This is a genomic window from Mesonia sp. K7, from assembly GCF_003233725.1.
In the GTDB taxonomy this organism is placed as follows: Bacteria; Bacteroidota; Bacteroidia; order Flavobacteriales; family Flavobacteriaceae; genus Mesonia.
On record NZ_QKQV01000007.1, the window covers coordinates 1 to 115,343 of the forward strand.

The window sequence follows — 115,343 nt, forward strand, 5'->3', positions numbered from 1 at the left end:
TGCTTATTGTGGGAGAGTAGGTCGCCGCCTTTTTTAAGCCCTCATCTTTTGATGGGGGCTTTTTGTTTTTATGGACTCCTATAGAAACAATACCAAACAAAAAACCCGATGAAAACTCATCGGGTGGTTTTCCTTATTTTTGGAATAAAGCCTATTTCCACTCTTCAGGAATTTCACAAACCGGTATCGGAATCATTTTATGAAGGTTGGCTCGGTGTCGTTGTTGGTATATTTTAAAAACTTCCGCTTGACGACCCGAAAAATCATCTAAAATCTTTCCTTGGGCAACTATTTTCATCGCCCATTCCAGTTCGTCGTATGAAGCACCAATTTGGTCTTCATCGGTTCTGCTGTCGCCAAATAAACCATCGGTTGGAGCTGCTTTTTGTATCGAACTCACAACGCCAAGGTACTCCGCGACAGCGTAAACTTCACTTTTCATCAAATCGGCAATCGGACTCAAATCGACACCGCCGTCACCATATTTAGTGAAAAATCCTACACCAAAATCTTCAACTTTGTTTCCTGTTCCGCAAACTAAAAATCCGTTAATTCCTGCCAAATAATAAAGTGTGGTCATACGTAACCTTGCACGGGTATTGGCAAGTGAAAGTTGATAGCTGTCTTCATTTTTGGCAACAGGCAAACTCGCTTTGATGCTTTCGAACGCATTTGTTAAATCTAGGTCTTCGTTAAGGACATTGTCATAATTTTCCATCAACCAGTCGATATGTTCTTGCGCACGATTTACCTGACTCTTTGCTTGATGTATGGGCAATTCTACACACAGAGTGGGTAAACCAGTCCTGGCACAAAGGGTTGAAGTTACCGCAGAGTCAATTCCACCACTGATTCCAACCACAAAACCTTTAGTTTTACTTTTTTCAACATAATTTTTTAGCCAATTGGTGATGTGTTGTACAACTTTTTCGGTTTGCATGACGTTGTTTTTTTAGGTTACCTTTGTCAACAAAAATAAGCAAAGCGAAAGAAATAATATGAAAAATCTTATTCCTCTATTTTTTGTACTTTTTTTAGTTTCCTGTCAGGAAGACAATAAATTGGAAGCAGAAATTGCAACAATTCCTATGGATGTTGAAGTGCATCGTTTTGACCAAAAATTTGCGAAAGCAACTCCAGAAACTTTACCACACCTGAAGGACGAATATCCGTATTTGTTTCCAGAAAATATTGCTGATTCGGTTTGGGTCGAAATGTTGAGTGATACTTTGCAAAATGAGTTAGAAAGTGAAGTGAATATCGCTTTCGCGGATTTTAACTCAGAAACAGAAGAACTAGAAAATGCTTTTCGTCATTTTAAATACTATTTCCCAGAGTTTATAACACCAAAAGTGGTGACGGTAATTTCTGAAGTAGATTATCGAAATAAAGTGATTGCAGCAGATGATTTACTTTTAATAGGTTTAGATAATTATTTAGGCGAAGACCATAAGTTTTACGTAGGCATACAAGATTACATCGCCAAAAATCTTAAAAAAGAACGTATTGTAAATGACGTTGTTGAAGTTTATGGCAAGCAACTGATCAATCAACCGAAAGATCGTACTTTCTTAGCGCAAATGGTTTACTACGGAAAAATTCTTTACCTAAAAGACAAAATACTTCCCGAGAGTTCAGATGCTTTAAAAATAGGTTATACAGAAAAAGAAATGGACTGGGCAAATACTAATGAGGAAGAAATTTGGCGTTATTTTATCGAAAACGAATTGTTGTACGACACCGATTCACAGTTACAATCTCGTTTTATCAATTTGGCTCCTTTCAGTAAGTTTAGGTTGCAGTTAGATAATGAAAGTCCACCACAATTGGGGCAATACATCGGTTGGCAGATTGTACGACAATTTGCTGAGAAAAATGAAGCGATGAGTCTTCGGAAAGTCTTAAATTTGCCAGCTAAAACCATTTTTGAAAATTCAAGTTACAGACCAAAATAAGCTAGATGAACAAGAAATCTGAAATAAAAATACAAGTAGAAGTAGACGAAAATAATATTCCTGAGAATTTACACTGGACGGCTCGTGATGGTGGCGTTGCCAACGAAAAAGCCAAAGCCATGTTGCTCTCTATTTGGGACAGCAAAGCCCAGGAAACCTTACGGATCGATTTGTGGACAAAAGATATGCCCGTAGATGAAATGAAAGTTTTCTTTCATCAAACTTTAGTAGCGATGAGCGATACGTTTTACCGTGCGACCGACGACCAAAAAATGATGGAAACCATGAAGGATTTCTGTGATTATTTTGCCGATAAACTAGAGTTGAAAAAGAATTAATTCAATGAATTATTAATCTCTCCAATATAGTTCAACACTTCATCGGCTCCAATTTTATTAGAGGAAGAAGTCAAAAAATAAGGCGGTAATTCTTCCCATGTTTCCAAAAGAGTAGCGTTATAACTATTGATTTTATTTTCTAAGGCTTTGGGTTTTACTTTGTCGATTTTAGTAAAAATAATCGCAAAAGGAATCGCGTTTTCTCCCAACCATTGCATAAACTCCAAATCTATTTTTTGCGGCTCGTGCCTACTGTCAATTAACACAAATGCCGATATCAGTTGTTTACGTTTGTTAAAATAGTCGGTAATAAACTTCTGGAAAGTCTTTTTGGATTGTTTGCTTACTCTGGCATAACCATAACCTGGTAAATCTACCAAATGCCAGTTTCCGTTAATCAAAAAATGATTGATAAGCTGTGTTTTTCCAGGTCTTGCAGAAGTTTTTGCAAGATTTTTTCTGTTGGTCAACATATTGATGAGCGAAGATTTCCCAACATTACTACGGCCGATAAAGGCATATTCTGGCAAGTTGTTGTTAGGGCATTTAGCGACATCGCTATTGCTCATCACAAAAGTAGCCGACTTGATTTCCATAGCTTAAAACTTTTTGCGTTGCAGCCATTTTAATAAAATCGCGTTGAATTCATCAGGGTGTTCCATCATTGCGGCGTGACCACATTTGTCTATCCAATACAAATGGGAATCGGGTAATAAATCGTGAAATTCTTCTGCCACTCGAGGTGGAGTTACATTATCTTGCTTTCCCCAAATAATGCAAGTTGGCGTCTTCATTTTAGGCAAATCTTTAGCCATATTGTGGCGTATTGCACTTTTTGCAATCGCTAAAGTTTTGATAAGCTTGTTGCGATCGTTTACAGTTGCATAAACCTCATCTACAATTTCTTTGGTCGCTACTTTTGGATCATAAAAAACGTTTTCTGCTTTTTTCTTGATGTAATCGTAATCGCCTCTTTTGGGATACGTTTCACCCATTGCACTTTCGTAAAGACCAGAACTTCCCGTAATAACCAAGGCTTTTATTGATTCAGGGTAAAGTTTGGTGGCCAACAAAGCAATGTGTCCGCCAAGCGAGTTCCCTAAAAGAATCACTTCATCATAGCCTTTGTGATCGATAAACTCTTTAATGAATTTTGCAAAATTACCGACACTCGTTTTAAGAAGTGACATGGTATAGAGCGGTAACTCTGGGATAACAACTTTATAACCGTGTTGCGGAAAAAAATGAGTGACTCCATCAAAATTACTCAATCCACCCATCAAACCGTGAAGAACAATAATTGGAGTTCCTTCTCCAATTTCTAAGTAGGTAAACTTCCCTTCCGATTTAAGATGTTTTTCCATTCAGTAGTTACTAGTTAGTTATCGCAAATATAAATATTCTTTCACAAGTATAGGCTTTTTAACAAAATCAAACAATTTATTTTATCACATTCAAGCAAAACTTTACCTCAATCAATTCACAATCAAGCCTCAGCAATTTTCCATTATTTCACCAAAAAAATCAACCTTCGTAGGCTGCTTTTACTTAAAAACTTATTAACAAAGTGGTAAAAAGTGGTAAAAAGTGGTAAAAAAATCAATATATTTGACCTAATAAAGAAACGAAGTGGTAAACCTCATAGGAACATACGAATGTAAAATCGATGCAAAAGGTAGGCTCATGCTACCTTCTGCACTGAAAAAGCAATTGTTACCTGTGTTGGAAAAGGGTTTTGTTGTCAAACGCGCTGTTTTTCAGCCATGTTTAGAGATTTATCCGATGGATGAATGGAATTCGCTGATGACGAGAGTCAATCAGTTAAACCGATTTAAAAAGAAGAACAACGACTTTATTCGTCGTTTTACTGCAGGAGTAAAAATGATTGAGATTGATGCCAACGGAAGATTGTTGGTACCAAAAGACTTATACACTTTTGCGGGATTAGAAAAAGAAATCGTGCTGTCATCGGCGATTAACATTGTAGAAATTTGGGATAAATCGAAATACGAAAAAGCCATAGAAGATGCCGCAGGAGATTTTGCTGATTTAGCCGAAGAAGTAATGGGAAACACAGATGATGAATTTGGAATATCATAAACCGGTCTTACTACAAGAGTCTGTTGACGGATTAGGCATCCGACCAAACGGAATCTATGTAGACGTCACTTTTGGTGGCGGTGGTCATTCTTCTGAAATCCTGAAAAGACTTGGTGATAAAGGAAAACTTTTTGCTTTCGATCAAGATAAAGACGCGCAAGCCAATATTATAGACGATGCACGATTTGCACTTATTCCGGAAAACTTCAGGTACCTCAAAAAATTCTTACGCTTTCACGGAATTAAAAAAGTTGATGGTATTCTAGGTGATTTTGGCGTTTCTTCACATCAATTCGATGTGGCAGAAAGAGGTTTCTCCACCCGATTTGATGGCGAGCTCGATATGCGCATGAACCAAGAAAGCGAGCTTTCGGCTTATCAAGTGATTAATAATTATGCTGAAGCGGATTTGCGTCAAGTGTTTTACGAATACGGCGAACTGAAAAACGCACCAAAACTAGCGCGAACAATTGTAGAAAGCAGAAGTAAGCAGCCTATAAGAACCAGTGAGCAACTAAAAGAGCTATTAATGCCTTTGCTGTTTAAAGGAAAAGAGTTTAAAATTTTAGCACAGATTTTCCAAGCCATTCGCATTGAAGTCAACCAAGAAATACAAGTGCTGAAAGAGTTTCTGCAGCAAACCGAAGAAGTATTAAAACCAGGTGGAAGATTGAGCTTGATTTCTTATCACTCACTAGAAGATAGATTAGTAAAAAGGTACATTAGAAGTGGTTTGTTTGAAGGTGAACCCGAAAGAGATTTCTATGGAAATATTAGAGTTCCTTTCAAGAAAGTGGGTGGTTTGATCATTCCTTCGGAAGAGGAGAAAGAAAAAAACAACAGAGCGAGAAGTGCCAAATTACGAATAGCAGAAAGATTAAAAGATGAGTAGGGTTTACGATTTTTTAAAAGGGAAATTTCTGATTAGTGATGACGCGATACATAACTGGCGTTTCATTTTGTTTTGTACAGCTTTGGCAATTTTTATGATTGCTTGTTCGCACGATGCAGAACGAAAAGTGCATCAGATTGCTCAACTCAATAAAGAAGTAAAAGACTTAAGGTCAGAATCGATAGAAGCAAAGAAAAACGTGATGAAACTCAAAATGAAATCGGCGGTAGAAGAAAAAGTATTGCCCTTGGGAATCATTACCGCTAACGAACCGCCAAAAAAACTTAAAATCTTAGTAGAAAAATAATGACCACAGAAAAAAAGGTGTTGAATAGACTTTACATCATCGCGGCAGGAATTTTCTTGTTTGCGGTTGCTATTGCTGTAAAGTTGGTCAATATACAAGTGGTCGAAGGTGATAAATACCGTGAACTATCAGAACAAAGGGTTTTCAAAAGTTTTGTAATTCCTGCCAACAGAGGAAACCTTTACGATGCCAACGGAAATTTATTGGCGATTTCAGTACCCGAATATGAAATAAGGTTTGATGCCGAAACCGTTTCTCAGGAAAATTTTGAAAAAAATTTGATGCCACTTTCTAAAGAGTTGGGAAAAATGTTTGGTAAACCAGCCAGTCATTATGCGGCAAGACTAAGAAAAGCGAGAATAGACAAGAACCGATATTACCTTATCGAAAAGAATGTAGGTTACTCTGATTATATCAAAATCAAGAGTTTTCCGATGTTTGAGTTGGGTGCTTACAAGGGTGGTTTTATTGCTGAGCAACATACGGTAAGAGAATTGCCTTTAGGAAAAATTGCCGAAAGAACTGTAGGACGCGGTCAAGCCGGATTAGAAGGTGCTTACAACGAATATTTAACAGGTCAAGACGGAAGAAGGCTTAAGCAAAAAATTGCTAAAGGGCAATGGAAACCGATTGGCGATGAAAATGAGTTGGAGCCAGAAGATGGTCTCGATGTGGTTTCTACCATCGATATTTCTATTCAAGACATTGCGCATCACGCTTTATTAGGTCAATTGGAAAAATACAAAGCCGATCACGGAACAGTTGTCGTGATGGAGACCAAAACAGGTGAGATCAAAGCCATGGCGAACTTAGGTCGTACCGAAGAAGGAAAATATTATGAAAAGAGAAATTATGCCATTTGGGAATCGCAAGAGCCAGGATCAACCTATAAGTTGATGACTTTGGTGGCAGCACTCGAGGACAAAGTAGTCGATTCTGCTGATGTTTTTGATTCTGAAGGTGGAAAAATAAAATATTACGACCGTACGGTAAAAGATTCGCGTGTTGGTGGTTACGGTGAAATTACTGTTGCTAAAGCGTTTGAAGTATCCTCAAACACGGTTTTTTCAAAATTTATTGTCGAAGGTTATAAGGACAATCCAGAAAAACTGGTGAACCGTCTCAACTATATGGGCTTAAACCAAAAAATTGGCCTAGAAATAAAAGGAGAAGGAACTCCAACAATTCCGCATCCGGATGATAAAAACTGGTATGGGACGACACTTCCGTGGATGTCTTTTGGTTACGGAGTGACGATTACGCCTTTGCAAACCTTAGCTTTTTATAATGCTATTGCAAATGATGGCGTTATGATCAAACCAAGATTAATCAAAGAGATAAGAAATAGAGATCAAGTGATTCAGAAGTTTGAAGAAGGTCAGATCAAAAACACGATTTGTTCGAAAGAGACGGCGGCTGTAGTTCGAGAAATGATGAAAAATACGGTTATCAGAGGAACGGCAGCAAATATTCATACCGAAGATTTTAGTATGGCAGGAAAAACGGGAACGTGTTTGACAGGTTATGGGAAAAACAAATCAGGCGAATATGTTTCTTCGTTTGCGGGTTATTTTCCAGCGGAAAACCCGCAATATTCCTGTATTGTTGTGATTACCAAACCCGATAAAAGTATTGGTTATTACGGAAATATTGTGGCAGCGCCGGTTTTCAAAAAAATTGCCAAAGAAATTTATACCGACACGCCAAATGTGCAAGAGGTAAAACCATCCGAAAATTTGAAAAGACAAATCGATAAGAGTTTTAACGGCTATTACGATATCACCCAAAACTATAAAACAGTCATGCCGAATGTCACAGGTTTACCAGCGATGGATGCGGTTTCTATTTTAGAAAATTTAGGCTTGACCGTAAAAGTTTCTGGAATGGGTAAGGTTACCAAGCAATCGGTCGCTAAAGGAGAAAAAATAAAGTCGAACCAAATCATTTTTTTACAAACAAGTTGATTTTTTTAAAAGACATATTATATAAAGTAGCTATCAATTCTGTGGTGGGAAATACGAATATCAGTATCAATAACCTGTATTTCGATTCGCAGAAAGTAGAACTCAATGATGTTTTTATTGCTATAAAAGGCGAAAATGCAGATGGCCATAATTACATCAAAAGTGCAGAGGATAATGGAGCTTTGGCGATTATTTGTGAGCAATTACCAGCGAGACAAGTAAGTGGCATCACTTACGTTGAAGTGGAAAATTCAAAAAGAGCTTTGGCAATCATAGCAAGCAATTATTACGGAAACCCCTCTTCAAAATTAAAACTTGTGGGGATTACCGGAACCAACGGTAAGACCACCGTTTCGACACTGTTGTACCAACTTTTTACCAATTTAGGTTATAAAACAGGTCTGATTTCTACCATTAAAATTATGGTGGCAGATCAAGAGTATGCAACCTATCTCACCACGCCAGATTCACTTGCCATCAATAAATATTTGGCAGAAATGGTAGAAGAAGGTGTCGATTATTGCTTTATGGAAGTAAGCTCACACGGGATTGCTCAGCATAGAACAACTGCTTTACAATTTGCAGGTGGAGTGTTCACCAACCTTTCTCACGACCATCTCGATTATCATAAAACATTTAAAGAATATCGGGATGTGAAGAAAATATTCTTTGATGAATTGTCTAAAAATGCATTTGCACTCACCAATCAAGATGATAAAAACGGTGAATTTATGGTGCAAAACACCATTGCTAACAAGAAAACTTATGCTTTAAAAACCAACGCCGATTACAAAGCACATATTTTAGAAAACGAAATCAGCGGATTGTTACTTAAAATAAACAACCACGAAGTTTGGACGAAGCTTATCGGAAGTTTTAATGCATATAACTTAACAGCCATTTTCGCTGTAGCGGATTTACTTGGAGTTGATATGTTAGAAAATCTCCGCCACTTAAGTCAACTAAATTCTGTGAGCGGAAGATTTCAGTATTTCATTTCCGATAAAGAAAAAGTCACGGCGATTGTAGATTATGCACACACACCTGATGCGCTTAAAAACGTTTTGGATACCATCAACACGATAAGAACCAAAAACGAGACTTTGATTACCGTTGTGGGTTGTGGTGGAAATAGAGATGCTACCAAAAGACCAAAAATGGCACATATCGCTTCCGCAAATAGCGATAAAAGCATTTTTACGAGTGACAACCCTAGAAACGAAGATCCTGATGCCATCATTAGAGATATGGAAAAAGGCGTTGAGTCGCAACATGTGTCGAAAGTCATTTCGATCGCAGACCGGAAACAAGCCATCCAAACCGCATGTGTTTTGGCCAACAAAAATGACATCATTCTTATTGCAGGAAAAGGTCACGAAACTTATCAAATTATCAAAAATGAACGATTGGATTTTGATGATATGAAAATTGTAAAAGAAATTTTAGAACAACTCGATAAATAAAAACTATGCTGTACTATTTGTTTCAATATTTAGAAGAACAATACCAGTTTCCAGGAGCCCAGATATTTGAGTTTATCTCTTTTAGAGCGGCCATGGCTGTGATTTTTTCTTTGTTGATTTCTACCATTTTCGGTAAGAAAATTATCAATATTTTATTAGCAAAACAAGTAGGAGAAAGTGTAAGGGAGTTGGGTCTTGAAGGGCAATCAGAAAAAGCGGGAACTCCAACAATGGGGGGAATCATCATCATTATGGCAACGCTTATTCCTGTCTTGCTATTTTCCAAATTAGAAAACATCTATATCATTTTACTGATTGTGACCACACTTTGGATGGGAGCCATTGGTTTTTTAGACGATTATATCAAAACCTTTAAGAAAAACAAAGAAGGCTTAAAGGGGAAATTCAAAGTATTTGGACAAGTTGGTTTAGGGATTATTGTTGGTGTCACGATGTATTTTCATCCCGATATCACCATTAAGGAAAAACCAAAAGTAGATCAAGTAGAAGTGGTAGAAAACACGATGGAAGTCCAAGAGAAAAGCTATAGCTCTGTCGAAGAAAAATCAATAAAAACAACAATTCCGTTTTTTAAAAATAATGAGTTTGATTACGAAAGTCTCATCACCTGGATAAATCCAGCTTATGCCAAGTATGCTTGGTTGGTTTTTATTCCCATAGTGATTTTTATTGTGACTGCTATTTCCAACGGAGCGAATCTTACCGACGGTATCGATGGCTTAGCCGCAGGTTCGTCGGCAATTATTGTACTTACTTTAGGTCTGTTTGCTTGGGTTTCGGGTAATATTATTTTCTCCGATTACCTCAATATCATGAACATTCCCAATTCGGGTGAAATGACCATTTATATTGCTGCTTTTGCAGGAGCTTTAGTTGGGTTTTTATGGTACAATACCTATCCAGCACAAGTATTTATGGGTGATACCGGTAGTTTAACCATTGGTGGAATTATTGCGGTATTGGCAATTGCTACCCGTAAGGAATTATTGATTCCTCTCTTATGCGGAATTTTCTTTGTCGAAAATTTATCGGTTATTCTTCAGGTAGGCTGGTTTAAGTACACCCGAAAGAAAACAGGTACAGGAAGACGCATCTTTTTGATGTCGCCATTACACCACCATTACCAAAAACGAGGTTACCACGAAAGTAAAATTGTGGTTCGCTTCTGGATTGTAGGCGTATTCTTAGCCATTTTAACTGTCATTACCCTAAAACTAAGATAATGAGCAAACGATTGGTCATATTAGGAGGAGGAGAAAGTGGTGTAGGAACAGCTTTGTTGGGCAAGCAAAAAGGCTATGAAGTTTTTTTGTCTGATAAAGGTGTATTGACTGATAAATATAAAGAAGTTTTAAAAAATGAGGCCATAGATTTTGAAGAGAATCAGCATACAGAAAAGAAAATACTAAATGCAGCTTTAGTGGTAAAAAGTCCGGGAATACCAGATAGTGCTTCATTAATTGTTTCGCTTAAAGCGGAAAAGATACCCGTAATTTCTGAAATCGAGTTTGCTTCTTGGTTTACCGATGCTACCCTTGTGGGAATTACCGGAAGTAACGGAAAAACCACGGTAACGAGTTGGACAGATTATACCTTAAAAAAGGGTGGACTGGAAACTATTATGGCGGGAAATATTGGGGAAAGTTTCGCGAAAAGCGTAGCCACCAAAAACTCAGATTATTATGTGTTGGAGTTGAGTAGTTTTCAATTGGACGGAATCGAAAAGTTTCATCCGCATATTTCGGTGATTACCAATATCACACCCGATCACCTCGATCGATACAATTATGATTTTGAGGCATATATCGCTTCTAAACTTAGGATTACCAAAAACCAAACCTCGGCAGATTATTTTATTTACGATGCCGATGACAAAGCCATTTCTGGTTGGTTGGAAAAAAATGAGGTAAAAGCACAACAGCTTCCGCTCAAATTTGAAAAGCACAACCAAAACGGAGGCTATATAGACAACAACCAATTACATATAATTATTAACGATAACCATTTTACTATGCCACAAGACACCTTAGCACTAAAAGGCCAACACAACACCAAAAATGCAATGGCAGCAGCAACAGTTGCACAGCTTCTCAAAATTAGAAAACAAACCATTAGAGAGAGTTTAGAACGTTTTCACGGAGTAGAACACCGTTTAGAGTTTGTGCTAAAAATCAATAACGTACAATACATCAACGACTCTAAAGCAACCAACGTCAACGCAACTTATTATGCATTAGAAAGTATGAAATCAGACACGGTTTGGATTGTCGGAGGAGTAGATAAAGGAAATGATTACAGCGAGTTGCTTCCTTTTGTGAATGAAAAAGTAAAAGCTATTATTTGTTTAGGCTTAGACAACCAAAAAATCATCGATGCTTTTAGTAATTGTGTCGACCTGATCATAGAAACCAACAGTATGGAAGAAGCAGTGCATCAAGCTTACCATATTGCCGAAAAAGGCAATAATGTGTTGCTTTCTCCAGCTTGTGCGAGTTTTGATTTGTTTAAGAATTACGAAGAACGAGGCAGACAATTTAAAGAACAAGTAAGAAGATTATAAATTTTGGCGATCAGCACCAACATATCAAAAAAGAATATTTTTTATTACCTCAAAGGGGATAAGATGATTTGGGCATTGACCGTGCTTTTAGCGATATTTTCTTTTATTCCGGTCTATAGTTCCAGTAGCAACTTGGCTTACCTTTATGGAGACGGTGGTACTTTTGGCTACTTGCTGAAGCATTTTGTTCACCTCTTCTTAGGCTTTGTCATGCTCTTTTTTGTGCATAAAATACCCTATCATTATTTCAAGGCATTTTCTATTTTACTCATGCCGGTGATTGTCGTATTGCTTGTTTATACTTTAGCTCAAGGTGAAACGATGGGCGGAGCAAATGCAAGCCGTTGGATAAAAATCCCATTTTTAGGTGCAGGTTTCCAGACTTCAAACGTAGCATCGGTGGTTTTGATGATTTATGTGGCAAGGTATTTATCAAAAATCTATCAAAAAGAAATCACTTTTAAAGAAACACTGCTTCCGCTTTGGGTGCCGGTGGGTATCGTTTTGGCATTAATATTACCAGCAAACTTTTCGACTACAGCGATTATATTTTCTATGGTGATTGTACTGGTATTTTTAGGAGGTTATCCGTTAAAATATATTGGAATTATCTTATTGGCTGGACTTATTGCATTGTCTTTATTTGTGCTTGCGGCAAAAGCATTTCCAGATGTTTTTCTGAACCGTGTAGACACATGGATAAGTCGTGTCGAAAACTTTACCAAAGAAGGAGATTCAAAAGAAGATTACCAAATAGAAAGAGCAAAAATAGCAATTGCCAATGGTGGTTTTGCAGGTGAAGGCATCGGAAAAAGTATCCAACGTAACTTTTTACCCCAATCTTCCTCCGATTTTATTTTTGCCATTATTATAGAGGAAATGGGACTTATTGGTGGTTTTGGGGTGATGTTAGCTTACTTGCTGATCCTATTTCGACTAGTGATTATTTCTACCAAAGCGAATACTATTTTCGGAAAACTGCTCGTCATAGGGGTTGGTTTACCTATTATTTTTCAGGCTTTGATCAATATGGCAGTTGCGGTCGAGTTGTTTCCCGTTACAGGGCAAACTTTACCACTAATTAGTAGCGGAGGAACTTCTATTTGGATGACGTGTATTGCGTTGGGAATTGTACAAAGTGTAAGTGCAAAACGCGAAGAGATTAGAGAAAAGGAAGAATCAGAAAATGCGGAAAGCAGTATTGAAAATCCGCTAGATATATTGAGTGAAACATTATGAGCAGTCCAAGATTTATCATATCAGGAGGAGGAACAGGAGGACATATATTTCCGGCAATTGCGATTGCAGATGAACTGAAATCGAGATTTCCTGAAGCAGACATTTTATTTGTAGGAGCCAAAGATCGTATGGAAATGCAAAAAGTTCCTGCGGCAGGTTATCCTATCAAGGGACTTTGGATTAGTGGAATCCAACGTAAGTTGACGTTAGATAACTTAAGCTTTCCGTTAAAGCTTATCAAGAGTATTGCTAAATCACGTCAGATCATCAAGCAATTTAAGCCTGATGTAGTGATTGGTACGGGTGGTTTTGCAAGCGGTCCGTTGCTAAGGGCGGCTAACCAAAAAAAGGTTCCTACCGTTATTCAAGAGCAAAATTCTTATGCAGGGGTAACCAACAAATGGGTGGCAGCAAAAGCTAATGCCATTTGTGTGGCCTATGACGGAATGGAAAAATATTTTCCGAAGCATAAACTCAGGTTCACAGGGAACCCTGTGAGACAGGATTTGTTGGAAATCAATTCAAAAAGGGAGAAAGCCATCAGCTATTTTGAGTTAGACCAAAACAAAAAAACACTCTTGGTTTTAGGGGGAAGTCTAGGTGCTCGAACCATCAACGAATTGATAGAGAAACACCTGGATTTTTTCGAGGAACAAGATATTCAGGTTGTTTGGCAAACAGGCAAGTTATATTTCGATCGATTTCAGCAATATAATGACAAAAAGCATGTCAAAGTGCACCAGTTTCTTGATAAAATGGATTATGCTTACGCTTGTGCGGATTTAATTATTTCACGTTCGGGAGCAGGTACGGTAAGCGAGTTGTGTGTGGTAGGAAAACCGGTCATTTTTATTCCTTCACCAAATGTAGCTGAAGATCATCAAACCAAAAATGCCAAAGCCATTGCAGAAAAAGAAGCAGCAATTTTACTGAAAGAATCGGAGTTGGAAAACTTTTTCAAATCCCTTTTTCTCGCTTTAATGAACGACGAAAAGAAGCAGAAGAAAATGGCGAAAAACATACAAGATTTGGCCAAGCCAAATGCAACCAGAGATATTGTCAACGAAATTATTAAACTATTGTAAATAAGCGCTTGAAAAATTTAAGTCACATACAGCATTTTGTATTTCTCGGCATCGGTGGAATAGGAATGAGTGCCATTGCACGTTATTTTGCGCTGCAAAACAAGCAAGTTTGTGGTTATGACAGAACACAAACCCAACTGACGACGACCTTGCAAAATGAAGGAGTAGATGTGATTTATACGCAAGAGATACAGCAGCTATTCGTAAATAAAAATATTGAAAAAGAAAACACCATAGTGATATTTACTCCCGCTGTTTCAAAGGATAATCTTTTGTATATCTATTTCCTTGAAAAAGGATTTAGGATGATGAAACGAGCACAGATTTTAGGCGAAATCACAAAAGATTTACCAACTTTAGCGGTTGCTGGTACCCATGGGAAAACCACGACAACTGCCATCTTAGCACATATTTTGAAACAGTGTGGAGTTAAATTAACCGCTTTTCTGGGCGGAATTTCAGAAAATTATAAGACCAATTTTATCTCAGACGGGAACGAAGTGGTTGTAGTAGAAGCCGACGAGTTTGATCGCTCTTTTCTGCAACTCACGCCAAATATTGCAGCCATCACTTCTATGGATGCCGATCATTTGGATATTTACCAAGAAAGAAACCTATTAGAGACTTCGTTTAGAGACTTTGCAGCAAAAGTAAGTTCAGAAGATTTGTATGTTGCTCAAGGTTTGCCTTTACAAGGGAAAACTATTGGTTTTGAAGCCTCAGCGGATATTCATATCACAAACATCAAAATAAAAAACGGAACTTACATTTTCGATGTGATTTCACAAGATTTTCAACTTACAAACATCCAGTCTTTTTTGCCGGGAAGGCATAATCTTTTTAATGCCACAGTTGCAATTGTTTTGGCAATTGCTTTTGGATTAGATGCTACAGAAGTAGCGTCAAAAGTAGAAAGTTTTAAAGGGGTAGAACGAAGATTTACCTACCACCTCAAAACCAATAATTTGTTAATTATTGAAGATTATGCTCATCATCCAAACGAAATCAGTGCGGTATATGAGGCAGCACGAGAATTATATCCCAATAAAAAAATAAGTGTGATTTTTCAGCCGCATTTATATAGCCGAACCAAAGATTTTGCAGACGATTTTGCTACTAGTTTAAGTGCTTTTGATGAGGTAAACTTATTAGAAATTTACCCAGCTAGAGAAATACCCATCGAGGGAATTAACGCCCAGTTTTTATTAGAAAAAATCAATAATAAAGATAAAAAAATAGTCAAAAAAGAAGCATTGTCTGCTCTTGTGAAACACAGTGATGCACAAGTGTTTATGTTTTTGGGTGCAGGAGATATTGGTGACGAAGTACCAAAAGTTATAAAAAAATTACCGTATGAAAAAGTTTAAAGAACTCTTCTTTTTTTTGGTGTTGTTGGGCGTCATTGCTTTTCTCTACAGCTTTTCTGTAAAGAGAAATGCCAAGAAACCCATAGCAGAAATTGCTATCGAATTTACCAACGGTGACAATTTATATATCAACGAATTAGACGTTAATAACTTGTTGATACAAAATAAGACCGAGTTTAAAAATCAATCAAAAGATGTTTTAGATTTGAATGAGTTGGAGCGTAAACTCGAAAAAAATCCAATGATTTACGATGCAGAAGTTTACATAGATGTCGAAGGAAAATTAGGGGCAATTATCACACAAAGACAACCTGTGGCAAGGGTTTTTGGAGAACAAGGGTTTTACATCGATACGCATGGTGAAAAAATGCCTTTATCAGAGAATTATGCAGCGAGAGTTCCGTTGGTGAAAAATGTGAGTGAGAAACAGATGATGGCAATTCATCCTTTTCTGATGAAAATTCAAGAAGATGAGTTTTTGAAAAAAGAAGTCATCGCCATGAGTATAGAAAAAAACAACGAATTGGTTTTGTTGCTGCGCGATTACGATTTTGAAGTTTTTTTTGGCAAGCTTCAGCAAATAGATGAAAAAGTAGAAAAACTAAAAGTGTTTTGTCAAAACTATAGTCAACAACCAGTAAAAGTAGCTTACGACAAAATCAGTTTAAAGTATAAAAATCAAGTAGTAGGTACTAGAAAATAACCTGAATTAAGAATGGAAAATAACCAAATTGCAGTAGGATTAGACATTGGAACTACAAAAATTGTAGCCATGATTGGTCGCAATAATGAGTACGGTAAAATGGAAATTCTTGGGGTAGGAAAATCAAAGAGTTTGGGTGTTCATCGCGGTGTGGTCAACAATATTACGCAAACCATACAGTCGATACAGCAAGCTGTACAAGAAGCAGAAGACAATTCTGGGGTGAAGATAGAAGATGTGGTCGTTGGTATCGCTGGTCAGCATATTAGAAGTTTGCAACATAGCGATTACATCACTAGGCCTAATTCAGACGAGGTAATTAGTGCCAAAGATATCGATAAGCTCTGCAATCAGGTACACAAATTGGTCATGCTTCCGGGAGAGGAAATTATCCATGTGTTGCCGCAAGAATTTAAAGTAGACGGTCAAGCCGAAATCAATGAACCGATCGGAATGTATGGCGGAAGGTTAGAAGCCAATTTCCACGTGGTAGTGGGGCAGATTTCTTCGATAAGAAATATTGGCAGGTGTGTAAAGAGTGCAGGTTTAGAGCTTTCAGGGGTAACTTTAGAACCACTGGCTTCCGCGCAAGCGGTCTTGAGCCAAGAAGAAAAAGAAGCAGGAGTTGCGCTCATCGATATTGGTGGCGGAACAACCGATCTCGCTATTTTTAAAGACGGTATTATCCGACATACGGCTGTCATCCCTTTTGGTGGAAATGTGATTACAGAAGATATCAAAGAAGGTTGTTCGATTATTGAGAAGCAGGCTGAGATGCTAAAAATAAAATTTGGTTCGGCTTGGCCAGGAGAAAACAAAGACAATGAGATTGTTTCTATTCCCGGACTCAGGGGTAGAGAGCCAAAAGAAATTACACTAAAAAACCTTTCTAAGATCATACATTACCGTGTGGTTGAAATTATCGAACAGGTTTATTTGGAAATCAAAAATTACGGCCACGAAGAACAAAAGAAAAAACTTATTGCCGGTATTGTGATTACAGGAGGAGGAGCACAACTCAAACACCTCAAGCAATTGGTAGAGTACATTACGGGGATGGATACGAGAGTAGGCTTTCCTAACGAACATTTGGCTGGTGATACGAGCGAAGAGGCAACTAGCCCGATGTTTGCCACGGCAGTTGGTTTGGTGATGAACAGTTTAGAGAAAAAGAAAAATAAAGAAAACGATTCTGACCAAGATAAAGAAGTAGAGGAAAAAGTTACGGAAGGCGCCAAAGAAATGAATGTTGATGCAGCCACACCGTCAGAAAATACCATAGAAGAGGAAGAGCAAAAACCATCTTCTAAAAAGGAAATCAGAAAAAATATTTTCGAAAAATGGTTCGAAAACTTTAAAGATTTTTTAGACAACGCAGAATAAAAAGAAGCTAAGAAAAAGAAAAAAGATAAACCCAAAAATAAATTATTATGAGCAGCACAGATTTTGACATTTCATTCGATCTCCCCAAAAACCAATCCAATGTGATCAAAGTAATTGGAGTTGGCGGCGGCGGCTCTAATGCCATCAATCACATGTTTGAGCAAGGTATTAAAGGAGTAGACTTTGTGGTATGTAATACCGATGCACAAGCCCTACAAAACAGTCCTGTGCCCATTAAAATTCAATTGGGTGTTAACCTTACCGAAGGTTTAGGTGCAGGTGCAAATCCAGAAGTAGGGGAAAAAGCAGCTTTAGAAAGTTTCGACGAACTTAAAAATATGCTCACCACCAATACAAAAATGGTTTTTATCACGGCTGGAATGGGTGGCGGAACGGGAACGGGAGCAGCACCAATTATCGCTAAGCAAGCCAAAGATATGGATATCTTAACGGTGGGTATTGTAACCATTCCGTTTATGTTTGAGGGTAAAACCAGAAACGAACAAGCACAAATTGGTGTAGAAAAACTACGTAAAAATGTAGATTCGCTTATCGTCATCAACAACAACAAGCTTAGAGAAGTATACGGAAATTTAGGGTTTAAAGCCGGTTTCTCAAAAGCAGATGAGGTTTTAGCTACCGCTTCACGCGGAATTGCAGAAGTTATCACGCACCACTATACACAAAACATCGATTTACGTGACGCCAAAACCGTTCTTGCCAATAGCGGAACAGCGATTATGGGTTCTGCGGTAGCTTCAGGAACCAATCGTGCACAATTGGCTATCAGCAAAGCATTGGATTCACCATTGCTAAATGACAATAAAATACAAGGTGCCAAAAACGTATTGCTATTGATTGTTTCCGGCTCTGAAGAAATTACGATTGATGAAATCGGAGAAATCAACGACCACATCCAGCAAGAAGCGGGTCACAGTGCCAATATCATCATGGGTGTTGGTGACGACGAGAGTTTAGAAGACTCTATTTCGGTTACCATTATTGCCACGGGTTTTAACCTTGAGCAACAAAACGTGATTGTAAATACCGAGGCAAAAAAAATCATTCATACGTTAGAAGATGAACAAAAGGCAGAACACGATTTGTCTCCGAAGTCTACAGGAATGAGCAAACCTGTTTCACAACCACTTCCAAAGGAGGAGGAACAAGTGCAAAACAGAATTGTTCATACCTTAGAAGAAGAAGTTCAGCCCGTAACAAAAGTAAAAGAAGTAAAAAATGAAAATTCGCTTGAAGCGGAAATGAATTTGATTCCCACTTCAGAATTGATTAGAAATATGGAAGTTTCTTACGAAGAAATTAACTACAACGAAGAAGATTTTGTGATTATCGATACAACAGAAGACATTCAAGAAATTGAAGTGAATAATGCGGTAGAAGTTGAGAGTGATTTTAAGGAAGAACAGAACTTATTTTCGTTTGATTTTCCGATGGAAAAAGAAGAGAAGAAAATACCTGTCGAAAGTGAGGAAAAAGTGGTGTATCGTTTAGATGATGATACAGAAGCTAAACAAACACCAAAAGCGGAAGAAAATGTAAACAATGATGAAGCGGTAAAATATAATCTTGATGATTATATGGAGTTAGAAGAAAAACTGACCAATGCTCAACCAAGTGTACAAGAACCAAAGGAAGAAATCAAAGTAGAAACAAAAGAAATTCCAGCGAAAGCGGAAGAAAAAGCAGACGAAGAAATAGATCCTTTTAACAATCCAATTTCAGAAGAGCTGATAGCCAGAGCTGCAGAACGTCGGGCAAAGATGAAAAACTTTAATTATAAGTTTAGAAACCAAGCCAATATCGACGAGATTGAGAAACAACCAGCTTACAAAAGAGCAGGAATGGAATTGGACAACGATAAAAAACCATCCGAAAAACTTTCAAGAACATCGGTAAGCAATGATAGCAATGATGAAATAAGTTTACGTACCAACAACTCTTTTCTACACGATAATGTAGACTAAAGTAAACTTATATGGTCATGGTTAACCCGAAGTTGATGATCACTTCGGGTTTTTTATTTATCTTCGTAAAAATTTTTGAAAAATGAGTTTAGAACAAGACGTCATGCAGCAAATGAAAGCTGCGATGAAAAATAAAGATACGGTTGCGTTAGAGGCTCTTAGAGCTGTAAAAAGTGCTATTTTATTGGCTAAAACCGATGCGGGTGCTCAAGAATTGAGTGGCGATGACGAGCTAAAATTGGTGCAAAAATTGGTAAAACAACGTAAAGATAGTGCGCAAATCTATCAAGAACAAGGACGTGAAGATTTAGCGGCACCAGAAATCGAACAAGCCAAAGTCATCGAGCAGTTTTTACCAGAACAATTAAGCGAAGAGAAAATTGCGGCTATTGTCAAAGATATTATCCAGCAAACAGGAGCTACAGGAATGCAAGATATGGGGAAAGTGATGGGTGCCGCTTCTCAAGAAATGGCGGGTAAAGCTGACGGAAAAACCATTTCTACAATTGTAAAACAACAATTGAGTAAGTAAAAGTATAGAGCCTTATTAATATTAAAAAAGGATGCAGAACAGCATCCTTTTTCATTTTAGGTAATAACGGAAGGATTTTATTTCCTGACAAAGCTCCGCTTTGAAAATCAAAAACAAACTAAAATAAAAAAGCAAGCTTTATATTTTAGCTTGCTTTTAATTTATTCGTGACCCCGGCAGGATTCAAACCTGCAACCCTCAGAGCCGAAATCTGATGCGCTATTCAGTTGCGCCACGGAGCCTTAAAGTCCTTGCAAAAATAGCAATCTAAAATTATTTTTCCAATTGAAACTCCACTGAATCATTCACCTGTATATTCCACTGGTCGGTAAAACCAGCATTTACTTCCAACACATATTTGGCAGGAGCTTGTGCAGATATAGGTTGTGAACTTCTCGGTGTAGTATTTTTATTGATTTCTACGACTTGATTTTTGGCATTGATATACACTAGATCTAAAGCAATATAGGTGTTTTTCATATAAAAGTTTGGACGTGGTCGCTCGTTTTCGTAGATAAACAACATGCCTTGGTGAGGTTGCATGCTTTCGCGATACATCAAACCTGTTTGCTGTTCATAATCAGAAACGGCGGTTTCGATGTCAATTTTGGTAAGTATTTCGCTGTTCTTATAAAAAGTGAGTTCGCCGTCTTTGGTAAAACTTACTTCAGACGTTTCAACCTTGTTTTTTTTATTATCTTCTTTACAAGCAATGATGACGCTTAGGCTGAATAACACAAAAATAAACTTATGCATCTTGAGGAGTATTAGATTTTCTAAACAACAAGTATAAGCCTATCAGAATAAACGGAATACTCAACCATTGTCCGGTATTGAGTGCCCAAGTAGCGCGTTCTTCTACTTGTGCTTCTTTCCAGAATTCGATGACCAATCGTACGGTCCAAAGCATCACGAGAAACAATCCAAAAATAAAGCCTAATTTTTCACTTTTGTTGGTTTTCCAATAAGTGAAATATAAAATCAAGAAAACCACCACATAACAAGCAGCTTCATACAATTGAGTAGGATGTCTTGGGAAATCTTCGCCCAATTGTTTAAAGATGACACCAAAATCACTGTTGGTAGGCTTTCCGATAATTTCTGAGTTGATAAAATTTCCCAAACGGATAAAAACGCCACCCGAAGCTACCGCAATGACAATGCGGTCTAAAATCCATAAAATAGGTTTCTGAATCACCTTTTTCGAATAAAAATACATTGCCAAGATGATTCCAATTGCGGCTCCGTGACTTGCCAAACCTTGAAAGCCCGTAAACTCAAATTCAGGGTTAAAACTCACCGGTAGAATAATCGATAACGGATCTTCAACAAACAATTCTTGCTGATAAAAAATAACGTGCCCTAATCTTGCACCTACCAAGGTCGCAATAACGGTATACATAAAAAGCTTGTCGAGTTTTTCTTGGCTGAGGTTTTCTCTTTTATATATCGCTTTCATCAGGTACCAACCTAAACCAAAAGCTACAAGGTACATCAAACTGTAATAGCGAACCATAAAAAAACCTAAGTCGATACCCTTAGAAGGGTCCCAAGTAATTGCGTCGAAAATCATCACGTAATTTTAAAATTTTGGTAAATATAGGTTGAATAATACGGATTTGTAGTAATTATTCTTCTTTTTTGGGCACAGGATCATAACCGCTTTTTCCCCAAGGATGACATTTACTTATACGTTTAATTGCTAACAGCAAACCTCTTCCTAGTCCATGAACTTCTAGGGCTTCTTTGGCGTAATGTGAACAAGTAGGGGTAAACCGACAACTTGCAGGTGTCAAAGGTGAAATAAGCGTTTGGTAGAATTTTATCAGTAACAAAAAAGGCGCTATGAGTATTTTTTTGAGCGACATCTTATTTGATACTAAAAGTCGTCCCGTCTTTGCCGTCTTTCAGTTCGATACCCATTCTAGCAAGTTCGTCTCTTATTTGATCGCTTAAAGCGAAATCTTTATCGTCACGGGCTTTTTTACGTAACGTAATCAGTAAATCGATCACTTGACTGAGCTTGTTGTCTTTTCCGTTTTCAGAAGTACTTCCATTCATCACGGGAACCAAGCCTAACACCTCAAAAGTAAAATCGTGTAGGGTCTTTTCTAACGTCGCTTTATCGGTTTCCGAAATTGTCGCTTGGTTAGTCGCTACCGAATTGATAAATTTTACTGCTTCAAATAAATGTGCAATTAAAACAGGGCTGTTAAAATCGTCATTCATTGCATCGTAGCAATCTTGTTTCCATTTTGAGATGTCAAAACTCGATGGCTCACTGGTCGAAAGATTGGGTAATAAAGCAATCGCTTCCATCAAACGGAAAAAACCTTTTTCAGAAGCTTGCAATGCATCATCTGAAAAGTCTAAAATGCTTCTGTAGTTTGCCTGAAGCATAAAAAAGCGTGTTACCGAGGGATGATATGCTTTGCTTAAAATATTATTGTCTCCAGAAAAAATTTCCTCTGGAAGGATATTGTTCCCGGTACTTTTTGCCATTTTCTTTCCGTTAAGGGTAAGCATATTGGCGTGCATCCAGTAATTGACAGGGTCGTGACCTGTTCCGGCTTTTCCTTGTGCGATTTCACACTCGTGGTGCGGGAATTTTAAATCCATTCCGCCGCCGTGAATGTCAAAACGTTCGCCGAGATATTTAGTGCTCATCACAGAACACTCCAAATGCCAGCCCGGAAACCCAACGCCCCACGGCGAAGGCCAACGCATAATGTGTTGCGGTTCGGCTTTTTTCCATAAAGCAAAATCCTGCGGGTTTTTCTTATCCGATTGGGCGGTAAGTTCACGTGTGTTGGCAATCATATCTTCCAACTTACGCTTGCTTAAAGTGCCATAATGGTTGGTTTCGTTGTATTTTAACACATCAAAATAGACAGAGCCTTGAGCTTCGTAGGCGAACCCGTTATTGATGATTTCTTTGATAAATTCTATTTGCTCGACAATATGACCAGTGGCGGTAGGCTCGATACTTGGCGCAATATTGTTAAATTTTTGTAAGGTATTGTGAAAATCGACAGTGTACATTTGTACAATTTCCATCGGTTCGAGCTCTTCGAGGCGTGCTTTTTTGGCAATTCTGTCTTCGCCTTCTTCTGCATCGTTCTCGAGGTGTCCGGCATCGGTAATATTTCGCACATAGCGAACTTTATACCCCAAATGTTTGAGGTACCTAAATACTAAATCAAAAGAAATAAAAGTGCGGCAATTTCCTAAATGTACGTTGCTGTAAACGGTTGGCCCACAAACGTACATCCCAACATAGCCTGGAGTAATCGATTGAAACACTTCTTTTTCTCCCGTAAGGGAATTGTATATTTTTAAATTTTGATTTTCGTATAAAGGCATTTTGTTGATGCGTTTTTTAAAATTCGGTATCCATATTGATGTAGTCGAGAAATTCTCTTTTGGTAGCGGCTTCTTTAAACTTTCCGCCAAATTCGCTAGTCACGGTACTGCTTTCTATATCCCTGATACCGCGACTGTTCACGCATAAATGCTTGGCATCGATCACACAAGCGACGTCTTGAGTGCCTAAAACTTCTTGGAGCTCTCTCACAATTTGCATGGTCATGCGTTCTTGTACTTGCGGTCTTTTGGCATAATAATCGACAATACGGTTCATTTTTGATAAACCAACAACGGTTCCGTTAGAAATATAAGCGACGTGAGCTCTTCCAACGATAGGTAACAAATGATGCTCGCAGGTAGAATAAACCGTAATGTTTTTTTCGACCAGCATTTCGCCGTATTTATATTTGTTTTCAAAGGTAGAGGCTTTTGGCTTTTTATCTGGATGTAATCCATCAAAAAGCTCTTTCACAAACATCTTTGCCACCCGTTTTGGTGTACCTTTTAGACTGTCGTCGGTTAGGTCCATTCCTAAAGTCTCTAACATGTTTTTGACGTCCTGTTCAATAAGGTCAATTTTTTCTTCATCAGACTTTTCGAAAGCGTCTTTTCTTATCGGATTTTCTGTACTCGATGAAATATGATTGTCACCTTGCTCTTCAATCTCCTCAAATAATTTATCTATTTTCATCAATCTTTAATTCTAATAAATTGGGTGCAAAGATAAGTAATTTGAACGGTTTTTGAATTATTTATAATTTCAAATTGCTGTAGCTGAAAAAAGCTGCTCAAAGAGACAGCTTTTTGTAGTGTCTTCACGAAAGTGATTTTTTAAAAATCGAACGAAAGCGAAAGGATGATATTATGCCTTTCGTTTTCTATCTGAATAGGTTGGCTAATACCTGAATCTGAAGCGAAGGTCTGAAAATCTTGTGATGAATAGTCATAAGCTGCATCGAGTTTTATTTCGCCAAAGTCATAGCCAATTCCACCGGAATAACCATTTAAATCGCTCATTAAATCCTTGTTTTCATAAGGGCTTTCTTCCATACGGTAACCTGCTCTAAAACTCCATTTATTGTAACGGTATTCACCACCAAGTCGGTAAGTTGAAGCCGAAGTGAATAAAGTTTCCATTGCTTGATTTTGTGCGTCGTAATCATAAGTGCCCTCAGTTGCCGAAAGTCGAGTGTTGCTATAATCTTTATAGCTGTAGTCAAAACTAATCAAGCCAAACTGTTTGAACACCAGTCCTAAACTACCGGTTACTTTTCCAGGATTTTTCAGTCTATAATTAGGGTATACATTAATAACGTTCGGATCTGCATAAACTTCGCCAAACTCGTTACTATAAGTATATAGGAATTGGGTGGTTTCATCAGAAATGCTGTACCAAGTGGGTGAGTGGTAAGTGGCACCTACACGAACATAATCATTGAGGTTGGCAATCGCACCCACTTGTGTGGAAAAACCAATCCCAACAGAGGAAAGGCTGTTTTGAAAGTAGATGTTGTTGATCTCACTTTGATTTCCAATAATTTCGTCAAAACCGGTCGTTCTTTCGTAATAAAGGGTATGTAAATTAAGATTTACACCCACATTCAATTTCTCATATAGCTGTATCGAACCGTTAAAGGATAACTTTCCGTTATAACCTCGTGAGGAATGACTGTAAAATTGGTCAAAACTTGAGCCCGTTACATTGGAAGTATAAGCAGTGTTATCTAAATTGTTTGGGTCATTTGCATCAAATAAAAAAGCTTCATACCCTAAATAAGCACTTTGTAATTCTGAGTTGGAAATATTTAGATTGTCAAAGCGGGTTTCTCCTAAATAAATATATAAATCTTGTAAACTTTCACCATTTCTTGGAGTGAAGTAATCTAGCGGAACACCGTTGGCTAAACCTTCAAAATAGCTAGCAATAGACGTTGAATTTTCTCCTTGAGCATTATAGCGTCTATTCAAACCATTAAGCATATCGTAAGTAATACCAAACGCTAGCTTGTTGATGGTAGCTGCTTCGTTGGTATTGTTAAAGACAAAAACGGCACCCGCTTGCTCGATGTTAAACGAATTGTTTCGTCTATTTTCAAGGTTGTCTATAAAAGTAGCATCGTTGGTATAAGTTTCGCTGGAAAGCGTAAAGGTTGCATAATTATGGAGGAAGATTGCCGAACCTGCAGGGTTGACCTTCAAAGCGGATAAATCACCGCCCAGTGAACCGAAAGCTCCTCCCATTCCGATAAAACGCGCACTTCCCGATAGTCGCTCTTGCGAAAAGAGCAAAGCATCTTCTGTAGTTTGACTAAAAAGACTTAAGCTTGAGAGTCCAACTAATAAAAGGGTAAAAATAGGTTTCATAGCAATGTTTAAAATTATCTTCTTCTGCTTCCGCCACTTCGTGTAGCACCTCCGCTACTTCTAGACGAGCTTCCACTTCTTACAGAGCCACTACTTCTTGTAGAGCCAGATCGCGATGGCGATACCGATCGTGTAGGCGAACTAGATCTCGATCTTACAGAATTATTGTTAGAACTTCTTCTGGTAGAAGAGTTATAGTAAGTGTTTCTAGAAGAACGACTAGTATTTCTATAAGTAGAACTCCTATTGGTTCTTGTCGTTGCCGAATTTCTTCTCGCATTTACTCCATTAGAATTTCTCACTCTACTTGTGTTTTGAGATCTTGGGCTATAGCGAGGTGAATCGGTTATTCTGGAATCCCTTCTACCAATATTGTTAGCATCCCTTCTTCCGTTATAGGTTCTCGCGTAAGAACTTCTATAGTTTCTGCCATAAGATTGATAAGCTACACCATAATTTGCACCATAATGATATGGGTGATAATAACCCCAATTGTTCCAGCCGTAGTAACCCCAGCCGCCATAACCATAGTAACCAGGCCAACCCCACGCATATCCTACTCTCCAGCCTGGGCCGTAATAAGGGCCATAATAACCCCAGCCGCCCCAAGCGTTATACATCCAAGGGTCATACCAGCCACCGTACCAACCGCCCCACATATAAGGGTTATTGTTATAATAATTTACATTTACAGTGGAGGCATTACTTCCCCAACTTCCGTAACTGTTATAATCGTCGGTTTGGTAGTTTTGACTATCCGTATAAACCTGATTGTCCTCATAATTCTGATTATTCTGATTAGAAGAATAACTGTCTATATCTGTAAAAACAGCATTTTGGTCGTTGTAATCTTTTGCTTCAGAGATTTGCTGACCTTGTTCTCTAAAATAATTTTGATAATAATTACCTTCCGTATTTGGAGTGGCACTGATGTTTTCTGTGTTTTCAACTTCCGTTACGTTTTCACTTGAAGTGGAATAAATACCATCGTTACTAGCGTTTTCGTAGCTTCCGCAGCCGAAAAGCACAGAGAAGACCAAAACCCCAAGAGGTAATCTTAGTAGTTTTTGTATATATGAGTTGTTGTTCATCATTTCTCAGGAGTTTTTAGTTAAACATTATTCAAATTTACTTAGTTTTGCTGAAATTTGAAATTTACTAATAAAACACAATATTTGTGCCAAAATACAGACAATGGGTAATAAGCTAACGTCAAGAAGTCAAGATTATTCTAAATGGTATAACGAATTGGTTGTCAAAGCAGACCTTGCAGAAAACTCTGCGGTAAGGGGTTGTATGGTCATTAAACCCTACGGTTTTGCTATTTGGGAAAAAATGCAAGCTGAGCTCGATAAAAAATTCAAGGCTACAGGACATCAAAACGCTTATTTTCCGCTGTTTGTACCTAAAAGTTTGTTTGAGGCAGAAGAAAAAAACGCCGAAGGTTTTGCCAAAGAATGTGCAGTTGTAACGCATTACCGTTTAAAAACCGACCCTGATAATCCTTCAAAACTTATTGTCGATCCAGAGGCTAAACTCGAAGAGGAATTAGTGGTAAGACCAACTTCCGAGGCGATTATCTGGAACACGTATAAAGGTTGGATACAGTCGTATCGTGACTTGCCTATCTTGATTAACCAATGGGCAAATGTGGTTCGTTGGGAAATGCGTACCCGTTTGTTTTTACGTACAGCAGAATTCCTTTGGCAAGAAGGTCATACAGCACACGCAACAAAGGAAGAAGCGCTACAAGAAACCGAACAAATGAATGATATTTACGCCGATTTTGTAGAGAATTTTATGGCAATTCCGGTAATAAAAGGTGTGAAAACTGCAAGTGAGCGTTTTGCTGGCGCGGAAGAAACCTATTGTATAGAAGCGCTGATGCAAGACGGAAAGGCCTTGCAAGCGGGTACTTCACACTTTTTGGGTCAAAATTTCGCTAAAGCTTTTGATGTGAAGTTTACGAGCAAAGAAGGAAAATTAGAACATGTCTGGGCGACCAGCTGGGGTGTTTCTACACGATTGATGGGTGCGTTGATTATGACGCATAGTGACGATAACGGCTTGGTGTTACCGCCAAAATTAGCACCGATACAAGTGGTTATTGTTCCTATATATAAAGGAGAAGAGCAATTGGCTCAAATTTCTGAAGTTGCCAATCAACTGGCTGATGATTTGAGAAATGCTGGTGTTTCGGTAAAATATGACGATCGGGATACCCAGAAACCAGGATGGAAATTTGCCCAATATGAATTACAAGGCGTTCCGATTCGTTTGGCCATTGGTCCTAAAGATTTGGAGAAAGGAAGTGTAGAGTTGGCAAGAAGAGATACCTTGACAAAGGAGTTTGTCAATCAAAGTGATGTGGTAGCGAAGGTGCAAGTTTTGTTGGAAGAAATGCAAAAGAGTTTATACCAAAAAGCTTTTGATTTCAGAAAAGCGCATACTACTGAAGTCAATTCTTTTGAAGAATTTAAAAAAGTACTGAAAGAAAAAGGAGGTTTTATTTCGGCTCATTGGGACGGAACTTCGGAAACCGAAGAGAAAATCAAAGAACTTACAAAAGCGACGATCAGATGCATTCCTGTAGGAAATAAATTGGAAGAAGGAAGCTGTGTTTTTTCAGGGAAAGCCTCGAAACAGCGTGTGCTTTTTGCGAAAGCTTATTAATTTAAAGAAAAAACAAAATAATTTTTGGTGCATTAAAAATAAATATTATTTTTGCATCCGCATTTATGGCGAAAAATGGTCCGTTCGTCTAGGGGTTAGGACGCCAGGTTTTCATCCTGGTAACAGGGGTTCGATTCCCCTACGGACTACAAAAAATAAAGTTCATCAAATATTAAGTTAATGGTCCGTTCGTCTAGGGGTTAGGACGCCAGGTTTTCATCCTGGTAACAGGGGTTCGATTCCCCTACGGACTACAAAAAATAAAGTTCATCAAATATTAAGTTAATGGTCCGTTCGTCTAGGGGTTAGGACGCCAGGTTTTCATCCTGGTAACAGGGGTTCGATTCCCCTACGGACTACAAAGAAAATTAAGAAATTAAACTAGGAGTTATGGCAAATCATAAGTCGGCATTAAAGAGAATACGTAGTAATGATGTGAAGCGTTTGAGAAACCGTTATCAACACAAGACTGCGCGTACTGCCATCAAAAAATTGAAAGAAGCAGACAAGAAGGAAGCAGAAAAAATGTTTCCTGGTGTAGTTTCTATGATCGATAAATTAGCAAAACGCAATATTATACATTCTAACAAAGCTGCAAACTTAAAGTCGCAATTAGCGAAACACGTAGCTGCTTTATAAGTCAGTGTAATTTTAGTGTTCAAAATTTTAGAGCTCCCAAATTGGGGGCTTTTTTTGTTTTGAAATAAGTTAAGAGAGGTTTAAGAATTAAGCTTTACACCAAAAACCTGATCTTCTGCTTTAAGGTATTTGTTGAGGTGGATAAGCAGCCAGCTTACTCCCGTATGAAAGACGACCAATAAGCCAATCGCGTATAAAGGAACACCTAGAATTTGATAGGGCCAAGCATAAGTCCATACACCAAGATAAATAGTAATCATTTCACCTAACGTAGGAAAGATAGCCGCAACTAAAACGGTAAGGAGTAATTTTGATTTTAGTGAATTTAAACGATACTTCTTAACAAAGAACAACTCTATTTTGTATAAAAATTTAAAGGCCCAAGCCCAAGCAAAAACTAACCAGTAAGGAAACATTTTCCCATCGATGTTATGATATTCCCAATGGTTATTGTAAACACCCCAAAATTCGGCGAGTAAACCTAAGACTCCCGTAGTGATAATGCCGATAAAATAAATCTGTTTGTGCTTTTTCCTTCTTTTTAGAAAAAAATCCAATCCTAAAAGAGTTGCTAAAAATAACATGAGTGCAAAGTCATGTTCATGAAAAATCCCAATAACCGCACCGGCTGCTACCAACTTAAGTGTTTGTAGCGTTAAAAATAACCACGTGTTATTGGGATTCATATTTTAGTGTATCGGGATACTACTTATCCGTTCATCGAAATCAAAAACTCTTCGTTGTTACGGGTTTGTTTAATTCTGTCATGAATAAACTCCATCGCTTCAACTGGATTCATATCGGCAAGGTATTTTCTTAAAATCCACATGCGTTGTATGGTGTTTTCGTCAAGTAATAAGTCATCACGACGTGTACTCGAAGAAACCAAATCTATCGCAGGGAAAATACGTTTGTTGGAAATACGACGGTCTAATTGAAGTTCCATATTTCCAGTTCCTTTGAATTCTTCGAAAATCACTTCGTCCATTTTTGATCCCGTATCGGTTAAGGCCGTTGCGATAATCGATAATGAACCACCGCCTTCTATATTTCTTGCGGCACCGAAGAAACGTTTAGGTTTGTGTAAGGCATTCGCATCTACACCGCCACTTAAAACCTTTCCGCTGGCAGGTTGTACCGTATTGTAGGCTCTTGCCAAACGCGTAATCGAATCTAACAAAATCACCACATCGTGACCGCACTCTACCAAACGCTTTGCTTTTTCTAACACAATATTCGCAACTCTTACGTGTTCGTTGGCTTCTTTATCGAAAGTAGAAGCAACAACTTCACCTTTTACGTTGCGTTGCATATCGGTTACTTCTTCCGGACGTTCGTCAATCAATAATATAATCTGGTAAACTTCTGGATGGTTCGCTGCAATTGCATTTGCCACGTCTTTTAGCAACATGGTTTTACCTGTTTTGGGTTGCGATACGATCATTCCTCTTTGTCCTTTTCCTATCGGAGAAAACAAATCGATGATACGGGTAGAAAGTGTGCTTTGCTTTTCGGCAATGTTAAACTTTTCGTTAGGGAAAAGCGGTGTTAAATGATCAAAAGAAACACGATCTCTCACCACTTGTGGGTCTAGACCATTAATTTTTGAAATCTTAATTAGAGGGAAATATTTCTCGCCTTCTTTTGGGGGTCTTATTTGTCCCAAAACGGTATCTCCGGTTTTTAAACCAAACAATCTAATCTGCGATTGTGATACATAAATATCGTCTGGTGAAGAAAGGTAATTGTAATCGCTCGACCTTAAAAAACCATAACCATCTTGCATGATATCTAAAACACCTTCGCTTTCTACAATGGCGTCAAACTCATAATCGGGTTCGCGGTAACGGTTTCTATTGTCTTTGTTTCCGTTGTTTTTATTGGAATTATCGTTTTTGTTTTGACCTGGGTTGTTTTTTTTCTGAGGAGGATTATTAGTTCTCTTCGTATTTTGAGTAGACGATGACTCTTTTTTATCTTGTCTTTTTGTATCGTCTTTGTCAGCTCTTTTAGGGTCTTCCTTTTTACTATCACTGCTTTTATTGCTATTTTTAGCGCTCGGTGCAGATTGCTGTTTAGGCTCAGGTTTTTGTTCTTGCGTTTTTGCAGGCTTTCTAGTTCTAGTTCTTTTCTTTTTTACGGTAGTATTGTCTTTTTTATCCGCGGAAGCTGGAGTTTTACTCTCGTCACTGCTCAACTTTTCCTTAGTTTTTACAGGGTTGGCCGCTTGGTAATCTAAGATTTGATAGACCAAATCTAATTTTTTTAATGTCTTGTATTTAGGAACATTAAGAGATGCAGCTATTTCTTGCAACTCTGGCAATTTCTTAGCTTTTAATTCTGAAATTTCTAACATTTATATTGGGTAATAAATAAATTTATAAAGAATAGATACACTTGTTTTTTGTATCGTGGGTTTTTTGAAAAAAAATTGGAATTATAAGTAACCTTAATTGAGTTGGTTACGAATTGATATTGCAATAATACAACTTTATTTTAAATATTGGTAATTGTAGAATAAAATTAATATTCTATTTTTGTGGCGAAAACAAGCTGTGATGATACAACGTATACAAAGTATATACCTTTTTATAGTCGTACTGATAAGTGCCGTTGGCTCTCACTTTTTGTATTTATGGAATACTGCTAACAATGTGCCTATCTATGCCATCGATAAACCCATGGTTTTGGCAGCATTTTTGTTCAGTGCTTTATTGGCATTGGTTACCATATTTTTATTTAAAAACAGAAAACTTCAATTTGTGATGAACAGATTGAACATCATATTAAACCTTATTTTACTAGGATTTTTTGTTTACTGGTTGCTAACTATACCTGGAGAATTGATTTCTGAGAAAGGTATTGGGATGTTTCTTCCGATCATTTCTATCGTTTTTTTAGTGATGGCCAATAAAGCCATCAAAAAGGACGAAGCACTCGTAAAATCTGTCGACCGTTTACGATAAACCTAACATCTTAGTAGTATTAGTGCGAAGAAACCCCAAAAGCTTGCTTTTGGGGTTTTGTTTTTATCCTTTGCCCAATTCGATTACTTCCAGGTTTTTGATGTCACTTTCGTGGATTTCGAATCGTAGCATCGTTCGTACTTGGTGAAAACCGTGTTTTCCTGCTGCTCCAGGATTCATGTGCAACAAACCTAAATCTTTATCGGGCATGACTTTTAAAATGTGTGAGTGTCCGCAAATAAATAACTTCGGAGGGTTCTGTCTGATTTCTTCTCTTATCGCAGGACTGTATTTTTTGGGATAACCGCCAATATGTGTGATCCAAACATTTACATTTTCGCAAGTAAAACGTTGGTGTAACGGAAATTCCTTTCTCGCTTTGGCATCGTCTATGTTTCCGTAAACCGCTTTGAGCGGAGCCTTTTGTTGTAGTAAATCGGTTACTTGTAAATCACCAATATCACCCGCATGCCAAATTTCATCGGCTTTTTCCGCGTAAGCGAGGATGCGATCATCAATATAACTGTGGGTATCACTCAATAACAAGATTTTTGTGGGCATAGGTTGAGAAAATAGAGATTGGTGTTATCTTTGTCGCAAAAGTAAAATAAATTGAGGTATTTTATAGAATTGGCGTTTAACGGAGCAGATTTTTACGGTTGGCAACGGCAACCCAATGTCATTTCGGTGCAAGAAACCCTAGAAGAAAAATTGGCTATCGTCTTGCAAAAAGATACCGAAATTATTGGCGCAGGAAGAACCGATACTGGTGTTCACGCTAGACAAATTTTTGCTCATTTTGAAGCCGAAGAAATACCAGATTACCAACTGTTTTTATACAAACTCAACGGAATGCTTCCGAAAAGTATTGCTGTAAAAAATGTGTATAAAATGTTTCCGGAAGCGCACGCAAGGTTCGATGCGACCGCTAGAGAATACCAATATTTTATCGATTTAGAGAAAAATCCGTTTACGGAAAAATATGCCTTATTTATAAAGAATAAGCTTGATGTAGAAGCGATGAACGAAGCTGCAGGAATTTTATTGGCGTATAAAGATTTTCAATGCTTTTCTAAGTCACGAACAGATGTTTTTACTTATAATTGTGACATCGAATATGCTTATTGGAAAAAGAAAGATCACCAATTGGTTTTTACCATCAAAGCCAACCGATTTTTAAGGAATATGGTGCGTGCTATTGTCGGAACGTTGATTGAAATTGGTTCGGGTAAAAAAACCGTGGAACAAATGCACGAAATCATACAGAGTAAAAGTAGGAGCGAAGCAGGAGTTTCGGTCGAAGCCAAAGGGCTTTTTTTAACCAAGGTAGAATATCCGTCATCAATTTTTTTAACAGAAAATGAGTAAAACCGGAAACGCATTTGATTTAAAGCTTTTTAAAAGACTCTTGAGTTATACCAAGCCGTATCGACTCACCTTCTTTTTTGTAGGCTTTACCGCGATTCTTATTTCCGGATTGGCGATTTTACGGCCTTACCTGACCAAAGTGACCATCAACGAAAGTATTCTGTACAAAGACCAAGAAGACTTGTTGTTTTATGTGGTGATGATGATGGTGGTATTGATTTTCGAAGTCTTGGCTCAATTTAGTTTTGTATTTTACTCCAATTGGTTGGGGCAAGAAGTGATCAGGGATATTCGTGTGAAGTTGTTTGATCATATGTTGCAATTCAAAAAGCAATATTTTGACAACACTCCTGTCGGAAGATTGGTCACTCGTGCGGTGAGCGATATCGAGACCATTGCTAGTATTTTTAGTGAAGGTTTGTTTATGATTGCGAGTGATTTACTAAAAATGTTGGTCGTTCTTGGGTTTATGTTTTACCAAAACTGGCGATTTACACTTTTGGTTTTGATCATTCTTCCTTTTATTTTATATGCTACGCGTGTTTTCCAGAAGAAAATGAAAATTGCTTTTGAAGAAGTGCGTACGCAAGTATCTAATCTCAATTCGTTTGTGCAAGAGCGTATTACCGGAATGAAAATATTACAGCTTTTCAACCGTGAAAAAGTAGAATATGAAAAGTTTAAGGAAATTAATGAAAAGCATAAAAAAGCTTGGGTGAAAACGGTTTGGTACAACTCTATTTTCTTTCCGATTGCCGAAATGTCGAGCTCTATTGCGATTGGTTTGGTAGCTTGGTATGGCGGATTACGGGTTATTGCTGGGCAAGAAGCAACAGTTGGAGATATTGTGATGTTTATTTACCTGATAGAATTATTGTTTAGACCACTTCGCCAAATTGCCGATAAGTTCAATACCCTACAAATGGGAATGGTGGCTGCCAATCGTGTGTTTGGAATTTTGGATACCGATGCTAAAATACAAAATGGAGGGAAAAAGATTGCCCATGATTTTAGAGGTGATATTCAGTTTGAAAATGTGGTGTTCAGTTATATTGAAGGCGAAGAAGTGCTTAAAAATATCTCTTTTGAAGTCAAGTCGGGTGAAACCATTGCCATTGTCGGGGCGACTGGAGCTGGTAAAAGTACCATCATCAATCTGTTGAGTCGTTTTTACGAAATCGATAGTGGCGTCATTAAAATAGACGGAACGGATATTAACGAGTTTACTTTGGAATCGTTGCGAAGTGAAATTGCAGTGGTGTTACAAGACGTGTTTTTATTTGCCGATAGTATTTTGCAAAACATCACGCTCAACCATCCCGAAATTACAGAAGCGCAAGTAGTCGCTGCGGCAAAAGAAATAGGTGTACACGATTTTATCAATTCATTGCCCAACCAATACCAGTATAATGTCAAAGAACGCGGTGCGATGTTGTCGAGCGGGCAACGTCAGTTGATCTCTTTTTTACGCGCTTATGTGAGCAATCCCTCAATTTTGGTGTTGGATGAAGCTACTTCTTCGGTCGATAGTTATAGCGAACATCTCATCCAGCAAGCAACCAACAAAATTACCGAAGGACGAACTTCTATTGTGATTGCCCATCGTTTGGCCACCATCAAACAAGCCGATAAAATCTTGGTCATGGATGCAGGAAAAATTGTGGAAATGGGTAATCATCAAGAACTGCTGCAAATCGAAAACGGTTACTACCGAAATCTTTACGAAGTACAGTTTATGCAGGAGGAAAGTCAGGTGTAAACGTCATTATGTACTTGACAAGGTATTTAATTTTACCTCAAATCCTTTTTAATTTTCTCAGTCAACTCATCAATGTCTTCAAAGAGTTCAAACGAACCGTTTTTTATATAGGAGATCTGTCCGCTTTCTTCACTCACGACAATTGCCAGTGCATCTGTTTTTTCGGTAATACCAATTGCCGCACGGTGGCGTAAACCAAAACGCAGGGGAATGTTTCTATCGTTAGAAACGGGTAAAATCACACGTGTTGCGGTGATTTTATTATCTTCGATAGTTATTGCCCCATCATGAAGGGTAGAGTTTTTGTAAAATATAGATTCGATAATCGGTTGGTTGACCTCAATCTGCATTTTGTCGCCTGAAGTCTTCACAAAATCGAGGCTTGTATTTCTCCGAATGACAATGAGCGCACCCGTATAAGTTTTTCCTAGATTTTCGCAGGCTTTGGTAATGGCGTTGATGTTGGTTAGGATTTCTTGTTCGTTCTCACGGCTGAATTTAAACTGCTTTAAAAAATTACGTCTCGCACCAAAATTGGTCGAACCAATCATGAGTAAAAACTTTCTGATTTCTTGTTGGAAGACCACAATCAGCGCAAACATCCCTACGCCAATAAATTGTCCGAGTATGCTGCTGAGCATTTCCATCTCCAGTAATTGGGTGAGTTTCCAGATGAGGTAAATCATCACAATTCCGATAAAAATATTGATGGCAGCCGTACCTTTTACGAGTTTGTAAACGTAGTACAATAAGATAGCGACCAAGACAATATCGATGATGTCTAAAATTCTAAGGTCAAGAAATTGAAGTGAATCCAAACGTTGCTTTTTTGTAAAAATAAAAAATTTAATTGACGTGTTGTGCTTTTTGAGTTAAGTCAACTCTAAAAATGTCAGTTCGAGTGATTTTTTGATAAAAAAATTGTATCGAGAACTATTCCATAAACTAAAATTCTTATTCTCGACTTGTCTGCCGACAAGCAGGTATAAATTTTACTGATTTCACTTGTAAAATTTACTCGTTCCGAGATTTCGGCAGAAAGAATTTTATCAAAATACATATAGACTTTAATTGATTATATTCTGCATCAGCCTCACACATTCTTTGGCTTCTTTTACATCGTGCACCCGCAAAATGTTAGCTTTGTTATACAAAGCAATCGCGTTAAGCGCGGTCGTTCCGTTTAAAGCATTTTCGGGTGTGGTTTTTAGGGTTTTATAAATCATCGACTTTCGTGAAAGTCCAGCCAGAAGAGGTAAATCTAATATTTTGAAACTTTCGAGATGGTTTAATAATTCGAAATTCTGTTGGATATTTTTGGAAAATCCAAAACCAGGATCGATGATTATATCGTTAATTTGATGTTGCCTCGCTTTTGCCACCTGTTGTGAAAAATAATAGATGATGTCTTGAATCAAATTTTCATAATGATTGTTATCTTTCATATTCTGCGGATTCCCCTGCATATGCATCATCACAAAAGGTACTTGTAATTTTCCGACGGTCTCCAACATATTTTCATCCAAGCATCCGCCAGAAATATCATTGACAATCGCTGCGCCGGTTTCCACACATTTTTGGGCGACTTTACTTCTGAACGTATCGATAGAAAGAAGAATCTCTGGAAATTTTTTTAGCAGTAATTCAACGATAGGTAAAATTCGCGAAAGCTCTTCTTCTGTCGAAATATCATCTGCTCCGGGCCGCGAGCTATAAGCACCAACATCAACACAAAAAGCACCTTCGGTAAGCATTTTTTCAGTTTGTGTGAGAATTTCTTTGTCAGATTTATATTTTCCACCGTCGTAAAAAGAGTCGGGCGTGAGGTTTAAAATGCCCATGATTTGGGGTGAGTCTAAACAGATTAACTTGCCTTTACAATTGATCTCCATGCTTTTTTTAAAATAACCTTGAATATTCAAAATAATTCTACGAAATTTACGCAAAATACAGTGTTTTTATGCAAAAAACTTCTCAACAATACGATGCGGTGGTTCAAAAATGCCGTCAATTGTTTGAAAATAAACTCAAAGACTACGGTGCCGCTTGGCGTATTTTACGTTTGCCTTCATTGACGGATCAGATTTTCATCAAGGCACAACGCATTAGAAGTTTACAAGAAAACGCTGTTAGAAAAGTAGATGAGGATGAGGTTGCTGAATTTATTGCTATTTTCAATTATTCTGCTATCGCTTTGATCAATCTCGAAAAAGGAGTGGTCGATCAACCCGATATGTCTGCCGAAGAAGCCATAGAATTATACGATAAGCACATCCAAACCACACGTGATTTGATGCTTAACAAAAACCATGATTATGGCGAAGCTTGGCGTGATATGCGGGTGAGTTCCCTTACCGATTTGATTTTACAGAAAATTTTACGCGTCAAGCAAATAGAAGACAATAGCGGCAAAACCTTGGTGAGTGAAGGCATCGATGCCAATTACCAAGATATGATCAATTATGCGGTTTTTGCCTTAATTCATTTAAATTACCATCAAGAAAATTAAACTTATTATATGAACGTATTAGTCAATTTTGCAAGAGTATTTGTAGGGATTTTATTTATTTTTAGTGGATTTGTGAAGCTTAACGATCCGCTCGGGTTTTCGTATAAACTGCAAGAATATTTTAGTCCTGGGGTGTTGGATATCCCATTTTTGGTGCCTTATGCGCTAGGTTTGGCCATAATTTTGGTCATTGCCGAAATTCTGTTAGGTGTAGCACTTCTATTGGGGTATGCTAAAAAATTTACCAAATGGTCGTTGCTATTGATGATTTTATTCTTCACCTTTTTGACGTTTTATTCGGCCTATTTCAATAAGGTGACCGATTGTGGCTGTTTTGGTGATGCGATCCCGTTAACACCGTGGCAATCGTTTTATAAGGATATTATTTTGTTGGTTTTGATTTTGATTATTTTCTTTTATGATCAACATATCAAACCATTTTTCAGTAAAAAAGCCAACAGTGGAATTATTTTTTTAGTGTTTATAGCCTGCCTTAGTTTTGCGTATTATGTGTTGATGCACTTACCGGCAATCGACTTTAGAGCCTATAAAGAAGGAACGAACATTGAGGAAAATATGATTCCGAAAAAGGGTGAGTTGCTACCGCCAATCAATGATTTCGGTTTCTACAATCAAGAAGGCGATTTTACCGATGAAATTTTAAACGAAGAAAAAATCTTGATGATTGCAGCGTATAATTTGGCAAAATCTGAAGACGAAGGATGGTCTAAAATCCAAGAGGTTATTAACAGAGCTAAAGAAAATGGGTATCGTGTGATTGCATTGTCCGCTTCTGGATTACAAGACATAGAATCGCTTAAGTCAAAACATCATATGGATATTGATTTCTACTTTACCGATGAGACGGCAATTAAAACCATTGTTCGGTCTAACCCCGGTTTGGTAACTATTAAAAAAGGAGTTATCATTCAAAAGGCTCACTGGAACGATGCCAACGACATCGAGTTAAAGTAATTTTTGGAATTTGATCACGCTGGTTTTACATAAAATAGGCTATGCCTTACTAACGCTCATCGGTGTGATTACGGTTATTTTCTTGTTGTTTACGGTATTACCTGGCGATCCAGCCCAGATGATGTTGGGACAAAACCAAAGCGAAGAGCAACTGAAAGTCGTTCGCGCCAAATATGGCTTTGATCAACCACTTTCCAAACAGTATTTGTATTATTTGAATGATTTATTACCCATTTCGTTCCATTCAACAAATCCTGAGGATTATACTTACTTAAATGAAAAAAAATACGCTGCTCAAGCTCTTTTTGGTACAGAGAAAACAGTTTTAGCAATTAAGTTTCCGTATTTACGGGAGTCTTTTCAGAAAAACGATAAAAAAGTTTCTACCGTGATTGCCGAGACCTTGCCCAATACGATGATTCTTGCTATCTCGGCTATCGGAATTGCGATGTTGGTGGGCGTTTTTCTAGGTATTGTTTCGGCACTACAAAAAGACAGTTGGTTGGATAAAACCATTCAGGTAGTAAGTACCATCGGGATGAGTGTTCCATCGTTTTTTAGTGCGATTATTTTTGCTTGGTTTTTTGCTTATGTTTTACACGAATATACTAATTTGAATACCACAGGCTCACTTTATGAACTCGACGATTTTGGTGAAGAAAACCAGCTGGTTTTAAAAAACCTGATTTTACCGGCATTTGTGTTGGGAATTCGTCCGTTGGCAGTTATTGTGCAGCTGATGCGAAACTCTTTACTCGAAGTGATGGAACAAGATTACATCAGAACAGCCAAAGCCAAAGGTTTGTCGCCTTTTAGGGTAGTGTATAAACATGCTTTTAAAAATGCTTTGAATCCTGTGATTACAGCTATTTCGGGTTGGTTTGCCTCGATGTTGGCGGGTGCTGTTTTTGTAGAATATATTTTTGGGTGGAATGGTCTTGGAAAAGAGATTGTAAATGCTCTAAATACCTTAGATTTGCCAATTATAATGGGTTCGGTCTTGATTATTGCCATGATGTTTATCCTTATCAATATTTTGGTGGATATTATTTATGGCTGGTTGGATCCGCGAATAAGAACTTCATAAAAAAATAATGGAAATGAGACAGAAAATAGTTGCTGGAAACTGGAAAATGAATAATGATTTACCGCAAAGTATTTCACTTTTATCAAGCTTAGTGAGTAAGGAATTGCACAACGAAGTAAAAGTAATGGTGGCACCAGCTTTTCCATTGTTGTATCCTGCCAAAGAAATAGTAAAAGAATCGAACATAGAAGTGATTGCCCAGAATATCAACGAAAATAAGAATGGTGCTTTTACAGGTGAAGTCGCTGCTTCGATGTTAAAAAGTATTGGAGTAACAACGGTTATTATAGGGCATTCTGAACGTAGAGCGATTTATAATGAGACTTATTCGATTTTGGCAAAAAAAGTAGAGGCAGCTTTGGCGCAAAACTTTCGAGTGATTTTTTGCGTAGGAGAGGAGTTAGATGCGAGAAAGAAAAATGAGCATTTTAGTGTGGTTGAAAATCAGTTGGCAGAGAGTTTATTCCAAGTCAGTGAAAACGACATGAAAAATGTGGTGATTGCCTACGAACCCGTTTGGGCAATTGGTACCGGCGAAACGGCAACTCCAGCCGAAGCACAAGAAATGCATGCTTTTATTAGAACTAAAATTTCAGAAAAGTACAATAATGCTGTTGCGGAAAGTATTTCGATTTTATACGGGGGAAGTGTGAAACCCGATAACGCTCAAGAAATTTTCTCTCAACCCGATGTCGATGGAGGTTTGATTGGTGGAGCTTCACTTAACGCGGATGATTTTACAGCAATAATTAAGGCTTTTTAGAGATGACGCCTAGCTATATTGGTTACTTTTTTACGGTAAACCCGCCACAACCTGCTTCCGAAATTCTGATGGCGGAACTGGCAGAAATCGATTTTGAAAGTTTTGTAGAAACCGAAACAGGTCTCGAAGCTTATGTGTTAGAAGGTTTACACAATGCAGAAAAAGTGAAAGGGATTCAGATTTTAAATACGGATGAATTTGAAATTTCTTACGAAAGTAAAATTATTGAGCAAGTCAACTGGAATGAAGAGTGGGAAAAGAACTTTCAACCCATCGAAGTGAACCAAGAATGCCACGTGAGAGCACCTTTTCATCCTTCCAAAAATGTAAAATACGATATTGTCATCGAGCCAAAAATGTCTTTTGGTACGGGTCATCACGCTACTACGCATATGATGATTGAATATATTTTAGAAAACCAATGGCAAGACAAAAAAGTCTTGGATATGGGTTGCGGAACCGGAGTTTTGGCGATTCTTGCAGCGATGAAAGGAGCCAAACCTATTGATGCCATCGATATCGATAATTGGTGTTACCTCAATACCTTAGAAAATATTGAGCGCAACCGTTGCCAACATATTACTGCTGTAGAAGGTGAAAAATCGCTGTTAAAAGGAAGAAGTTATGATGTAGTCATTGCGAACATCAACCGTAATATTTTGTGGGAAGATTTGCCCACTTACGTGAAAACACTTACCGAGAAAGGCGAGGTTTATCTTAGCGGATTTTATCAGGAAGATTTGCCGATCATAAGGGAAAAATGTGAATCTTTAGGTTTGAGTTATCAAAGTCACAAAGAAAAGGAGAACTGGGTAGCCGCTAAATTTGTAAAATAATTTAGCTATCATTTTAAAATTTATTATTTTTGAAAGGTAAACTTATCAAAATGAGCGTACAAGAAGAAGTTTTAGAAAAAGTACTCACCGTCGAAAAGACAAATAAAGAATACGAGATTATTGTGTATAACGATGATTACAACACTTTTGATCACGTCATCGACACGCTTATTTCTACTTGTGACCATAATCCTATTCAGGCAGAGCAATGTACTTTACTTATTCATTATACAGGAAAATGTGCTGTAAAAACAGGAGAAATGAACGACTTAAAACCTAGATGTAGCAAAATTTTGGATGCTGGCATTACTGCAGAAATTTTATAAATATTTTTCACTTAAATACTTCCAATAGCGTTTAGGTACGTGTTGTTGGTGCAATTTCACGTTTTTTCGAGATTTGATATTCGTACTGTCAAAATAGTTTTTCCATAAGTGTTGGAATTCTATTTCTTCAGAGGTAAAAAACTCAGATGAAGATTGTAAAATATTTTTTGGTAATTCTAAATGCACAATATTCACCTTTTCCAAATCATAGTAGATTCCATAATTTCGTTTTAAATCATAGATACACCATTTTTGATCGGCATAACGATTTTTAAAATGTTTCACATTGAGTGGAAGCACATTAAAATCAGGTTCTATCGTGGCAAAATAGATACCGTCTCTGGTTTTTCTAAAACGAACAAAAGCATCCATTCGGTGTTTTTCTCTACCTACTTTTTTTACCGTTTGTACCACTTCTAAAACTGCAGGATGAGCATAATCTTTAGTGATGTTTTTTGAGGAACTCATGGCGTGTCGGATGTATTGAAAAAGTGTGTTTTCAATTCCTTCTATTTCGCTTAAAAAAGCTCGGTAGATCTGGTTACAACCTGATTTCCCACAATTTTTTTCTAATTTTTTCCAGACTCGTTTGGCCTTTTCTTGTGAAGTAAAAACGGTCTCACTTTCTTCAAAAAAACTTTCTATAAATTGGTGATGCTTTAGAATTTTAGGATTGTTACATCTTTGTTCGTAAGCAGAAAACACCGTGGTTAAAAACCCCTCGAAAGAGGCGTCATAGATGAAAATCATAGTTTTTTTAAATACTTATTAATTGATCATGTTTATCGAACAAATTCAGTTGGTTGCCATAGGTATTTCTGAATTTACTTTGTGAATTTTGTAAAATCAAATTCTTTATTGAGGCAGCAGACAAATCTCTTTTTTCGAAATCTCGAGAATCACACACCATAAAATACCTAGCTCGATTTAAGGCAACACCAATTTTTTTTAAATGTTCCCAATTAAGGTTTCTGTACTTTCTGGCACCTAATATTTTATAGACAGATTTCATCCCAAGCCCAGGAATACGAGCTAACATTTGCTTATCGGCTTTGTTGACATCTACTGGGAAAAGGTGTAAATTTCGCAGTGCCCAACTCAGTTTTGGATCGACATCACTATCGAGGTTAGGATGCTCTTTATTAAGTAATTCCTCAATCGAAAACCCATAAAAACGCATGAGCCAATCGGCTTGGTAAAGTCGGTTTTCTCGTAATAAAGGCACATCGGTACCGATAGACGGTAATCTAGGGTCGTAACTAATGGGAATATAGCCAGAATAATATACACGTTTCATCTGGTATTTTTTGTAGAAATATGCAGCGGTGTACATTACCTGTGCATCGGTCTCGTTGGTAGCTCCCACAATCATTTGGGTGCTTTGCCCTGCAGGAGCATACTTTGGCGTGCTTTTAATGATTTTCTTTTCTGCTTTGTAGCGTATAATTTCATTTTTCACTTTGTTCATGGGTTGCAGAAAATCTTTTCGATCTTTATCGGGAGCTAAAAGCTTTAAGCCTTCCCTTGTCGGAATTTCAATATTTACCGAAAGGCGATCGGCATAAAGTCCCGCTTCAAACATGAGTTCATCGCTCGCTCCTGGAATTGATTTTAAATGGATATAACCATTGTAATTTTCTTCTAAACGCAGTTTTTTAGCAACTTGCACCAAGCGTTCCATTGTATGATCTGGACTTTTAAAGATACCCGAACTCAAAAAAAGTCCTTCGATATAATTTCTGCGATAAAAGTGAATGGTTAAATCGACTACTTCTTGAACTTTAAACGCTGCTCTTTTAATATCGTTACTTTTTCTTGTCACACAATAAGCACAATCAAAAATACAGTGATTGGTCAGTAAAATTTTAAGCAAAGAAACGCAACGACCATCTTCTGTATAGGTATGACAAATACCCGAACCACTTGAGTCACCTAAACCCTTATTGGTGTTTTTTCGCTTACTTCCGCTGCTGGAACAGGAAACATCATATTTTGCTGCATCTGCAAGAATATTTAATTTCTCTTTTATTCTTTCGTAATTCATATATTTGGATATAATACAAACTTATGGAAATATTCTTTTGTTTAGGAAAAAATCCGAATATTTAGGATAAATTCCTATAAATTGTTATTTTTGAATTATGGAACTACCAATAGAGACCCTTCGTTTTAAAGAAATTAGAGAAGAGAACAATTACACCCAAAGTGATTTTGCAGATTTACTAGGAGTAAAAAACTCTACGGCAGATATAGAAAGAGGCCGCACTAAACTGCCAGGCTATGTGGTCATGGGATTGTTGAAACATTTTCAAATCAATCCTTTATGGCTGTTTGGCGAAAGTCATCAAAAGCAGATTCCGTTGAATAGAATTGATACCTTGCCAAAATTCATCACGCTTAATTCAGAAGAAAATGAGAATATGTTGTTGGTGAACCAAAAAGCGGCTGCAGGTTATCCGCATAATGTGCAAGATGCTCATTTTTACCAACAATTGCCCGCTTTCGATATGCCTTTACCGCAGTTTAGAAATGCCACTTACCGTGGATTTCAAATAGAAGGGGATAGCATGTTGCCCGACTTTTATCCAGAAGATTGGGTGTTGGCAAAAGCGATCTCGAGTTTGGACGAAGCCAGCGATCATAAAGTATATGTATTTGTGTTATATGATACAGTCGTCATCAAAAAATTACAGAAACTCTCCGACCCTTCAAAAATTCAACTGATTTCTTTAAACAAAGAATATGCTCCTTTTGAAATCGAGGTTTCTGATATCCAGGAAATTTGGCAAGTGAGTAGTAAGCTCACGTTTAATCTTTCTAGCCATTCTGAAAATAGTGTGCTTCGAGAATTACAAGCCTCGATGGAAGAGCTGAAACAGCAGTTCAATCAAATAAGAAAATAAAAAAAGCGAGATTTTAAATCTCGCTTTTTTTATAATAGTGGAGTCGGGGAGACTCGAACTCCCGTCCTAACAAGCAACTCAACAGCTTTCTACACGTTTAGTTTTTATTTGGGTTTTCGAGAAAATGCTGGCAAAAAACTTCCTACATTTTCCTTAACCTTTATGGTTTAAGTAGCCCTTAAAGGTGTCGAACTACCTAGATTTATTTTACCGGTGCCTCTTTGTAGAACGCCATAAATCAAGGCTTTCTAGAGACATCTTGGCTCTCTACCTTGTAGAGACTAAGCAAATCTTACTATGATTCAGATTATGCAGCCAAGGCGTAGTTATTCTCGCCGTTTAAAAAAGTGTGAAACATGAGATTAACGAGCTATGTTCCGGCGCTCGACGTGCTTACGATTCAGTTTTACTCGCAGTCAAAACCAAGTCGACCCCATAATTTCAAAGAGCGCGTATAAATTCCGCTTAAAGCCAAAAGATATACCTTAACAATTGAATGGCGAATATACTAATATTATTATATATTTACCCAAAATGATAGGGTATGATAAAATTTGCACTAATCAAAGAACGAAAAACACCACCAGATAGAAGAGTCGTATTTTCTCCACAAAAATTACAAGAATTAAAGTCAAAGTTTCCTGATTGTGAGATTTTAGTAGAATCTTCAGCTATTAGAGTATTTTCTGATAAAGCTTATGAAGAAGCAGGATTTAAAGTAACAAGTGATGTTTCTGATTGTGATGTTTTGCTGGGCGTCAAAGAAGTGCCCATCGAAGCCTTAATACCCGACAAAAAATATTTTTTCTTTTCGCACACCATCAAAGAGCAACCTTATAACAGGGATTTGTTGCGAGCCATTCTCGATAAAAATATCGAACTCTACGATCACGAAACCATTGTAGACGAGCGAGGTAATCGACTCATCGGTTTTGGTCGTTATGCGGGAATTGTCGGTGCCTACAATGGTTTTCGAGCATTGGGTTTGCGTGACGGTTTGTTTGATTTGCCTAAGGTAGAAAATTTACCGGATTACACTTCCGTGAAAAAAGAGCTGTCGCGAATACAGCTTCCGAACCTAAAAATTTTATTGACAGGCTCTGGAAAAGTAGCTTATGGAGCGAAAGAAATTCTGGATTACCTTAATATCAAAAAAGTGGGTATTGAAAGTTATTTGTCTGATAATTTTGATGAGCCTGTGTATTGTATGGTTGATGTGTTGGATTACAACAAGCGAAAAGACGGTCAACTATTAGATAAATATGATTTTTACAATAATCCGACAGCTTATGAAAGTGATTTTATGCGTTTTGCTAAAGTAACCGATTATTTTATAGCGGGGCACTTTTACGATCAAGATGCACCTTTTTTGTTTACAAGAGAAGATGCAAAAAGAAAAGACTTTAACATCAATCTTATTGCTGATGTGAGCTGTGATATCGATGGTCCAGTAGCGTCAACCATAAGACCATCGACAATTGCTGAGCCTTTTTATGGCTATCATCCTAAAACTGAAAACGAAGTTGAATATAATGATCCTAAAGCGATTACGGTTATGGCGGTAGATAATTTACCTTGTGAATTGCCTAAAGATGCAAGTGAAGGCTTTGGAGAAATGTTTTTACAACATGTCATTCCTGCTTTTTTTAATAATGATAAAGATGGTATTTTAAAGAGAGCAAAAATCACCGAGAATGGTCAACTCACTCAAAGATTTTCATATTTGCAAAATTACGTTGATGGAAAAAATTAAGTTTCTAATCTTATTAGTTTTACTTAGTAGTTGTGCGAGTAAGAAAATCCCTGAAAAGAAAACAATAACGCTTCTAAATTATAATATAAGGTATGCACAAGAAGATGTAGGTGATATAAGTTGGAGTAATAGAAATGTTAACTTTTTACAGCTTATAAAAGACAATCCTGCTGAGATCTATTTGTTTCAGGAGCCTACAAAAGATCAAGTCTTTTTTTTGGAAAATCAATTTCCTGCATTTCATCTTATTGAGAATGGATTAAGGCCTTTTGATTCTTTGTCAACCCATAATGTGATGTTGATTCATGAAAGTCTAAAAATTATAAAACATGATGCTTTTTGGCTTTCCGAAACTCCGGATAAAATCTCAAGAGGCTGGGATGCCTCTACCGAAAGAATCTGTCAATATGTTTTAGTGAAAGATAAGATTAGCAAAAAAGAGTTTTATGTGTTTAATGTTCATTTAGACCGTAAAGGGGAAGAGTCTAAAAGAAAAAGTCTTGAGCTAATTAAGCAGAAGGCTAAAGAAATTAATACAAAAAACTTACCCATTTTTATAGGTGGGGATTTCAACTCTATGGAACACACGAGTCAAATCCAAGATTTTAAAGATTTCCTAAGAGATAGTAAAGAAGTGTCTTTGACACCGCCAAAGGGACCCTCAGGAACATTTAATTTTTTTGATGTTAACCGAGAAAATTTCCCTTACCGCATAGATTATATTTTTGTATCAGACAGTATTAAAGTTAAGAAATATGAAGTGATTGATACAAAGTACAATAATCAATTTCCATCCGATCATTTTCCTGTAAAAATAGAAGTGGAGTTTTAAAACTTATGAATGGTTTGTCTAATTGCGACTAAATGAGAAAGCAATTTTTCTAGGTGTTTTAGATCGAGCATATTGGCGCCATCACTTTTGGCGTTTGCTGGATCACAGTGTGTTTCGATAAATAAACCATCGACATTATTCACCACACCAGCTCTAGCAATGGTTTCAATCATATCAGGTCTTCCACCGGTTACGCCAGAGCTTTGGTTAGGTTGTTGTAACGAGTGGGTAATGTCTAAAACCACAGGAGCATATTGTTGCATGGTCGGAATTCCACGATAATCTACAATCATATCTTGGTAACCAAACATCGTACCTCGATCGGTTACCATCACTTGGTTATTTTTGCTGTCGGTTACTTTTTTAACCGCATGTTGCATACTTTCAGGACTCATAAATTGTCCTTTTTTAAGGTTAACCACTCTACCCGTTTCCGCAGCAGCAACCACCAAATCGGTTTGACGCACCAAAAAAGCGGGAATCTGTAAGACATCTACATATTCCGCAGCCATTTTTGCATCTTCGCTTTCATGAATGTCTGTTACTGTAGGGATATGAAAAGTTTCGGAAACCTTACGAAGAATTTTTAACGCCTTTTCATCACCAATACCTGTAAAACTGTCAATACGGCTGCGGTTTGCTTTCTTAAAACTTCCTTTAAAAATATAGGGTATTTTTAAATCGTCTGTAATTTTTACTACGCGTTCTGCAATACGCAGAGCCATTTCTTCCCCTTCAATGGCACAAGGCCCAGAAAGTAAAAAGAAGTTGTTGCTGTTGGTATGTTTTAACTGTGGGATTTTATCTAATTGCATCTTGCTCTATTTGATAAGACAAAGATAAGTTTTTATCACTAAAGTCGGTTGAAAGTTAACTTTATGATATGTAGTTGTTTCAGAAACATAAAAATGCTTTTTTCTGTAATGTTTATATCAAAATAAAGACTACATTTGCACGCTTTTAAAAGAGGGCTCAGATTATGACTAAAATCAAAAACATTGCAATTATTGCGCACGTAGACCACGGTAAAACTACTTTGGTAGATAAAATTATGTATCACTGTCAGTTGTTCCGTGAAAACGAAAACACGGGTGATCTTATTTTAGATAACAACGATTTAGAACGTGAAAGAGGGATTACCATCACTTCTAAGAACGTCTCGGTAACCTATAAAGATACCAAGATTAATATTATCGATACACCTGGTCACGCCGATTTTGGAGGTGAAGTAGAGCGTGTTCTAAATATGGCAGATGGTGTTTTGTTGTTGGTTGATGCTTTTGAAGGACCAATGCCACAAACGCGTTTTGTATTGCAAAAAGCCATTAGTTTGGGCTTAAAGCCTTGCGTGGTCGTGAATAAAGTAGATAAGGAAAACTGTACGCCAGAAGAAGTGCACGAAAAAGTTTTCGATTTGATGTTTGAGCTAGGAGCAGAAGAATGGCAATTAGACTTTCCAACAGTTTACGGTTCAGCAAAACAAAACTGGATGAGCGAAGATTGGAAAGTGAAAACCGAAAATATCGAACCATTGTTGGATATGGTTTTAGAACACATTCCGTCTCCAAAAATAGAAGAAGGAAATACACAATTGTTAATCACGTCGTTAGATTATTCTTCTTTTACAGGAAGAATCGCTATCGGTAGATTGCAACGTGGTGTTTTAAAAGAAGGGATGCCGGTTTCTTTGATAAAAAGAGATGGAAAGATTGTAAAGTCAAGAATAAAAGAATTACATACGTTTGAAGGTTTAGGAAGGAAGAAAGTAGCAGAGATTCAAGCGGGAGATATCTGTGCTTTGGTAGGATTAGAAGGGTTTGAAATTGGCGATACGGTTGCCGATTTTGAAAATCCAGAAGCTTTAAAAACTATCGCCATCGATGAGCCAACGATGAGTATGTTGTTTACGATTAACGATTCGCCTTTCTTTGGGAAAGATGGTAAGTTTGTAACTTCACGCCATATCAAAGAACGTTTGACCAAAGAATTGGAGAAAAACTTGGCCCTTCGCGTAGAAGAAACCGATAGTGCCGATAAATTTATGGTTTACGGTCGTGGGGTACTGCACTTATCGGTATTGATAGAAACCATGCGTCGGGAAGGCTACGAGTTACAAATTGGTCAACCACAGGTAATCATTAAAAAAATTGATGGGGTCGAGTGTGAACCGGTAGAAGAATTAACGATAGATTTACCAGAAGAAGTTTCTGGAAAAGCCGTAGAAATGGTAACCATGCGTAAAGGTGAAATGCTAAGTATGGAAGCCAAAGGTGATCGTATGGTTTGTGAGTTTATAATCCCATCACGCGGAATTATAGGTTTGCGTAACCAATTGCTTACCGCTACGGCTGGAGAAGCGATTATGGCACATCGTTTTAAAGAGTTTCAACCTTTAAAAGGAGGTATTCCAGAGCGTCTAAACGGAAGTTTAGTTTCTATGGAAAAAGGAACAGCCATTCCTTATTCGATAGATAAATTACAAGAAAGAGGAAAGTTCTTTATCGATCCAGGAGAAGATATTTACGAAGGTCAGGTCATTGGTGAGAATTCACGTCAAGACGATATGGTGGTGAATGTAACCAAAACCAAAAAACTGACCAACGTTCGTTCTGCAGGTGCCGATGATAAAGCTAAAATTGTTCCGGCGATTAAATTTAGTTTGGAAGAAGCTTTAGAATATATCCAAAAAGATGAATACGTAGAGGTGACTCCTAATCACTTGCGATTACGAAAAATTCTGCTGAAGGAAGTAGATCGAAAAAGAGCGAAAGCGATATAAGTTAAAACCCGAAATGAAAGTTCCGGGTTTTTTTATACTTTTTCAAATCTGTGATTGTTGTATATTCGTATGACAACAACAAACAATGATAAAATCCTTTTTCAATAAAAACAATTCATTAATTAAAGCTTCTTATTATAATGTTATTATTGTTATTGTAAAAGTAATCTCAGGGGTTATAACTTCAAATGTTTTAGCAAAAGTTGGTCCTTCTGGCTTTGCCATAATTGGAAACTTTCGGAACTTTATAGAAGGAGCTTCTAGTTTTACTGCAGAAGGTTATCAAAACGGGACTATTCGATATATTTCTGAAAATCAAAATAACAGCGTAAAACAAAAGCAATTGTTGGCAACTGTTTTTCAGTTGAGTTTAAGCTTTTCTATAATTGTAGGCCTTGTTCTTTTTTTGTTTTGTGATTTTTGGTCACAGATGGTTTTTCATCATCAAGAGTACAATAGCATTATAAAAATTACTGGTATTGGACTACCTTTTCTATCCTTCAACCTTTTACTGATATATATATTTAATGGATTTGAAAAGTATAAAAAACTAGCGATTCTCAATTCTATTTTAAGTTTGGGTAATATGGTTGTTACCGTTCTTTTAACCATAGAATTTGGGTTAGAAGGGGCTTTATATGGAATAATACTTGGGCCTTTTTTTGTTTTTTTAATATTTCTAATCGTTTTAGGAGAACAACGAAACATTTTACTTCACCTTTTTAAATTTCAATATTTTAAGTTCAATGTGGTCAGAAACCTAAGTAGCTATTTATTTATGGCTTTGTACTCTGTACTTATTGTGTCTTCATCATTTTTAATCATTAGAAATTTTATTATTGAGAAATTAGGTGCTGACCAAGCAGGTTATTGGGAGGCGATGAATAAAATATCTAGTTTTTATTTGATGTTCTTTGTTAGCTTAACTACATTTTATTTGTTACCTAAATTTTCTAAAAGTAACCTGTTTTCCGAATTCATCGAAGAATGTAAACGGTTTTACAGCTTAATAATACCTGTAGTTGTTTTTGGGTTCATAGTTATTTATTTTCTTCGTTTTTTTGTTTTGGATATAGTTTTAAATAAAGACTTTTATCCAACAGAAGAACTTTTTTTATGGAAATTGATAGGTGACTTTTTTAATATTTTATCACTTGTGCTTATCAAAAAAATACTTTCTAAAAAAAATGTAATAGCTTATTTAGTGAGTAACGGAATGTTAAACCTTATGTTTGTCATTTTTAGTTATTTTTTCTTGGATATTTTTGGTTTAGAAGGTGTGTTAAAAGCGCAGGCTTTAAGTTATTTTTTATATTTGTGGATAGTGGTTTTCTTTTTAAGAATCTATTTTAAAAAACAAAACAATAGCTTTGGATAGGATTTTCAATATTGATGAAAAGAAATTATGTATACTGCTATTGTTTCCAATACTTATATCTTTCCTTTTAGAGTTAATTGTCGGGTTAAATAATACAAGCGGATTAAATCTTACAGAAAATTTTTTATTCGGGACGATCGTATTCTTTTTAACTAATATTTTTTCTAATAATCGTATTTTAAGAAAAATTGCTGTTGCGGGTGTTTTTTTATATTATTTATCTTTTGTCATCGAGTCTGCAGTTTATCTTCTTTTTGAAACTCGAATAAACGCATCTTATATTTATGTTACTCTTAATACCAATGCTCAAGAAACTCTAGAATTTTCAGAAGTTTATTTCACTTATCAAATAGCGTGGCTTTTTTTATACTTAATTTCAATTACTCCAATTATTTCAAAAAAAATTTTCCGGAGAGAAACTTTAAGACTAAAGTTTAGTTTTCTAAGTTTTATCGTTATAGTAATAACGATCTTATTTTTAAAACTTTCTACACTGATTATTTATAACTTACCTTACACCGTTATAAAGTCTATTTCTCAGTACAAAGAGCAAATAGCGGCAATCAAAAACTTTAAAACAAACACACCAAAATTAGACCTAAAACACAAAACCAATAATGATTTGACTGTTGTTGTTATAGGTGAGTCTCTTTCAAGAAACCATATGAGTTTGTACGGTTATGATAGAAAAACCAATCTATTATTAGAAAGACAGAAAGATGAGATATGGGTTTATGACAATGTGATTTCACCTCATGTTTATACCACTGGTTCAATAAATAAAATTCTTACTTTCTCAAGCCATGAAAAAGAAGACGTTGCTACTTTAATTTCCTATTTAAAAAGTGCTGAAAATCAAGTTTTATGGCTTTCAAACCAGCGACCAGTTGGATTTCATGATAATTTAGTTTCATTATTAGCATCTGAAGCAGATGAAACTTTGTTTTTAAACTACAATGAGTACCAATCAAAAACTAATTTTGATGAAATTTTATTACCTATTTATAAAGAAAAAATTTACAAACCTGGTAAAAAAGTAGTTTTTGTGCATCTTACAGGAAGTCATTATGACTATAAACTTCGATCTCCTGAAAAGCTAAAGAAATTTAATGAATACCTAAATGATGAAAAAAAATCAGTTGTTAATGCCTATGATAATTCGGTGATATATAATGACTTTATTATATCAGAAATTATAAATATAACACGAGAAGCCAACCTAAAAAGTACAGTGGTTTATTTTTCTGATCATGGGGAAGAAGTTTATGATACTAAAGATTTCATTGGTCATTTTGAAAATAAACCAACCAGAAACATGTTCGAAGTTCCTTTTTTGATTTGGATGTCTAAGGATTTTGAAAAACCAGATGATTTTCAGTTTGATAGTGACCGATCCTTTATGTTAGATGATTTTCCACATAGTCTATTACACTTAATGGGGATTGAAGGAGATAAAATAAATAAAGAAAGAAGTATTTTTAGTAATTATTTTATAGAAAAAGATAGAGGAACATACGATAATTTATAATAGTGAATACAAAGAAAATATGCATACTGGTAGAACAACTCAATAAAGGAGGTGCGGAACGAGCTTCAGGTCTTATTTCTTCTATTCTTTCTGGTTTAGGCTATCAAGTTTTTATTTTTATTTTTTTTGATGATACTGGTTATCCTTATGAGGGTAAACTAATAAATTTAGGGAAGCATGAGGATGGTTCAAGGTCTTTCAAATCTAAATATGGAAGATACAAACAACTTCATATTGAACTTAAAGAAATAAATCCAGATTTAATATTAGATTTTAGGATGAAAAATTTTTTGCTAAGAGAAATATTATTAAATCTGATAGTTTTTAAGTATCCTATCATAAACATGGTTCGTAGTTATAAGCTAGATTGGTATTTTTCTAAACCAAAGCCTCTATCATTTTTAATTTATAGAAATTATACAAAAATTATTTCGGTTTCTAAGGCGATTTCAATGAAAATAAAAAAGGATTATGGATTTTCAAACGTTGCAACAATTTACAATGCTGTAGATATACAAAGAATTAGTAGTGAGTCTAAAAAACAAAAATTAAGAATAGAAGGAGACTATATACTAGCTGTTGGAAGATTTGATAAAAACAAACAATTCAAAAACTTAATTGAGTCTTACGCAAAGAGTCACTTGGTAAGACCTAAAATAAAACTTCTTATTCTCGGAGAAGGAACAGAAGCTGAAAATCTTAAAAAGAAAATAAAAGCATTACGTCTTGAAAGTTTGGTTAATTTAGTTCCTTTTCAGGAAAACCCTTTTGTCTATATGAAATCTGCCAAGTTTTTAGTGCTTTCTAGTAAACATGAGGGTTTCCCTAACGTAATTATAGAAGCACTTGCTTGTGGAGCTCCAGTAGTTTCTTTTGACTGTGAAACAGGACCAAACGAAATTATTGAAGACAGAAAAAATGGGTTATTGGTAGAAAATCAAAATTTTGAAGCTTTAACGGAAGCTATGAATAATATGGTTTTTGATAAAGAGCTGTATCAAACCTGTAAAGAAAATAGCAAACAAAGTATAGAACGATTTTCGTTAGAAAATATCAAAGAAGATTGGCGTAAACTTTTTGATGATATTTTTAGTAAGGATGAACGTGAACCCCTTTCTTAATCAAACTCGACTTTACTTTCTTTAAGATTCTGTATAACCACAACGGACTTTTTATCATAACTTTCTGTTTATAAGAAAGCTCAGAAAAATCTATTTCTTTGCTGAACTTTTTAAATAAATTCTGCTGACCATAATTTTTAAACTGTGAAGCATAATAGTACCTTAGACTATTGAGGTATTTTTTAAGACTTGTATTCTTTTCCGCTTGACGGTCAAACTTTTTAAAATCGATAATTCTCTTTTGAGCAATAGTACTGTTGGTCATTTGTTCTGGAATATCGGCATGATAAATCACACATGCTTTATTGCAATACGCTAAAGAAAAGTTGGAGTTTACCCTAATATTAAAGTCAAGGTCTTCACCTAAATCTAAAGATGTGTCAAAACCACCAATTTTATCAAAAACATTTTTCTTGAATGCTACGCTGCTATAATTATAAATAGGATGGTGTGTGTTAGCCTCAAAAAAATCGGCGATTTTTACTTGATCATTTGATGAGATATGAGTAGGTAAATTTTTTTTAGTCTGATATCTTTTTTGGTCGATTTCTATTTCGTAGTCAGTTCCATAAATGGCGCAATCAACAAAACTTTCAGAGAGCTGAAGAATTTCGGACAAGAAAAAAGGCTTCCATTTATCATCTGCATCTATAAAAGTAATTATTTCGCTTAAAGCGGAATGAATACCCGTATTTCTTGCTGCAGATAAACCTTTGTTTTTAGGGTGTTCAATTATTCTAATACGCTTATCTTGTATGTTTTTGACACGTTCAAGACTTTTGTCTTTAGAAGCGTCATTAACAATAATTACCTCAAAATCAGAAAAAGTTTGTTGTAGCACCGAATTTAAAGTTCTTTCTATATACTTTTCCTTATTATAAAGTGGTATGACAACAGAGATTTTAGGCATTTTTCTCTAACTGAATAAGATGATATAAACGATAGAAATCAAATAGGCGTAAAGAAGGTTTGTTGCCAAGTAAATTTCGTTCTATTTTTCTGATTATTTTTTGAGGAATTATTGAAATACCGCTCTCTAATTTTACTTTTTTAAGTTTCTGTCGAATTGAAAGAAGCTTGATATAATTTGGGTCGATGAGCTTATGGTTTTGTAAGTATAATGCTCCTTCAATAGATTCGATAGATTTTCTTAAAAATACTTTGCTGCTTTCAATACCTAAGTGATACACCGGGTTTTCGATATGAAAAATTGGTACTTTAGCTTGCTTTAGTTGATATGAGAATAGCGTGTCTTCGTGTCTTAAATTGGGTATCTCTTCGTTAAAACGAACTTTTTGAAAGACTGATTTTTTAATGAGAAAATTGAGTGTTAGGAAAGAAATATATGGTTTCTCGTTTCTTTTCTTTGCATCAAGAGCCTCTCTTGCATTTCCATAATGCCATCGCAAATTTGACGAATTATCAATCTGTGGTTCATATCTAATTCCTCCATAAACAATATCATAATGAGCAGAAGTGTAATTTAAATAATTTTTTATAAAATTATTTTTTATTGGTATTACATCGGCATCAAGAAACAGCAGCCAATCATATTTTGCAGTATCTGCCAAAAGATTTCTAATTTTACTTCTTCCGATATTTTCGGGTAAAACATGGTAACTAGAATTGGAAAGGCTATTGATTTTTTTGTTTGCTTCAATAAAACTTATTTCAGGAGAACCATCATCAAAGCAAATAATTTCGAATTCTATTTTTTCTCTCTCTAAAAGTAAGTGAATTTTCTGCACTAATGGGAAAATAGGATAATTATATGTCGGAATAAGCACAGAAATCATAGGAAAGTAAAAATTTTAAGCACTTTTCTGCACCACCTCAAATACTTTTTGACCGTCACATTTTAAAGTTTTGCTCGGGTACTTTAGCAGTAAAGCATAATCGTGAGTTGCCATTAAAATGGTGTTTCCGTTTTTATTAATCTCCTGTAATACTTCCATCACTTCAACCGAAGTTTGGGGGTCGAGGTTTCCCGTAGGCTCATCGGCAAGAATTAACTCCGGGTCATTAAGCAGAGCTCTCGCAATGGCAATACGCTGTTGCTCACCTCCAGAAAGCTGATAAGGATATTTAAAATTTTTGGTTTTCATATCTACTTTCGCCAAAACTTCATCTATTTTCTTTTCCATCGCTGGTTTTTCTTTCCAGCCCGTAGCTTTCAAAACAAACATTAAATTGTCTTTTACTGTTCTGTCATTCAGTAGCTTGAAGTCTTGGAAGACAACACCGAGTTTTCTTCTTAAAAACGGAATTTGTTTTTCTTTGAGCTTTCGTAAATCAAATCCCACAATGTTCCCTTCACCTTCTTTTAGTGGAATGTCACCATAAAGGGTTTTCATAAAACTACTTTTTCCTGTCCCGGTTTTACCGATGAGGTAAACAAATTCTCCTTTCTGAATTTCGATATTCACATCAGATAAGATGAGATTTTCCCGTTGGTATATCGAAGCATTATTTAAAGCTAACATAGCATCTGCCATAGGTGTAAAATTTAGATGTAAAGTAGTTTGGTTCCCAAAAATAGTAAAATCAAATTTACCAATAAACTTAAGATAATAAAATAGAAGTAAAACCGAGTTATTAATAATTTATTGTTGATAGGATTATTGATAACTCATACTTAAACCGCAAATTTAGCGTTAGCTAATAAAGTATATTTGAGTATTAAATAAATATCAACTTGATGATTAAGAAAGTAATTTTCTCTATGGCCGCGTCAGTTATCATCGCTACAACTGTTCAGGCACAGCAAACCGAAATTTATACCAACAACCTCGCCGATTATAACAAGGCGTTACGATTATACAACAGCAATCAATTTGCTGCTGCACAACTGTTGTTTAAAAAGGTAAATGACAAAGCAGAAAGCCACGAGCTTAAAGCCGATTGTGCTTTTTATATTGCCGATTGTGCCGTGAAACTCAACCATCCCGATGCTGATGAATTGGTCGAAGGTTTTGTGGAAGATTACCCTACGAGCACACGTCGTAATTCCGCTTATGCGAATGCAGCGATGTACTATTTTAATACCGGCGATTACGAGTCTGCAGGCGAGTGGTACAACAAAGTAGACATCAGCAGTTTGTCTAAAAAAGAACAAGAAACCTATTACTTTCAAAGAGGTTACGTTCATTTTAAAAACGGGAAAACCGCCCAAGCGAAAAAAGATTTCAATCAGGTTGTAGATTCAGAACAATATGGGCGTCAAGCGAAATATTATTTAGGTTTTATGGCATACGAAGGCAACAACCTGGAAGAGGCCGATGAACTTTTTGAGGCAATAAAAACAGGAGATCGTTCCGATAAAAACCTATCTTATTTCCAGAGTAATATTCGCTTTAAACAAGGAAAATTTCAAGAAGCCATCGATTTGGGAGTTCCGCGGTTAGAGCGTTCTAATCGAGTTGAGCAGTCGGAGTTAAATAAAATTATCGGCGAAAGTTATTTTAACCTTGGCGAGTACGAAAAAGCTATTCCTTATTTAAAAGCATACGACGGCAAAGACCGCAAATGGAGCAATACCGATTATTATCAGCTCGGTTATGCCTATTATAAGCAAGGCGATTACCAAAATGCTGTAAAAGAATTCAGTAAGATTATCGATGGTAAGGATGCGATTTCTCAAAATGCGTATTATCATTTAGCAGAGTCGTACATCAATTTGGGGCAAAAACAACAGGCTTTAAATGCGTTTAAAAATGCTTCGGAAATGAGTTTCGATAAGGAAATTCAGCAAGATGCGGCATTCAATTACGCCAAGTTGAGCTACGATATCGGAAACAGTTACAAAGCAACCCCAGAAGTTTTAACCGATTTCCTTCAGAATTATCCAAACCATAAAGCTAAAAGCGAGATCGAGAGTTTACTCATCGATTCGTATATTACTTCTAAAAACTACGATAAAGCCCTCTCGTTATTAGAAAACAGCAATGATTTTTCGGATAAAATCGTCTATCAAAAAGTAACTTACTTCAGAGGTGTTGAACTCTATAACCAGGGTAAATACAGCGAAGCCATAACCATGTTCGATAAATCCTTGGCACAACGAAAAGATGCAGCTTTTACCGCGAAAGCTACCTTTTGGAAAGCCGAAAGTGAATATAATCTCGACAATTTCGATCAGGCACTTATCGGCTACAAAGAATTTAAAGGAATGCCGGGAGCTAACCAGACAGATGAGTTTACCAACATCGATTACAACTTGGGATATGCTTACTTCAAGAAAAAAGATTATGCTGCGGCAGCAAAGCATTTGAAGGCATTTACCCAAAAATCCACTTCAAGTGAAATCAAGCACGATGCTTACCAACGTTTAGGCGATAGTTTTTTTGCAGAAAGAACTTATTGGGAAGCGATGGAAGCCTACAATTCGGCGATCAAAATAGATGCGGCAAGATCAGATTATGCCGCTTTTCAGAAGGGAATCAGTTATGGTTTTGTCGATAGAAACAGTAAGAAAATTGAAGATTTAGAAAATTTTGCCAATACCTACAACCAAAGTGTTTACCGTGATGATGCTTTGTACGAATTGGCCAACACATATGTGGCAGAAGATAAAAGTGCCGATGCCATTCGGGTTTATCAAAAACTTCAAAGCGAAATGCCCAACAGCGCTTTTGTTTCCCGTGCGATGCTTAAAGAAGGCTTGATTTATTACAACGATAACCAATCACAAAAAGCATTAGATAAATTTAAAGCAGTAGTGGCAAAATATCCCAAAAGTGATGAGGCCCTGCAAGCGGTAAAAACAGCGAGGACGATTTACATCGACCTCGGACAAACAGACGAGTATGCCAATTGGGTAAAAAATATCGATTTTGTTGAAGTTGCCGATGCCGATATCGACAATGCAACATACGAGGCCGCCGAACAACAGTTTATCAATAACAATTCCGCGGAAGCAATCAAAGGTTTTGAAAAATACTTACAGCAATTCCCAAATGGAGTACACGTACAATCGGCTCATTTTTACTTGGCACAACTGTATTTCGATGCCAATCAAAAAGGCAAAGCAACTCCGCATTACGAATACGTAGTGAAACAAGCCAGACACCAATATACAGAACAAGCCTTGGCGAGACTTTCACAAATTTATTTAGAGCAAAAAGATTACAACAAGGCGATACCGGTGTTGCAACAGTTAGAAACACAAGCTGAGTTTCCGCAAAACATCACTTTTGCCCAATCTAATTTGATGAAGGCCTTTTACCAGCAAGAAAATTATCAAAAGACGGTAGCGTATGCCGAAAAAGTTTTACAAAACAATAAAATCGAAGACCGGGTAAAGAGTGATGCACAGATTTTTATCGCACGCTCGTCTATCAAAACAGGTGATGAAGCTAGGGCTAGAAAAGCTTATGCGGAAGTAAAGAAAACCGCTACAGGCGAACTTGCTGCAGAAGCACAGTATTACGATGCCTATTTCTTGCGTCAAGATAAAAAATATAAGGCATCAAACGAATCGGTACAAGTGATTGCCAAAGACTACTCAGGTTATAAAAAATTTGCTTCGAAAGGCTTAATTGTGATGGCAAAAAACTTTTATGATCTAGGCGATGCTTTTCAGGCGACTTATATTTTAGAAGGCGTGATCAAAGGTTTTGAAGATTACCCTGAGGTGGTCGAAGAAGCCAAACAAGAACTTATTCGCATTAAAACCGAAGAAGCAAAAACCAATTCCTCTGTACAATCGGGTTCAAACTAATTATTAAAAATAAACTTTCTATATAGATGATTCGTATCACAAAAAATAGCATTTTTACTCTATTAGCGACTGTTTTTATCGCTTTCGCTGGATTTTCCCAAGAAGATGATGAAATCGATACCGAACGGTTGATTATTGTCAAACCTTATTCGCCAACGGTGAGCGACGCCAATAAAATCAAGCAAAAAGCCACGATTAACGATTCGCTGGAGCGAAAGAAAAAAGAAGTGAAATACAATATTTTTTCTTTTCCGGTTGCTTCTACTTTTGTGCCCGATAAAGGCCGAGCAGCGGGTGTGTCTACACAAAGACCTCCAATGTCTTACCAAAATTATGCTTCGCTTGGTTTTGGAAATTACAGTCGTGTAGAGGCCGAGTTTTATAGCAATATGAAACTCGATAACAACGCCGATTTTAATGTGTTCTTCAATCACAATTCTTCGCAAGGCGGAATAGAAGAAGTAATGCTCGATGATAAGTACTACGATACCGATATAGAATTGGGCTATGCTTCACAGCAAAATGGTTTCAATTGGGGCACACAATTGGGTTTTCAGCACCAACTTTTTAATTGGTATGGCATACCTGATTACCATCAACCCACAGCAGAAGTTTTAGGTGCTATCGAGCCACAACACAGTTTTATGAGTGTATTTTTAGGTGGAGATATCAATGTGCACGAAGGAGTTTTTGATCAAGCCGATTTTAAGTACCGTCGCTTTTTCGATAATTTTGAGAGTGGTGAAAATTTAGTGCTTTTTACGCCCAAGTTTTCTTTTCCTGTAGGTGAAAATAAAATTGATGCCGAAGTAAGTTTCGATTTTGTCAATGGTGATTTCGCGAAAGCTTACGAAACCATGCCTTATACCGAAAAATATGGCTTTTTGAATATGGGCGTTCTACCGAGCTACCAAATCAACACCGAAGATGTTTCGGTAACCTTTGGGGCGCAATTAGTATATTCCTTAGATATTCAGAACAGTGATAACAACATGTATATTTACCCAAAATTTACAGGGAGTTACCGTTTGGCGGGAGATTATTTTATTGTTTATGGTGGGGTAGAAGGTGAGTTAAGACAAAATTCCTATTATAACTTTAGCCAAGAAAATCCGTTTGTGTCACCAACCTTAGCCGTAGCTCCAACCAATAGCGAATATGATATTTACCTTGGCGGAAAAGGAAAGTTTACCGAGCAACTGAGCTATAATATTCGAGCGAACTATTTGTCGGAAAAAAACACGCCACTTTTTGTACATAATCCGTATATCGAAAGTATAGCGGACAAAGAAGCTTATGAAAATTTCAATTCGTTTGGAGTCGTTTATGACGATATGACGACCTTCTCCTTTTTTGGCGAATTACAAGCGCAGGTCAACAACGATTTTTCGATGTTTGTGAATGCGACCTTCAATAGCTATAGTGTTGATAACCAAGAAGAAGCCTGGAATTTACCAAGCATCAAAGGAACTTTAGGAGCCAACTACAAACTCATGGGCAAATGGAATTTTGGACTCAGTATGTTTGCGATTGGAGAAAGACACGTTTGGTTAGATTACCGATCGTCAGCAAACACCTTTGCCGTTCCCGGAAAATTAGACGGTTATATCGATGCCAATGCCAGAATCGATTATCAAATCAACGAACGATTAGGGGTTTTCCTAAAAGGAAACAATCTCTTTACCGAGCATTACCGACCTTGGCTGGGTTATCCGATGCAAAGCGTACAAGTTTTGGGTGGCTTAAGCTACCAGTTTGATTGGTAGGATAAAGTCCTGGGGTTCGCTGAAGCTTTAGCAGAGGCGCAAAAGCAGGAATCTCTTTGATTTCCATTCTATTTTTTCAAAATTTTACAAAGGATTTACTTTTCGTGAATCCTTTTTAAGTGTATGCTCTGTTTTTTTTAGTATATTGTTGTGCTTTAAATCAAATAGTTATGAGACATTTTTACCTAACAATTTTTTTTATTTTTTTCACTTTTTTCACTTTTTCCCAAAATCAACCATTTATTACGACCTGGGATGCAACTAATAATACTACAATTACTATCCCTACTCATCCTGGCTCAACTTATAATTACACTATTGATTTTGGTGATGGAACCGTTTTGAATAATCAAACAGGAGATGCAGTACATACCTATAATGTTCCAGGTAGTTATACGGTTAATATTACAGGTACTTTTCCTCGTATTTATTTTGATTATAATCATCCTGGAAGTAATATCGTTTCAGTTGATCAATGGGGGGATATTCAATGGCAATCGATGGAATCCGCCTTTAAAGGTTGTACAAATTTAGTTGTTAATGCTATAGATGCTCCAGATTTGACACAAGTGACAGATATGTCATATATGTTTTTTAACTGTGGTAGTTTAAACCAATCAATAAATCACTGGGATGTTTCTAATGTGGAAAATATGGAGCGTTTATTTTATCAAGCAACTTCATTTAATCAACCCTTAAATAATTGGGACGTTTCTAGCGTGACAAATATGAATCGTACATTTGCATACCTACCTTATTTTAATCAACCGCTTAATAATTGGGATGTTTCAAATGTAACCAATATGGCTGGGATGTTTAGAGAGTCACCATCATTTAATCAGCCTTTAAATAACTGGGATGTTTCTAATGTGACTTCGATGAGAAGTATGTTTATAGGAGGACATTCTTTTAATCAAAACATTAATAATTGGGATGTGTCCAATGTTACTAACATGGCTTATATGTTTAGTGATGCTATGTCTTACAATCAACCACTTAATGGCTGGGATGTTTCTAGTGTAATAGATATGAATAGTATTTTTGATAAAGCTATTTCTTTCAATCAGCCTCTAAATAATTGGGATGTATCAAATGCTGTTTCTTTACACTATGCTTTTGATGGGGCAGTTCAATTTAATCAGCCTTTAGATGATTGGAATATTATATCAACTTATTTGGCTGGGTTTATAGATGATACAGCTTTAAGTACTCATAATTATGATAATTTTTTATCAAAATTGGTGACCTTAGGTCTACAGCAGGTAAGTCTAGGTGCAACAGGGTTAGAGTATTGCAATGTGGCTGCTAGAGATGAATTAATAAATAATCAAGGCTGGAATATATCTGGAGATATTGCATCTCAAAACTGTAACTCAATAATAGGAGAAGTAGTTTACGACGAAAACAATAACGGTTGTGATCCCAGTGATGTAGGTGTTTCTGGGTTTATGGTGAATGCTCATGATGGAGTTAATAATATTATTTCATATAGTAATAATGGAAATTATGAAATAGGAGCTATAGGTACTAATTTTACGGTTTCATTGATGAATACCCCTGGTTATTATACAGTCACACCAGTAAGTCAACAAGTAAATTTTACGACGACAAATATCCAGATAGTTGATTTTTGTGTCACTGCTAATCAAACCATCGAAGATTTAAATGTCACTCTGTTGCCAACAAGAGAAGCTCGCCCTGGATTTGAAGCCGATTATAGACTTATCGTCGAAAATATAGGTACACAAGCCGTTGCTAATGCATCCATAACTTTAGATTTTGACGATACCATGCAAAGTTTTGTAAGTGCTAGTGTGACACCGATTTCTACCACTGCGAATCAGTTGACTTTTGATATCACCAATTTACAACCTTTGACCTATCAAACGGTAGATATCACGATGCAAACCTTTCAGCCGCCAACGGTAAATGGTGATGATGTTTTAAGTTTTACGACGAAGGTTACTCCAGACACCAATGATTATACACCTAATGACAATACCTTTTTATATGATCAAATCGTAGTGAATTCTTACGACCCAAACGACAAACAAGTTTTACAAGGGGAAGAAGTAGAAATCAAAAATGCAGATGAATATTTAGATTATTTGATTCGTTTTCAAAACACAGGAACCGCTAGTGCAATCAATGTAAGGATTTTAGATACCTTGCATCCAAAATTAGATTATAGCACCTTAAAGCCGGTCAACGCAAGTCATAATTACCGTATTGAAATCACCAATGATCATGAAGTAGAGTTTATTTTTGACGGTATCAACCTTCCGCACGAAAGTGCCAACGAACCTGCAAGCCACGGTTTTGTAGCTTACAAAATCAAACCAAAAAGTGATGTAGTTGTGGGTGATTTTATTACGGGCGACGCCAACATCTATTTCGATTTTAATGCCCCAATTATCACCAATATGGTTTCTACTGAAATCATTGATAACATCGTTGGAACGGAAAATCCTATAGCTAACCAAATTGTGATTTATCCCAATCCAACGCAAAGCGTTTTAAATATCGAAGCCGGAAACACCCAACAAATCGAGGAAATAAAAATTTATAACCTCCATGGTTTAGAAATTCAAAGTCTTAAAGGTAATCAAGAGCAAATAAATTTAGAGAGATTAAGTTCGGGAGTTTATTTTATACAAATCACCACCAATAAAGGCGTGGTTACCAAGAGAATTTTGAAGAATTAATAAAAAATCCCTGCGAAGGCAGGAATCTTTTTCAATTTTCTAAATAGAGATTCCTGCCTTCGCAGGAATTTCTTTTACCTCCGTTTTAACTCCGCTAAAAAATCATAATGATTACTTTGAGCGATAATTCTACAATCGAAGCCCATTTGTTGGGCTTCTTTTTTTAAAGTGTTGGCATCGATAAATAACCAGTCAAATGGAACTGAGGTTTTACCGCCAAAAGCAATTTGATAAGTAAGTTCACCGTAATAATAATCTTTTTTGACCCAAATTCCGCCGTCTTCGTCTTGCTCAAAAAGGTATTGTAAATCGGAAGAATCGACAAGTACTTTTCCGTTTGGAGTGAGGATTTTATCAAGCTGACTAAAAAAGAGGGGTAAGTTCTCTAGTTTTCCGACAATGCCAATGCCGTTCATGAGCATCAAAATAGTATCATACTTTTTGTTGACTTCAAAAAAGTTTTGAACGTTTGCGTTTTTAATTCCGCGTAAGCGTGCAATTTCGATGGCTCCTGGCGAAATATCGATAGCAGTAACTTCTTTGTTTTGTGTTTGCAAAACCAAGCTGTGACTGCCGGCACAACAACCCACATCCAAAATTTTTCCTTTGCAAAGTTGTAAGGCTTTTTGTTCAAGTTTGGGCATTTCACTATACGTGCGAAACAAATGCGAAACAGGAATCACATCGTCATCAAAATCTTCTGAAATCACGGTGATCTCTTGACTAGAAGGCTTTTGAAAATATGCTTTTACTGCATCGCCAAAAATATCGGGAGTGTTCAAAGGTTGATTTTAAAATATTACTTTTGCAAAGATGGAAGATTTTATCAAACAATTACCTGCTTTGGCGAAAGATAAACAGCAGGAAAACAAAAAGTTTTTTACCAAGCTGCGGAAAAAGCCGCCCAAAAACTTAGACCGATTGATGCAGGGTTTGCATCACGAGGAGTTTGAGCGAACCGATTGTTTAGAATGTGCCAACTGCTGTAAAACTACGGGACCGCTTTTTACCGATAAAGATATTGATAGAATTGCCAAATACCTTAGGATGAAGCCACAGCAATTTATCGATATGTACTTACGTATAGATGAAGATAATGATTATGTGTTACAAACCTTACCTTGCTCGTTTTTGGAGGCCGATAACAAGTGCTTTATCTATGAGGCTCGTCCAAAGGCTTGCGCAGAATTTCCGCATACCGATCGGAAGAAATTTCAGCAAATTAGTAATCTTACCATGAAAAATGTGGCGATTTGCCCAGCGGCGTTTAATATTGTAGAAAAGATGAAATCGCTCATGAAATAAGGAGATGAAAAAGCAGTGTGAAAAATGTAAAAATATGTTTGAATGTCACGCTCAAACTATAGCTGCTTATGATTGCAAGCACATATTTTTAAGTGAAAAACAAACCAATTTTCTTAAGAAAAACTACCGAGATTGTCTTTGCTTAAATTGTTTGAAGGAATTGTCGGTTCGAGTGAACTTTACCAAATAGAATGAGTGAAGTTCGCACCGTGAATTGATAATACCTATTGATACATCAAATATTTTTCTCTCATTTTATCATACGCCTGTAAATCTGCTTGCCAAGAAAGCCGTATTTCATTCGCAGTTTTTCCTGCTTCTATTTGTTGCTGTAACTGTTTCGTTCCTGCTAATTTGGTCAAAAACGAATTGAAAAATTCTTCTTTCTTACTCGTGTTTTGATATGCCTTAATGAGCCAGTCGAGATTGATGTGGTCAAGCATATTGGCATTGGTTAAATCCTCGCCGTAACATGTTTTACCCAAATGTTTAGGGTTTTTAGCACCTTCATTAGCTATTGGAATATAGCTGTAGCTGAATTTTTCTGGGTTTAAAAAAGGCGAACCAAATACCTGAAACTGGTTTTCTGTGCCGCGGCCAGCGTTGACGTTTGTGCCTTCAAAAAAACATAAACTAGGGTAAAGATTAATTGCCAAGTCGTTAGGCAAATTGGGTGATGGCTTTATCGGAAGCGAATAAAACTGATTTTTGTTATAGTTTTTGACTTTAATTACCGTGAGTTGAGGTTTTTGAGTAGTTTCTATCCAATTTTCGCCAACAATCATTTGGGCATATTCGCCAATCGTCATGCCGTGCACGACAGGAACGGGATGCATACCCACAAAACTTTGGTGTTCTTTTTCGAGCATTGGGCCGTCTATATAATGTCCGTTTGGGTTGTGTCTGTCCAAAACCATCACTTCAATATTATTTTCCGCAGCAGCTTGCAAAACATAATGCAAAGTCGAAATGTAAGTGTAAAAACGCACGCCAACATCTTGAATGTCAAACACTAAAATATCGATATCATGAAGTTGCTCATCAGTTGGTTTTTTGTTGTTTCCGTAGAGCGAAACAATAGGGATTCCCGTTTTGGTGTCGATATTGTTTGCTACTTTTTCACCCGCATCGGCTTTTCCTCTAAACCCGTGTTCGGGAGAAAAAACCTTCGTGATATTGATATTTCGGCTTTTTAGCGAATCGACCAAATGGGTAAAATGACCGTTTTCCTTAAAAATGACTGAAGTTTGGTTGCCTACGATACCCACTTTTTTTCCGCGTAAGCCTGTGAGGTATAATTCGGTTTGGTTGGCGCCCACCACGACAATTTTTTCTTCAGTTGGTGGTGATTTCACTTCCGTGGAAACGGAAACTTCTTCCGATTTTTTTTTAGCATCAGGCTGACTTATACACGAAACCAAGACTGTTGAAAAAATAAAAAATGTATTTTTGAAAAAATGTAAAAACATACTTCGAGTTGAATTTTGAATGGTTTGTCTCTAAACGTTTAATAAACGCTAAAGATTATAAAAGTAGTATTTCGGCACCAATAATAAAAATTGCGATTACCGCAATTGCGATTGGCGTGGTGATGATGTTGGTTTCGGTAGCTACGGGTTTTGGGTTGCAACAAAAAATACGAGACAAAATTGCGGCTTTCAAAGGGCATATTTCTATTTCTAATTTTGACAATAACAACTCGCAAATATCCATCAAACCCATTGCCGATACCCAAGAATTTAGAAATCGATTAGATCGAGTCGATGGCATTACAGAAATTCAACCTGTAATTACCAAATATGGTGTGATCCGTACAGAAAAGGACTTCGAAGGTGTGGTGGTAAAAGGGGTGAAACCTGATTACCGTTGGGAAAGTTTTGAAGAATTTTTGGTGGAAGGGAACATTCCTAAATATAAAGATAGAAGCTATAGCGATGAGATATTACTGTCACAATATATAGCCGACCGTTTAGGCTTTAAAATAGGTGATAAAGTAGTGGTTTACTTTATGAATAATCCCGAACAAGAAAGACCTCGTCCTACAGGTTTCACGTTAGTAGGAATTTTTAGTTCGGGTTTTCAGGAGTTTGATGAGACCTATTTAATCGCCGATTTACAGCAATTACAGCGGATCAATAAATGGAAGAAAAACCAGGTTGGGATGTTTGAAATTTATATTGATGATTTCGACCAACTCGAACAAAAAGGAGGAGAAATCAATGCCAATATCACTTCGTTTCTTGAAGCCAAAACCATAGAACAAAGTTACGAGTCGATATTTGAGTGGATTTCTTTATTCGATTTTAATATCTTTTTGATCATCTGTGTGATGATTTTAGTATCAGGAATCAATATGATTACAGCTCTATTGGTTTTGATTTTAGAACGAACCCCAATGATTGGAATGCTGAAGGCTTTGGGAAGCGAAAACTGGAGTATTCGAAAAATCTTTTTATACAATGCGACTTACCTTATTCTCAAAGGACTATTCTGGGGAAATCTAATTGGTTTAGGTTTGTTGTTGGCCCAAAAATACTTTAAAATTATTCCGCTCAACCCAGAAACTTATTACGTTTCTGAAGCTCCGGTTTATTTAAATTGGGATTATATCCTACTCATTAATCTTGGTACCTTATTATTATGCTTGGCGATGTTGATCATTCCTTCGGTCATCATTACCAAAATAAATCCGACCAAGGCGATTAAGTTTGAGTAGCATTTTACTTTTTATTCAAAAGCTATCTTTTATCTTTGTCGCTGCAAAAAGAAAAAGATGGATTACAAAGAAAATATATTAGGTACGATTGGTAACACACCTTTGGTAAAAATCAATGCATTAGCGGAAGAAATACCAGCATTGGTGCTAGCCAAATATGAAACCTTTAACCCAGGAAATTCCGTAAAAGACCGTATGGCGTTAAAAATGATTGAAGATGCCGAAAAAGACGGAAGATTAAAACCCGGAGGAACCATTATCGAAGGGACTTCAGGAAACACCGGAATGGGTTTGGCTTTGGCTGCAATTGTCAAAGGCTACCAAATGGTTTGTGTAATTGCTGACAAACAAAGCAAAGAAAAAATAGATATTCTGAAAGCGGTAGGTTGCGAAGTGGTTGTTTGCCCAACCAATGTTGAACCAGATGATCCACGATCTTATTATTCCACTTCCAAAAGACTGGCAGAAGAAACGCCCAATTCTTGGTATGTTAATCAATACGACAATCCGTCTAATACCCAAGCGCATTACGAATCTACGGGACCAGAAATCTGGGAACAAACCGATGGTAAAGTTACTCATTTTGTCGTAGGAGTGGGAACTGGAGGAACCATTTCTGGAGTTGGAAAATACCTAAAAGAGAAAAACCCCAACATCAAAATATGGGGAATCGATACCTACGGAAGTGTGTTTAAAAAATACCACGAAACAGGAGTTTTCGACGAAAAAGAAATCTATCCATACATTACCGAAGGTATTGGCGAAGACATTTTGCCTAAAAATGTCAATTTTGATATCATCGATGGTTTCACGAAAGTGACCGACAAAGACGCAGCGATTTACACACAATTGTTGGCTAAAAAAGAAGGCATGTTTTTAGGAAATTCTGCTGGAGCAGCAATGAAAGGTGTGTTACAACTCAAAGAGCACTTCAAAAAAGATGACGTCGTAGTGGTTTTATTTCACGATCACGGAAGCCGATATGTAGGCAAGATGTTTAACGATGACTGGATGCGCCAACAAGGTTTTATTGAATAAAAAGTTAAATCTCACTTCAACGGTGAGATTTTTTTTACCTTTAAAATAAACTTTTCGGTCATGAAAAAGCTAGCTATATTGCTATCGTTAACTCTTTTTTGTGCTTGTCAAGAAACCAAAAAAGAAACGATTGATAAAAGTAATTCCAGTAAAAGCGATAGCACTTTCGTGAAAACGGGTCCTGAAGAAAAACCAGGAAAAAAAACCATTAGGGATACGATAATAGTCGATTTTCCTCAATCAAACCAGGAGGTAAAAAGCCCTATTACCATTAAGGGAAAAGCCAAAGGCTATTGGTTTTTTGAAGCCGATGCTCCTGTGCAATTAGTAGATGAAAAAGGTGGTGTCATTTCAGAAAAATACATTCAAACAACCGAAAACTGGATGACTACCGACTGGGTTCCATTTGAGGGAGATTTATCTTACGAAGTAATCTCCAAACAAAGAGCTTTTTTGGTTTTTAAAAAAGCAAATCCTTCAGGGTTTTCAAAGCATGATCAAAGTGATACCATTCCGGTTATTTTGAAATAAAAGTGATTTCGGTTACCTTTAGTAAATGAAAATTTACCATTTACTGCTTTTTACGACGTTTGTTTTTTTGAGTTGTGCTTCGCAAAAACAAGACGCTTTCGCGAAACCAAAAACTTATTTAGCGCTTGGTGATTCTTATACCATTGGTGAAAGCGTCGCCGAAAATGAACGTTGGCCAGTGCAATTGGTTGAGAAGTTCAATAGCGATCAAATCTCTTTTCAATCTCCAAAAATTATTGCCAAAACAGGTTGGCGAACCGATGAATTACTCGAAGCAATTGAAAATGAATTGCGTGATGAAAAATACGATTTGGTTTCGGTTTTGATTGGGGTAAACAACCAATATCAAGGAAAAGAAATGGCTCAATTCGAACGAGAGTTTGAACAGGTTTTACGGAAAGCAATCGAGCATTCAAAAAAAGGAGCAAAAGGTGTTTTTGTGGTGAGTATTCCCGATTATGGTGTCACGCCGTTTGCCAAAAATGCTGATAGCGATAAGATTGCTAAAGAAATTTCTACTTACAATGCTATTTCGGAGAAAACAGCCGAAAAATACGAGGTCGATTATTATTTCATCACCGATATTTCTCAAAAAGCAGCGAGCGATCATTCGCTTTTAGCGGAAGATGATTTACACCCAAGTGGAAAAATGTATGAACTGTGGATTGAACGTTTTTATGATACAGTGAAAGCAAAACTGAAGTGATGAGAGAAGATTTGCTTCATTTTGTATGGAAATACAAGAAGTTTGACTTTCTCAATCTTCAAACCACCGATGGCGAAGGCTTGGAGATTATCAATATAGGAATCCATAACCAAAACGAGAGCGGTCCTGATTTTCAGCAGGCACAGATTGTAATCAACAATATCAAATGGGCAGGAAATGTAGAAATGCATTTGAACTCGAGTGATTGGTTTGCGCATCAACATCAAGAAGACGACAATTATAACAATGTGATTTTACACGTAGTTTGGAATGACGATGTTGAAGTTTATAGAAAAGACCAGACCAAAATTCCAACACTAGAGATTTCTAATTTTATTTCTACGGAAGTTATAGAAAACTATCGCGAATTGTTAGCTTCTAAAAATTATCATTTTATCAATTGTGAAAGTTTTTTTGGTGAGTTTTCTGACTTTACGCTCCAGAATTGGTTAGAACGTGTTTACCTTGAAAAATTAGAGGAGAAATCTGTTCTTGTGAACCAATTATTGAATCAAAATGCAAACCATTGGGATGAGGTTTTGTTTTTGTTGTTGGCAAGAAGTTTTGGTTTGAATGTCAATGGGCAGGCTTTTTTTGAAATTGCCCAATCGATAGGATATAAAAACATCCAAAAGCTAAATGACTCTGCACAAATCGAAGCGCTATTTTTGGGTCAAGCCAATTTGCTGAAGGATAAAAAGGAAGATGTGTATTACCAAAATTTGCAGAAAGAATATACATATTTAAAAACAAAATTCGATTTGCCAAACTCATTTACACAAGTAGCTTTTTTTAAACTTAGACCGCCTAATTTTCCGACAATTCGACTTTCACAATTAGCACAAGTTTATACCAAACATAAAAACTTGTTTCGAGAAGTTATTTCTGCAAAAAGTACAGAAGAAATATATAAGCTATTTGATTTTTCGACTTCCACTTATTGGGAAACGCATTACACTTTTGAAAAAGAGAGTAAAAAAAGCAAAAAGAAAATCAACCAAAAATTTATCGATTTGTTGGTGATCAACACGATTGTTCCGATAAGGTTTGCCTACCAAAAACACAAAGACGTGCTAAAAACCGACGAGCTGTTGACTTTTATGAGGGATCTTAAAAGAGAAGAAAATACGCTTGTAAAGAAGTTTAATCAACTAAAAAACAATCTTGCCAAAAATGCTTTAGAAAGTCAAGCCCTCATTTTTTTAAAGAAAAATTATTGTGATAAAAACAAATGTTTAGATTGCCAATTGGGCTTACAGTTTTTAGAAAGAGCATAAAATTTACCTAAATTTGCAGTATGCTAAAATTGATCTATAAAATACGACATTTCTTTGAACGCCACGGTTTTTATGTAAGTACGAGGTTGGCCGATCGTTTTGGGGTAAAAGTAAAAAGTGTTCGTTTGTTTTTTATTTATCTTTCTTTTGCCACACTTGGCGTTGGCTTTGCCATCTATGTCACCATGGCTTTTTGGTTGAAATTAAAAGATTTGGTCTATACCAAGCGTACTTCGGTTTTTGATTTGTAATCAAAAATCTAAATGTTAAGGTTTTGTTAGCATTTTTTTTTACTTTTATTGAATATCCATATTTTTTTTAAGATATTGCGGTTCAAAATTAATTAAAACCATATAATGAAGAAACTACTCTTTTCATTGCTATACATGTTAAGTCCATTAGCCATATTTGCCCAAGACAAAGGGATTGATGAAAAAATAAACGATGCATTTATGCCAGTTGCTGTAGCTTGGGAAGAATTGATACTTACCTCCATCCCTATAGCAGGGTATGATATCCCTATTGTATTGATACTGTTAGTTGGCGGTGCAACTTTTTTTACCATTTATTTTAAAGTGCCTAGTATAACAAAATTTCCAACGGCAATTAATACGGTAAGAGGAAGGTATGTAGATATCGAAAAGCACGGGGTAGATAAGTTATATGATAACGATGAAGCTTTGGCAGAAGAAGACATACAAGATACCATTCGTGATGAAAGTGCTCACGGAGAAGTTTCCCACTTTCAGGCATTAGCCACAGCAGTTTCAGGTACGGTTGGTTTAGGTAATATTGCAGGAGTTGCTATTGCAATTGGTTTAGGAGGGCCTGGTGCAACCTTTTGGATGATTATATGTGGTCTTTTAGGAATGTCAACTAAGTTTGTAGAATGTACTCTTGGTGTAAAATATAGAGACGTAGGTAAAGACGGGACTATTTTTGGTGGCCCTATGTATTATTTGTCTAAAGGACTACAAGCACGTGGTTTGGTAGGACTAGGAAAAGTGCTAGCTATAATATTTGCTGTTTTATGTGTAGGTGCTTCATTTGGAGGAGGGAATGCTTTTCAATCAAATCAAGCAACGGTTCAATTATCTTCACTCTTAGGATTGCAAGGAGGAGCAACAGGAGTAATTATAGGTACTTGCTTAGCTATTTTAGTAGGAATTGTAATCATTGGTGGGATAAAGCGAATTGCAAAAATCACCGAAAAAGTGGTTCCTTTTATGGCAGGGATATATGTTGTAGCTGCATTAATTATTATTTTTGCGAACTTTAACTATATCGATGATGCTTTTGGTTTGATTGTCGAAGGGGCATTTACACCAATGGCTGGCTTAGGAGGAATAATAGGTGTGATAATTGTTGGTTTCCAACGAGCTGCTTTCTCAAATGAAGCAGGAGCAGGTTCTGCAGCTATTGCTCACTCTGCAGTGCGTACCCAATACCCAGCTTCTGAAGGAGTGGTTGCCCTGCTAGAGCCTTTTATTGATACCGTAGTGATTTGCACCATGACTGCATTAGTGATCATATTCTTTAATATTGATGGGGCAAATATGCAAAGCATTTTTACTTATGGTGCTGGTGATACGAGCAATGTAATATTAAACGCAACAGGTGATAAAATAGGAGGTGTAGATTTAACCTCAGAGGCATTTGACTCTGTCATACCAGGATTCTCTTATGTTTTGACCATCGCAATTGTTTTGTTTGCATTCTCAACCATGATATCTTGGTCTTACTATGGTTTACAGTCTTGGAAATTTTTATTTGGAAGAGGTAAAACAGCCGATTTAGCTTATAAAATTTTATTCTTACTTTTTATTATTATTGGAGCTGCAGCAACATTAGATGCAGTTGTGAAATTTTCAGACGCTATGATTTTGGCATTAGTGTTCCCCAATATGCTAGGACTACTATTGCTTTTCCCTAGGGTGAGAGAAGAGATGAAGCGTTATTTAAAAGCTATTTCAATTAAAAGAGAAGCGATACAAGAAGGTGCAGAAGATGTTACCAAACATATGTAGAATGTAAAGTTGTGCCAAATGAAAAATCAGTCCCATTTCGAGCTTACCAAAAGCCAACGGAATGGGATTTTTCTTTTGTTGATCATTATCTTTTTGATTCTTGTCGGAATTTTTTTCATCAGAAAAGTACATGCTTCTTCCTATAAAGAAGTTGAAGCTGATGAAGAAATTGTAGAAATTCAGCGAAAGCTGGATTCGATCGCAAGAGAAAAACAGAAAGCAAAAGTTGCTTATACCATTTATCCTTTCAACCCTAACTTTATTACGGATTACAAAGGTTACCAGTTAGGAATGTCTGTAGAGGAAATTGATAGATTGCATGATTTTAGAGCGCAAGACAAATGGGTGAATTCTAAGGCAGATTTTCAGCAAGTAACAGGTGTTTCCGATTCGCTTCTCGCGGAAATAGCACCGTACTTTAAATTTCCCGAATGGGTGAGTCAGTCTAGAAATAATTATACTCAGCAGAAAACAAATGCGCATAAGCGTTCTTATGCCCAAAAAGCAGATTTGAATACGGCATCGCAACAAGATTTAGAAGCAGTTGCAGGAATAGGAGAGGTGTTATCAGTTAGAATTCTTAGGTACCGTACAAAATTAGGAGGGTTTATCGATGACAGCCAATTAAAGGATATTTACGGGTTGAATTATGAAGCTGAACAAAATTTGCTCAATCACTTTACCGTAAAGACAAAAAGAACGATTGAAAAGAAAAACATCAATACGGTTTCTATTTTAGAGTTAACAGAAATTCCTTATTTTGATTACGAATTGGCAAGGGCGATTGTCGAATATCGAAAATTGCACGAAAAAATCACTTCTTTTGAAGAACTCTCAAAAATTGATGATTTTCCGAGTCATAAAATAGAAAGAATAAAATTATATTTGTCATTAAATTAGAAATAAGCACAAATGAGTTCATTATATTTTACAGAAGAACACGAATTATTTAGAAAAAGTTTAGCCGATTTCCTTCAAAAAGAAGTTGTTCCGCATATCGAAAAATGGGAGAAAACAGGGACGATTGAACGCTTTATTTGGGAGAAGTTTGGTGAGATGGGTTATTTCGGTATCAACTACCCAGAAGCTTACGGTGGATTGGATCTTGATATTTTTTATACGGTAATTTTTCTGGAAGAGTTGCAGAAAATCAATTCAGGTGGTTTTGCGGCGGCCATGTGGGCACATGCTTATTTGGCGATGACACACCTCAATAAAGAAGGTGACGACCGAATAAAAAAAGAATACCTTACGCCGAGTATCGAAGGTAAAAAAATAGGTTGTCTTTGTATTACAGAGCCTTTCGGCGGATCTGATGTAGCAGGTATGAAAACTACAGCAATTAAGAAAGGAGATAAATATATCATCAACGGTTCGAAAACTTTTATTACCAATGGTATTTATTCAGATTATTTGGTGGTAGCTGCCAAAACAGCTCCTGAGCTAGGCAATAAAGGAATGAGCATTTTTGTGATGGATAGAGATACACCGGGAATCGCATCTACCAAGTTGGATAAGCTAGGTTGGCGTGCTTCCGATACGGGTGAGATTTCTTTTACAGATGTGGAAATTCCGGTAGAAAACTTGATGGGCGAAGAAGGAAAAGGTTTTGCTTATATCATGCAACATTTTGCTTTAGAGCGTTTAATTATGGGTGTCAATGCGCATGCAAGAACAGAGCACGCGCTCAATTATACCTTACAATACATGAGTGAGCGTATGGCTTTTGGAAAAACGATAGATCGTTTTCAAGCTTTGCGTCACAAAATGGCAGATATTGCCAGTGAACTCGAAATGATGAAAGCATTTAACTATTCAGTTGCAAAACGACTTAATGACGGAGAATATGTTGTAAAAGAAGCAAGCATGTCAAAACTGCTTTCTACCAAAATTGCAGACCAAGCGATGTACGATTGCTTGCAAATGTTAGGCGGTTATGGTTATATGGAAGATTACCCATTGGCGAGAATGTTACGTGATAGTAGACTTGGTCCTATTGGCGGAGGTACATCTGAGATATTGCGTGAAATCATAGCAAAAATGATTATCGACGGTAAAGAGTATAAACCAGCTGCAAAATAAATTTTTGTAATAAATTTTGTAGTTTGTAAAATTAAACTACTTTTGCAATCCAATTTTTAACGAAAGGAGGTGATACGTATATGTTAATAATACCAGTAAAAGACGGAGAGAATATAGAAAGAGCGTTAAAACGTTACAAGCGTAAATACGACAAAACGAAAGTAATGCGTGAGTTGAGATCAAGACAACACTTTACAAAACCTTCTGTAAAGAATAGAGACAAGATCCAAAAAGCAGAATATATTCAGCATTTAAGAGATCAAGAGAATATCTAAGATATTCTGTTTGATATCTAAAGATTAAAAACTATTATTGGTAACTTTACTGGTAATAGTTTTTTTTATGTCTTTACTTCAGCGCTATTGCGAATACTTGCTCTTGGAAAAAAAATATTCCAAGCATACGGTTTTGGCTTATGAGAATGACATTCTTCAGTTTCAAACATTTATCAAAAGACAATTTCAAGAAGACCTATTAGAGAAAGTAAATTATACGCTTATCCGTTCTTGGATTATCAAGCTGTCTGAAGAGGGGCTTTCCAATAAATCCATCAACAGAAAAATCACTTCACTCAAAGGTTTTTATAAGTTTTTACTAAAAGTAAAGAAGATAGAGCGCTCGCCGTTAGCACAACACAAATCACTGAAGGTTTCCAAGAAGATTTCCATTCCTTTTTCGCAGACAGAAATAGAAACGGTGCTCAACCATATCGATAGAGATAGTTTTGAGAATGCTCGTGATTATTTGTTGGTAGAGTTACTTTACGCAACAGGAATGCGTCGAGAAGAAATTGTGAATTTACAATTGTCCAATTTCAATTCGGATTTTACGCAAGTAAAATTTTTAGGAAAGAGAAATAAAGAACGCATGGTTCCGATTATAAAAATGATCAAACCGAGTATCATACATTACCTAACTTATAGAAAAGAACTTTTGCAGGATTTAGAGATTTCTTCCGGTCATTTTTTTCTCACCAGTAAAGGGAAGCCTATCTATCCCAATTTGGTTTACAGAAGAGTAAATGAGTTCTTTAAAAAAGTTTCTACCAAGACCAAAACCAGTCCACATATTTTACGGCATAGCTTTGCAACACATTTGCTCAATCAAGGTGTCAACCTGCAAGAAGTAAAAGAATTGTTGGGTCATGACAGCTTGGTTTCTACGCAAGTTTATATCCATAACGACATCCATAGCCTTAAGAAAGTCTACCAAAATTCGCACCCGCGAAATAAAGATTAAAAAAATATAAAAAAAAGATATATTTTTTTTGCGTAATAAATAATCTGTTTTATATTTGCACTCCGTTATAAACAACGGTCTTTTTTGTAGTGAAAAAGAAAGAAAATTGCCGATGTAGCTCAGCTGGCTAGAGCAGCTGATTTGTAATCAGCAGGTCGTGGGTTCGAGTCCCTCCATCGGCTCTTTTTAGTTCTGTGAAATAACAATTTTTTTGGGAAGATACTCAAGCGGCCAACGAGGACAGACTGTAAATCTGTTGGTTTTTACCTTCGCAGGTTCGAATCCTGCTCTTCCCACAATAAAAACAAGGAATGCGGGAGTAGCTCAGTTGGTAGAGCGTCAGCCTTCCAAGCTGAATGTCGCCGGTTCGAACCCGGTCTCCCGCTCTATTTTCATTTAAAATAAAATGAAATAGAGCTTACTTGCTTTAAAAACATTTATGGTTTTATTGCCGACGTAGCTCAGGGGTAGAGCGCTTCCTTGGTAAGGAAGAGGTCACGAGTTCAATTCTCGTCGTTGGCTCTACATTTTAAAAGAAAGCAACTTTTAAGGTTGTTTTTTGGTATTTGTAAAAATTTGAACACTAATATATAACTAAGATTAAAAAGGATTAATTATGGCAAAGGAAACTTATGACCGTTCCAAACCGCACTTAAATATTGGGACAATTGGTCACGTAGATCACGGAAAAACAACTTTAACTGCTGCTATCACTAAAGTATTAGCAGATGCTGGTTTTTCAGAAGCAAGAGCATTCGATCAAATCGATAACGCTCCAGAAGAAAAAGAAAGAGGTATTACAATTAACTCTTCACACGTAGAGTATGCGACTGCAAACCGTCACTACGCTCACGTTGACTGTCCTGGTCACGCCGATTATGTAAAGAACATGGTAACTGGTGCTGCGCAAATGGATGGTGCTATTCTTGTGGTTGCTGCTACAGATGGTCCAATGCCACAAACTCGTGAGCACATCTTATTAGGTCGTCAGGTAGGTATTCCTAGAATCGTTGTTTTCTTAAACAAAGTTGACTTAGTAGATGACGAAGAGTTATTAGAATTAGTAGAGATGGAAGTGAGAGACTTACTTTCTTTCTATGAGTATGATGGTGACAACGGTCCTGTAATTTCAGGTTCTGCTTTAGGTGCCTTAAATGGTGAGCAAAAGTGGGTTGACACTGTTTTAGCATTAATGGAAGCTGTAGATAACTGGATTGAAATGCCAGAAAGAGATGTTGATAAGCCTTTCTTGATGCCTATTGAAGATGTATTCTCTATTACAGGTCGTGGTACTGTTGCTACTGGTCGTATCGAGACTGGTATTGCTAAGACTGGAGATCCTGTAGAGATTATTGGTATGGGTGCAGAAAAATTAACTTCTACGATTACTGGTATCGAGATGTTCCGTCAGATATTAGATAGAGGTGAAGCTGGTGATAATGCTGGTATCTTATTAAGAGGTATTGAGAAAACTCAAATCTCTAGAGGTATGGTAATCACTAAGCCTGGTTCTGTAACTCCACACGCTAAATTTAAAGCTGAGGTTTATATCCTTAAAAAAGAAGAAGGTGGTCGTCACACGCCATTCCATAACAACTACCGTCCGCAGTTCTACGTAAGAACAACAGACGTTACAGGTACTATCAACTTACCTGATGGTGTAGAAATGGTAATGCCAGGTGATAACTTGACTATAAAAGTAGATTTGATCCAACCAATTGCAATGAACGTAGGTTTACGTTTCGCTATCCGTGAAGGTGGTAGAACAGTTGGTGCTGGTCAGGTAACTGAAATTTTAGATTAATTTTTTAATTGATCTTTAAAGTAAATTAAAAGTTAAGGTGTTTTTGCTGAAAATGCAAAGCACCTTGACTTGTAATACGGGCGTAGCTCAGCTGGTAGAGCAGTGGTCTCCAAAACCAAAGGTCGTGGGTTCGATCCCTTCCGCCCGTGCAAATTAAAAAATTATGTCAGGAATAGTAAATTATATATCAGAGTCATATAACGAGTTAAAAAACCATGTTTCTTGGCCGTCTTATGCTGAAGCGCAAAGACTAACGGTAATTGTTTTAGTTTTTTCTATATTGTTTTCTTTAGCAATTTGGGGGGTAGATACGGTTTTTAGCTCGATGATTGAGAATTTCTTTAATTGGATTAAATCCTAAAAATTTACTAGGTCATGTCAGCAGAAGTTAGTAGTGTAAAAAAGTGGTATGTCGTAAGGGCTGTTAGCGGGCAAGAGAACAAGGTGAAAGATTACATCGAAAAAGAAATAGCTCACCTGCAGTTAGAAGATCATGTGGAAGAAGTGCTTGTTCCTACAGAAAAAGTAATACAAATCCGTAACGGAAAGAAAATCAACAAAGAGAGGGTTTATTTTCCAGGTTATGTGATGGTTAAAGCTAATTTAGGAGGAGAGATTCCTCATATCATAAAAAGTATCAATGGGGTTATTGGGTTTTTGGGTGAAACAAAAGGAGGAGATCCTGTGCCGTTAAGAAAATCTGAAGTAAATAGAATGTTAGGTAAAGTAGATGAACTGTCTGTAAAGCCAGATAGTGTTTCGATACCTTATGTGATTGGTGAAACTATAAAAGTAATCGATGGTCCGTTTAACGGATTTAACGGTACGGTAGAAAAGGTAAACGAAGAGAAGCGTAAGCTTGAAGTGATGGTAAAAATCTTTGGAAGAAAAACACCATTGGAGTTAAGTTATATGCAAGTAGAAAAAATATAAGTGTTACATATTTCGAATTATTTTAATGCTTCCAACTTGAAATAATTCATTTTAAATTCAATTAAAAATGGCAAAAGAAGTAAGTAAGGTTGTAAAACTACAAGTTAGAGGAGGGGCAGCAAACCCATCTCCACCTGTTGGACCTGCTTTAGGTGCTGCCGGAGTAAACATCATGGAATTCTGTAAGCAATTCAATGGTAGAACTCAAGACAAAGCTGGTAAAGTATTACCTGTAGTAATTACGGTTTATAAAGACAAGTCTTTTGACTTTGTTATTAAAACTCCACCAGCGGCAGTTCAGATTTTGGAAGCAGCTAAAGTAAAAAAAGGTTCTGGAGAGCCTAACAGAAAAAAAGTTGCTAGTGTAACTTGGGATCAAGTAAAAGCAATTGCAGAAGATAAAATGCAAGATTTAAACGCATTTACAGTAGAATCTGCTATGAAAATGGTTGCAGGTACAGCACGTTCAATGGGGGTTAATGTAAAGGGTAATGCACCTTTTTAATGTAAAACACTAGAAGAAATGGCAAAAGTAACAAAGAAGCAAAAAGAAGCAAACGCAAAAGTAGATAGCACAAAAACATATACGGTTGCAGAAGCTTCAGCTTTAATTAAAGAAATATCAAACGTAAATTTTGATCCTTCAGTAGATTTAGCTGTTCGTCTTAATGTAGATCCGCGTAAAGCGAATCAAATGGTTAGAGGTGTGGTAACTTTACCTCACGGTACCGGGAAAGACGTTAGGGTTTTAGCATTGGTAACTCCAGACAAAGAACAAGAAGCTAAAGATGCAGGAGCAGATTTCGTTGGTTTAGACGAGTATTTAGACAAGATAAAAGGAGGTTGGACAGATGTAGATGTCATCATCACGATGCCAAGCGTTATGGGTAAATTAGGTCCTTTAGGTAGAGTTTTAGGTCCTAGAGGTTTAATGCCAAACCCAAAAACAGGTACTGTAACGATGGACATCGCAAAAGCAGTTTCTGATGTAAAAGCAGGTAAAATCGACTTTAAGGTTGATAAAACCGGTATCGTACACGCAGGAATTGGTAAAGCCTCTTTTGATGCTGAAAAAATTGCTGGTAACGCAAGAGAATTATTAACTACGCTGGTAAAATTAAAACCTCAAGCGGCAAAAGGTGTATACATCAAGAGTATCTTTATGTCTAGTACGATGAGCCCGAGTGTTGAGATTGATACAAAAAGGTTTACTGAGCAATAAATAAATTATTATGACTAGAGAAGAAAAATCACAAGTAATAAAAGATTTAACTGCCCAGTTAACAGATACATCAACCGTTTACATTGCAGATATTGCAGGTCTTGATGCAGGAGCGACTTCTAACTTAAGAAGAGCTTGTTACAAGGCAAATGTAAAGTTGTCGGTAGTTAAAAATACATTACTAGCAAAAGCTATGGAAGCTACTGAAAAAGATTTCGGTGACTTACCATCAATTTTAAAAGGAAACACTTCTATTCTGATTTCTGAAACTGGTAATGCACCAGCGAAAGTAATCAAGGAATTTAGAAAAAAATCAGAAAAGCCAATCCTTAAAGGAGCTTTTATTGATGAAGCTATATTTGTAGGTGACGAGTATTTAGAGGCACTTTCGAATATCAAATCTAAAGAAGAAGTTATTGGAGACATCATCGGATTGCTTCAGTCGCCTGCTAAAAACGTTGTTTCTGCACTTAAATCGGGTGGAGGAAAACTGGCAGGAATTCTTAAAACACTTTCTGAAAAAGAAGGTTAATCAAATAGTACGCACTTTTTAATAAATAAATTAATTTACACATTTTAAAACGATAGAAAAATGGCAGATTTAAAAGATTTCGCAGAACAATTAGTTAACTTAACAGTTAAAGAAGTAAACGAGTTAGCTGATATTTTAAAAGAAGAATACGGTATTGAGCCTGCTGCTGCAGCTGTAGCTGTTGCAGGTGGTGCTGCTGCTGGTGGAGACGCTGGTGATGCTGAAGAAAAATCAGAATTTGATGTTATCTTAAAGGCAGCTGGTGCTTCTAAATTAGCAGTTGTAAAACTTGTAAAAGAGTTAACAGGTCTTGGTCTTAAAGATGCAAAAGAATTAGTTGATGGTGCTCCTAAACCAGTGAAGGAAGGAATCGCTAAAGACGAAGCTGAAGCATTAAAAACTCAATTAGAAGAAGCAGGAGCTGAGGTTGAGCTTAAATAAGCTGACCGCTGATATTTTTAGGTTTAGACCTCAAGCATAGCGCTTGTAGGTCTAAACCATTTTGCGTATTTGTACGCCGCGTTTATTCGCAAACATTTTTTTTAATCAAGTTGTTGTTTTCTTAAGAAACAAAACTTTAAAATTCCGTTCAATAGATGTTAGAAACGCAAGCTGAAAGATTGAATTTCTCTTCTGTAAAAAACAGACCTGACTATCCGGACTTTTTGGATATTCAGATAAAATCTTTTCAAGATTTTTTTCAACTTGAAACCAAATCAGAAGAAAGAGGAAATGAAGGGCTTTACAACACCTTCATGGAAAACTTCCCGATTACAGATACCCGTAATCAATTTGTATTAGAATTTTTAGATTACTTTATCGATCCACCTAGATATTCTATACAAGAATGTATCGAAAGAGGATTGACCTATAGCGTACCCTTAAAAGCTAGGCTTAAGTTATATTGTACCGACCCAGAGCACGAAGATTTCGAAACCATCGTGCAAGATGTGTATTTAGGTACGATTCCTTACATGACGCCAAGTGGTACTTTCGTAATCAACGGAGCAGAAAGAGTGGTGGTGTCACAGTTACACCGTTCTCCAGGAGTATTCTTTGGGCAGTCTTTCCACGCTAACGGAACCAAACTATATTCAGCAAGAGTTATCCCTTTTAAAGGATCGTGGATAGAATTTGCTACAGACATCAATAGCGTGATGTATGCGTATATTGATCGTAAGAAAAAACTTCCGGTAACCACACTTTTCAGAGCTATTGGTTTTGAAAGAGATAAAGATATTTTAGAGATTTTTGACCTTGCAGAAGAAGTGAAAGTTTCTAAATCCGGACTTAAAAAAGTATTAGGTAGAAAACTTGCCGCGAGAGTATTAAACACGTGGTACGAAGATTTTGTAGATGAAGATACAGGTGAAGTAGTTTCTATCGAAAGAAATGAGATTGTTTTAGACCGTGATACCGAGCTTGAAAAAGAGCACATCGAAGAAATCCTAGAAACAGGAACTAAAACTATCCTTTTACACAAAGAAGACAGTTCTACAGGTGATTATGCGATTATTCATAATACCTTACAAAAAGACCCTACCAACTCAGAAAAAGAAGCGGTAGAGCATATCTATAGACAGTTACGTAACGCAGAACCACCAGATGAAGAAACGGCTAGAGGAATCATCGATAAGTTATTCTTCTCAGACCAACGCTACAATTTAGGTGAAGTAGGTCGTTACCGAATGAACAAAAAACTTGGTTTGGATATCGAAATGGATAAGCAAGTACTTACCAAAGAAGATATCATTACCATTATTAAATATTTAATTGAGCTTATTAACTCTAAAGCAGAGATTGATGATATCGATCACTTATCAAACCGTCGTGTAAGAACTGTTGGTGAGCAATTATCACAACAGTTTGGTGTTGGTTTAGCCCGTATGGCAAGAACCATCCGTGAACGTATGAACGTGAGAGATAATGAGGTGTTTACACCAATCGATTTGATTAATGCCAAGACTTTGTCTTCGGTTATTAATTCGTTCTTTGGTACTAACCAGCTTTCTCAGTTTATGGACCAAACCAATCCACTGGCAGAAATTACGCACAAGCGTAGATTATCGGCTTTAGGACCAGGAGGTTTATCTAGAGAAAGAGCAGGTTTCGAAGTACGTGACGTTCACTATACACATTATGGTCGTCTTTGTCCTATCGAAACACCAGAAGGACCAAACATTGGTTTGATTTCTTCATTGGCAGTTTATGCTAAGGTCAATAACTTAGGATTTATTGAAACCCCTTACCGCAAAGTAGTAAATGGTAAGATGGACGAAAAGCCAGTTTATTTCTCTGCAGAGGAAGAAGAAGAAAAGTTAATCGCTCAAGCGAATATTCCATTAAAAGATGATGGAACCATCGATACCGATAAAGTAATTGCACGTATGGAAGGTGACTTCCCGGTAGTAGACCCCAAAGAGGTTCACTATATGGATGTTGCTCCTAACCAGATTGCTTCAATTTCGGCTTCGTTAATTCCCTTCTTAGAACACGATGATGCCAACCGTGCGTTGATGGGATCGAATATGATGCGTCAAGCCGTACCATTATTAAGAGTAGATTCGCCAATCGTAGGAACAGGACTGGAAAGACAAGTAGCTTCAGACTCTCGTGTCTTAATGAATGCAGAAGGAGACGGAACCGTAGAGTATGTAGACGCTCAGAAAATTACCATTAAGTACGATCGTACCGATGAAGAAAGAATGGTAAGTTTTGATACCGATTCTAAGACTTACGATCTGATTAAGTTTAGAAAAACCAACCAAGGAACTTCAGTGAACTTGAAGCCAATCGTAAAAGTAGGTGATCGAGTAGCTAAAGGTCAGGTGCTTTGTCAAGGTTATGCTACCGAAGCCGGAGAATTAGCTTTAGGTAGAAACATGAAAGTTGCCTTTATGCCTTGGAAAGGATATAACTTTGAGGATGCGATTGTAATTTCGGAAAAAGTTGTTCGTGAAGATATCTTTACGTCTATCCACATCGATGAATATTCGTTGGAAGTAAGAGATACCAAATTGGGTAACGAAGAGTTGACCAATGACATTCCTAACGTTTCTGAAGAGGCAACCAAAGATCTTGACGAACACGGTATGATTAGAGTGGGTGCAGAAGTTAAACCTGGTGATATCCTTATCGGAAAAATTACACCAAAAGGGGAAAGCGATCCAACTCCAGAAGAGAAATTACTAAGAGCAATCTTTGGTGATAAAGCAGGAGATGTAAAAGATGCATCGCTAAAAGCTTCACCATCGTTAAGCGGTGTGGTAATCGATAAAAAACTTTTCGCAAGAGCGGTAAAAGATAAGCGCAAGCGTGCTCAAGATAAAGAAGACATCGTAAGGTTGGAAGATAAGTACAGAGTGAAGTTTGAAGCCTTGAAAAACGAACTTATCGACAAATTATTTGCTATTGTTAACGGAAAAACAGCACAAGGTGTTAAAAATGATTTAGGAGAAGAAGTTTTACCAAAAGGAAAGAAGTATACTTTAAAGATGTTAGCATCGGTAGAAGATTATACGCATTTGACTTCGGGTACTTGGACTACAGATGACCATTTAAACGCTTTAGTAGCAGATTTAATCCATAATTATAAGATTAAGGAAAACGATCTTCAAGGAAACTTGAGAAGAGAGAAGTTTACCATTTCTGTGGGAGACGAATTGCCATCAGGAATCATCAAATTGGCTAAAGTTTACATTGCTAAAAAGCGTAAACTAAAAGTAGGTGATAAAATGGCGGGTCGTCACGGTAACAAAGGTATCGTAGCGAGAATTGTTCGTGAAGAAGATATGCCTTTCTTAGAAGACGGAACTCCGGTAGATATTGTATTGAATCCATTGGGTGTACCATCACGTATGAACATTGGTCAGATTTACGAAACTGTTTTAGGTTGGGCAGGTCAGAAGTTAGGTCAGAAATATGCGACTCCAATTTTTGATGGAGCAACGATTGACCAGATCAACGACTTGACTGATAAAGCGGGTATTCCAAGATTTGGTCATACTTATTTATATGACGGTGGAACAGGAGAGCGTTTTGACCAAGCGGCGACGGTGGGTGTGATTTATATGTTGAAATTAGGACATATGATCGAAGACAAGATGCACGCACGTTCTATCGGACCATACTCATTGATTACGCAACAACCACTTGGTGGTAAAGCACAATTTGGAGGTCAGCGTTTTGGTGAGATGGAAGTTTGGGCACTTGAGGCTTATGGAGCATCGAGTACGCTTAGAGAAATTTTGACCGTGAAGTCTGATGATGTAATTGGTAGAGCCAAAACTTACGAATCTATCGTAAAAGGTGAGCCAATGCCAGAACCAGGATTGCCAGAATCTTTCAATGTATTGATGCACGAATTGAAAGGTTTAGGATTAGATATTAAATTGGAAGAATAAAAAAATAGTTGTCAGTTTCAGCATATAGCTTTGGTTGTATGCTGATGGCTGAAAGCTGAAGACTATAAGTAATTATGGCAAGAAATAGAGAAAACAACACACAAAAGAGATTCAATAAAATCTCGATTGGTTTAGCTTCTCCAGAAGCAATTTTAGCAAGTTCGCAAGGAGAGGTTTTAAAGCCAGAAACGATTAATTACCGTACACACAAGCCAGAAAGAGACGGTTTGTTTTGTGAGCGTATTTTTGGTCCTGTAAAAGATTACGAATGTGCTTGTGGTAAATATAAGAGAATACGTTACAAAGGTATTGTTTGTGACCGTTGTGGTGTTGAAGTAACCGAAAAGAAAGTAAGAAGAGATCGCGTAGGGCATATCAATTTGGTAGTGCCTGTGGCTCACATCTGGTATTTCCGCTCGTTACCAAACAAAATTGGTTATTTGTTAGGCATTCCTTCAAAGAAGTTGGATATGATTATTTACTACGAACGTTACGTAGTAATCCAACCGGGTATTGCTAAAAACGAAGAAGGAGAAGACCTACAAAAAATGGACTTCTTAACGGAAGAAGAGTATTTAAATATCTTAGATACGCTTCCTCAGGAAAATCAATATTTAGAAGATAGCGACCCTAACAAGTTTATCGCTAAAATGGGAGCAGAGTGTTTAATCGAATTATTACAACGATTAGACTTAAACGAGTTATCTTATGATTTAAGACACAAAGCAAATCACGAAACTTCTAAGCAACGTAAGACAGAAGCTTTAAAGCGTCTTCAGGTGGTAGAAGCTTTTAGAGATGCAAACAAAGAAAGAGAGAACAAACCCGAGTGGATGGTAATGAAGGCGATTCCGGTAATTCCGCCAGAATTAAGACCTTTAGTTCCGCTTGACGGAGGTAGATTTGCAACTTCAGATTTAAATGATTTATACAGAAGAGTAATTATTAGAAACAATCGTTTAAAGCGATTGATGGAAATCAAAGCTCCAGAAGTAATTTTACGTAACGAAAAACGTATGCTTCAAGAAGCGGTAGATTCTTTATTTGATAATACCAGAAAATCTTCTGCGGTAAAAACAGACTCTAACAGACCTTTAAAATCCTTATCGGATTCCTTAAAAGGAAAACAAGGACGTTTCCGTCAGAACTTACTTGGTAAGCGTGTAGATTATTCGGCACGTTCGGTAATTGTAGTAGGACCAGAAATGAAATTGTACGAGTGTGGTTTACCAAAAGATATGGCTGCAGAGCTTTACAAGCCTTTTGTGATTAGAAAACTGATTGAAAGAGGAATTGTAAAAACCGTAAAGTCAGCGAAGAAAATTATCGATAAGAAGGAACCCGTTGTTTGGGATATCTTAGAAAACGTGTTAAAAGGACACCCAGTTTTACTGAACCGTGCTCCTACCTTACACCGTTTGGGTATTCAGGCATTCCAACCTAAACTTATCGAAGGAAAAGCAATTAGATTACACCCATTAGTATGTACGGCATTTAACGCGGATTTCGATGGGGATCAGATGGCGGTACATTTACCATTAGGGCCAGAAGCTATTTTAGAAGCACAATTATTGATGTTGGCTTCGCACAATATCTTAAACCCTGCCAATGGTTCGCCAGTTACTGTACCTTCTCAGGATATGGTTTTAGGTCTATACTATATGACCAAAGAAAGAAGATCTACCGAAGATCGTAAGATGTTGGGTGAAGGTTTAACTTTCTACTCTCCAGAGGAAGTAATTATTGCCTACAACGAAAAGAGAGTAGAACTCAACAGTGTGATTAAAGTTAAAACAAAAGACTTTAATGAAGAAGGTGAGTTGGTAAATCAACTTATCGAAACCACTGTTGGTAGAGTTATCTTTAACGAAGAAGTGCCAGAACAAGCAGGCTACATCAACGAAGTATTGACCAAGAAGTCTTTAAGAGATATCATTGGTAATATTTTAAAAGTAACAAGCGTACCAGAAACTTCAGAGTTTTTAGATAAAATCAAAAGTTTAGGGTATAATTTTGCCTTTAGAGGAGGTTTATCATTCTCATTGGGAGATATTATTATTCCTGAGGAAAAAGAATCTATGGTAGATGACGCCAATGAACAAGTAGAAGGTATTATGGCCAACTATAACATGGGGCTTATTACCAACAACGAGCGTTACAACCAAGTAATTGATATATGGACAGCGACCAATGCTAACCTTACGGAATTGGCAATGAAACGTATCCGTGAAGATAACCAAGGTTTCAACTCGGTATATATGATGCTTGATTCTGGAGCTCGTGGTTCTAAAGAGCAGATTCGTCAGCTTACCGGAATGCGTGGTTTGATGGCAAAGCCTAAAAAATCGAATTCTGGTGGTGGTGAAATTATCGAAAACCCAATTATCTCTAACTTTAAAGAAGGTCTTTCGATTTTAGAGTACTTTATTTCTACGCACGGTGCCCGTAAAGGTCTTGCTGATACCGCGTTAAAAACTGCCGATGCAGGTTACTTAACCCGTCGTTTGGTAGATGTATCGCAAGATGTAATTATTGGTGAAGAAGACTGTGGCACATTAAGAGGTATCGAAGTGAGCCCGTTAAAGAAAAACGAAGAAATCGTAGAATCTTTAGCAGAGCGTATTATTGGTAGAACTGCATTAAATGATGTGATCAATCCGTTAACGGAAGAAAAACTCATTAGTGCAGGCGAAGAAATCTCTGAAGATGTTGCGAAGAAAATAGATGCGACGATTTTAGAGAGCATCGAAGTAAGATCGGCTTTAACTTGTGAAGCAAAACAAGGGATCTGTAAGAAATGTTACGGAAGAAACTTAGCAACGGGTAAAACCGTGCAGAAAGGAGAAGCTGTAGGTGTTGTTGCTGCTCAGTCTATTGGTGAGCCAGGAACACAGTTGACACTTCGTACTTTCCACGTGGGAGGTATTGCAGGAAACATTTCAGAAGAAAACAAAGTAGTATCTAAATTTGATGGTATTGCAGAGATTGACGATCTAAAAACCGTAAAAGGTGAAAATGCAGCGGGAGAGAAAGCAGAAATCGTGATTTCGCGTACCTCTGAAGTAAAAATCATGGATACCAAAACAAAAATTGTTTTAAGTACCCATGTGATTCCTTATGGTTCTCAATTGTTCATCAAGTCTGGTGACAAAGTAAAACCAGGGGATGTAGTTTGCCAGTGGGATCCTTATAACGGTGTTATTATTTCTGAATATGCAGGTAAAATTAAATTCGAAAATATCGAGCAAGGGGTTACTTACCAAGTAGAAACTGATGAACAAACAGGTTTCCAAGAGAAAGTGATTTCTGAATCGAGAAACAAGCGTAAAATACCTACACTTTTAATTTTAGATAATAAAGACGAAATCATTAGATCATACAACTTACCGGTTGGTGCTCACTTGATGGTAGATGATAAAGAGAAGATTAAAGTAGGAAAGATTTTAGTGAAAATTCCACGTAAGTCTTCTAAAGCAGGTGATATTACAGGTGGTTTACCAAGAGTTACCGAGCTTTTTGAAGCGCGTAATCCTTCTAATCCAGCTGTCGTAAGTGAGATTGATGGTGTGGTTTCTTTCGGAAAGATAAAACGTGGTAACCGCGAGATTATCGTAGAGTCTAAATTAGGAGAGATTAAGAAGTATTTAGTAAAACTTTCTAATCAAATCTTAGTTCAGGAGAACGATTATGTAAAAGCAGGAATGCCTTTATCTGATGGTTCTATTACACCAGACGATATTTTAAATATCAAAGGACCAAGTGCTGTACAACAATATCTTGTTAATGAAGTTCAAGAAGTTTACCGATTACAAGGTGTGAAGATTAATGACAAGCACTTTGAGGTAGTCGTAAGACAGATGATGCAGAAAGTACAAATTCAAGACTCAGGAGATACCCTTTTCCTAGAGAACCAATTGGTACACAAATCTGACTTTATCGAAGAAAACGATGAAATCTTTGGGATGAAAGTCGTTGAAGAAGCAGGAGATAGCGAAAACCTAAAACCAGGGCAGATTGTTTCGCCAAGAGAATTGAGAGACGAAAACTCTCTCTTGAGAAGAGCAGACAAGACTTTGGTGGTAGCAAGAGACGCAAATCCAGCGACAGCGACACCTATTTTACAAGGTATCACAAGAGCATCGTTACAGACCAAGTCGTTTATATCGGCAGCATCGTTCCAGGAAACCACAAAAGTTCTTAACGAAGCAGCAGTAAGCGGTAAGGTAGATAACCTTGAAGGATTGAAAGAAAACGTTATCGTAGGACACAAAATCCCTGCAGGAACAGGATTGAGAGAGTACGATAACATCTTGGTAGGCTCAAAAGAAGATTTAGAGTCGATGATGGAAAATAAACCAGAGGTAAATTATAATTAATTAGTATGAGCGACGATAATTCAAAGAAATCACAAAAACAACAACTCAATATCGAGTTAGACGAAGCGATGGCAGATGGCGTTTATAGCAATTTGGCCATCATCAACCATTCCCCTTCAGAATTTGTGGTCGATTTTGTAAATATTATGCCTGGAGCACCAAAAAGTAAAGTGAAGTCAAGGGTTATTTTAACCCCACAACACGCTAAAAGACTTTTAAAAGCGCTAGGGGATAATATTGCAAGATTTGAAAGCGCTCACGGCGAAATCAAAGATTATGACAAACCTCCGATTCCATTGAATTTTGGACCTACAGGACAAGCATAAACATAAAAAACTCCGAAACTTAGTTTCGGAGTTTTTTTATAACACACCCCTAAATCCCCTCTTATTAGAGGGGACTTTTTTCGTTTCAGGTTCTTGTACTTGTTTATAAATCACAACCCAACTTCTCTTTTTCTTCATCTTTTTTAAAACTCTGTCCTGTCTTCAGGATTGAGAGATTCAGATTCTCGCTAAGTTAGCGCTTGAGGGTATCGGGAGTTGGAGAATTTGTCTATTTTTCATTGGTTTGGTTAGTAGGTGATCACACGATGCAAGGATAATTTTTATACTTATTTTATATATCATACTTTTTCCATTGATGAAAAAGTATGCAAAAAATCTAGGTTTAAGTTTCTTATTGACCCATTAGGCTTTGTAGGCTAAATTAAAAGAACTTGTCCGCTTTAAGGACTTCAAACAGCTTTTAATTTTTTACGCCTACTTCAGCTATGGGTGCCCCAAGTCGTAACTTAGACCGGGTGTGAACTGAAATTTAGCGAGGCAGGTTGTATTTTTTCCTCTACCAAGAGGGGAATATTTTTGAAGCATGAAATGCTGAGAAAAATCAAGGGAGTGTTATTTGAGTAATCATAAGAAGATGTGATTTTGATATGTACACACCCCTAAATCCCCTCTTACTAGAGGGGACTTTTTTTCTTTTAAAACTCAGAGGTAAAATGAAACTTGATACTCGGGTATTTTTGCTGTGTCATTTGTAACGAAAAAGCAGAATCGGCAAGGAAAACCAGTTGACCACGTTTGTCTTTGGCTAAAAATTTGTTTTTTACCCGTTTGAAATCTGCAAACTCTTCGTTTTTAGGGTCTGAGGGTTCTACCCAACAAGCTTTGTGTACGTTTAGATTTTCGTAAGAACATTTAGCTCCGTATTCGTGTTCCAATCGGTATTGAATCACTTCAAACTGTAGTGCGCCAACGGTACCGATTACTTTTCTTCCATTCAATTCGAGTTTAAAAAGCTGTGCCACACCTTCGTCCATCAATTGGTCAATACCTTTTTCCAATTGCTTCGATTTCATCGGGTCAGCGTTGTTGATGTACCTAAAATGTTCGGGTGAAAAACTAGGGATTCCTTTGTAATTTAACTCTTCACCAGAAGTTAAGGTGTCTCCAATTTTAAAATTCCCGGTATCGTGTAAACCCACAATATCACCAGGATAAGATACATCTACCACTTCTTTCTTTTCCGCAAAGAAAGCATTAGGACTACTAAAACGAAGGTTTTTACCGTGGCGTACGTGTAAATAAGGAACATTTCGTTCAAATTTACCCGAAACAATTTTTACAAATGCCAGACGGTCTCGGTGTTTCGGATCCATATTGGCGTGAATTTTAAACACAAAACCGGTAAAGTCTTTTTCGGTAGGTTTTACCAAACGTGTATCACTTTCTTTAGGTCTTGGGCTTGGTGCAATTTCTACAAAACAATCTAACAATTCGCGAACCCCAAAATTATTCAGTGCTGAACCAAAGAAAACAGGTTGTAATTCTCCTCCTTGGTAGCTTTCCTTTTCAAAATCAGGATAAACCGATTCGACCAATTCTATTTCTTCTCGTAATTTTTCGGCGGCTTTTTCACCAATCAGATCATCTAATTCTGGGTTAGACAAATCGTTGATTTCTATCGTGTCTTCGATATCTTTTCTCGGGTCGCCCGTAAAGAGGTTGATGTTTTTCTCCCAAAGGTTATAAATTCCTTTAAAATCATAACCCATTCCGATAGGGAAACTCAACGGCGTGACTTTGAGGTGTAGTTTTTGCTCGATTTCGTCTAAGAGATCAAAAGCATCTTTTCCTTCACGATCTAATTTGTTGATGAAAACTATGATAGGAATGTTTCGCATACGACAAACTTCGACTAATTTTTCGGTTTGTTCCTCGACCCCTTTAGCCACATCTATCACTACAATCACACTGTCAACAGCAGTGAGTGTTCTAAAAGTATCTTCCGCAAAATCTTTGTGACCAGGCGTGTCTAATATGTTTATTTTGATGTTTTGATATTCAAAAGCCAGCACCGAAGTCGCGACAGAAATCCCTCTTTGGCGTTCTATTTCCATAAAGTCACTGGTGGCGCCTTTTTTTATTTTGTTGGATTTTACGGCTCCAGCTTCTTGTATTGCACCACCAAAAAGAAGTAATTTTTCTGTTAAGGTAGTTTTACCCGCATCGGGGTGGGAAATAATTCCAAAAGTTCTTCTTCGGTTGATTTCCTTGATGTTACTCATAGTAAAAGTGTTAAATTATTTTAAGAAAACCGTCATTGGTCGGATCACGTATGTATTTTAACGACTATTCCTCACATCTTAAATTAAAACCTTTATCTATATGTAAATTTGATTCTCAAATTTGTGACCTCAACTAGAAATAGGTGTCCTAATTTAAAACGCAGAATAGAATTGTAATTGGTATTATTACCCCAAATTAATGAGGCAAAGCTACAATAATTATATCTCTTATTTTACTACTATTGGCTTCGAAAAATTCATAAAGTTTTTTGGGACACTAATGGATTATGCGGGTATACAAAAACATTACCTCGTTACTGTTTTTATTTTCTTTGTTTTTTCTTTAGGGGTGTTTGGACAAACAGATTTGGTAAGGTGGAATAATCATACGTCAGCACCAACCCCTTTAGTGGGAAATATGACGGCAAACCAAATGGTGTTAGGCGGAGGAGTAACTATAAGTGATGCAGCCTGGTCTGGTTTTAGAGTAAACAACCTTCATAATGGAAGTAGCAATACAATAAACTATAGCAAGTATATAGAGTTTAGAGTTACTCCTAGCGCAGGATACAAAATAGCGTTATCTCAATTTAAGCTCAATTATAACTCGCCAAATAATGATAACGGCCCGACAACATTACAGGTTAGATATTCAACTAATTCCACTTTTCCTTCAAATGGAACACTTTTAGGTAGTCCAGTAACTCTTACGAGAGGTTCAAATCAATATTTAACTTTAAACTTTCCTTCTGGATATGAAGTAAATCAAACTTTATACATTAGAATATATCTTTATGGTCAACCTAGTGTATACTATACAGACTTTTACATAAGAAATACAACTTATAATGCTTCTACGCAAGGACCCACTCTCACAGGTACAGTTTCTGCGGCGCTCCCTATCGTACAAAACGATAATGCAGTAACCGCAGAAAATACAGCTGTAAACATAGATATTCTAGATAATGATACTTATGGCACTTTAAGTGCTATAAATATTACTCAACAACCTACTAACGGACAAAATATTACCGTAAATGGATTAAGTGACGTTACCTATACTCCAAACACCAGTTATATAGGAACAGATAGTTTTAAGTATACCATCACAGATGAAAAAGGAACTTCTTCTGAAGCTACTGTAAATATTAATGTAAGTGCACCAACAGCTCCAACAGCAGTTGCCGATGTGGTTTCAGTTCCTACGGATCTAACGACTAATATAAATGTGCTTAGTAACGATTCATCTGGGAGTGGAGCTTATGATGATGTTATAATAGTCAGTAATCCTACGAATGGTGCAGTAACAGTCAATACTAATAATACAGTCGCTTATACGCCAAATAGTGGTTATACAGGTACTGATAGTTTCCAATATAAAGTTACAAACATTCATGGTTTAACCTCTAATACTGTCACGGTAGATGTGAATGTAACCTGTAATTGTACAAACAATATTGTTAGCGGTTCAGGTGGGGCCATTATAATTAATTCTGGTCAAACTTATTGTCTTACATCAGGATCTTGGTCTGGAGGTTTAACTATGAATGGGGGAACTCTATGTGTCTCGGCAGGAGCTACATTTACTGCATCTTATACTACTGGTGCTTTTAGTGGTAATGTTATCAATAACGGAACGATAACAGCTTTTCCTTTAAGTACTGGTTCTACGCATACAGTAGATATTTTGAATAAGGGATCGCTTACTTCGGCTTACTTGCAGAATTTTGCAGGTGGTATCGAAAACTATGGAACTCTTACTGTAAATGGCGGGCTTGAGACATTAAATGGCGCCGAAATAAATAATTATGGAAACTTAACTAGTAACTCAATTAGTTTTTATGATACTACCGTAAACAATTATAGTAATGCTAATTTTACAGTGAATAGTAGTGTAAATGTATATAGTGGTTCTTGGGATAATCGTTTGGATGGAGAGGTTTATTTAAACGGATCTAACGTTAACTTTACAGGTGCTTTAGATAACTCGGGTTATTGGGAATTTGAACGTTTAAGTGGGTTGTCTGCTACTTTAAATAATTATGGTCATATGCAAGTGCATAACCAAGCAAGTAATATCTCTTCTACTACCTATTTAACCAATGATGATTTATTAGAGTTTATTGATGTGCCAGAAATTCAATATAATGGTCCGATGCTGACCAACAATGGAACACTAACAGTTACCCATTCAACCTCTGGTAATTTTAAAATGAATCAATCCATTAACCAAGTATTTAATAATGGTAAAATTGAAGTGTCTGGGCAATTTGAACAAAACGCTAGTGGTTCGAAGTTAGTAAACAATTGTCATATCGTTTGTAAAACTTATTTTTTAGGAAATGGGGATACCACTAATAACGGTTTAATTCATGCAATTGGGACTGGTACTACTTCTGGGAGGCCTGATGGAATAAATATTGAAGGTACAACATCAGATTTTTATAACTCAGAAACTGGTTTTGTAAGAGGGGTTAATTTTAGGAATTCTGGAGACATAAAAGGTTACGGAAGCTTCTACTTTACAGGAACAACAAACAATAACAGTGCTGGTACATTTATAGGTGATAGCGCTTCGCAACAAATCTTATTTTATGATACCACACAAACGGGAAGTAATATTTTTGATGCTCCAGGGGGAACTGTGACTAATGTATTACGTCCTTCATCGATGACACCATTAGATGAATTGTCCTATAATTGTACGGCTCCACCATCTTCTGCGGGTTCACCACCAGATACCGAAGAAGTAGAGTTTCTTTATTGTGATCCTCAAACCGTAAATTTTGATCTTGATGATTATGCAACACCGGCTCCTGCTGTTGGAGGTGATCCTTTTGTGTTGTTATATTCCTCTATCAAACTCTTTGAGTTTAATAACAGTAGTAATCCAACTAATAACTCAACAAATCTAGTGATTTCAGGAAAGGGAACTTTTACGGCTAATACCTCTAATGGTGAAATTCAATTTATTCCTAATGCGGGGTTTACATCAGGAGTGGTGGAAGCAGAGTATAGAATATCTAACAAAAGAAGCGGAGACCCAATTACATATCCAAGTCCGAAAACTAAAATAACAATCACTTTTATTTCGATTGATCCTCCAGCTATAACGATTGAATCAGGAACTAATCCTGTGTGTATAGATGATACCGTGACTCTTTCTAATGAGATTGAAGGAGGAGTCTGGGAAAGTAGTAATAATGCTATAGCCACTGTTGATGCGAGTGGTGTGGTTACAGGAATTTCGGTGGGTACGGCAACCATAAGCTATACGGTGACGGAAGAAACATGTGAAGAAACAGTGGAACAAGAGATTAACGTTGAGGCTTGTGCTTCGGGTTTTATGATTACGAATCCTATGACTCGCCAAAGAATTAAGTCTAATTGATTTTTATAGTAAACGAATTATGCTTGTAATAGATAAAACAATGTTGATTTTAATAAAGAATGATAAAGTGTATGATTTCAATTTTTTCATCAAAATCTTAATATTAGTCTGATTCTATGATAAAAACATGCACTTTATCGACTATTTTTTTATTTAATCAAGTTTATACGCAGATATGATTTTTAACTCGATTTCGGTTTTATATTTGTCCACCAAAATTTTTTATAAAAAATTGGTTGACTTGATTTTACACTTTTTTGGTGATGATAAATAATAAAATAAGTCTCAAAATTTTATAGAAGTTAGGAACGAATGATTTTTTACATTTTTAGTGTATTTAAAATTTTAACAATTAGAGTATTTAAAAAAGAACTAATAAATATTTTTCAGTAACCCCATTTATGAAGAAATTATTATTTTTTTATTTTTTACTGATAGGATTTTATACTTATGGTCAAGTAGGTATAGGCACTGCTATGCCAGATCCTTCAGCTCAGTTGGATGTTACTGTGGCTGCTGGAGATAAAGGGGTGTTGTTACCACGCGTGGCCTTAATTAATACTACTGATCAAACTACTATTACCAATGGCAATGTAGAAAGTCTTTTGGTTTATAATACAGCTACACAAAACAATGTAACTCCTGGTTATTATTATTGGTACAACGGAAGCTGGAGAAGACTTACTGCACTGGGTGATCACCCAGAAACCATAACTACCCTTGTTAACAATACTGATGGATCTTATACTTATACTAGTGAAGATGGAACCATGACCACATTTACAGTTGGCGGAATGATGGTCGATAATGGTGATGGCACTTATACTTTTACTAATCCTGATGGAACTAACGTTACCATTCAAGGAGTTTCGCAGGCACTCACTATTTTATCGTACGATAATAACACAGGAATGATATCCTATATAGATGAAAACAGCACACTAACCCAACTGGATATGTCTCTTGCTATCGACTCTTGGGAAACCCTAACAGATCTAAAATTGAACCCAGATAATATTCATTTAGATTATACCGATGAAGATGGAGTTACAAATCAAATAGATTTAACTACGCTTGTTCAAAACCTAGAGACCCTTACCACCATTGTAGCCAATGCCGATGGCACTTTTACCTATACAGACGAAAACGGAAACGCAACGCAAATTGATATTTCAAATTTAGAAACACTCACCTCTTTAGCGCTTAATGCCGATGGTAAAACTTTAGAATACACTGACGAATCAGGAACGGTTACAACTGTCGATTTAAGTAGCGTCATTACTAATTTTGAAACCATTACTACGCTGGTGGATAATGGTGATGGTACTTATACCTACACTAACGAGAGCGGAAATACCACCGTTATAGATGTTAATAACACAGAAACGCTCACTGAATTAGTTCTAAGTACAGATAACTCTACGTTGACTTATACCGATGAAAATGGGAATGATACGATAATCAATTTGAAAACTGTCGTACAAGCTAACCAAAAAACAACTACACTGGCAGATGGTGTAAATACTACGGTAAGCTCTACAGTCTCTGGAGATAATACAGCATGGCAAGTAAATGTTGCAACTGCTAAAGGAGCTAATAACACACAAAACTCAACTTTAGGAGTCGTGAAAGAAGCTGATAGCAACCCTACAGTAAATATAGCTAATGACGGCTCACTCTCTGTAAACCTAGAGAATACCAATGACATCAAAGAAGTTAGCGGAAATTATACCGTATTACCTAACGACACCATTTTACTTGGAAATGCAAGTACCGCCGATGTAAGTATTGTAATGCCTAATCCAGTAGGAAAAAAAGGAAAAACAATTACCATAAAAAAACAAGATACCAACGAAGATTATTATATAAATGTCTATGGAAATATTAATGGCTTAAGCCAATTATATACCGCATTGCCCTATTCTGGGTGGCAATTGACCTCTGATGGAACACAATGGAAAATAACAAATAAATTTTAAATCAATAAATCAATCAATAATCAGTAAAATAAATAATTATGAATACTAAATCTAAAACAAGTAAAAAGAACGTTAAACTAAATTTAATTCCAATGAAAAAGTTATTACTTTATTCGCTATTTGCATTTGCCATTTTACTATCGCCAAGTGTAATGGCACAACAAGGTATCGGGACAAACACACCTGATAAATCATCAGCCGTAGACATCGTTTCTACCAAACGAGGTTTATTAATACCTCGACTCGCATTAACAGCAACAAACGTTGCGACTCCAGTTGCATCTCCAGCCAACTCATTGTTAGTATACAACACTGCTACTGCGGGAACAACACCTAATAACGTAACTCCTGGTTTCTATTTTTGGGATACAGACCATTGGGTACGTTTTGTAGATGAAGATGGAGAAAAAACAGTTATTGTAGAAGAAGGTGAAAACATCGACGTTGAAGAAACAGTAAATGGGAATGAAACTACTTATACCGTAAGCGTTGAAAACGGAGGCGCTGATAATCTGGTAATGGTTACGATAGCAAACCCTGACTTTCCTGGTACTCCAGGCGCACCAGAATTTATAACAGATTGGGTAACTTACGACGAATTGATTGATGCAACCAATGGTTTAAATTATGATGAAACAACAGGGGAGTTAAAATTAGGAGGAACTTTAACTGAAAACACCACCATTTCAGTTGATGAATTCGACATGATCTTTGATGGAGGTTTTAGTGAAGGAGGTACGATAAAACTTACCAATTTAGAGGCAATGGATCCTGATGCTGCTATACCTGCAGGTGCTAATGTAGCAGTAATGTTGGCAGATGGTACTTTACAAACGTATTCTCTAGAAGATCTTTTAGAAGATTTAACAGTTACAGCAGACAATGGTCTAACGATGGATACTAATAACAATATTCAATTAGGTGGAGATTTAATCACACCAACTACTATTGTAACGGGTACTGATGGTTCTGGTGGTACAGATACTGCAAATACCATTGCTATTACCAACCTCGAAGCAGCAGATGAAGCCAACAACATTGTGGTGTCTGAGACGAATGGCGGAGTATTACGTACCGTAAAGAGAACGGTTTCTAGTGCGATAACTGCCGACTTGACTATTAATGACACTAATATATCTGATTATAGCCCTTATGTACAAGAAATAAATATTTCTGCAACCATACCAGCTACTGGTGATATCGATGTCACACTTCCTGCTGCAGGTGGTGCTAATAGCGGACAGGTAGTCAATATTAAAATAGCAAACACGACAGATGCACATACGGGATATCTTAATATTATTGCTAACGGAGGTACGCTTACTTACGGAGCCATGCCTTTTCAAGGTTGGATTTTAAAATCTAATGGTACGAGTTGGGTTATCGTAGGGCGTAATTAAACACCACATAACTGTTTTACTTAATTAAAGATTTTTTATTCTACAGCCATGCATTTTTGTTGACTTATGTTATTTATAATGTAAGTCAACAGCTAATGGTTGTAAGAAACAATACAATACAGTGTTATTTTAAAATAATCTTTTAAAAAGTTCAAGAACTATAGAGGATTACTACAATTACTTACCCCAATTTTATGAGGCAGTCTTTTAGAAGACATATTTTACTTATTTTCCTGCTGATTTGTGTCGGTATGACCACTTATGCCCAACAAGGCTTTGGAGTTAATATTCCAAGTAAGGCGTCTGCTGTAGAAATCAAGTCAAGCGATAGAGGGCTTTTAATTCCGAGGGTGGCTTTATTAAGTCTGACGAGTTTTTCTCCTATTACAGGAGAACCTTCAACAGATGTCGCCAAAACAAATTCTTTATTGGTCTATAACACTGCCGATGTAGATACAGCTATTTTTCCGGGTTATTATTATTGGACAACCGATGGAACTACAGGAAAATGGAATCGATTGGTAACTGCTGAAGAAATTGAAATTAGCCTTACCGCTAACAACGGTCTAACCAAAAATGGAGATAATATACAATTAGGAGGAACGCTGCTTGATGATACGGTAATTGATCTTGATGTTCATAATTTGGCATTAGAAAATTTACCAACAGGTACAGCAACAGATAATATGGTCGTTGCAGATCCTACGACAGGAGACTTAAAACAAGTAAAACAAGCGCCTCGCACGTTTTATATGCCATCAGTGATTTTTAATACCACTACAACAGGAACAGGTTTACAAAGAAATCTATATCAAGAATATGTAGATCAGTTTCAAGGAAACGCACTTAATATCGCCCACGGACAAGGTGGTTATTCTATGCCTTACAATGGTGGTTTGGTGGGTAGTGCAGGAGCTCCAGCACAAATTGATGTATATGCAGCTACAGAATTGTATTATTATATTACCTATTATGACGAAACGGTATTTGATAACTTAAGTATTAGTGCCAGTGGAGTTTTAACCTATGATATTATTGGTACAGCTACCGATACTTCGTATATGGTAATCGTGTTTGTTGTGAAAGAATAGTAGAAAAAAGAATGTGAATAAACTAAAGAATATATTTGTTATTTTGTTTTTCATCGTTTGTGGAAACATGTTTTCGCAAACCGTGAACACCGGAGTGATGTATGTAAGTGAAAACACCACATTTTCTACAGTAAAAGAATTTAATAATACAAACACAGGAACATTTTACAACGACGGCGATAGCTATATCTACAGCCACTTCAACAATGATGGTATTGTCGATTATGTTGATGGCGATGGTCTTACCCGATTTATAGGAACAAGCATACAACAGATCACAGGCTTAAACACACTTTATTTTTATAATGTATTGTTCAATAACACTTCAACCCAAGTTCCGTTTGAGTTGCATAATAAAATTAGTATTGCTAACATAGGTGATTTTACCAACGGTATTGTAAATAATGAAGATTATGGCGGGTTATTTATTTTTGAAAACAATGCCACACATCTAAACGTTTCAGACTACAGCCACGTAGACGGTTATGTTTTGAAAAATGGTGACGCCGAATTTAAATACCCTATTGGCGATGGGGGTTATTACCGTTTTGCGACGATTGGCGAAACCGAAAACACTGCCAATATATTTCAAGGAAAATACTTTCTTCAAAACTCTGATCTAAATTACCCTCACGAAAATAAAGAAGAAAAGATAGAATTTATTGATGATACAGAATATTGGGTGATAGAAAAAAAAGAAGGTTCCCCAGAAAATATAATTCTAAGCCTTTCTTGGAATGAAAACACTACGCCTTACACGATTACGGAGAATCCAGGCAGTGACTATATAAGTATCGTACGTTGGGATACTGCAACCCAAAAATGGATTAATGAAGGAGGATTTGTCGATGAAACCGAAAAAACAGTAACTTCGCTACTTACAGGTTATGGTGTTTTTACACTTGCCAAAATACAGACACCGTCTGAAAGTGCAGAAGATCATGTCATTTATAATGAGTTTTCACCAAACGGCGATGGCATCAACGATACTTTTATCATTGAAGGAATAGAAAATTACCCTAATAATAAGCTAGAAGTTTACAATAGATGGGGTAATATGGTTTATGAAAAGAGAGGTTATGACAATAGTTGGGATGGAATTTCGACAGCTCGTGCTACTTTAAATATCAATGAAATTTTGCCGGTAGGTACGTATTATTATATTTTGAAACTTGGTGCACATAAAGTAACAGGAAATATTGCAAGAACCAAAACGGGTTGGATATATATAAACCGATAAAATGATAAAAGTATTCCGAATAAAAAAGATATTGAAGCTTATCATTTTTCTGATGACGTGTAGTGCATTTGCTCAACAAGACCCGCAATTTACGCAGTATATGTACAACACCTTAAGCATCAATTCTGGATATACAGGACAAAGAGATGCGATAAGTGCTGTCATCTTATACAGAAACCAATGGGTAGGTTTAGATGGAGCTCCTCAAACACAAACCTTAGGTATACACGGACCTTTAAGAAATGACGCCTTAGGCTTAGGTCTTTCTATTGTAAATGACATCATTGGTCCGACAAACGAAACTTACCTTAACGGCAATTTTTCTTACACGATTTTTGTAGATGATTACCTCACAGAATTATCATTTGGTTTAAACGCAGGATTACATATTCTGAATAACGACTGGACCAAAGGTAATTTTAGGCAAGAAGGAGACCCTTTGTTTTCCGATAATATTAATCTGACTTCACCTATGATTGGAGCAGCACTTTATTTGCATAGTGAAAATTATTATGTGGGTTTCTCAGTGCCTAATTTTTTAAAAACAGAACATTACGATACTTTTAAGAAGTCACTAGCAACAGAAAGGATGCATTTTTATTTGATAGGAGGTTATGTTTTTGATATCAATAGAAACTTAAAACTTAAACCTGCTTTTTTAGCAAAAGCAGTAAGCGGAGCTCCTATTATTGCTGATATTTCCCTCAATGCTTTGGTAAATGAAAAAGTACATTTCGGACTTTCCTATCGTTGGGACGATTCCTTTAGTGGCTTAGTAGGGTTTAATATAAATCAGGATTTGTTTATAGGTTACGCCCACGACAGAACGACGACAGGTTTAAGTGGCTATAATTATGGAACCCACGAAATTATGATGCGGTATGAATTTATGAAAAATAGAAGAGTAATTTCCCCTAGATTCTTCTAAATCAGAGAATTTTAATTATTTTTAGCGTGTGAAAAATTACATTTATATCATTTTTATAATTTTTCCTTTACTGTTATTTTCACAAAAAAGTAAAGTTAAAAGCGCAGACAAAAGTTTTGAAGATTATCATTTTGTAAAAACTTCAGATATTTTGTTGGATGTAGTGGGTAAAGGCTATGAAAGCGAAGATGTTTTAGCGCAATTAGCACAGTCTTATTACCTCAGAAATAATTTTGCTGAAGCGGAAAAATGGTATGGAAAACTTATCGCTTTAAAAGAAAAAGAAGGCACATTAAATAATATCAATCCAGAATACATCTATCGTTACGTGCAAACCTTAAGGTCTTCACAGAAATATGACTTAGCAGAACAATGGATGATTAAGTTTAAGGAACTCTTACCTGAAGATTTAAGGGTTAAAAATTACGAACAAGAAAAAGATGAGATAGAAGCGCTTAAAGATAAGCCTAAGTTTGTCAATCTTAAAAACATTAATATCAACTCTAAAAATTCAGATTTTGGTGCCTATCCGTACCAAGATATGATTTTATTTTCATCCTCTAGAGGTGAAGGAAGAAAATATGAATGGAACAATCAGCCTTATTTAGATGTTTATCAAGCCAAAAGAAGAAACGATTCTACTTTTTATAACGTAGAGAAATTCAGTTCAGACATCAATTCAAATTTACACGAATCTTCCATCGCTTTTTATGCCAACGATTCGATTATGTTTTTTACCAGAGATAACGATCGGGTTTCAAGAGATAACACTATAAAACTTCAAATTTATAAAACGGTATTAGGAAAAAAAGGATGGTCAAAGCCAAAAAGAGTGAGTTTTTGCGATGACAACTACAATTTTGCCCATTCTACGATCAACAAAGCAGGAACCTTTATGTATTTTGCTTCAGATATGCCCGGTTCGCTAGGCCAGTCAGATATATACAAAGCACCCATACACAAAGACGGGACTTTGGGTATACCCGAAAATCTGGGGGAACTCATCAATACAAAAGGAGTAGAATCTTTCCCTTTTATCAATGAAAATGGTGATCTTTTCTTTTCTTCCAACGGAAGACCAAACTTAGGAGGTGTCGATATTTTTGTAATTCGGGATTTTGAAAATAAAATAAAAAATTCTGAAGAAATAAATATAGAAAACCTGGGGATACCTTATAACAGTCCGAAAGACGATTTTGCCTATTTTGAAGATGAAGGTGGAGAAACAGGTTTTTTAGCATCCAATAGAGATGGAGGAAAAGGGGATGATGATATTTACAGGTTTTACAAAACAGTCGAAAACATAGAGGAGCAGCCGAAGCAAGAGTTGATTGTACACGTATTGAGCAAAAAAAGCTCAGATTCATTAACTCATTCAACGGTGTCGCTCTTTAACAGATTTGGAGACGAAATAACCAGAGAAGAGATAGACAAAGCAAGTACACTTATCGAAGGCTTAGAAGAAGATCAAGAGTATATTGTAAGGGTTTATAAAGAAGGCTATATTTTGGAAGAAACAAGATTTAAGACCTCAAACCAAACCTACACACAAAGACTGAGTATTTATCTTGATGAAGAGGAATCTACCAAGTTTAAAATAGGTGACGATTTAGCAAAGATTCTCGATATTCCGTTTATTTATTTTGAGTATGACAAAGCCGAAATTACCAAAAAAGCGGAAGTAGAATTGCAGAAAGTAATTTCGTTCTTAAATAGTTATCCCGATGTAAAGATAGATGTGCGTTCCCATACTGATAGTAGAGGTTCAGACGCTTATAACCTAGAGCTTTCTAAGAGAAGAAATGACGCCACCAAAAAATATATTATAGAAGTTGGCGGTATTACCGCCGATAGAATTTCTGGTGAAGGTTATGGTGAAACAAAACCTGTCAACCATTGTACCAATGGTGTAAAATGTACTGATCAAGAGCACCAGCTTAACAGACGGAGCGAGTTTATTATAGAAGAATTGTAATACCAAACCCTACATTTTTCAAGTCGGTTTTTTTAGGTTAGAATTTTTATAACTTGTATTTTTACCAAATGAGTAAAGAACAAGTTATTCTGGTAAACGAAAAAGACGAGCAAATTGGTGTGATGGAAAAAATAGAAGCACACCAAAAAGCACTTCTGCATCGAGCCTTTTCAGTATTTGTATTTAACGATCAAAACGAATTACTTCTTCAGCAGAGGGCAGAATCCAAATACCATTCACCGGGTTTGTGGACCAATACCTGCTGCAGTCATCAGCGCGTTGGAGAAACCAATATAGAAGCAGGAAAAAGAAGATTGAATGAAGAAATGGGTTTTACCACAGATTTAGAAGAAGTCACGTCGTTTATCTATAAGACGTCTTTCGATAACGGTCTTACCGAACACGAATACGATTATATTTTGGTGGGAAAGTATAATGAAAATCCAAATGTAAACCCTGAAGAAGTGAGTGCGTACAAGTGGATGACCTTAGAAGACACCAAAAAAGATATGCAGCAAAATCCAGCGAATTATACTTCTTGGTTTAAAATTATCTTCGATAAATACTACAATTTTATCTCGTAAATGAAAGTAACCGTACATAGAAAATCCCATTTTAATGCCGCCCATAGACTTTACAATAAAGAATGGAGTGACGAAAAAAACATGGAGATTTTCGGGAAATGTAGTAACCCAAATTACCATGGCCACAATTATGAATTGATTGTTTCCGTCACCGGAGAAATCAATCCCAAAACAGGTTATGTCATCGATTTAGGTAAACTTAAGGAAATTATAAGAGAAGAAATAGAGGAGAAGTTCGACCATAAAAACCTTAATTTGGATACCAAGGAGTTCCAAAACCTTAATCCTACCGTCGAGAACATTGCCGTGGTCATTTACCACAAGTTAAAGCCCAAATTAAAACCTGCTTTGGACTTAGAGATCACTTTGTACGAAACGCCGCGTAACTTTGTAACTTATAAAGGTTAACTTTTGATGCAGTCACCACTCTATCCTTTAAAATTTCAGCCAATTCTCAAAGAAAAAATTTGGGGCGGAGAAAAATTGCATCAAGTTTTAGGGAAGCAGAAAATTTCTAATCAAATTGGGGAAAGTTGGGAAATCAGTGCGGTCGAAAATGATGTTTCGGTAGTTGCCAACGGAGTTTTAAAAGGTAAAAGCTTACGCGAAATAGTAGAAGCTTACAAGGCAGATTTAGTAGGTAAAAAAGTTTATCATAAGTACGCTAACAACTTTCCGTTGCTCATCAAGTTTATCGATGCGACAGAAGATTTGTCAGTGCAAGTTCATCCTGGAGACAAAATTGCCCAACAACGTCATAATTCTTTTGGTAAAACCGAAATGTGGTATGTGTTAGATGCCGAAGAAAATGCTTCTATTGTGGCGGGATTTCATAAGAATACCTCCAAAGAAGATTATTTAGAAGCACTTGAACAAGAAAATTTAGAAGCGGTTTTAAACAAAACTTCCGCGAAAAGTGGCGACACTTTTTTGGTAAAAGCGGGTTTAGTTCATGCGATCGGAAAAGGAGTTTTATTGGCAGAAATACAACAAACTTCAGACATTACCTATCGCATTTACGATTACAACCGTACCGATAAAGAAGGCAACAAACGCGAGTTGCATACCGAAGATGCTATTGACGCGATAGATTTTGATAGTCATGATTATAGAGTAGCTTATACAACTAAAAACAACCAACTACAAGATTTGGTGAGTTGCAAGTATTTCAATTCAGAAATCTTACAATTAGAAAATACAACCGACTTTAAGCTTCACATCAACCCAGATTCTTTTGTGATTTTAATTGGGGTAGAAGGAAAAGCCAATATCAAACATCACCAAATTACGATCAAAAAAGGAGAAACCGTATTGATTCCGGCCAATTTAGGGGAAATTTCGCTTCAAGCGGAAAGCAGTAAAATTTTGGTGGTGACTATCTAATTATTGGCTTTCAGCAAAGGCCTTAAAAGTTTCCATATATTTCATCGATTGTTTTTTAAAGGCACCCGGCATCAAAAAGCCCATCACCTTCATAAAGCCTTTAAACTGAAATTCGTTTTCGGTAATGTGCTTGGTCTGATTTTCCGAAAGTTCGACAAACTTATTCCTGACCATATTAAAAACGCCGTCGGCTTCGTAGGTTCCAGAAAACTCGTGCGGAAGGTTTTTTACCGTAATGGTTTCTATCATTTCGATTTCCCGTTTTCCCATTTTAAACTTCAGTTTCGATTTGGCGCCAACTTCACCTGGAGTTCCACTCAAGTGCTCAAAACTCTGTAAACCTTCCATCCATTTGTCCATATTCTCGACGCTGTCAAATAACTGAACCACTTCGTCAATGGGTTTGTTGATGATAATTTCTTGGGTGTATTTCATTTTTATATAAGTTTTTTAGCTTTTTATATCTTCCATTTTACTCCAGAATTCAACCTGATTTCTCTTATCAGCACTCATTTGTAGATATTTATTTTTAACACTTTCAAATTGATTTATAAAATTGATAATAATTTTAGAAGTTAAAATGGAGTTTATTGATAACACCAACGAACATTCTTTTAATACAGATTTTTCAATTCTATATATGGAATTATATTGTCTATCACTTATGTGTTCCGAGTGTGCATAATTTGAATAGATCTTCCACATTTCATCCACTCTTTCGTCTTTGATGCCACTTTTTTCAAACAAAACTTTACTTTTAATAAGTTTTGCATATTTTGGATTTAGATAGTTGTATTGAGTCTTTTTGTCAGCACTATTATAAATTTCTGAATTTTTAATGTTTTTTATAGCTTCATTGCTTTCTTTCTTAATTTTATTTAAGAATTCTTTTCTTTTTGGAAAATCTGAGGTTATATTAAATTCAAGTTGTTTTTGTAATCCGTGTAATTTATAAACGTTATATCGGAAGTTCTTTTCTTGGGTAGAAATATCATCAAAAAGTAAATAATAAATAATGAGAAATGATTCAATTTGCATTCTAGTAATACTATTTATAGAAAATATATCTACAATTTTTGCATTCTGATTCACTAAATTGAACTCATTTCCTTTTATTAGGTTTATAAGACTTTGATTTGCTAATCCAAATCTGAAAAACTTCCCTTCTAACTCCCTTTGGAAATACTCGATTTTTTCTTTGTTATCAAAAAGACTTTGAGTTAAAATAAATAATGAATTTGTTATCTTATCAAAATGATTTATTTGTGAAATAATATTATTGCTCGCCTTAGCAAAATATATATCAATTAAATCTTTTAATTTTTTATTCATTATAAAACTTATAATTTTTATGAAACCAAGATAACCATTATTCCCAAACCTTAATTCGTCAAAAAGACTTTTCTCCCTTTTTGTATTCACTATCAATATTTCAAGTATCTTTGCATTTTAAAATAAATCATCATGGCGAACAAAAGAGAGTTAAAAAGAGATTTGAACTATGTAATGGGCGATATTATAGAGGCGGCTTACATTCATCAGATTGCAAACCCAGAAGCAGATCATTCAAAATCAGAAGCAATTGTAGATAAAGCGATCGAGCATTTTGACCATTACATCACCAAAATCAATGAAAGAAAGGTAGAAAACAGAGGTGCTCACTTAAAGCAAGTGAACCAAGATATCGAAAAAGATGCGAAAGCACTTATCAAAGAGCTAAACGCGCTTTAATTTTTGATATACTTTTTGCGTCTTATCGTATAAAAGATAAACCCAAAAAGTAACAATAAAATTATCGGAAGTAACAAGTTAAAAAGTTGCCAAGACGTTCTGTTTTGAGCAACTTTTTCGGTATTTAAAAACGCCAGTTTTACCTCTTTTCCTCTAATGTTGAGCAACCCGGTATCGTCTAATAAATAATTCACCGAGTTCATCAAAAACTCTTTGTTCCCGTAAGTGGTTGCGGTATATCTGTCGTAACCCAAAGGAATAGGCCCTTGTCGCGAAAACTCATTTTTGATCACATCACCGTCGGCAACCACAATCATTTTAGTTGCTTTTCCTTGGTTTTGGTAATTTTCAAACTCAAAAGGCAAAATCCTGTTGTTGTAAACCGACGTAAACTCACCTTCCAACAACACCGCTAAGTTTTGTTTTCCGGCGTTGTATTTTTCGAGGTCGGGCTGCTCTTTGATTTTATCTAATTTTACAATTGTTGGTACGCCTTCCAGATACGATTTTGGCGAACTGTGCAACAATACTTTTTTACCGATATTATTTTTTAAGGTGTCTATCGCTGTTGCGAAATCAAATTTTACCGCTTCGATATTGTTGTTGATCTGGTGCTCTTGGTTAGAAACCGCCAATGGCGAATAAAACCACGGAAAAGGATTGTAGCGTGTCTGATTGCCCGAGCCTTGCGCCAAAACAATAGGAGCAGAAACCATATCATTTACCAAAGCCGTATTGATACGAACCCCGTAAGAAAAGAAAAAATCGTTCAAATTCAAATCCCTAATGTAAGCCAACGCAGAATTATCCACATTGGTAAACAAACTGTCTTTTTCCATCGCTACCTGATCGACCAACCAAAGCATTTTTCCGCCTTTCATCACATATTGGTCAAGCACTAGTTTTTCGCTTTCGCTAAATTTTTCGGTCGGTTTGGCCTCGATGACCAAATCAAATTTTTCTAATTCCTCTAGCGTTTTTTCAGGATGTTTGGCAACAGAATCCAACGTAAAAGGGGCGATAAAATAATATTCGCGTAAGCCTTGTAGGAAGTCAGTCAGGTTTCTATCGGGCAACTCACCATTGCCGCGCATGACAGCAATTTTTTTACTTCTTCCGTTGATAACTTTACTAAACGCATCCGAAAAAGCATATTCCAGATTTTCTACTGATGCGTTGACGATTTGCTCGTTATTATCACCAATTTTTCTTTTCAATAAAGGGATTTGTACCGACTTACCATCATAAGTTGCTACAGCCCAAGGAAAGAAAATAGTTTCGGTTACTTTACCATTTTCGGTCACGTTGATGGTTTCAGGCATCATTCCGCTTTGATAAAACTCATTAGCAACCGTTTCAGCATTTTTTCCGCTTTCAAGCGGATTGATAAAATCAAACTTAATGTTGCTGTTTACCGTCTCGTACTCCTCAAGAATGTAGCGGGTTTCGTTTTGTAAACGTTTAAACTCTGAAGGGAAGTCACCTTTTAAAAAAACTTCTACAATAACAGGGTTTTCTGACTGATTGACAATATTTTTGGAAGTTTCAGAAAGCGTATAACGATTGTTTTCGGTTAAATCTGTTCTAAAAAAGAATTGTGTCGCCAATAGGTTAATGGCGATAATCATGATAACAAAAATGATAATTTGTTTTTTGTTTTTCATAGTGCGATTAGACTTTTTTAGTGGATAGAGTAAACTTGGTGATTCCGAGAAAAAAGAGGGTTGCCGAAACGAAATAGATCACATCTCGACTATCGATAACACCTCGACTTATACTTTTATAGTGATAATTGATGCCTAAATACTCCAAACCGTAGGTTTCTGAGCCCAATAGGTTGGTATCGGCAATTCCTTCAAAAAGATAAAACAGCAAAAAACAAAAGAGTAAGGCAATAATAAAAGCCACAATTTGATTGGTGGTTAGACTCGATGCAAAAATACCGATGGCTGTATATAAACCAACTAAAAATATCAAGCCGAGATAACTTCCCAACATCGCACCTGCATCAAAATTCCCAACAGGATTTCCGTTATAGTAAATGGTAACCACATAAAATAAAGTGGGTAACAAAGCGATTAGGCATAACAAAAGCGAACCTATATATTTTCCCAAAACCAATTGCCAAATACTAAGTGGTTTGGTGAGTAAAAGTTCGTAGGTGCCTTGTTTCTTTTCTTCGGCAAAACTGCGCATGGTTACTGCAGGAATGAGTAAAAGTAAGATCCATGGAGCAATTTGAAAAAAAGAATCCAGCGAAGCAAATCCTGCATCAAAGATGTTATAGCCACCTTGAAAAAACCATAAAAACAAACTACAAAACACTAAGAAAATGCCAATTACCAAATAACCGATAATAGACGAAAAAAAGGCATTGATTTCTTTAAGAATAATAGCGTTCATTAGGGCAAACTTACAATTTTATCGACACTCCAAGCTTGAGGTTTGTCATTAAACATCGCTTTGGTTTTTGCCCAAACCTCTTTAAACAAGTTTGAAGTTCGGTAGTTTTCCAAAGCATTTTCATCCTTCCAGTAACTGTACGTAAAAAAGATATTTTTATTGTTTTTGTCTTGGTATAATTCTAAAAATTGACAGCCTTCAAAACCCCGAATGTATTGTTTTTTCTCTTCAAACATGGTTAAAAAGGCATCGATTTTCGTTTCATCAAAAGACATTTTTACAATTCTTATCAGCATCATTCAAATTTTATGTTTACCGTGTCTCTAAGTGCCAAACCAAAAAGCGTACTGGCGCTTCCCACATTTTGCGGATTACTCTTGTAAATGGCCAACTCGATATAATTTGCAGTGTTAAAAATAGCCAGCTTTTTCCCATCGGCTCCACGAGTTTCCTTAGGTTTGGTAAAATCTATTGCATCACTATAATTTTCATAGACTTTTTTAAAAGTTACTCCACGTGCAGAAATGACAAAATTTCGCCCTTTTCCAATAGTTTCATAAAGCTTTCGCGAAATATTGGTTACGACGTTTCCATAATTGTCGATGTAAATCACGTGACCCATTATCTGGTTTTGTTGCTCATTTACAATCGGGTTGAACTTAGAGATTTGCTTAATTTTTGAAATGTTTTTTCCAATAACGTCTAAAGTTCCGCCTCGAGCAATATGACAAGCCACTTTTACAAAAATATCCAACACCGGAAAAACCGTTTCTACATTGTCATGAATATTGATTTCGACAATCTTCTGCGGATTGATTTCAGAAGCTATTAGCGACATAATCCCATTATTGGCACAAATAAAAAAGTGGTCGTCGAGTTGCAGTGCAATATGTTTGTTCTCGGGTGTAATTTCAGAATCTACCCCAATGATATGTATCGTCCCTTTCGGAAAACTTTTATAGCTATTTTTGATGATATAAGCAGCTTCACTAATGTGGAATGGCGAAACCTCATGAGAGATATCAACAATGGTAATGTCGTTGAGTTCGCTCAAGATAGCACCTTTAACCGCTCCTGTTGATGGGTCTTTGAGACCAAAATCTGTTGTTAAAGTAATAATTGCCATCTAGTTATCTGTTAATATTTTTTTAGTCCAGTTGCTACAAAAATTAGTTAGATTTGTAATGCGAATTTAATTATAAATGCTTAATAAATATACCTGCTTTTGAACGAATTAGAAATTGAACTTTCAGAAATCAATCCGCAAGAGTTTTTCGGATATCAAAACACTAACATAGAGCTACTTAAAAAGTACTTTCCTAAAATAAAAATTGTAGCTCGAGGAAACAAAATAAGAGTTTACGGCGAAGAAGAGCGTCTTGAGGAGTTCGATAGGCGTTTTAATATGATTTTGGAGCATTTTGGAAAATACAACCAAATAGACGAAAACAGCATCGAGCGTATTCTCACCAGCGAAACCAAAGAAGATTACGAAACTTCTAAAGAAAGCGGTGATGTTTTAGTCCACGGTGTTAGCGGAAAGCTCATCAAAGCACAAACCGCTAACCAACGAAAAATGGTAGAATTAAGCCGTAAGAACGATATGGTTTTTGCCGTTGGTCCAGCCGGAACAGGTAAAACCTATACTGGTGTCGCTTTGGCAGTAAAGGCACTCAAAGAAAAACAAGTTCGTAGAATTATCTTAACGCGTCCAGCAGTAGAAGCAGGTGAAAATCTGGGTTTCCTTCCGGGAGATCTCAAAGAAAAACTCGATCCTTACATGCAACCTTTGTACGATGCGTTACGCGATATGATTCCGCACGAAAAACTGGAAACTTTTTTAGAGAAAGGGGTGATACAAATTGCACCGCTGGCATTTATGCGTGGTCGCACACTCGACAACGCTTTTGTGATTTTAGATGAAGCGCAAAACACTACCCATTCGCAGATGAAAATGTTTTTAACCCGTATGGGAAAAAATGCAAAATTCATCATCACGGGTGATCCAGGACAAGTAGATTTGCCGCCAAGAAGTATTTCTGGTCTTAAAGAAGCTTTGTTAGTACTCAAAGACGTCAAAGGAATTGGTATTTTATACCTCGATGACAAAGATGTGATTCGTCACCGACTCGTCAAAAAAGTAATTGCTGCTTACAAAGCCATCGAAAATCAAGAATAAATAGTTGCCAGAATGAAAAATACCCTTTTAAAAACCAATTATAATTTCCCAAACCAAAAAAGTGTTTACAAAGGTAAAGTACGCGAAGTTTATGAGCTTGATAACCATCAGGTGGTAATGATTGCCACCGATAGGTTGAGTGCTTTTGATGTGGTGATGCCAAAAGGAATTCCCTACAAAGGGCAAATCCTCAATCAGATTGCGACCAAAATGATGCAAGATACCCAAGATTTGGTGCCCAATTGGTTAGAAGCAACACCAGACCCAAATGTAGCGATTGGTAAAATGTGCGAACCTTTTAAGGTAGAAATGGTCATTAGAGGTTATTTGGCTGGTCATGCTGCACGCGAATACAAAGTGGGTAAACGCGAATTGTGTGGTGTGCAATTACCCGAAGGAATGAAAGAAAACGATAAGTTTCCTTCGCCAATAATTACACCAGCAACCAAAGCCGAACAAGGCGATCACGACGAAGATATTTCTCGGGAGGATATTCTGAAACGAGGAATCGTAAGTGAAGCCGATTACCAACAATTAGAAGATTATACCTACAAACTTTTTAAGCGTGGAAGCGAAATTGCCGCTTCACGCGGATTGATACTGGTAGATACCAAATACGAATTCGGTAAAAATCCCGAAGGTAAAATTGTATTGATAGACGAAATTCATACGCCTGATTCTTCCCGTTATTTTTATGCCGAAGGTTACGAAGAGCGCCAAGCCAAAGAAGAGAAACAAAAACAATTGTCGAAAGAATTTGTAAGACAATGGTTGATCGAAAATGGTTTTCAAGGCTTAGAAGGACAAAGCTTGCCTGAAATGACTGATGAATATGTAAACTCAGTTTCTGAACGCTATATCGAATTGTATGAAAACATCACCGGCGAAAAGTTTGTAAAAGCAGATATCTCTAATATCGAAAGTAGGATAGAAGAGAATGTGTTGGGGTATTTAAAATAGATGAATACTCAGGTTTTAATGAAGCTAATAATATTATGTTGAAACAAAATCTAATTCTAATATGTGGTTTCATTTTTATTCTCAGTTGCAACTCTCCTAAAAATGAAACTCAAAAAGAAGAAACCACAGAAAACAATTTTCAATTAGCTACTTCTACCGAGGAGGTAAAGCTTTTTGCGGAAGACATTGTTTCTACTTCGCTTTACGAAAGAGATCTAGCGATTTCACCAAAAGGAGACGAAATCGTTTATACCTTAGGGAATTATAACCAAAAGAAGCGAAGTTTAGTAAGTATCCAAAAAATAAATGAGGTATGGATTTCGCCAAAACTGTTAAGCATTTCAGGAAAATACCAAGATATCGAGCCTTTTTTCGATCCGAGTTCAAACCGATTGTATTTTGCCTCTAACCGACCGATGAATGGTGATACTACTCGTGCCGATTACAACATTTGGTACAGCGAAAAAATAGCAGGAGTTTGGAATGAGCCTGTTGCCTTAGATCCTATTATCAATACGAGAAGTGATGAGTTTTATCCTTCCTTAAGTAAGTCTGGAAATCTTTATTTTACGGCAACCAGAGGAAACGGAATTGGTGGGGAAGATATTTTTATGGCTCAACCTGAAAATGGCCAATTTAGTGAACCAATTTTACTCCCTGAAACCATCAATACGGTTTTTTACGAGTTCAATGCTTTTATTGACCCTGAGGAAAAGTACCTCATTTTCAGCTCCTATGGTAGAGCAGACGATTTAGGTGGTGGCGATTTGTATATGAGTGAAAAAGATAGCGATGGCAATTGGATGTCAGCTCGGCATTTGGGAGATCAAATCAATTCTGATAAATTAGATTATTGCCCATTTGTTGATGTCAATGCTAAAATCCTTTATTTCACTAGCGAAAGAATAGACCAAGAGGTTTCTGAAATAAAAAGCGTAGAACAATTAAGAGCGTTGTCCAACAGCATCCAAAATGGTTTCGGAAATATTTATAGTATAAGTCTTGAAGCGGTAAAATCAGAATAAAAAAGCCTTACAATAATTGAAAGGCCTTTTTGGCAGTAAACCCATAATTCTGGCCCACTTATTTTTTAATCTCAACTTTTTTTATATTTTTGAACCGACTTTAGGGGTGCTCTAGATTTTTCTAGGACTGAGAAATACCCTTTGAACCTGAATAAGTTAGTACTTACGTAGGGAAAAGCCGATTTTTTCATAAAAGTATGTTCGAAGAACATATTTTTATGACTTTCTATATCAGTTTCAAACAGGCAATCTGCCTGCTAAGGTTATCAAAAATAAACAAATGCGCGATGATAACCGTAAACGTA

At 36.6% G+C, this 115,343-nt stretch carries 105 protein-coding genes, 9 tRNA genes, 1 other RNA gene and 1 riboswitch (1 of these 116 running past the window's edge); of the genes, 83 read left to right on the forward strand and 32 right to left on the reverse strand.

The window, feature by feature from the left end:
• Positions 1–151 precede the first annotated feature (151 nt).
• The gene (gene nadE / locus DNG35_RS06380) at positions 152–940 is read right to left on the reverse strand and encodes an NAD(+) synthase (RefSeq protein WP_111127078.1); all 789 of its coding nucleotides are present in this window, start codon (positions 938–940) and stop codon (positions 152–154) included.
• A gap of 58 nt (positions 941–998) precedes the next feature.
• Between nadE and gldB the strand changes: the two genes are divergently transcribed.
• Both gldB and gldC read left to right on the forward strand, forming a co-directional pair.
• Positions 999–1,955 carry a gliding motility lipoprotein GldB gene (gene gldB / locus DNG35_RS06385; protein WP_111127080.1) on the forward strand — a complete coding sequence of 319 codons (957 nt, stop codon included), beginning with the start codon at positions 999–1,001 and terminating at the stop codon, positions 1,953–1,955.
• Positions 1,956–1,960: 5 nt separating this feature from the next.
• Complete coding sequence (gldC, locus tag DNG35_RS06390; protein ID WP_111127082.1) at positions 1,961–2,293, forward strand: gliding motility protein GldC; 333 nt, start codon at positions 1,961–1,963, stop codon at positions 2,291–2,293.
• On the opposite strand, the gene yihA is transcribed toward gldC, so the two are convergent.
• Positions 2,290–2,889, reverse strand: a complete 600-nt coding sequence (gene yihA, locus DNG35_RS06395; RefSeq protein ID WP_111127084.1) for a ribosome biogenesis GTP-binding protein YihA/YsxC — start codon at positions 2,887–2,889, stop codon at positions 2,290–2,292. The genes gldC and yihA overlap by 4 nt on opposite strands.
• Positions 2,890–2,892: 3 nt before the next feature.
• Positions 2,893–3,657 carry an alpha/beta fold hydrolase gene (locus DNG35_RS06400; protein WP_111127086.1) on the reverse strand — a complete coding sequence of 255 codons (765 nt, stop codon included), beginning with the start codon at positions 3,655–3,657 and terminating at the stop codon, positions 2,893–2,895.
• 265 nt (positions 3,658–3,922) lie between these two features.
• Between DNG35_RS06400 and mraZ the strand changes: the two genes are divergently transcribed.
• From mraZ to DNG35_RS06470, 14 genes are all read left to right on the forward strand, one after another.
• On the forward strand, positions 3,923–4,393 hold the full coding sequence (gene mraZ / locus DNG35_RS06405; protein WP_111127088.1) for a division/cell wall cluster transcriptional repressor MraZ: 471 nt from the start codon (positions 3,923–3,925) through the stop codon (positions 4,391–4,393).
• Positions 4,374–5,285: a 16S rRNA (cytosine(1402)-N(4))-methyltransferase RsmH gene (gene rsmH, locus DNG35_RS06410; RefSeq protein ID WP_111127293.1), complete on the forward strand. Its 912-nt coding sequence runs from the start codon at positions 4,374–4,376 to the stop codon at positions 5,283–5,285. Before mraZ ends, rsmH begins: the two co-directional genes overlap by 20 nt.
• Positions 5,278–5,592, forward strand: coding sequence for an FtsL-like putative cell division protein (locus DNG35_RS06415; protein ID WP_111127090.1), 315 nt, complete (start codon positions 5,278–5,280; stop codon positions 5,590–5,592). The genes rsmH and DNG35_RS06415 overlap by 8 nt, the downstream gene beginning before the upstream one ends.
• Positions 5,592–7,556, forward strand: a complete 1,965-nt coding sequence (locus DNG35_RS06420) for a penicillin-binding protein (RefSeq protein WP_111127092.1) — start codon at positions 5,592–5,594, stop codon at positions 7,554–7,556. Before DNG35_RS06415 ends, DNG35_RS06420 begins: the two co-directional genes overlap by 1 nt.
• Positions 7,553–9,019: a UDP-N-acetylmuramoyl-L-alanyl-D-glutamate--2,6-diaminopimelate ligase gene (locus tag DNG35_RS06425; protein WP_111127094.1), complete on the forward strand. Its 1,467-nt coding sequence runs from the start codon at positions 7,553–7,555 to the stop codon at positions 9,017–9,019. The genes DNG35_RS06420 and DNG35_RS06425 overlap by 4 nt, the downstream gene beginning before the upstream one ends.
• Before the next feature lie 5 nt (positions 9,020–9,024).
• The gene (mraY, locus tag DNG35_RS06430) at positions 9,025–10,263 is read left to right on the forward strand and encodes a phospho-N-acetylmuramoyl-pentapeptide-transferase (protein WP_111127096.1); all 1,239 of its coding nucleotides are present in this window, start codon (positions 9,025–9,027) and stop codon (positions 10,261–10,263) included.
• A complete protein-coding gene (murD, locus tag DNG35_RS06435) occupies positions 10,263–11,600 on the forward strand; it encodes a UDP-N-acetylmuramoyl-L-alanine--D-glutamate ligase (protein ID WP_111127098.1) in 1,338 nt (445 codons plus the stop codon). The genes mraY and murD overlap by 1 nt, the downstream gene beginning before the upstream one ends.
• Before the next feature lie 63 nt (positions 11,601–11,663).
• Complete coding sequence (locus tag DNG35_RS06440) at positions 11,664–12,839, forward strand: FtsW/RodA/SpoVE family cell cycle protein (RefSeq protein WP_111127100.1); 1,176 nt, start codon at positions 11,664–11,666, stop codon at positions 12,837–12,839.
• Entirely contained in the window at positions 12,836–13,924 is a 1,089-nt protein-coding gene (gene murG, locus DNG35_RS06445) for an undecaprenyldiphospho-muramoylpentapeptide beta-N-acetylglucosaminyltransferase (protein ID WP_111127102.1), read from the forward strand. Before DNG35_RS06440 ends, murG begins: the two co-directional genes overlap by 4 nt.
• Positions 13,925–13,932: 8 nt before the next feature.
• Positions 13,933–15,291, forward strand: coding sequence for a UDP-N-acetylmuramate--L-alanine ligase (gene murC, locus DNG35_RS06450; RefSeq protein ID WP_111127104.1), 1,359 nt, complete (start codon positions 13,933–13,935; stop codon positions 15,289–15,291).
• On the forward strand, positions 15,278–15,994 hold the full coding sequence (locus tag DNG35_RS06455) for a cell division protein FtsQ/DivIB (RefSeq protein ID WP_111127106.1): 717 nt from the start codon (positions 15,278–15,280) through the stop codon (positions 15,992–15,994). The genes murC and DNG35_RS06455 overlap by 14 nt, the downstream gene beginning before the upstream one ends.
• Positions 15,995–16,006: 12 nt before the next feature.
• A complete protein-coding gene (ftsA, locus tag DNG35_RS06460; protein ID WP_111127108.1) occupies positions 16,007–17,377 on the forward strand; it encodes a cell division protein FtsA in 1,371 nt (456 codons plus the stop codon).
• A 47-nt stretch (positions 17,378–17,424) separates the two neighbouring features.
• Positions 17,425–19,362, forward strand: a complete 1,938-nt coding sequence (gene ftsZ, locus DNG35_RS06465) for a cell division protein FtsZ (protein WP_111127110.1) — start codon at positions 17,425–17,427, stop codon at positions 19,360–19,362.
• A gap of 82 nt (positions 19,363–19,444) precedes the next feature.
• Positions 19,445–19,894 carry a GatB/YqeY domain-containing protein gene (locus tag DNG35_RS06470; protein WP_111127112.1) on the forward strand — a complete coding sequence of 150 codons (450 nt, stop codon included), beginning with the start codon at positions 19,445–19,447 and terminating at the stop codon, positions 19,892–19,894.
• 168 nt (positions 19,895–20,062) lie between these two features.
• Here the strand turns inward: DNG35_RS06470 and DNG35_RS06475 are convergent.
• The 8 genes from DNG35_RS06475 to DNG35_RS06510 form a co-directional block, all read right to left on the reverse strand.
• Positions 20,063–20,136: transfer RNA gene (locus DNG35_RS06475), tRNA-Arg, on the reverse strand.
• A 31-nt stretch (positions 20,137–20,167) separates the two neighbouring features.
• The gene (locus tag DNG35_RS06480) at positions 20,168–20,650 is read right to left on the reverse strand and encodes a DUF192 domain-containing protein (RefSeq protein ID WP_111127114.1); all 483 of its coding nucleotides are present in this window, start codon (positions 20,648–20,650) and stop codon (positions 20,168–20,170) included.
• The gene (gene lgt / locus DNG35_RS06485) at positions 20,643–21,467 is read right to left on the reverse strand and encodes a prolipoprotein diacylglyceryl transferase (protein WP_111127116.1); all 825 of its coding nucleotides are present in this window, start codon (positions 21,465–21,467) and stop codon (positions 20,643–20,645) included. Before lgt ends, DNG35_RS06480 begins: the two co-directional genes overlap by 8 nt.
• 55 nt (positions 21,468–21,522) lie before the next feature.
• A complete protein-coding gene (yidD, locus tag DNG35_RS06490) occupies positions 21,523–21,762 on the reverse strand; it encodes a membrane protein insertion efficiency factor YidD (protein ID WP_111127118.1) in 240 nt (79 codons plus the stop codon).
• Position 21,763: 1 nt separating this feature from the next.
• The gene (cysS, locus tag DNG35_RS06495) at positions 21,764–23,257 is read right to left on the reverse strand and encodes a cysteine--tRNA ligase (protein WP_111127120.1); all 1,494 of its coding nucleotides are present in this window, start codon (positions 23,255–23,257) and stop codon (positions 21,764–21,766) included.
• Between the two features lie 16 nt (positions 23,258–23,273).
• Positions 23,274–23,951: a GTP cyclohydrolase I FolE gene (folE, locus tag DNG35_RS06500; protein WP_111127122.1), complete on the reverse strand. Its 678-nt coding sequence runs from the start codon at positions 23,949–23,951 to the stop codon at positions 23,274–23,276.
• 140 nt (positions 23,952–24,091) lie between these two features.
• A complete protein-coding gene (locus DNG35_RS06505; RefSeq protein ID WP_111127124.1) occupies positions 24,092–25,624 on the reverse strand; it encodes an OmpP1/FadL family transporter in 1,533 nt (510 codons plus the stop codon).
• Between the two features lie 14 nt (positions 25,625–25,638).
• On the reverse strand, positions 25,639–26,718 hold the full coding sequence (locus tag DNG35_RS06510) for a hypothetical protein (RefSeq protein WP_233494464.1): 1,080 nt from the start codon (positions 26,716–26,718) through the stop codon (positions 25,639–25,641).
• A gap of 100 nt (positions 26,719–26,818) precedes the next feature.
• Here DNG35_RS06510 and proS point away from each other — a divergent pair, with 100 nt between their 5' ends.
• From proS to rpsT, 5 genes are all read left to right on the forward strand, one after another.
• Positions 26,819–28,297, forward strand: a complete 1,479-nt coding sequence (gene proS / locus DNG35_RS06515; protein WP_111127128.1) for a proline--tRNA ligase — start codon at positions 26,819–26,821, stop codon at positions 28,295–28,297.
• 77 nt (positions 28,298–28,374) lie between these two features.
• Positions 28,375–28,446, forward strand: a tRNA-Glu gene (locus tag DNG35_RS06520).
• Between the two features lie 33 nt (positions 28,447–28,479).
• Positions 28,480–28,551: transfer RNA gene (locus DNG35_RS06525), tRNA-Glu, on the forward strand.
• Between the two features lie 33 nt (positions 28,552–28,584).
• A tRNA-Glu gene (locus tag DNG35_RS06530) sits at positions 28,585–28,656 on the forward strand.
• A gap of 31 nt (positions 28,657–28,687) precedes the next feature.
• Positions 28,688–28,936 carry a 30S ribosomal protein S20 gene (rpsT, locus tag DNG35_RS06535; RefSeq protein ID WP_111127130.1) on the forward strand — a complete coding sequence of 83 codons (249 nt, stop codon included), beginning with the start codon at positions 28,688–28,690 and terminating at the stop codon, positions 28,934–28,936.
• Between the two features lie 80 nt (positions 28,937–29,016).
• On the opposite strand, the gene DNG35_RS06540 is transcribed toward rpsT, so the two are convergent.
• Positions 29,017–29,622 carry a hypothetical protein gene (locus DNG35_RS06540; protein WP_111127132.1) on the reverse strand — a complete coding sequence of 202 codons (606 nt, stop codon included), beginning with the start codon at positions 29,620–29,622 and terminating at the stop codon, positions 29,017–29,019.
• 23 nt (positions 29,623–29,645) lie between these two features.
• Complete coding sequence (gene rho, locus DNG35_RS06545; RefSeq protein WP_111127134.1) at positions 29,646–31,292, reverse strand: transcription termination factor Rho; 1,647 nt, start codon at positions 31,290–31,292, stop codon at positions 29,646–29,648.
• Positions 31,293–31,494: 202 nt separating this feature from the next.
• Between rho and DNG35_RS06550 the strand changes: the two genes are divergently transcribed.
• Positions 31,495–31,902: a DUF4293 domain-containing protein gene (locus tag DNG35_RS06550; RefSeq protein ID WP_111127136.1), complete on the forward strand. Its 408-nt coding sequence runs from the start codon at positions 31,495–31,497 to the stop codon at positions 31,900–31,902.
• Between the two features lie 63 nt (positions 31,903–31,965).
• Here DNG35_RS06550 and DNG35_RS06555 read toward each other — a convergent pair whose 3' ends face one another.
• Positions 31,966–32,463 (reverse strand): metallophosphoesterase, encoded by a 498-nt coding sequence (locus DNG35_RS06555; RefSeq protein ID WP_111127138.1) that lies wholly within the window; start codon positions 32,461–32,463, stop codon positions 31,966–31,968.
• Positions 32,464–32,514: 51 nt separating this feature from the next.
• Between DNG35_RS06555 and truA the strand changes: the two genes are divergently transcribed.
• Complete coding sequence (truA, locus tag DNG35_RS06560; RefSeq protein WP_111127139.1) at positions 32,515–33,270, forward strand: tRNA pseudouridine(38-40) synthase TruA; 756 nt, start codon at positions 32,515–32,517, stop codon at positions 33,268–33,270.
• Positions 33,263–35,029, forward strand: coding sequence for an ABC transporter ATP-binding protein (locus DNG35_RS06565; RefSeq protein WP_111127141.1), 1,767 nt, complete (start codon positions 33,263–33,265; stop codon positions 35,027–35,029). Before truA ends, DNG35_RS06565 begins: the two co-directional genes overlap by 8 nt.
• 32 nt (positions 35,030–35,061) lie before the next feature.
• On the opposite strand, the gene DNG35_RS06570 is transcribed toward DNG35_RS06565, so the two are convergent.
• Positions 35,062–35,847 carry a diadenylate cyclase gene (locus DNG35_RS06570; protein WP_111127143.1) on the reverse strand — a complete coding sequence of 262 codons (786 nt, stop codon included), beginning with the start codon at positions 35,845–35,847 and terminating at the stop codon, positions 35,062–35,064.
• Between the two features lie 249 nt (positions 35,848–36,096).
• Complete coding sequence (folP, locus tag DNG35_RS06575) at positions 36,097–36,921, reverse strand: dihydropteroate synthase (protein ID WP_111127295.1); 825 nt, start codon at positions 36,919–36,921, stop codon at positions 36,097–36,099.
• A gap of 68 nt (positions 36,922–36,989) precedes the next feature.
• On the opposite strand from folP, the gene DNG35_RS06580 reads away from it, so the two are divergent.
• Genes DNG35_RS06580 through DNG35_RS06605 form a run of 6 tightly spaced genes read left to right on the forward strand, consistent with a single transcriptional unit; the run spans position 36,990 to position 41,525 of the window.
• Entirely contained in the window at positions 36,990–37,538 is a 549-nt protein-coding gene (locus DNG35_RS06580; protein WP_111127145.1) for a DUF1599 domain-containing protein, read from the forward strand.
• Positions 37,539–37,547: 9 nt separating this feature from the next.
• Entirely contained in the window at positions 37,548–38,513 is a 966-nt protein-coding gene (locus DNG35_RS06585; protein WP_111127147.1) for a BT_3928 family protein, read from the forward strand.
• Between the two features lie 10 nt (positions 38,514–38,523).
• Positions 38,524–39,600, forward strand: coding sequence for an ABC transporter permease (locus tag DNG35_RS06590; RefSeq protein ID WP_111127148.1), 1,077 nt, complete (start codon positions 38,524–38,526; stop codon positions 39,598–39,600).
• Positions 39,601–39,613: 13 nt separating this feature from the next.
• Positions 39,614–40,363, forward strand: coding sequence for a triose-phosphate isomerase (gene tpiA / locus DNG35_RS06595; RefSeq protein WP_111127297.1), 750 nt, complete (start codon positions 39,614–39,616; stop codon positions 40,361–40,363).
• Positions 40,364–40,365: 2 nt separating this feature from the next.
• Positions 40,366–41,199 carry a 50S ribosomal protein L11 methyltransferase gene (gene prmA / locus DNG35_RS06600; RefSeq protein WP_111127150.1) on the forward strand — a complete coding sequence of 278 codons (834 nt, stop codon included), beginning with the start codon at positions 40,366–40,368 and terminating at the stop codon, positions 41,197–41,199.
• A gap of 50 nt (positions 41,200–41,249) precedes the next feature.
• Positions 41,250–41,525 (forward strand): ATP-dependent Clp protease adaptor ClpS, encoded by a 276-nt coding sequence (locus tag DNG35_RS06605; RefSeq protein ID WP_111127152.1) that lies wholly within the window; start codon positions 41,250–41,252, stop codon positions 41,523–41,525.
• On the opposite strand, the gene DNG35_RS06610 is transcribed toward DNG35_RS06605, so the two are convergent.
• Entirely contained in the window at positions 41,520–42,275 is a 756-nt protein-coding gene (locus DNG35_RS06610; protein ID WP_111127154.1) for a TIGR03915 family putative DNA repair protein, read from the reverse strand. The two genes, DNG35_RS06605 and DNG35_RS06610, sit on opposite strands and share 6 nt — an antisense overlap.
• Before the next feature lie 7 nt (positions 42,276–42,282).
• On the reverse strand, positions 42,283–43,569 hold the full coding sequence (locus DNG35_RS06615) for a putative DNA modification/repair radical SAM protein (RefSeq protein WP_111127156.1): 1,287 nt from the start codon (positions 43,567–43,569) through the stop codon (positions 42,283–42,285).
• Positions 43,570–43,666: 97 nt separating this feature from the next.
• Between DNG35_RS06615 and DNG35_RS06620 the strand changes: the two genes are divergently transcribed.
• Positions 43,667–44,428 carry a LexA family transcriptional regulator gene (locus tag DNG35_RS06620; RefSeq protein WP_111127157.1) on the forward strand — a complete coding sequence of 254 codons (762 nt, stop codon included), beginning with the start codon at positions 43,667–43,669 and terminating at the stop codon, positions 44,426–44,428.
• Positions 44,429–44,463: 35 nt separating this feature from the next.
• Here DNG35_RS06620 and ssrA read toward each other — a convergent pair.
• Positions 44,464–44,863: a transfer-messenger RNA gene (ssrA, locus tag DNG35_RS06625) on the reverse strand.
• Positions 44,864–44,975: 112 nt separating this feature from the next.
• Here ssrA and DNG35_RS06630 point away from each other — a divergent pair.
• Positions 44,976–46,181, forward strand: coding sequence for an NAD(P)-dependent oxidoreductase (locus tag DNG35_RS06630; RefSeq protein ID WP_111127299.1), 1,206 nt, complete (start codon positions 44,976–44,978; stop codon positions 46,179–46,181).
• Positions 46,168–47,013: an endonuclease/exonuclease/phosphatase family protein gene (locus DNG35_RS06635; RefSeq protein WP_158524877.1), complete on the forward strand. Its 846-nt coding sequence runs from the start codon at positions 46,168–46,170 to the stop codon at positions 47,011–47,013. The genes DNG35_RS06630 and DNG35_RS06635 overlap by 14 nt, the downstream gene beginning before the upstream one ends.
• On the opposite strand, the gene kdsA is transcribed toward DNG35_RS06635, so the two are convergent.
• Positions 47,010–47,828: a 3-deoxy-8-phosphooctulonate synthase gene (kdsA, locus tag DNG35_RS06640; protein WP_111127161.1), complete on the reverse strand. Its 819-nt coding sequence runs from the start codon at positions 47,826–47,828 to the stop codon at positions 47,010–47,012. The two genes, DNG35_RS06635 and kdsA, sit on opposite strands and share 4 nt — an antisense overlap.
• A 164-nt stretch (positions 47,829–47,992) precedes the next feature.
• Between kdsA and typA the strand changes: the two genes are divergently transcribed.
• From typA to DNG35_RS06660, 4 genes are all read left to right on the forward strand, one after another.
• The gene (gene typA, locus DNG35_RS06645; RefSeq protein WP_199489102.1) at positions 47,993–49,792 is read left to right on the forward strand and encodes a translational GTPase TypA; all 1,800 of its coding nucleotides are present in this window, start codon (positions 47,993–47,995) and stop codon (positions 49,790–49,792) included.
• An 85-nt stretch (positions 49,793–49,877) separates the two neighbouring features.
• A complete protein-coding gene (locus DNG35_RS06650) occupies positions 49,878–51,170 on the forward strand; it encodes an O-antigen translocase (protein WP_111127165.1) in 1,293 nt (430 codons plus the stop codon).
• Positions 51,163–52,698 carry a phosphoethanolamine transferase gene (locus tag DNG35_RS06655; RefSeq protein WP_146228838.1) on the forward strand — a complete coding sequence of 512 codons (1,536 nt, stop codon included), beginning with the start codon at positions 51,163–51,165 and terminating at the stop codon, positions 52,696–52,698. Before DNG35_RS06650 ends, DNG35_RS06655 begins: the two co-directional genes overlap by 8 nt.
• Before the next feature lie 2 nt (positions 52,699–52,700).
• Positions 52,701–53,819 (forward strand): glycosyltransferase, encoded by a 1,119-nt coding sequence (locus DNG35_RS06660; RefSeq protein ID WP_111127169.1) that lies wholly within the window; start codon positions 52,701–52,703, stop codon positions 53,817–53,819.
• On the opposite strand, the gene DNG35_RS06665 is transcribed toward DNG35_RS06660, so the two are convergent.
• The 3 genes from DNG35_RS06665 to DNG35_RS06675 are packed head-to-tail and all read right to left on the reverse strand — an operon-like array spanning position 53,788 to position 56,314.
• Entirely contained in the window at positions 53,788–54,729 is a 942-nt protein-coding gene (locus DNG35_RS06665) for a glycosyltransferase family 2 protein (RefSeq protein ID WP_111127171.1), read from the reverse strand. The genes DNG35_RS06660 and DNG35_RS06665 overlap by 32 nt on opposite strands.
• Positions 54,722–55,615, reverse strand: coding sequence for a glycosyltransferase family 2 protein (locus DNG35_RS06670; protein ID WP_111127173.1), 894 nt, complete (start codon positions 55,613–55,615; stop codon positions 54,722–54,724). Before DNG35_RS06670 ends, DNG35_RS06665 begins: the two co-directional genes overlap by 8 nt.
• A 15-nt stretch (positions 55,616–55,630) precedes the next feature.
• Entirely contained in the window at positions 55,631–56,314 is a 684-nt protein-coding gene (locus tag DNG35_RS06675) for a cell division ATP-binding protein FtsE (RefSeq protein WP_111127175.1), read from the reverse strand.
• A 203-nt stretch (positions 56,315–56,517) separates the two neighbouring features.
• Here DNG35_RS06675 and DNG35_RS06680 point away from each other — a divergent pair, with 203 nt between their 5' ends.
• The 3 genes from DNG35_RS06680 to DNG35_RS06690 all read left to right on the forward strand — a co-directional run bounded on the left by DNG35_RS06680 (position 56,518) and on the right by DNG35_RS06690 (position 64,009).
• Positions 56,518–59,538, forward strand: coding sequence for a tetratricopeptide repeat protein (locus tag DNG35_RS06680; RefSeq protein ID WP_111127177.1), 3,021 nt, complete (start codon positions 56,518–56,520; stop codon positions 59,536–59,538).
• 26 nt (positions 59,539–59,564) lie between these two features.
• Positions 59,565–61,304, forward strand: a complete 1,740-nt coding sequence (locus tag DNG35_RS06685) for a TonB-dependent receptor (RefSeq protein ID WP_111127179.1) — start codon at positions 59,565–59,567, stop codon at positions 61,302–61,304.
• Positions 61,305–61,474: 170 nt separating this feature from the next.
• On the forward strand, positions 61,475–64,009 hold the full coding sequence (locus DNG35_RS06690) for a BspA family leucine-rich repeat surface protein (RefSeq protein WP_111127181.1): 2,535 nt from the start codon (positions 61,475–61,477) through the stop codon (positions 64,007–64,009).
• A 74-nt stretch (positions 64,010–64,083) separates the two neighbouring features.
• Here the strand turns inward: DNG35_RS06690 and DNG35_RS06695 are convergent, their stop codons facing one another.
• Positions 64,084–64,791 carry a bifunctional 2-polyprenyl-6-hydroxyphenol methylase/3-demethylubiquinol 3-O-methyltransferase UbiG gene (locus tag DNG35_RS06695; RefSeq protein ID WP_111127183.1) on the reverse strand — a complete coding sequence of 236 codons (708 nt, stop codon included), beginning with the start codon at positions 64,789–64,791 and terminating at the stop codon, positions 64,084–64,086.
• 31 nt (positions 64,792–64,822) lie between these two features.
• Between DNG35_RS06695 and DNG35_RS06700 the strand changes: the two genes are divergently transcribed.
• The gene (locus tag DNG35_RS06700) at positions 64,823–65,314 is read left to right on the forward strand and encodes a YkgJ family cysteine cluster protein (protein WP_111127185.1); all 492 of its coding nucleotides are present in this window, start codon (positions 64,823–64,825) and stop codon (positions 65,312–65,314) included.
• 4 nt (positions 65,315–65,318) lie between these two features.
• A complete protein-coding gene (locus DNG35_RS12320; RefSeq protein WP_111127187.1) occupies positions 65,319–65,504 on the forward strand; it encodes a cysteine-rich CWC family protein in 186 nt (61 codons plus the stop codon).
• 34 nt (positions 65,505–65,538) lie between these two features.
• On the opposite strand, the gene DNG35_RS06710 is transcribed toward DNG35_RS12320, so the two are convergent.
• Positions 65,539–66,783, reverse strand: a complete 1,245-nt coding sequence (locus DNG35_RS06710; RefSeq protein ID WP_111127189.1) for an exo-beta-N-acetylmuramidase NamZ domain-containing protein — start codon at positions 66,781–66,783, stop codon at positions 65,539–65,541.
• Between the two features lie 8 nt (positions 66,784–66,791).
• Here DNG35_RS06710 and DNG35_RS06715 point away from each other — a divergent pair, with 8 nt between their 5' ends.
• The 26 genes from DNG35_RS06715 to DNG35_RS06840 all read left to right on the forward strand — a co-directional run bounded on the left by DNG35_RS06715 (position 66,792) and on the right by DNG35_RS06840 (position 90,526).
• The gene (locus DNG35_RS06715) at positions 66,792–68,030 is read left to right on the forward strand and encodes an FtsX-like permease family protein (RefSeq protein ID WP_111127191.1); all 1,239 of its coding nucleotides are present in this window, start codon (positions 66,792–66,794) and stop codon (positions 68,028–68,030) included.
• Between the two features lie 57 nt (positions 68,031–68,087).
• Positions 68,088–69,068 carry a PLP-dependent cysteine synthase family protein gene (locus tag DNG35_RS06720; protein WP_111127193.1) on the forward strand — a complete coding sequence of 327 codons (981 nt, stop codon included), beginning with the start codon at positions 68,088–68,090 and terminating at the stop codon, positions 69,066–69,068.
• A 60-nt stretch (positions 69,069–69,128) separates the two neighbouring features.
• Positions 69,129–69,599, forward strand: a complete 471-nt coding sequence (locus tag DNG35_RS06725; RefSeq protein ID WP_111127195.1) for a Gmad2 immunoglobulin-like domain-containing protein — start codon at positions 69,129–69,131, stop codon at positions 69,597–69,599.
• Positions 69,600–69,624: 25 nt separating this feature from the next.
• Positions 69,625–70,305 carry an SGNH/GDSL hydrolase family protein gene (locus DNG35_RS06730; protein WP_111127197.1) on the forward strand — a complete coding sequence of 227 codons (681 nt, stop codon included), beginning with the start codon at positions 69,625–69,627 and terminating at the stop codon, positions 70,303–70,305.
• A complete protein-coding gene (locus DNG35_RS06735) occupies positions 70,305–71,582 on the forward strand; it encodes a DUF2851 family protein (RefSeq protein WP_111127199.1) in 1,278 nt (425 codons plus the stop codon). Before DNG35_RS06730 ends, DNG35_RS06735 begins: the two co-directional genes overlap by 1 nt.
• A gap of 20 nt (positions 71,583–71,602) precedes the next feature.
• Complete coding sequence (locus DNG35_RS06740; RefSeq protein WP_111127201.1) at positions 71,603–71,833, forward strand: PspC domain-containing protein; 231 nt, start codon at positions 71,603–71,605, stop codon at positions 71,831–71,833.
• 105 nt (positions 71,834–71,938) lie between these two features.
• The gene (locus DNG35_RS06745) at positions 71,939–73,609 is read left to right on the forward strand and encodes a sodium:alanine symporter family protein (protein ID WP_111127203.1); all 1,671 of its coding nucleotides are present in this window, start codon (positions 71,939–71,941) and stop codon (positions 73,607–73,609) included.
• Between the two features lie 18 nt (positions 73,610–73,627).
• Complete coding sequence (locus DNG35_RS06750) at positions 73,628–74,509, forward strand: ComEA family DNA-binding protein (protein ID WP_111127205.1); 882 nt, start codon at positions 73,628–73,630, stop codon at positions 74,507–74,509.
• Positions 74,510–74,521: 12 nt separating this feature from the next.
• Positions 74,522–75,691, forward strand: coding sequence for an acyl-CoA dehydrogenase family protein (locus DNG35_RS06755; protein WP_111127207.1), 1,170 nt, complete (start codon positions 74,522–74,524; stop codon positions 75,689–75,691).
• Between the two features lie 80 nt (positions 75,692–75,771).
• A complete protein-coding gene (gene rpsU, locus DNG35_RS06760; protein WP_111127209.1) occupies positions 75,772–75,966 on the forward strand; it encodes a 30S ribosomal protein S21 in 195 nt (64 codons plus the stop codon).
• A gap of 67 nt (positions 75,967–76,033) precedes the next feature.
• Positions 76,034–76,930, forward strand: a complete 897-nt coding sequence (locus DNG35_RS06765) for a tyrosine-type recombinase/integrase (protein ID WP_111127211.1) — start codon at positions 76,034–76,036, stop codon at positions 76,928–76,930.
• Between the two features lie 108 nt (positions 76,931–77,038).
• Positions 77,039–77,112: transfer RNA gene (locus DNG35_RS06770), tRNA-Thr, on the forward strand.
• A gap of 31 nt (positions 77,113–77,143) precedes the next feature.
• Positions 77,144–77,226, forward strand: a tRNA-Tyr gene (locus DNG35_RS06775).
• A 17-nt stretch (positions 77,227–77,243) separates the two neighbouring features.
• Positions 77,244–77,316, forward strand: a tRNA-Gly gene (locus tag DNG35_RS06780).
• A 64-nt stretch (positions 77,317–77,380) separates the two neighbouring features.
• A tRNA-Thr gene (locus tag DNG35_RS06785) sits at positions 77,381–77,452 on the forward strand.
• 94 nt (positions 77,453–77,546) lie between these two features.
• Positions 77,547–78,734, forward strand: a complete 1,188-nt coding sequence (gene tuf, locus DNG35_RS06790) for an elongation factor Tu (protein WP_111127213.1) — start codon at positions 77,547–77,549, stop codon at positions 78,732–78,734.
• A 76-nt stretch (positions 78,735–78,810) separates the two neighbouring features.
• Positions 78,811–78,883 (forward strand) — tRNA-Trp (locus DNG35_RS06795).
• 14 nt (positions 78,884–78,897) lie between these two features.
• Entirely contained in the window at positions 78,898–79,095 is a 198-nt protein-coding gene (secE, locus tag DNG35_RS06800; protein WP_111127215.1) for a preprotein translocase subunit SecE, read from the forward strand.
• 14 nt (positions 79,096–79,109) lie between these two features.
• The gene (gene nusG / locus DNG35_RS06805; protein ID WP_111127217.1) at positions 79,110–79,667 is read left to right on the forward strand and encodes a transcription termination/antitermination protein NusG; all 558 of its coding nucleotides are present in this window, start codon (positions 79,110–79,112) and stop codon (positions 79,665–79,667) included.
• Positions 79,668–79,734: 67 nt separating this feature from the next.
• Entirely contained in the window at positions 79,735–80,172 is a 438-nt protein-coding gene (gene rplK / locus DNG35_RS06810) for a 50S ribosomal protein L11 (protein ID WP_111127219.1), read from the forward strand.
• Between the two features lie 18 nt (positions 80,173–80,190).
• Positions 80,191–80,889: a 50S ribosomal protein L1 gene (gene rplA, locus DNG35_RS06815; protein ID WP_111127221.1), complete on the forward strand. Its 699-nt coding sequence runs from the start codon at positions 80,191–80,193 to the stop codon at positions 80,887–80,889.
• Between the two features lie 10 nt (positions 80,890–80,899).
• A complete protein-coding gene (gene rplJ, locus DNG35_RS06820; protein ID WP_111127223.1) occupies positions 80,900–81,421 on the forward strand; it encodes a 50S ribosomal protein L10 in 522 nt (173 codons plus the stop codon).
• A 60-nt stretch (positions 81,422–81,481) separates the two neighbouring features.
• Positions 81,482–81,862: a 50S ribosomal protein L7/L12 gene (gene rplL / locus DNG35_RS06825; protein WP_111127225.1), complete on the forward strand. Its 381-nt coding sequence runs from the start codon at positions 81,482–81,484 to the stop codon at positions 81,860–81,862.
• A gap of 155 nt (positions 81,863–82,017) precedes the next feature.
• Entirely contained in the window at positions 82,018–85,824 is a 3,807-nt protein-coding gene (gene rpoB / locus DNG35_RS06830) for a DNA-directed RNA polymerase subunit beta (protein ID WP_111127227.1), read from the forward strand.
• 74 nt (positions 85,825–85,898) lie between these two features.
• Positions 85,899–90,200 carry a DNA-directed RNA polymerase subunit beta' gene (gene rpoC, locus DNG35_RS06835; protein ID WP_111127229.1) on the forward strand — a complete coding sequence of 1,434 codons (4,302 nt, stop codon included), beginning with the start codon at positions 85,899–85,901 and terminating at the stop codon, positions 90,198–90,200.
• A gap of 5 nt (positions 90,201–90,205) precedes the next feature.
• Positions 90,206–90,526: a DUF3467 domain-containing protein gene (locus tag DNG35_RS06840; protein ID WP_111127231.1), complete on the forward strand. Its 321-nt coding sequence runs from the start codon at positions 90,206–90,208 to the stop codon at positions 90,524–90,526.
• Between the two features lie 656 nt (positions 90,527–91,182).
• Here the strand turns inward: DNG35_RS06840 and DNG35_RS06845 are convergent.
• Positions 91,183–92,769 (reverse strand): peptide chain release factor 3, encoded by a 1,587-nt coding sequence (locus DNG35_RS06845; RefSeq protein WP_111127233.1) that lies wholly within the window; start codon positions 92,767–92,769, stop codon positions 91,183–91,185.
• Positions 92,770–92,968: 199 nt separating this feature from the next.
• Here DNG35_RS06845 and DNG35_RS06850 point away from each other — a divergent pair, with 199 nt between their 5' ends.
• From DNG35_RS06850 to DNG35_RS06895, 10 genes are all read left to right on the forward strand, one after another.
• A complete protein-coding gene (locus tag DNG35_RS06850; RefSeq protein ID WP_111127235.1) occupies positions 92,969–96,160 on the forward strand; it encodes an Ig-like domain-containing protein in 3,192 nt (1,063 codons plus the stop codon).
• 401 nt (positions 96,161–96,561) lie between these two features.
• Positions 96,562–98,139: a hypothetical protein gene (locus DNG35_RS06855; protein WP_111127237.1), complete on the forward strand. Its 1,578-nt coding sequence runs from the start codon at positions 96,562–96,564 to the stop codon at positions 98,137–98,139.
• 92 nt (positions 98,140–98,231) lie between these two features.
• Positions 98,232–99,539 carry a hypothetical protein gene (locus DNG35_RS06860; RefSeq protein ID WP_146228839.1) on the forward strand — a complete coding sequence of 436 codons (1,308 nt, stop codon included), beginning with the start codon at positions 98,232–98,234 and terminating at the stop codon, positions 99,537–99,539.
• A 194-nt stretch (positions 99,540–99,733) separates the two neighbouring features.
• Entirely contained in the window at positions 99,734–100,630 is an 897-nt protein-coding gene (locus DNG35_RS06865) for a hypothetical protein (protein ID WP_146228840.1), read from the forward strand.
• Positions 100,631–100,697: 67 nt separating this feature from the next.
• A complete protein-coding gene (locus DNG35_RS06870; RefSeq protein WP_111127243.1) occupies positions 100,698–101,870 on the forward strand; it encodes a gliding motility-associated C-terminal domain-containing protein in 1,173 nt (390 codons plus the stop codon).
• A 1-nt stretch (position 101,871) separates the two neighbouring features.
• Positions 101,872–102,798, forward strand: a complete 927-nt coding sequence (locus tag DNG35_RS06875) for a type IX secretion system membrane protein PorP/SprF (RefSeq protein ID WP_111127245.1) — start codon at positions 101,872–101,874, stop codon at positions 102,796–102,798.
• A gap of 28 nt (positions 102,799–102,826) precedes the next feature.
• On the forward strand, positions 102,827–104,773 hold the full coding sequence (locus tag DNG35_RS06880) for an OmpA family protein (RefSeq protein WP_111127247.1): 1,947 nt from the start codon (positions 102,827–102,829) through the stop codon (positions 104,771–104,773).
• 68 nt (positions 104,774–104,841) lie between these two features.
• Positions 104,842–105,357 (forward strand): isopentenyl-diphosphate Delta-isomerase, encoded by a 516-nt coding sequence (gene idi / locus DNG35_RS06885; protein WP_111127249.1) that lies wholly within the window; start codon positions 104,842–104,844, stop codon positions 105,355–105,357.
• Positions 105,358–105,765 carry a 6-carboxytetrahydropterin synthase gene (locus DNG35_RS06890; RefSeq protein ID WP_111127251.1) on the forward strand — a complete coding sequence of 136 codons (408 nt, stop codon included), beginning with the start codon at positions 105,358–105,360 and terminating at the stop codon, positions 105,763–105,765.
• 6 nt (positions 105,766–105,771) lie between these two features.
• On the forward strand, positions 105,772–106,740 hold the full coding sequence (locus DNG35_RS06895; RefSeq protein WP_111127253.1) for a type I phosphomannose isomerase catalytic subunit: 969 nt from the start codon (positions 105,772–105,774) through the stop codon (positions 106,738–106,740).
• Here the strand turns inward: DNG35_RS06895 and DNG35_RS06900 are convergent, their stop codons facing one another.
• Both DNG35_RS06900 and DNG35_RS06905 read right to left on the reverse strand, forming a co-directional pair.
• A complete protein-coding gene (locus tag DNG35_RS06900; protein WP_111127255.1) occupies positions 106,741–107,175 on the reverse strand; it encodes an SRPBCC family protein in 435 nt (144 codons plus the stop codon). It lies immediately after the preceding gene.
• 15 nt (positions 107,176–107,190) lie between these two features.
• Positions 107,191–108,072, reverse strand: a complete 882-nt coding sequence (locus tag DNG35_RS06905; RefSeq protein ID WP_146228841.1) for a hypothetical protein — start codon at positions 108,070–108,072, stop codon at positions 107,191–107,193.
• Between the two features lie 132 nt (positions 108,073–108,204).
• Here DNG35_RS06905 and DNG35_RS06910 point away from each other — a divergent pair, with 132 nt between their 5' ends.
• A complete protein-coding gene (locus DNG35_RS06910) occupies positions 108,205–108,471 on the forward strand; it encodes a hypothetical protein (RefSeq protein WP_111127259.1) in 267 nt (88 codons plus the stop codon).
• Here DNG35_RS06910 and gldG read toward each other — a convergent pair.
• From gldG to DNG35_RS06930, 4 genes are read right to left on the reverse strand one after another with little or no spacing between them, the layout of a single operon-like run.
• Positions 108,468–110,135, reverse strand: coding sequence for a gliding motility-associated ABC transporter substrate-binding protein GldG (gene gldG, locus DNG35_RS06915; RefSeq protein WP_111127261.1), 1,668 nt, complete (start codon positions 110,133–110,135; stop codon positions 108,468–108,470). The two genes, DNG35_RS06910 and gldG, sit on opposite strands and share 4 nt — an antisense overlap.
• A gap of 7 nt (positions 110,136–110,142) precedes the next feature.
• Positions 110,143–110,874, reverse strand: coding sequence for a gliding motility-associated ABC transporter permease subunit GldF (gene gldF, locus DNG35_RS06920; protein ID WP_111127263.1), 732 nt, complete (start codon positions 110,872–110,874; stop codon positions 110,143–110,145).
• On the reverse strand, positions 110,874–111,170 hold the full coding sequence (locus DNG35_RS06925) for a putative quinol monooxygenase (RefSeq protein WP_111127301.1): 297 nt from the start codon (positions 111,168–111,170) through the stop codon (positions 110,874–110,876). The genes gldF and DNG35_RS06925 overlap by 1 nt, the downstream gene beginning before the upstream one ends.
• Positions 111,170–112,000, reverse strand: coding sequence for an S-adenosyl-l-methionine hydroxide adenosyltransferase family protein (locus DNG35_RS06930; RefSeq protein WP_111127265.1), 831 nt, complete (start codon positions 111,998–112,000; stop codon positions 111,170–111,172). Before DNG35_RS06930 ends, DNG35_RS06925 begins: the two co-directional genes overlap by 1 nt.
• Positions 112,001–112,099: 99 nt before the next feature.
• Here DNG35_RS06930 and DNG35_RS06935 point away from each other — a divergent pair, with 99 nt between their 5' ends.
• The 4 genes from DNG35_RS06935 to thiS all read left to right on the forward strand — a co-directional run.
• Entirely contained in the window at positions 112,100–113,053 is a 954-nt protein-coding gene (locus tag DNG35_RS06935) for a PhoH family protein (protein WP_111127267.1), read from the forward strand.
• A 12-nt stretch (positions 113,054–113,065) separates the two neighbouring features.
• Positions 113,066–114,013: a phosphoribosylaminoimidazolesuccinocarboxamide synthase gene (locus tag DNG35_RS06940; RefSeq protein WP_111127269.1), complete on the forward strand. Its 948-nt coding sequence runs from the start codon at positions 113,066–113,068 to the stop codon at positions 114,011–114,013.
• 35 nt (positions 114,014–114,048) lie between these two features.
• A complete protein-coding gene (locus DNG35_RS06945) occupies positions 114,049–115,038 on the forward strand; it encodes a PD40 domain-containing protein (RefSeq protein WP_111127271.1) in 990 nt (329 codons plus the stop codon).
• Positions 115,039–115,130: 92 nt separating this feature from the next.
• Positions 115,131–115,229: riboswitch (TPP riboswitch) on the forward strand.
• A 96-nt stretch (positions 115,230–115,325) separates the two neighbouring features.
• A protein-coding gene (thiS, locus tag DNG35_RS06950; protein ID WP_111127303.1) for a sulfur carrier protein ThiS crosses the window boundary here: on the forward strand, positions 115,326–115,343 show its beginning. 186 nt of this gene lie beyond the right edge of the window; 18 of the gene's 204 nt are visible here — the first part of the coding sequence; it begins with the start codon at positions 115,326–115,328; its stop codon lies off the right edge, out of view.

Bases quoted from the DNA above. Each gene is read 5' to 3' on its own strand.
- DNG35_RS06585 (WP_111127147.1), top strand. From the start codon at position 37,548: ATGAACGTATTAGTCAATTTTGCAAGAGTATTTGTAGGGATTTTATTT.
- DNG35_RS06730 (WP_111127197.1), top strand. From the start codon at position 69,625: ATGAAAATTTACCATTTACTGCTTTTTACGACGTTTGTTTTTTTGAGT.
- DNG35_RS06910 (WP_111127259.1), top strand. From the start codon at position 108,205: ATGGCGAACAAAAGAGAGTTAAAAAGAGATTTGAACTATGTAATGGGC.
- gldG (WP_111127261.1), bottom strand. From the start codon at position 110,135: ATGAAAAACAAAAAACAAATTATCATTTTTGTTATCATGATTATCGCC.
- DNG35_RS06855 (WP_111127237.1), top strand. From the start codon at position 96,562: ATGAAGAAATTATTATTTTTTTATTTTTTACTGATAGGATTTTATACT.
- yidD (WP_111127118.1), bottom strand. From the start codon at position 21,762: ATGTCGCTCAAAAAAATACTCATAGCGCCTTTTTTGTTACTGATAAAA.
- DNG35_RS06765 (WP_111127211.1), top strand. From the start codon at position 76,034: ATGTCTTTACTTCAGCGCTATTGCGAATACTTGCTCTTGGAAAAAAAA.
- folE (WP_111127122.1), bottom strand. From the start codon at position 23,951: ATGAAAATAGATAAATTATTTGAGGAGATTGAAGAGCAAGGTGACAAT.
- DNG35_RS06540 (WP_111127132.1), bottom strand. From the start codon at position 29,622: ATGAATCCCAATAACACGTGGTTATTTTTAACGCTACAAACACTTAAG.
- rpoC (WP_111127229.1), top strand. From the start codon at position 85,899: ATGGCAAGAAATAGAGAAAACAACACACAAAAGAGATTCAATAAAATC.
- rsmH (WP_111127293.1), top strand. From the start codon at position 4,374: ATGAATTTGGAATATCATAAACCGGTCTTACTACAAGAGTCTGTTGAC.
- rpoB (WP_111127227.1), top strand. From the start codon at position 82,018: ATGTTAGAAACGCAAGCTGAAAGATTGAATTTCTCTTCTGTAAAAAAC.
- secE (WP_111127215.1), top strand. From the start codon at position 78,898: ATGTCAGGAATAGTAAATTATATATCAGAGTCATATAACGAGTTAAAA.
- typA (WP_199489102.1), top strand. From the start codon at position 47,993: ATGACTAAAATCAAAAACATTGCAATTATTGCGCACGTAGACCACGGT.
- idi (WP_111127249.1), top strand. From the start codon at position 104,842: ATGAGTAAAGAACAAGTTATTCTGGTAAACGAAAAAGACGAGCAAATT.
- DNG35_RS06605 (WP_111127152.1), top strand. From the start codon at position 41,250: ATGAGCGTACAAGAAGAAGTTTTAGAAAAAGTACTCACCGTCGAAAAG.
- DNG35_RS06870 (WP_111127243.1), top strand. From the start codon at position 100,698: ATGTTTTCGCAAACCGTGAACACCGGAGTGATGTATGTAAGTGAAAAC.
- DNG35_RS06845 (WP_111127233.1), bottom strand. From the start codon at position 92,769: ATGAGTAACATCAAGGAAATCAACCGAAGAAGAACTTTTGGAATTATT.
- nusG (WP_111127217.1), top strand. From the start codon at position 79,110: ATGTCAGCAGAAGTTAGTAGTGTAAAAAAGTGGTATGTCGTAAGGGCT.
- rpsU (WP_111127209.1), top strand. From the start codon at position 75,772: ATGTTAATAATACCAGTAAAAGACGGAGAGAATATAGAAAGAGCGTTA.
- rpsT (WP_111127130.1), top strand. From the start codon at position 28,688: ATGGCAAATCATAAGTCGGCATTAAAGAGAATACGTAGTAATGATGTG.
- gldB (WP_111127080.1), top strand. From the start codon at position 999: ATGAAAAATCTTATTCCTCTATTTTTTGTACTTTTTTTAGTTTCCTGT.
- murD (WP_111127098.1), top strand. From the start codon at position 10,263: ATGAGCAAACGATTGGTCATATTAGGAGGAGGAGAAAGTGGTGTAGGA.
- DNG35_RS06690 (WP_111127181.1), top strand. From the start codon at position 61,475: ATGAGACATTTTTACCTAACAATTTTTTTTATTTTTTTCACTTTTTTC.
- DNG35_RS06750 (WP_111127205.1), top strand. From the start codon at position 73,628: ATGAAAAATCAGTCCCATTTCGAGCTTACCAAAAGCCAACGGAATGGG.
- DNG35_RS06740 (WP_111127201.1), top strand. From the start codon at position 71,603: ATGCTAAAATTGATCTATAAAATACGACATTTCTTTGAACGCCACGGT.
- folP (WP_111127295.1), bottom strand. From the start codon at position 36,921: ATGGAGATCAATTGTAAAGGCAAGTTAATCTGTTTAGACTCACCCCAA.
- gldF (WP_111127263.1), bottom strand. From the start codon at position 110,874: ATGAACGCTATTATTCTTAAAGAAATCAATGCCTTTTTTTCGTCTATT.
- nadE (WP_111127078.1), bottom strand. From the start codon at position 940: ATGCAAACCGAAAAAGTTGTACAACACATCACCAATTGGCTAAAAAAT.
- rplK (WP_111127219.1), top strand. From the start codon at position 79,735: ATGGCAAAAGAAGTAAGTAAGGTTGTAAAACTACAAGTTAGAGGAGGG.
- kdsA (WP_111127161.1), bottom strand. From the start codon at position 47,828: ATGCAATTAGATAAAATCCCACAGTTAAAACATACCAACAGCAACAAC.
- DNG35_RS06860 (WP_146228839.1), top strand. From the start codon at position 98,232: ATGAAAAAGTTATTACTTTATTCGCTATTTGCATTTGCCATTTTACTA.
- DNG35_RS06505 (WP_111127124.1), bottom strand. From the start codon at position 25,624: ATGAAACCTATTTTTACCCTTTTATTAGTTGGACTCTCAAGCTTAAGT.
- DNG35_RS06735 (WP_111127199.1), top strand. From the start codon at position 70,305: ATGAGAGAAGATTTGCTTCATTTTGTATGGAAATACAAGAAGTTTGAC.
- DNG35_RS06840 (WP_111127231.1), top strand. From the start codon at position 90,206: ATGAGCGACGATAATTCAAAGAAATCACAAAAACAACAACTCAATATC.
- DNG35_RS06890 (WP_111127251.1), top strand. From the start codon at position 105,358: ATGAAAGTAACCGTACATAGAAAATCCCATTTTAATGCCGCCCATAGA.
- DNG35_RS06865 (WP_146228840.1), top strand. From the start codon at position 99,734: ATGAGGCAGTCTTTTAGAAGACATATTTTACTTATTTTCCTGCTGATT.
- DNG35_RS06510 (WP_233494464.1), bottom strand. From the start codon at position 26,718: ATGATGAACAACAACTCATATATACAAAAACTACTAAGATTACCTCTT.
- ftsA (WP_111127108.1), top strand. From the start codon at position 16,007: ATGGAAAATAACCAAATTGCAGTAGGATTAGACATTGGAACTACAAAA.
- DNG35_RS06905 (WP_146228841.1), bottom strand. From the start codon at position 108,072: ATGAATAAAAAATTAAAAGATTTAATTGATATATATTTTGCTAAGGCG.
- DNG35_RS06895 (WP_111127253.1), top strand. From the start codon at position 105,772: ATGCAGTCACCACTCTATCCTTTAAAATTTCAGCCAATTCTCAAAGAA.
- rplL (WP_111127225.1), top strand. From the start codon at position 81,482: ATGGCAGATTTAAAAGATTTCGCAGAACAATTAGTTAACTTAACAGTT.
- DNG35_RS06700 (WP_111127185.1), top strand. From the start codon at position 64,823: ATGGAAGATTTTATCAAACAATTACCTGCTTTGGCGAAAGATAAACAG.
- DNG35_RS06680 (WP_111127177.1), top strand. From the start codon at position 56,518: ATGATTAAGAAAGTAATTTTCTCTATGGCCGCGTCAGTTATCATCGCT.
- DNG35_RS06620 (WP_111127157.1), top strand. From the start codon at position 43,667: ATGGAACTACCAATAGAGACCCTTCGTTTTAAAGAAATTAGAGAAGAG.
- tpiA (WP_111127297.1), top strand. From the start codon at position 39,614: ATGAGACAGAAAATAGTTGCTGGAAACTGGAAAATGAATAATGATTTA.
- DNG35_RS06580 (WP_111127145.1), top strand. From the start codon at position 36,990: ATGCAAAAAACTTCTCAACAATACGATGCGGTGGTTCAAAAATGCCGT.
- rplJ (WP_111127223.1), top strand. From the start codon at position 80,900: ATGACTAGAGAAGAAAAATCACAAGTAATAAAAGATTTAACTGCCCAG.
- DNG35_RS12320 (WP_111127187.1), top strand. From the start codon at position 65,319: ATGAAAAAGCAGTGTGAAAAATGTAAAAATATGTTTGAATGTCACGCT.
- DNG35_RS06415 (WP_111127090.1), top strand. From the start codon at position 5,278: ATGAGTAGGGTTTACGATTTTTTAAAAGGGAAATTTCTGATTAGTGAT.
- DNG35_RS06610 (WP_111127154.1), bottom strand. From the start codon at position 42,275: ATGATTTTCATCTATGACGCCTCTTTCGAGGGGTTTTTAACCACGGTG.
- DNG35_RS06470 (WP_111127112.1), top strand. From the start codon at position 19,445: ATGAGTTTAGAACAAGACGTCATGCAGCAAATGAAAGCTGCGATGAAA.
- yihA (WP_111127084.1), bottom strand. From the start codon at position 2,889: ATGGAAATCAAGTCGGCTACTTTTGTGATGAGCAATAGCGATGTCGCT.
- DNG35_RS06875 (WP_111127245.1), top strand. From the start codon at position 101,872: ATGATAAAAGTATTCCGAATAAAAAAGATATTGAAGCTTATCATTTTT.
- DNG35_RS06940 (WP_111127269.1), top strand. From the start codon at position 113,066: ATGAAAAATACCCTTTTAAAAACCAATTATAATTTCCCAAACCAAAAA.
- DNG35_RS06480 (WP_111127114.1), bottom strand. From the start codon at position 20,650: ATGCATAAGTTTATTTTTGTGTTATTCAGCCTAAGCGTCATCATTGCT.
- DNG35_RS06720 (WP_111127193.1), top strand. From the start codon at position 68,088: ATGGATTACAAAGAAAATATATTAGGTACGATTGGTAACACACCTTTG.
- gldC (WP_111127082.1), top strand. From the start codon at position 1,961: ATGAACAAGAAATCTGAAATAAAAATACAAGTAGAAGTAGACGAAAAT.
- prmA (WP_111127150.1), top strand. From the start codon at position 40,366: ATGACGCCTAGCTATATTGGTTACTTTTTTACGGTAAACCCGCCACAA.
- DNG35_RS06565 (WP_111127141.1), top strand. From the start codon at position 33,263: ATGAGTAAAACCGGAAACGCATTTGATTTAAAGCTTTTTAAAAGACTC.
- DNG35_RS06925 (WP_111127301.1), bottom strand. From the start codon at position 111,170: ATGCTGATAAGAATTGTAAAAATGTCTTTTGATGAAACGAAAATCGAT.
- rplA (WP_111127221.1), top strand. From the start codon at position 80,191: ATGGCAAAAGTAACAAAGAAGCAAAAAGAAGCAAACGCAAAAGTAGAT.
- DNG35_RS06755 (WP_111127207.1), top strand. From the start codon at position 74,522: ATGAGTTCATTATATTTTACAGAAGAACACGAATTATTTAGAAAAAGT.
- DNG35_RS06400 (WP_111127086.1), bottom strand. From the start codon at position 3,657: ATGGAAAAACATCTTAAATCGGAAGGGAAGTTTACCTACTTAGAAATT.
- DNG35_RS06635 (WP_158524877.1), top strand. From the start codon at position 46,168: ATGGAAAAAATTAAGTTTCTAATCTTATTAGTTTTACTTAGTAGTTGT.
- DNG35_RS06930 (WP_111127265.1), bottom strand. From the start codon at position 112,000: ATGGCAATTATTACTTTAACAACAGATTTTGGTCTCAAAGACCCATCA.
- DNG35_RS06555 (WP_111127138.1), bottom strand. From the start codon at position 32,463: ATGCCCACAAAAATCTTGTTATTGAGTGATACCCACAGTTATATTGAT.
- proS (WP_111127128.1), top strand. From the start codon at position 26,819: ATGGGTAATAAGCTAACGTCAAGAAGTCAAGATTATTCTAAATGGTAT.
- DNG35_RS06685 (WP_111127179.1), top strand. From the start codon at position 59,565: ATGATTCGTATCACAAAAAATAGCATTTTTACTCTATTAGCGACTGTT.
- DNG35_RS06745 (WP_111127203.1), top strand. From the start codon at position 71,939: ATGAAGAAACTACTCTTTTCATTGCTATACATGTTAAGTCCATTAGCC.
- DNG35_RS06850 (WP_111127235.1), top strand. From the start codon at position 92,969: ATGAGGCAAAGCTACAATAATTATATCTCTTATTTTACTACTATTGGC.
- DNG35_RS06615 (WP_111127156.1), bottom strand. From the start codon at position 43,569: ATGAATTACGAAAGAATAAAAGAGAAATTAAATATTCTTGCAGATGCA.
- DNG35_RS06710 (WP_111127189.1), bottom strand. From the start codon at position 66,783: ATGTTTTTACATTTTTTCAAAAATACATTTTTTATTTTTTCAACAGTC.
- cysS (WP_111127120.1), bottom strand. From the start codon at position 23,257: ATGCCTTTATACGAAAATCAAAATTTAAAAATATACAATTCCCTTACG.
- DNG35_RS06420 (WP_111127092.1), top strand. From the start codon at position 5,592: ATGACCACAGAAAAAAAGGTGTTGAATAGACTTTACATCATCGCGGCA.
- DNG35_RS06725 (WP_111127195.1), top strand. From the start codon at position 69,129: ATGAAAAAGCTAGCTATATTGCTATCGTTAACTCTTTTTTGTGCTTGT.
- DNG35_RS06440 (WP_111127100.1), top strand. From the start codon at position 11,664: ATGATTTGGGCATTGACCGTGCTTTTAGCGATATTTTCTTTTATTCCG.
- DNG35_RS06665 (WP_111127171.1), bottom strand. From the start codon at position 54,729: ATGCCTAAAATCTCTGTTGTCATACCACTTTATAATAAGGAAAAGTAT.
- murG (WP_111127102.1), top strand. From the start codon at position 12,836: ATGAGCAGTCCAAGATTTATCATATCAGGAGGAGGAACAGGAGGACAT.
- DNG35_RS06670 (WP_111127173.1), bottom strand. From the start codon at position 55,615: ATGATTTCTGTGCTTATTCCGACATATAATTATCCTATTTTCCCATTA.
- lgt (WP_111127116.1), bottom strand. From the start codon at position 21,467: ATGATTTTCGACGCAATTACTTGGGACCCTTCTAAGGGTATCGACTTA.
- DNG35_RS06675 (WP_111127175.1), bottom strand. From the start codon at position 56,314: ATGGCAGATGCTATGTTAGCTTTAAATAATGCTTCGATATACCAACGG.
- ftsZ (WP_111127110.1), top strand. From the start codon at position 17,425: ATGAGCAGCACAGATTTTGACATTTCATTCGATCTCCCCAAAAACCAA.
- DNG35_RS06650 (WP_111127165.1), top strand. From the start codon at position 49,878: ATGATAAAATCCTTTTTCAATAAAAACAATTCATTAATTAAAGCTTCT.
- mraY (WP_111127096.1), top strand. From the start codon at position 9,025: ATGCTGTACTATTTGTTTCAATATTTAGAAGAACAATACCAGTTTCCA.
- DNG35_RS06550 (WP_111127136.1), top strand. From the start codon at position 31,495: ATGATACAACGTATACAAAGTATATACCTTTTTATAGTCGTACTGATA.
- DNG35_RS06945 (WP_111127271.1), top strand. From the start codon at position 114,049: ATGTTGAAACAAAATCTAATTCTAATATGTGGTTTCATTTTTATTCTC.
- DNG35_RS06900 (WP_111127255.1), bottom strand. From the start codon at position 107,175: ATGAAATACACCCAAGAAATTATCATCAACAAACCCATTGACGAAGTG.
- tuf (WP_111127213.1), top strand. From the start codon at position 77,547: ATGGCAAAGGAAACTTATGACCGTTCCAAACCGCACTTAAATATTGGG.
- rho (WP_111127134.1), bottom strand. From the start codon at position 31,292: ATGTTAGAAATTTCAGAATTAAAAGCTAAGAAATTGCCAGAGTTGCAA.
- DNG35_RS06455 (WP_111127106.1), top strand. From the start codon at position 15,278: ATGAAAAAGTTTAAAGAACTCTTCTTTTTTTTGGTGTTGTTGGGCGTC.